Genomic DNA, 110,807 nt, shown 5'->3' with positions numbered 1-110,807 from the left:
GCCGCGTCGAGGATCGCGACTGGGTGGCGCAGGTGCGGCGCGAACTCACCCCGGTGGAGGCAGGGCGCTTCGTCGTTTTCGGCAGCCATGACCGCGACACCATCCCCGAGAACCGGATCGGGCTGGAGATCGAGGCGGCCATGGCCTTTGGCACCGGGCATCACGGCACCACCCGTGGCTGCCTTCTGGCGCTGGACCGGCTGATGCGGCAGGGGATGGTCGCGGGCAACACCGCCGATATCGGCTGTGGCACGGGCGTTCTGGCCATGGCCGCGCGCCGCGCCTTCAAGCGCGACGTCATCGCCTCGGACATCGACCCGGTCGCGGTGGCGACGGCGGTGGCCAACATGCATGCGAACCGGATCGGCGCCGCGGTGCCGGTGGTCTGCGGCGCAGGCTTCCGCAACCCCGCATTGCGTACCCGCGCGCCCTATGACCTGGTGTTCGCGAACATCCTCGCGCGGCCCCTGGTGCAGCTTGCCCCGGACATGGCGCGCCATATCCGCCCCGGCGGTGTGGCCATCCTGTCGGGTATCCTCAATCGCCAGGCGCGGCGGGTCGAGGGCGTCTATGCCGGCCATGGATTTTCCCGGATCGACCGGATCAATCTTGGCGAATGGGTCACGCTGGTGCTGCGCCGCGGCTGAGGCCCTCGCTTTCGCTTTCCCCGTGTTCCCGTTTCGTGCTAGCGTCCGGACCAACGAAAAGAACGAGCAGAAAGGCCGGCAGATGCGGGTAATCGGCATCGACCCGGGGCTCAGGCGCACCGGCTGGGGCGTTGTGGACGTGACGGGCAGCCGCATGCGCCATGTGGCGAACGGTGTCTGCCAGTCGTCGGGCGACGATCTGGCGGCGCGGCTGCTGGCGCTTCATGTGGGGCTGACGGAAGTGATCCTGCGCTTTGCGCCCGACCAGGCCGCGGTCGAGCAGACCTTCGTCAACAAGGACGCGGCCGGCACGCTGAAACTGGGTCAGGCGCGGGGCATCGCCCTGCTGGTACCGGCGCAGGCGGGGCTACGGGTCGCCGAATACGCGCCCAACGCGGTGAAGAAGGTTGTTGTCGGCGTGGGTCATGCCGACAAGGCGCAGGTGGAGCACATGGTCCGGATCCAGTTGCCGGGGGTGGAGATCGCGGGAAGCGACGCCGCCGACGCGCTGGCCATAGCACTTTGCCATGCCCATCACGCGAAATTCGCAGGCAAGCTAGAGGCGGCCGTCGCCCGCGCAGAGGCGGCGCGATGATCGGGAAAGTCACCGGCCGCATCGACTACCGCGCCGCCGACCATGTCCTGATCGAGGCGCATGGCGTGGGATACGTCGTCTACTGCTCTGACCGGACGCTGGCCGCCCTGCCCGGGCCGGGGGCGTTCGCGGCGCTCTATACCGAGCTGGTGGTGCGCGAGGACCTGTTGCAGCTGTTCGGCTTCCTGACGCTGGCGGAAAAGGAATGGCATCGGCTGCTGACCTCGGTTCAGGGGATCGGCGCGCGCGGCGCGCTGGCCATCCTTGGCACGCTTGGCCCCGAGGGCATCGCGCGGGCGATCACGCTGGGCGACATGGCGGCGGTGCGCAAGGCGCCCGGGGTCGGCCCAAAGACCGCGCAGCGCGTGATCCTAGAGTTGAAGGACAAGGCCCCGGCGATGATGGCGCTGGGCGCGAAGGGGGCGGCGCCCGCAAGCGTGATCGACCAGCCCGACGCGTCGCCCGAGCCGCGCACCGCCGCCCCAGCACCGGTGGCCGTCGCGCCCGACGCCGGGGCGACGTTGGCGGATGCGCGGGCCGATGCCTTGTCCGCGCTGGTCAATCTGGGCTACGGGCAGGGGGATGCCGCTTCGGCCGTCGCCCGCGCCGAGTCCGAGGGCGCCGAGGGCACGCAGGCCCTGATCCGGACGGCGTTGCGGCTGCTGGCGCCGAAGGGATGAGAGCATGACCGGACCCGACCCCACGCTGCGCCCCGAGCCACGCCCCGAGGATGCCGACCGCGCGTTGCGCCCGCAAAGCCTGTCCGAATTCGTGGGCCAGGCCGAGGCGCGCGCGAACCTTGCCGTGTTCATCGAAAGTGCCCGGCGGCGTCAGGCCGCGATGGATCATGCGCTGTTCTACGGCCCGCCGGGCCTGGGCAAGACGACGCTGGCGCAGATCATGGCGCGCGAGCTTGGGGTAAGTTTCCGCATGACATCCGGCCCGGTGCTGGCCAAGGCCGGGGACCTGGCGGCGATCCTGACAAATCTGGAACCGCGCGACGTTCTTTTCATCGACGAGATCCACCGTCTTAACCCTGTGGTCGAGGAAGTGCTCTACCCGGCGATGGAGGATTTCGCGCTGGACCTGGTGATCGGCGAAGGGCCGGCCGCGCGCACCGTGCGGATCGACCTGCCGCCCTTTACCCTTGTCGGGGCGACCACGCGGCTGGGGCTGCTCACCACGCCGCTGCGCGACCGCTTCGGCATTCCCACGCGTCTGGAGTTCTACACCGAGGCGGAGCTGGTCCAGATCGTCAGCCGCGCCGCCCGACTGATGAGTGCCGAAGCCACCCCCGACGGTGCGCAGGAGATCGCGCGCCGCGCGCGCGGTACGCCGCGCATTGCCGGGCGGCTGCTGCGCCGGGTCGCCGATTTCGCGCTGGTCGAGGGGGACGGCCGCGTCACGCGAGAGATTGCCGACCGCGCCTTGACCCGGCTGGGAGTGGATCACCTCGGCCTCGACGGGGCGGACCGGCGCTATCTCATGCTGATTGCCGAGCATTACGGCGGTGGCCCGGTCGGGGTCGAGACCATAGCCGCCGCCCTGTCCGAGGCGCGCGACGCCATCGAGGAGGTGATCGAGCCCTTCCTGCTGCAATGCGGGCTGGTCCAACGCACCCCGCGCGGCCGGATGCTGGGGGCCGCGGCCTGGCGGCATCTGGGGCTGGCAGCGCCCGTGCCGCGCGCAGCCACGCAGCAGGACAGCCTGTTCGGGGACGAGGCATGACCCCGGAAAAGGTAGAGAGCCTTTTCACCCGGTCGGATGGCAGTTTCCAGTTCGCGCGTTGGGCGCGGCCGCTGGCGCCGGTGGTCTTCGGGACCGACGACGCATCCATCGGCGCGCTGAAAGGCGCGATCCGCGACGTGGCGGCGCTCGGCGATCTGCGTCTTGTGGACACCGATCCAGAATTGGGCGCCAACCTTCTGATCTTCTTCGTGTCGGACTGGTCGGAACTGGACGGGGTGGCGCATCTGGACCGGCTGGTGCCGGACCTGTCGCAGCTTCTGGACCGGCTGACGCAGGCCGGGGCGAACCAGTACCGTTCCTTTCGGTTCGACGCGGATGGGGCGATCCGCCTGTGCCTGATCTTCCTGCGCTATGACGCCGATCTGGCGGCCGTCTCGGCCCGGACGCTGGCTGTCGCGCAGATGGCGCAGTCGATGCTGCTCTGGTCGGATACCGCCTTCAGGGCCGAAAGCCCGGTCGCGGTCCTGGCGAAAGGGGGGGAGGCGATCGTCCGGCCCGAGGTGGCCGCCCTGATCCGCGCCGCCTATGACCCGGTCCTGCCCGCCGCCAGCCGGACGCCGGCCCATGCGCACCGGCTGGCCGCACGGGCAAGGCTTCTGCTGGGGGATCTGGCCGATGACGCATGAGTGCCGCTTCCGCGTCTACTACGAGGACACGGACATGGCGGGCGTCATGTACTATGCCAACCACCTGAAATTCATGGAGCGGGGCCGGTCCGAGGCGGTTGCGGCCGCGGGCATCGACCAGGCCACACTGCTGGCGGGGCAGGGACTGGCCTTCGTGGTGCGCCGGGTCGAGATCGACTACCACTCCCCCGCGCGGTTCGGCGAGGAACTGCGCGTGCTTACGCGGATGCTTCGCATTGGCGGCGCCTCGATCGAGATGGCGCAGGAATTGCGCGTGCGCGACAGGCTTGTCGCCTCGGCCCGGGTGACGGTCGCCTGCATGACGGCGTCGGGCGGGATCGGGCGGCTTTCCGCCGAAATCCGGCAAGCCCTCGCCGGGCTGGGCGCGGGTTCGGCGTGACACTCGACAATCACGCGGATTTTCGACACAAGCCGCCCAAACTCGACTAGACTACCCGTCAAGCCGGCGGACACGACCGGCATCTTGAACAGAGCACAAGAGCAGTATCGATGGAAACCGAAGTCCTGGCCGCCGCCAGCGCGACCGATTTTTCGTTCTGGGCGCTATTCGTGCGGGCAACCGTGACGGTCAAGCTGGTGATGATCGTCCTGGTCGTCGCCTCTGTCTGGTCCTGGGCCATCATCGTCCAGAAGCACATCAATTTCCGCAAGGCCCGCGCCGAGGCCGACGAGTTCGAGGATGCCTTCTGGTCGGGGACCCCCCTCGACGAGGTGTTCGACGAGGTGGAGGCCGAGCCGCGCGACGGTGCCGAGAAGATCTTTGTCGCCGGCATGCGCGAATGGCGGCGCAGCCACGCCAATGACGGCGGCCTGATCGCCGGGGCGCAGGCCCGAATCGACCGCGCCATGAATGTCGCCATCGCGCGCGAGCAGGACGAGATCACCCGTGGCCTGGGTGTGCTGGCGACCGTCGGCTCCATCTCTCCCTTCGTGGGCCTGTTCGGCACCGTCTGGGGGATCAAGCATTCCTTCGAGGAAATCGCGATCCAGCAAAGCACCAACCTTGCCGTCGTGGCCCCCGGCATCGCCGAGGCGCTGCTGGCCACGGCAATCGGCCTGCTGGCGGCGATACCGGCGGTCGTGTTCTACAACAAGCTGTCGTCGGATGCGGACGCCATCGGCGCGCGCTACGACAGCTTTGCCGAGGAATTCTCGGTCATCCTGTCCCGCCAACTCGAAGCGCGGGAGGCCTGAGCCATGGGCGCCAGCCTTTCGGGGGGACAGCGCGGCGGGGGCGGCTTGCGGCGCGGGCGCCGCTCGAAGTCGCGCCCCATTGCCGAGATCAACGTCACGCCCTTCGTCGACGTGATGCTGGTGCTGCTCATCATCTTCATGGTGGCCGCGCCGCTTCTGACCGTGGGCGTACCCATCGAGCTGCCCGAGACGGCGGCGACCCCGCTCGAGCAATCGGAAGAAGAGCCGCTGACCATCGCACTGGCCCCGGGCGGTACCGTGATGCTTCAGAATTCCGAGGTGCCGCGCGATCAGTTGGTGACGCTGCTGGCCGCCGTTGCCGCCGAGCGGACCGACAACAAGGTTTTCCTGCGTGCCGACGGCGCCATCTCCTATTCCGAGGTGATGGAAGTGATGGGCGCGCTGAACGCGGCGGGCTTCCGTGACATCGGGCTTGTCACCGATGGCGGCGGCCCCACCCTGAACGGGGCAACGGAGTAGCGCTGGCCGCCATGCGCACCGGATGGAGCATATCCCTTGGACTGCACGCTCTGGTGATCGTGCTGATCCTTCTGGGCGTCCCCCGGAAGGATGACAGTCTGCGCGACGTCAGCCGCGTGACGGAGGTGTCCATCGTCGATGCGTCCGCGCTGCGCGGTCCGCGGGACCAGGCCCCGGAGGTGACCGAGGCTCTGCCCGAGGGCATGAGCGCGCCCATGGCGGGCGTCGCGCCGCCGCCGCCGCGCCCGGACGAGGCGCCGGTCGCGACCGAACAGGCAGAGATCGCCGATCCCTCGCAGCGGGATGCCGCGGCGGACCTGTCGGCGCTGATCGAGCGGCTGGTCCAGCCCGAGGTCGCGGTGGACGTTGACGCCCCCGCCGAGTCGGAGCCCGCGCCCGCGCCAAGCCAGCTTGCGCTGCCGGGAACCAGCGGCTTCGACGACCGGACCGAAGCGCCGCGCGGACCCGAGCGGTCCACGCCACCGGCGCCGCCGCAGGCGCCGCGCATCGCCTCGCAGGATGCGCCGCCGCCGCCCCAGCGCCCCGCCGAGCAGCAGCCGCAGCCCGTCGAGGCAGCGGAAGCCGTCCCCGAGGAAACCGAGACCGCCGAGGCCGAGCCGCAGGAATCCGCCGCGCCGGATGCGTCGACCACCGCGCCAAGCCCGCTGCCCGAAAGCGGGGCGGAGGAGGGGCTCGCGCTGCGCAGTTCCACCGCGCCGCGCGCACGCCCGCGCGACTTCGAAGCGCAGATCGCCGCCCAGCAGGCGGAAACCGAGCGCGAGATTGTCGCGCAGCAGGCAAGGCCCGAGCCTGAGCCGGAGCCCGAGCCTGAGCCTGAGCCCGAGCCGGAGCCGGAGCCCGAGTCCCGTCCCGATGCAGAGGCAGAGGCGATTGCCGCTGCCGTGGCGGCGGCCGCATCCGAGCCGCAGCCGGAGGCACCGGCGCAAAGCCCGGAAGCCGCCGCCCCGCAGGCGGACCTGCCCGCAGGACCACCCCTGACCGCCGGAGAGCGTGACGCGCTTCGCCTGGCCGTGCAGGCCTGCTGGAATGTTCCCGCCGGGCTGGAAGGCGCGTCCGACCTGCGGGTGGTCGTGGCGGTGGAACTTGCCCCCGATGGCAAGATCGTCGGCAGCCCGCGGCTGATAGAGCCCGCCCGCATGGACCGCCGCGAAATCGAGATCGCCTACGAGGCGGCGCGGCGCGCCTTGCTGCGCTGCCAGGGACAGGGCTACGATCTACCGCGCGACAAGTACGAACAATGGCGCAACCTCGAGGTTGCCTTCGACCCGAAGGGAATGCTGGCACGATGGTAAATCCGATCCTTCGCACCGTTCTGGGCTCTGTCATGGGGCTTGCGGCAACTGGGCTCGTGCTGATGGCGCCGGTCGCCACAGCGCAGGAGAGCCGTTCGGGGCCGCTGCGCATCGAGATCACCGAGGGCGTGATCGAGCCGCTGCCGATCGCGATCCCGGCTTTCGTGGCCGAGAATGCCGGCGCGGAACAGGTCGCGCGGGACATCACGTCGGTGATCGCCGCGAACCTGACCGGATCGGGCCTGTTCCGCGAGATCCCCGCCTCGGCCCATATCGGTCGGATCGGCAGCTTCGACCAGGCGGTGCAGTATTCCGACTGGAGCGCGATCAACGCCCAGGCGCTGATCACCGGCTCTGCCTCGACCACGTCGGACGGGCGTATCGTCGTCAAGTTCCGTCTGCATGACGTCTTTGCCCAGAGCGAGCTGGGCCAGGGCCAGCAATTCGTGGGCACCCCCGCCGACTGGCGCCGCATGGCGCACAAGGTGTCCGACCAGGTCTATTCCCGACTGACCGGCGAGCAGGGCTATTTCGACACGAAAGTGGCTTTCGTGGCGGAAAGCGGCCCCAAGGATGCGCGGCGAAAGCGGCTGGCGGTCATGGATCAGGACGGCGCGAATGTCGTCTACCTGACCGACGACGCCTCGCTTGTCTTCTCGCCGCGCTGGTCGCCGGACAACAGCCGGATCGTCTATACCTCCTACGAGGGTGGCACCCCGCGGGTCTATGTGCTCGATACACGGACGCTGGAAAAGCGCCCCCTTCCGGGCGGCGAGGGCTTCACCAGCGCGCCGCGCTTCTCTCCCGATGGCGGGCGGCTGGTATTCGCGGCCGGGCAGGGCGGAAACTCTGACATCTTCATCATGGAACTGGCCTCGGGCCAGGTCCGGCAACTGACCAACACCCCCGCGATCGAGACCGAGCCGAGCTTTTCGCCCGACGGCAGCCGGATCGTGTTCGAGAGCGACCGGGCCGGAACCCAGCAGATCTATGTCATGTCGGCTTCGGGCGGCGAGGCGACGCGCATCAGCTTCGGCGAGGGGCGCTACGGTGCCCCGATCTGGTCGCCACGGGCCGACCTGATCGCCTTTACGAAGATCCTGCGCGGCACGTTTCACATTGGTGTGATGCGCACCGACGGATCGGAAGAGCGGCTGCTCACCTCGTCCTTTCTGGACGAGGGGGCGACCTGGGCGCCCAATGGCCGCGTCATCGCATTTTTCCGCGAAGTTCCGGGGTCGGAAGGTGGGCCCGGGCTCTATTCGGTCGACATCACGGGGCGCAATCTTCGGCGGCTTCCGACGCCCGGCTTCGCCTCTGATCCCAGCTGGTCGTCGCTGCTGCCCTGAACCGGCGATGCTATGCGGCGATCCGCAAACATGATACATCTGCACGCAAGCCCCGCCAGCAAGGCGCAAAGGGGCGTTACGAGGCTTATCGAAGGGTAGTACGCCATGAAACCGAGCATTCTTCTGCTGTGTGCCGCGCTGGCGGTCAGCGCCTGTTCCCAGGGAGAGGATCCCGATGCCCTGTTCAACGGGCAGGGCGGCAGCCTGACCGGTCCGGGCGCCATGAGCGGCACCGTGATCGGCCCCGACGGGCGCCCGATCGAGGTCAACTCCATCGCCTATTTCAACCAGGTGATCGGCGACCGGGTCCTGTTTGCTGTGGACCAGAGCACGCTCGACGGCACCGCGCGTGCGATCCTCGACCAGCAGGCCGCTTGGCTTCTGGCGCGTCCTGAGCTTGCAATCACCATCGAAGGCCATGCCGACGAGCAGGGAACGCGGGAATACAACTTCCGCCTGTCCGCCCGCCGTGCGGGCGCCGTGCGCGACTACCTGGTCACCAAGGGCATCCCGGACAGCCGCCTGTCGACCGTGCCCTTCGGCAAGGAGCGGCCGGAGGCCGTCTGTTCGGACGAGTCCTGCTGGTCGCGCAACCGCCGCGCCGTTACGGTCGTGACCGGCGGGCTGGGGGTCTGAGGCGCGGAGTTCGCGCCGAGGGTCCGGCCCCGCCGCGCGAAGGAGAGGGATGATGCAGACATTCCGTGCAGCCGCCATCTGCCTGGCGCTTGCCGCAACGCCGTTTCCGGGCTGGGCGCAGACCACGATCGAGCCGGGGCTTGGCCTGACCATGGCCGAGCCCGATCCTCAGACGCTGGCCGATATCCGGTCCGAGCTCGAGCAGCTTCGGGCCGAGATCGACGGGTTGCGGCAGGAGCTGATCCTGAACAACCCCGCGGTATCGGGCATCGCCAACCCGCAGCCGGTGCTGGACCGCGTCAACGCGCTCGAGGCGGGGTTGCAGCAACTCACGGCGCAGACCGAGGAGCTTCGCTTCCGGATCGAGCAGATCGTGACCGACGGGACGAACAGGATCGGCGATCTCGAGTTCCGGCTGACAGAACTCGAGGGGGGCGATTTCAGCACGCTGGGCGAGACGCGGCCGCTCGGGTCCGGTCCCGCGGAACCCGCAAGCCCGCCCGCCGCCGCACCCGCGGCACCCACCGCGCCGCCCGCGACATCGCCCGCCGAGACGGCCGCCCCGGGGGGCACCCGGCCGGTGCTGCGCGGTGAAAGCCCGTCGGCTGTCCCACCGCCGCCGGCGAACCCCGCGCCGCAGGCCGAAGCGGCGCAGCCCGCACCGGCCGTGCCTGCCGGCGATACCTTCGAGACCGCGCTCCAGAGCTACCGTTCGGGCGATTTCTTCGCCGCCGAAAGGGCCTTTGCGCAATACCTGACCGACAATCCGGGCGGCCCCCGCGCCGGGGAAGCCGCCTTCTGGCGGGGCGAGGCGCTGGCCGCGACAGGCGACTGGAGCCGCGCGGCACGCAGCTATCTGGACAGCTTTTCCGGCTCGCCGCGGGGAGAGAAGGCGCCCGAGGCGCTCTACCGGCTTGGCGTCAGCCTGGGCCGGCTGGGGCGGCAGCAGGAAGCCTGCCTGACCCTGTCCGAGGTCACGAACCGTTATCCCGACATCGCGTCGGAACTGCGCGCCCAGACCGAGAGCGAGCGGCGTGCCCTTGGCTGCGCCGGCTAGGTGAGCGGCGGCGCGGATCCTGCCCTCGATCCCGCCACGCTTGCGGCGGCCCCGCTCGGGCCGCTGGGGGTGGCGGTATCCGGCGGCGGTGACTCGACCGCGCTGCTTGTTCTTCTTTCCGAATGGTGCAACCGGAACGCGCGCACGCTTGCGGCGGTGACCGTCGATCACGGGCTGCGCCCAGAAAGTGCCTTCGAGGCAGCATCCGTGGCGCGGCTCTGCCACGCGCTCGGGGTAGAGCATGCGATCCTGCGATGGGAAGGCTGGGACCGCCGCGGCAATCTTCAGGACGCTGCCCGCAATGCGCGCCGCGGGCTTGTCGCCGCCTGGGCCGGGCAGCGTGGCATCGCCGCCGTGGCACTGGGGCACACGCGTGAGGACCAGGCGGAGACGGTGCTCCTCAGGCTTGCGCGGGGGTCCGGGGTGGACGGTCTGTCCGCGATGGCGCCGGTGGCGCAGGGGCACGGGCTGACATGGCTTCGCCCGCTTCTTGGCACGACCCGCGGCGCGTTGCGTGACTTCCTGACGGCGCGGGGTATCGCCTGGCACGACGATCCGTCGAACGAGGATCCGCGTTTCGACCGGGTGCGGATCCGCCGCGCCATGCCACATCTGGCCGAACTCGGGCTGACCACGGATCGCCTTGTCGCCACGGCCCAAGCGATGGCACGGGCGCGCGCAGCGCTCGAGGCGGCGGCGGATGCCTTGGCCGGCGCGGCCGCCCAGGCCCTGCCGGTCGGGGCCGTGCGCATCGCCGCGCAGGTCTACGCCGACGCCCTGCCGGAACTTCGCCTGCGGCTTCTGTCGCGCGCGCTGGGCTGGGTCGCGAGCAGCGATTACCGGCCCCGTCTGGACGCCCTAGGCGCGCTCGACGCGGCGCTCACCGCGGGCCCGATGCGGGCCCGCACCCTTCAGGGCTGCGTCATTTCACGGCGCGGAAACGAGATCCTGGTTTGCCGGGAATGGGCCCGCTGCGCCGAGCCAGTGCCAGCGGGTGAGATCTGGGACCGGCGCTGGGCAACCCGCGCGGATCGTGCCGGTCTGTCGGTGTCGGCCCTGGGGGCATCAGGCCTTGCGGCCTGTCCCGACTGGCGCGAAACCGGGTGGCCGCGTGCGGCCCTTCTGGCGAGCCCCGCGTTCCGGCGCGGGGATGCGCTGATTGCCGCACCCTTTGCAAAGCCCGCCGAAGACTGCCATGCTTGGCTTCTACGCGGGCCGGACGGCTTTCGCGCCTCCGCTCGGGAGCGTTGAAACCTCTGTAACCCCCATTATGTAGTCAGATACGCCAAGGGACCGGCCCTGTGCGCCGGATCGACAGGAGAAGCCCGAGTGGGAAATTCCAAAAACATCGCGTTCTGGGTGATCGTGTTCGTGCTGATGCTGGCGCTGTTCAACGTGTTCAGCAATGGCGGACCGGCGACGTCCGCCCGTGACATCAGCTATTCCGAGTTTCTCGATCAGGTCGAGGCGGGGCAGGTGTCCACCGTCCGGCTGGATGGAGAAAAGGTTCTCATCCAGACCGCGGACAACCGGTCCTTGCAGACCATCCAGCCGCGCAACGCTGATCCGCTGCCGGCGCTTCGCAATGCCGGGGTGAACATCCAGGTCGTTCCGCAGGAGCAGTCCACCTTCATGGCGACGCTGTCGCTCTGGTTGCCCTTCCTGCTGCTGATCGGGGTGTGGATCTTCTTCATGAACCGCATGCAGGGCGGCGGCAAGGGCGGTGCCATGGGCTTCGGCAAGTCCAAGGCGAAGCTTCTGACCGAGAAGTCGGGCAAGGTGACGTTTGACGACGTCGCAGGCATCGACGAAGCCAAGGAAGAACTGGAAGAGATCGTCGAGTTCCTGCGCGATCCGCAGAAATTCAGCCGCCTGGGCGGCAAGATCCCCAAGGGTGCGCTTCTGGTCGGCCCGCCGGGTACCGGCAAGACGCTGCTTGCGCGCGCCATCGCCGGCGAGGCGGGCGTTCCGTTCTTCACCATCTCGGGGTCGGACTTTGTGGAGATGTTCGTGGGCGTCGGTGCAAGCCGGGTGCGCGACATGTTCGAGCAGGCCAAGAAGAACGCGCCCTGCATCGTCTTCATCGACGAGATCGACGCCGTGGGCCGGCACCGTGGCGCGGGCTATGGCGGTGGCAACGACGAGCGCGAGCAGACCCTGAACCAGCTGCTGGTCGAGATGGACGGTTTCGAGGCGAACGAGGGCGTGATCCTGCTGGCCGCCACCAACCGCCCCGACGTGCTTGACCCCGCGCTGCTGCGCCCCGGCCGGTTCGACCGGCAGGTGCAGGTGACGAACCCGGACATCAACGGCCGCAAGAAGATCCTCGACGTGCATTCGCGCAAGGTGCCGCTTGGCCCGGATGCGGACATGCGGATCATCGCACGCGGCACGCCCGGCTTCTCTGGCGCCGATCTTGCGAACCTGGTGAACGAGGCCGCGCTCATGGCCGCGCGCACCGGCAAGCGGTTCGTGACCATGGAGGATTTCGAGAACGCCAAGGACAAGGTGATGATGGGCGCCGAGCGCCGCTCGATGGTCATGACCGACGACGAGCGTCGCCTGACCGCCTATCACGAGGCCGGCCATGCCATCGTGGGCCTGAACGTCCCGCAGCACGACCCGATCCACAAGGCGACCATCATTCCGCGCGGCCGCGCGCTGGGTCTGGTCCTGTCGCTGCCCGAACGGGATCAGCTGTCGGTCACCAAGACGAAGTACAAGTCGCAGATCGCCATGGCGATGGGCGGCAAGGTGGCCGAGGAGCTGACCTTCGGGGCCGAGAACGTGACCTCCGGTGCGGCGTCGGACATCCAGCAGGTGACGCGGATCGCTCGTGCGATGGTGACGCGCTTCGGCATGTCCGAGAGCCTGGGCAACATCGACTACGCGAACGAGCAGTTCAGCTATCTCGGGCCGCAGCAGGGCTCGGTGAATGCCGGGCCGGACACCCAGGAGGCGATCGACCAGGAGGTCCGCAAGCTGGTGGACGAGGGCTACGAGACCGCCAAGCGCATCCTGACCGAAAAGGCCGACGACCTGAAGCGTCTGGCCGAGGGCCTGCTCGAATACGAGACGCTGACCGGCGCAGAGATAACGCGTGTGATCCGGGGCGAGCCGCTCAACCGGGGCGCCGGCGACGACGGCGAAAGCCCCGACGATGGTGGGGCAAGCTCGATCGCCGCGATCCCCAAGACCGGCCGGCCCAAGCGCCGCCCGGGCGAGGATGCGGGGCTGGAACCCGAACCGCTGGTCTGAACTTCGCCGAATACCGACAAAGCCCCCCGCGCCCGATGGACGCGGGGGGTTTTTCTTTGCTAATCCGTCAGCGCCATACCGCACCGGAGTGCCCCCATGCCCATGCTGACGCCGACAGAGATCACAGGCCGCATCGCCTGGCTTGGGGTCGTGCCTGACCGATCCGAGAGCCTGTGCTCCGAGGCGCGGCTGGTTCTGGAGGCCAGTTTCGACGGGCTCGAGGGCGAGGCGCATTCCGGGCTGACCCGCCGCTCCTGCAGCCGAGTCACTTCGCAATATCCGAAAGGGACCGAGATCCGGAACGCGCGCCAGGTTTCGATCCTGTCGGTCGAGGAACTCGACGCCATCGCCGCCGCCATGGGCCTGCCAGGGCTGAAGCCGGAATGGCTGGGCGCAAACATCGTGATCGAGGGGATCCCCGACCTGACACGCATTCCTCCGTCTTCCCGACTTCTGCTTTCAAGCGGCACGAGCATCGCGATCGACATGGAGAACGGACCCTGCCAGCATGTCTCCCGCGTGATCGAAGGGCACCATCCCGGCAAGGGCGCCGGTTTCGTGCCTGCCGCGCGCGGGCGCCGGGGCGTGCTGGGCTGGGTCGAGCGGCCGGGCGCGCTTGCACTCGGCGATGCGGTCAGGCTGCATGTGCCGCCGCTGAAACCCTATGCGCCGCTGGCCGGATGAGGGCGGCTTGTTTCCGATCCTCTGCGCCATGTTCCCCTGGTCGACAGAATTTGCGGGATTTTCCGCATTATCCCCCTACACCTTGAGCGGTGCCCCGCCGCATGACGGTGCCATCCGCCGAATACCCACAGGTCCGCACAGGAGCGTCCGCTTACATGGCCCCGAAATCCGACATCGAGATCGCCCGCGCCGCGCAGAAGAAACCCATCCGCGAGATCGGCGCCGGCCTTGGCATCCCCGAAGCGGAACTGCTGCCCTTCGGCCATGACAAGGCAAAGATTTCGGCCGAGTTCATCGCCGGTCTCAAGGATCGCCCCAGCGGCAAGCTTGTTCTCGTCACCGCCATCAACCCGACCCCGGCGGGCGAGGGCAAGACGACCACCACCGTGGGCCTTGGCGACGGGCTGAACGCCATCGGCCGGAAAGCCGCCATCTGCATCCGCGAGGCCAGCCTTGGCCCCTGCTTCGGCATGAAGGGGGGGGCTGCCGGGGGCGGTTACGCACAGGTTGTGCCGATGGAGGAGATGAACCTTCATTTCACCGGCGATTTCCATGCCATCACCTCGGCGCACAACCTGCTGGCCGCGATGATCGACAATCACATCTACTGGGGCAACGCGCTGGGGATCGACAGCCGCAGGGTCACATGGCGGCGGGTCATGGACATGAACGACCGGGCGTTGCGGGATGTCGTGACGTCGCTTGGCGGCGTGGCGAACGGCTATCCGCGGCAGTCCGGCTTTGACATCACCGTCGCCTCGGAAGTCATGGCGATCCTGTGTCTTGCGACCGATATCGCTGACCTGCAACGGCGCCTGGGGGAAATCATCATCGGGTACACCGCGGCACGCGAGCCGGTCCGCGCCCGAGATCTGAAGGCCGACGGCGCCATGACGGTGCTTCTGGCGCAGGCCATGCAGCCCAACCTGGTCCAGACGCTTGAGAACAACCCCGCCTTCGTGCATGGCGGCCCCTTCGCCAACATCGCGCATGGATGCAACTCCGTCATCGCCACGACCACGGCGTTGAAACTGGCCGATTACGTCGTGACCGAGGCGGGCTTCGGCGCCGACCTGGGCGCCGAGAAGTTCATGAACATCAAGTGTCGCAAGGCGGGACTTGCGCCGGATGCCGTGGTGATCGTGGCCACGGTTCGGGCGCTCAAGATGAATGGCGGTGTCGCCAAGGCCGATCTGGGCACGGAGAATGTCGAGGCGGTGAAGCGGGGCTGCGCCAATCTTGGCCGGCACCTCGAGAATATCGCTGCGTTCCATGTGCCGGCTGTGGTCGCCATCAACCATTTCGTAAGCGACACCGACGCCGAGATCGCGGCGGTGCAGGAATATGCCCGCATCCATGGGGTCGAGGCGGTGCTGTGTCGTCACTGGGCCGAAGGCAGCGCGGGGATCACCGAGCTTGCACACAAGGTCGTGGCGCTGGCCGAAGGCGGGGCCGCCCGGTTCCAGCCACTCTATCCCGACGAAATGGGCCTGTTCGAGAAGATCGAGACCATCGCCACGCGCATCTACCGGGCCGAGGCGGTGCAGGTCGACGACAAGCTTCGCGCCCAGCTCAGGGCCTGGGAGGATGCAGGCTACGGAAACCTGCCCGTCTGCATGGCCAAGACGCAGTACAGCTTCACCACCGACCCCGAGAAACGTGGCGCGCCGACGGGCCATGTGGTGCCGGTCCGCGAGGTGCGGCTTTCGGCCGGCGCCGGTTTCGTCGTCGCGATCTGCGGAGAGATCATGACCATGCCCGGCCTGCCGCGGGTGCCCGCGGCCGAGACGATCGGCCTGAACGCGGATGGGCAGATCGAGGGGCTTTTTTGAGTCTCCACCGGGCCGAGATATCCTGGCGGCTCGAGGGGGATTTCGCCTCGGGCCGCTTTTCCCGCGCGCATCGCTGGCGCTTCGATGGCGGGCTGGACATGCCCGCCTCGGCCAGCCCGGCGGTCATGCCGTCGCCCATGTCGGATCCGCAGGCGGTCGATCCGGAGGAAGCCTTCGTCGCCGCCATAGCGTCGTGCCACATGATGTCCTTTCTGCATGTCGCAAGGCTGGAAGGCGTCGCCGTTACCACCTATCACGACGCGGCGGTGGGGCGAATGGCGCGGCTCGGGCCGGGGCGCCACTGGGTGGAGCGGGTGGATCTGAACATCCGGGCCGAGTTCGAAGGGGCCGCCCCCGACCCTGCGCGGCAGGAGGCGATGCATGCCGCGGCCCATGCGCTCTGTTTCATCGCCAACTCGGTCAAGTCCGAGATCGTCGTCAACCTGATCTGAGGGGTCGCCCATGCCAGCCGAAATCATCGACGGGAAAGCCTTTGCCGAAACCGTGCGGGCCCGGGTGGCCGGGCATGTGACGCAGCTGCGCGCAGAGCAGGGGCTCACGCCCGGCCTGGCCGTCGTGCTGGTCGGCGAGGATCCCGCCAGCCAGGTCTATGTCCGCAACAAGGGCATCCAGACCAAGGAGTCTGGCATGGCCTCGTTCGAGCATCGCCTGCCGGCGGAAACGCCCGAGGCGGCGCTTCTGGGGTTGATCGGCGAGCTGAACAGCGACCCGGCCGTGCACGGGATCCTGGTGCAACTGCCGCTGCCTGCACATCTGAATGCGGATCTGGTGATCAATGCCATCGCCCCGGAAAAGGACGTGGACGGGTTCCATATCCTGAACGTGGGGCGTCTGAACACCGGGCAGAAGTCCATGGTGCCCTGCACGCCGCTGGGTTGCCTGATGCTGCTTCGCGACCGGCTGGGCGATCTTTCCGGACTGAACGCCGTGGTGCTGGGGCGATCGAACATCGTGGGCAAGCCGATGGCAAGCCTGCTGCTGCGTGACAGCTGCACCGTCACGGTGGCCCATTCCCGCACCCGCGACCTGCCGGATGTTTGCCGCAACGCAGATATCCTTGTCGCGGCGGTGGGGCGCCCGCGCATGGTGCCGGGCGACTGGATCAAGCCGGGTGCCACCGTGATCGATGTGGGCATCAACCGCGTCCCCGCCCCGGAAAAGGGCGAGGGCAAGACCCGGCTGGTCGGCGATGTGGATTTCGACAGCGCTGTCGAGGTGGCCGGGGCAATCACCCCGGTGCCGGGCGGCGTCGGTCCCATGACCATCGCATGCCTTCTGGCCAACACGCTGACCGCCTGCTGCCGTGCCAACGGCCTGCCGGAGCCCGAGGGGCTGACCGCCTGACCCGTCAGGCGGTGGCGCGGCTTTTCAGCGGGACCGTGGCGGTCGCGCGCCCGGTCAGGATGCAGACAGCCTCCGGACCGAACAGGCCCTGAAGCGCCGGATCGGTGCAGCTCAAGCCCCCGGTATAGGCGCCGAAGGCTGGCAGGATCGCGCGCTGGCCGTCCTGCACGAAGCAGGGGCGCGTGACCTGACCGGCCCGTGTCTGCACGCTGATCTTCGGGTGGTAGTGCCCCGACACCTCACCCATGCCGTCGCGCGGGCGCGCGATATGGCGGAAGGTCAGCGGCCCGCGCAGGACCTCTTCCATGTGGCTGCCGCCGATATCGGGCAGGTTGGGGTCGTGGTTGCCCGCGACCCAGATCCACCGCCGCCCGGCCATCAGCCCGGCAAGACTGCGCCGCGCCTCTTCGTCGAGTTGGCGCGCGGATTCGGGATCATCGAAGCTGTCGCCGAGACAGATCACGGTGCGCGGCGACAGCGCCTCGATCTCGGTGGCAAGGCGGGCCAGCGTCTCGGCGGTTTCATAGGGCGGAAGCAGGGTGCCCCCCCGCCGTGCCAGCCTTTCGGCCTTGCCCAGGTGAAGATCCGCGACGCAGAGAATTGCGGCCTCTTGCCACCACAGGGCGCCGGTCGGACGTGCGGTCAGGGCGATGCCGGAAAGCATGAACTCGGTGTGCAACATGGCAGATACAAAGCGCGAACAGCCGCGATTTTGCAATCTGGAAAATGCAGAAATTCCGGCTTGTTGCCGCGAAGCACGCCCCGTCAGTCCAGACCCGCCTCGGCCATGAGCCGCGCGGTTTCCTCGGCCAGTGCTGTCTCCTGGGCAGAGCCGCGGATCGGGATGCGCCCCATCTCCAGCAGCAGGGGCGCGGCGAGTGGGGTGACATGCGGCGCCATCACCATGTCGACGCGCCCGTCGATGCGCTCGAGCATGGCCTCGATCCGGCCGAAATCCACCAGGCCGCGGGCCGCCTCCTCGCGGGTGATGCGCAGCATCAGGTGGCCGGGGTCGTACTTGCGCAGCGTGTCGTACAGGATGTCGGACGAAAACGTCGCCTGTCTCCCGGTCTTGCGCCGCCCCGGCATGTTGCGCTCGATCAGCCCGGCCACAACGGCCGAGGCGCGAAAGGTCCGCTTCATCACCGCGTTCTCGGCAAGCCAGGTTTCAAGTGCTGCGCGCAGGTCCCCCGGTGCCAGCAGGGGCGCCGCGTCGCGCACGCGCCGCAGGCCCCAGATCAGCACGGCGTAGTCGTTGGCGACGAAGCCGGTCGGATCCAGCCCCGCCTCCTCCATTCGGCGGGTCGCAAGCAGCCCCAGCGTCTGGTTCGCGTTGCGCCCGGCAAAGCTGTAAAGCGCGAGATATTCCCGATCCCCGCGGCTGAAACTTTCAGCCAGCAGCCGCCCCGGGTGCGGCAGTGCCGAAACCCGGGTCTGCATGCGCAGCCAGTCGCGCGTGTGCGGCGGCAGATCCGACCAGCGCGCAGGGTCCGACAGAAGCGCGATCACGCGGTCCGACAGTTCCAGCGAGGTCGCCATCTTCACCCCTGAAAAGACGGCGATTCTGGGCTCGCGGCCGGGCTGGCGGGTGACTTCGACCGTCATTTCGCGCAACCCCTCGTAGCGCACGGTCTGGCCGCCGATCAGGAAGGTGTCGCCGGGGGAAAGCGTGGCGGCAAAGGCTTCTTCCACCTCGCCCAGCGGCGTGCCGCCCAGGCGCCCCTTCATGCGCACGGCCAGCGTCTCCACCTCGACGATGGTGCCGATGTTCATGCGGATGGCGCGGGCGGCGCGCGGGTCGCGCAACTGCCAGCGTCCGTCCCGTTCCATCAGCCGCTGCCAGCGGTCATAGGCACGCAGCGCGTAGCCCCCGGTGGCGCAGAAATCGAGGCAGGCATCGAAATCGGCGCGTTGCAGGGCGCGGTAGGGCCCGGCGGCGCGTGTTTCGCGGAAAAGTTCGTCGGCCGTGAAGGGCCCGGCGCAGGCGCGGATCAGGATATGCTGGCAGAGCACGTCGAGCGGGCCGGAACCGCGCGGTTCGGCATCCAGGTCGCCCTGGAGGACCGCCTCGAGCGCGGCGCGGCATTCGACCACCTCGAACCGGTTCGCCGGCACCAGAAGTGCCCGCGACGGCGCGTCATAGCGGTGGTTGGCCCGTCCGATGCGCTGGACCAGGCGCTTGACGTTCTTGGGGGCGCCGACCTGGATCACCAGGTCGACATTGCCCCAGTCGATGCCCAGGTCGAGCGACCCGGTGCAGACCACGGCGCGCAACGCGCCCGCGACCATGGCGGACTCCACGTTTTCGCGGGCCGCCCGCGACAGGGATCCGTGATGGATGCCGATGGGCAGCCCGTCGGTATTCGCCTCCCACAGGGCGCGGAAGAACAGCTCGGCTTGCGCGCGGGTGTTGATGAAGACCAGGGTCGTGTTCGCCTGCCGGATCTGGTCGAGTATCGCGGGCACCGCGTAGCGCCCGCCCATGCCGGCCCAGGGCGGCGGCTCGGCCGTCTCGAGGATGCGGATATCCGGTGTGGGCCCCGGATCGGCGTGGATCACCTCGCATGCACCCGGAGCGGGGGCAAGATACTCGGCCAGCCGCGCGGGGCTTTCGACGGTGGCCGACAGGCCCACCCGCGTGAGGTCCGGGCAGATCGATTGCAGCCGGGCAAGACACAGCATCAGCTGGTCGCCGCGTTTTCCCTCGGCAAGGGCGTGGATCTCGTCCACCACCACCCGGCGCAGCCCCGCGAATATGCGCGGCGCATCCTCGTAAGAGATCAGCAGCGCCAGCGACTCGGGCGTCGTCAGCAGGATCTGCGGCGGGTCGCGCCGCTGGCGCGCGCGCGCGGTGGCGCTGGTGTCGCCGGTCCGATCCTCGATCCGGATGTCGAGGCCCAGCTCGCGCGCCGGCACCTCGAGGTTGCGCCGGATATCCGCCGTCAGCGCCTTCAGCGGCGAGACGTAGAGCGTGTGCATGCCCCGATGTGGGCCCTGCGCCAGATCGACCAGCGTCGGCAGAAAGCCCGCCAGCGTCTTGCCCCCGCCTGTCGGCGCGACAAGCAGCGTGGCGGCTGCGTCAGCCTGTGCCAGAAGCTCAAGCTGGTGCCTGTGCGGCTGCCAACCGCGTGCTGCAAACCAGTCGGTGAAGCGTTGGGGAAGGTGGTCCATGCCGCGCAGAGATGGCGCAGGCATCGCCCGGCGACAAGGGCCGCCGGGCCGGCGATGGGCGTGTTACTTGTCGTCCACGAACAGGTTCTGCCAGGCGCGATCCACCAGGTCGATCGCCATCTTGCGTTCGCGCCCCTCGTATTCGGCGATGGACAGCATCTGGTCGATCAGGAACGGCGCGTGGTAGTTCTGGAAAGTGTTTCCGACCTCGGGGTACTTGTGCTTCAGCAGATGTGCCAGCACCTCTTCGTCCGGCGTGATCTTGTAGGCGCGCGCCGTCTTGACGAAGACCTTGATGAAATCCTCGCGGATGGGGCTGTCCACCTTGATCTTGTAGTAGATACGCCGCAGTGCCGCGCCGTCGAACATCTCGGACGGGGCAAAGTTCGTGGAGAAGATGACCAGCGTGTCGAAGGGCACCATGAACTTCTGCCCCGATTGCAGGGAGAGGATGTCGAAAGACATCTCCATCGGGACGATCCAGCGGTTGATCAGCGCCTGCGGCGGTTCGGTCTGTCGGCCAAGGTCGTCCACGATGAACACGCCGCCGGTCGATTTCAGCTGTAGCGGCGCCTGGTAGGTGCGGCTGACCGGGTTGTAGTTCAGATCGAGCATGTCGAGCGTCAGTTCGCCCCCGGTCATCACCGACGGACGCCGGCAGAGCAGGTAGCGCTGGTCGAAATCGGGCCCGGCCCGGCGCAGCGAGTTGGCGTTGTCCTCGGCCCGGCGCGAGAGCGTGTGCACGATCGGGTCATAGACCGAGATCACCTGCCCGCCATATTCCAGGAACTGGGGGACGTAGATGTTGTCGCCCAGCGCGTTCCGGATGCCGTTCGCGATCGACGACTTGCCGTTGCCCGGCGGCCCGTAGAGCAGCACCGAACGGCCCGAGTTCACCGCCGGGCCAAGCTGGTCCAGAAGCCCCGCGGGCAGCACGAGATGACCCATCGAGCCCTCGAGCCGTTCGCGGGTGATGACCGCGTCCGAGATCGACTGCCGCGCCGTCTGCTTCCAGTAGTCCTCCATCGGGACCGGAAGCGCGCCGTAATATTCCGACTGGGCCAGCGCATCCAGCGCGCGGGCGCGCCCGCCTTCGGTCAGCTGGTAGCGCAGTTCCGAGGTGGGCAGCGCGCCGCGGGCGCCAAGCGTCTCGATCAAATTGCCCTCGCGACAATGGTCGATCAGCTCCTGCGCGATGGGCGGCGTCACGCACAGCGCCTTGGACACGTCCGTCAGGCTGCTCAGGTTGCGCCGGAAGAAGGTCTTGAGCAGGATGTCCCGCATCAGCACCATCTCGAGGCCCAGATCCTCGACATGCAGCGGTGTCTTGGGGGCGGACGGCTCCGGGTGGGACGCCATGTCGTTCATCGGGATACTCCCAGATATCGGAATGCGTGAAAATCGTATCGGAAGCATGACGCCCAAAAAAGGCTTTTGTGCGTTGCCTGACGGCGGAAAACCCGACAGTTTGTGAGAAAAATTAACCCCGTTGCAGGCAGGTCAGGAATGTCGCTCTCTTCCCTCCGCTACGCCATCGCGCTGCTGAGCCTGTGGCTGGCGATTGCCGCGATCCTGCTGCTTCCGGGCAATTTCTGGCTGAAGGGGCACGAGGTGGATTTCATCCACGCCCTCGATATCGCGTCGCGGATCAATCTGGGCGAGTGGCCGCACATCGACTACCAGACGCCGCTCGGCCTGTTCACGCATCTGCCGCTCGCGCTGTTTCTCGACATGGGATACGGGCCCGGGCGGTCCTTCATGCTGTCGCAGATCCTTGTGACGGCCCTTTTGCTGCCGGGGATCTGGTGGGTCGGTGCCAGCAGGCTTTCGGCCGGGCTGAGGCTGGTCTACGGCATGGGCATGGTGCTGCTTGGCCTGGCGCTGGTGCATGGCGGGACCGAGCCGATGCTGGCCTCGTCAATGAACTACAACCGCTGGGGCTGGATCCTTGCGTCTTTCGTGGTCCTCGTCCTGATGCTGCCCGCGCGGCCGGGCTGGCGCGCGCCGGTGGTGGACGGGGTGCTGGTGGGGGCGGCGGGCGCCACGCTCCTGATGCTGAAGATGACCTATTTCGTGGCGCTTCTGCCCTTCGTGCTGGCAGCTCTGCTGGTCGACCGCCCGGGCCGGTTGTTCCTGGCGGCGGTGGCAGGCTTTGCTGCTGTCATGGCGCCTGTCGTGGTCGGATTGGGGCCGGGGTTCCTGCTTGCCTATGCCGATGACCTGGTGCAGGTGGCAACCCAGGCAAAACGCGCCTATCCGGGGCGGGAACTGGGCGACCTGCTCGCCTCGCCCGCGACCCTTCCGATCACCGCCCTGCTGCTGACAACGATCGTGTTCTGGCGCCGCATCGGCATGTACCGCGAGGGGCTGCTGCTGTTTGTCCTTGCGCCGGGGCTGATCTACATCACCTACCAGAACTGGGGGAACGACCCGCAATGGCTGTTCGTGCTGGGAATCCTGCTGCTGGCGCTGCTTCCCGGCCCCGACCGCAAGCCGTTCTATGGTCAGCCTCCAAGGGGCGTCGCGGCCGTCCTGGCCGTGCTGTCCTTCGTCTGGCTGCTGCCATCGATGACCAACGTCGCATTTTCGCCGTTGCGTCACCTGTTGCAGGAACCCGAGGATTTCCTGCCGATCTTCAACGATCTCGCGAAGGGGGATGTGAAGATGCACCGCGACGTTCTCGACACGCCGCTCAAGCGGATCGAGTTCTCGAACTACCCTTTCGAAACCGACAGCGAGTACGCGAAGCAGCGCCGCACGGCCGAGTTCAATGGCGAGCATCTGAGCTACTGCGGGCTGGAGCTGGGCTTCATGGCATGGACGCGCTGGATGGTCGAGCAGATGGGCGCAATCGAGGAGGCGGTGGGGCGCCGCGTGCTGGTCGCGGACAATTACGACCATCTCTGGCTGTTTGGCCCGTTCGAACGGCTGCCGCACATGGCGCCGTGGTACTACGACGCGGACGAAGGCTTCGAAGAGGCGGAATATGTGATGGTGCCGTTCTGCCCCGTCTCGGACATTGCCTGGGAGCGGAAGCTGGAGCTGATCGCTGAAAAGGGATGGGTTCTGGAAGAGGTGATCCGGACCGAGCTTTTCATCCTTGCAAGAAGGGCAGGTTGAAGGCGCGGATCGCAAGGAACAGGCTGAAGCCCGCGGCCAGCCCCAGCCCCATGGGGAAGCGCCGCCCGACATGCCAGGACTTCCAGTGCGGGACCAGGTTGCGGACCGCGGGTATGGCGCGGGCGCTGCGATGGACCGCAACGGCCGCCAGCAGGCACAATGACAGCGTGAAGAAGAACGGCGCGATGTCCTGCGGCGCCACAAAGGGGATGAAGGCCGCGATGAATTTCGCATCCCCGCCGCCCACCTGGCCCGCCTGGTTCAGCACGAAGCCCACCAGAAGCGCCGCCACCCCGATCCCCAGCCTGACCCCGTAGTCACCGAGCGGCAAGAGCACGATCCCTGAGACGACGAACACTGCGGCGAGGATCAGGTTCAGCCGGTTGCTGATCTTCATGCGGGACAGGTCGCTCCACGCCGCCCAGAAAGATATCGGCAGGGTCAGCAGGAAAAAGGCCAGCTCGGGCATCTGCATATCCGAACCGGCCCCCTTAGCCGTGCGCGGCAATCTCAGCGCAGGACGTTGCGTTCCAGGGCCGCCAGCTTGTCGGCGGCCTCGGGGAAGTGGCGCGGATGGCGCTCGACCGCCTCCTCCAGCAGGCCGCGGCCCACTTCCACGTCGCCGTTGCGGATGGCCTGGAGCGCGATGTTGTGCAGCAGTTCCGCCTGTTCCACCGCCGTCAGCGGCACGATCGGCAGGTCATAGACGCGGCGCGATGCCCGGCTGATCGCAAGATTGTTCTTCGCGTTGAACATCTTGCTGTCGTAGCTGATCGCGCGGGTGAACATCTCTTCCGCGCCGGTCCGGTCGCCGCGCGCAAGCTTCGAGATGCCCCAGTTGTTGAAGATGGATGCGGGCCGGGTGGTCATGTTGCGCGCCTGTTCGTAATAGGCGTCGGCGCGTGCCCACTGCTTGCTGTTGTCGGCAACCATCGCCTCGAGCCGGTAGCGGTCATAGGTCTCGAGCGTTGGCGGGATCTGGTCGAGCTGCGCCTTCCCCGGCGCCCACTCGCCGGTCTGGATCAGCGCCTCGGCGTATTTGAGACGGTCGTCCGCGGTCATGTTGCCCGCCTCGTCCAGGGCGCGGAAGGCCAGAACCGCCTCGGCCGGGCGCTTGGCGCGCATCAGCGCCAGGGCAAAGCCCTGCTGGAAATCGACGCGGTCGGGTTCCTTCGCCAGCGAGTTCTGGAAATAGAGAACCGCCTGGTCCGGGTCGGCGAAGTTCAGCATCACCGAAGTGAGATTGTTCTCGTCGATGACGTTGAGACTGTCGAGACTCTGGATCGCCTCGCGCTCGGCGCTGCCGTCGGAGCATGCCGCGACCGACAACGCTGCGAGGACGGCCACCTTCTTCAGGTGGGAAGTCCTGATGGTCATGTGCCTGTACCTCTGCTCGTGGCGTTTCTTATTCGTTACCGAGCAGAAGATACCGCCCGTTGCCCCGTCTGACCAAGCGGAAATCATATTCTGGCGCGGGTTCGGTGCCCACATCTTGCAATTCCGCATCAACCCGGTTGAAGTTCTCGCGGATTTCCGGCGAAAAGCCGCTGTCTAGCTGGAAGGCGACGCGGAAAGCCTCGCGTGCCTCTCCGATCTCGCCGCGATTGTAGAGCACGACACCCAGATTGTTCCAGGCGGGGACGAAGCGGTCATCCTCGTCCAGCGCGCGCCGCAGCAGATCCTCGGCCTGGCCCAGCCGGCCCAGCTTGAGGTTGGCCGACCCGATCGCGCTCAGCACATCCACGCTCAGCCCGGTCTGGGTCGCGGCCTGGTAATAGGCGTCGAGCGCAAGTTCGTATTCCCCCGCCTCCATCAGGCGGTGGCCCACGGTCAGGCCGTCCAGCCCGTCGACGAAGCCGCGGCTGACCGAGGGATCGTCGCCCCCGGTAATCAGGACATCGGGATTTGCGCATGCCGAAAGCAGCAGCGCCGCACCCGCAAGGAGCACGGCGCGCAGGCCCGGGGCAGGGCGCTCAGAACAGGGCCTGGGCAATTTCATAAAGCGACGGACCGACCAGGATCAGCAGAAGCGGCGGAACGGTGAACATCATGGTGCCCAGCGTCAGCTTCGTGGGCAGCTTGTTCGCCTTTTCCTCGGCCCGCATCACGCGCTTGTCGCGCATTTCCGAGGCGTAGACCCGCAGCGCGTCCGCGACCGAAGTACCGAACTGCGCCGACTGCACCAGCACCGTGACGAAGGCCGAGATATCGGAGATGCCGCACCGCTCGCCCATGTCGCGCAGAACCGTGACACGGTCCTTGCCGGCGCGCATCTCGTTCGAGACGATCTCGAACTCTTCGGAAAGGGTCGGGTAGGAATTCTTGATCTCGCTCGCGACGCGCAGGATGGCCTGGTCCAGCGACTGGCCCGCCTCGACGCAGACCAGCATCAGGTCTAGCGCGTCGGGAAAGCCGTTGGTGATGTCCTCCTGCCGGACCTGCTTGCGCCGCTCGACCCAGTAGTCCGGGGCATAATAGCCGATCACGCCCGGGCCGAGCACACCGCCCACGACCATGGTCAGGCTGGGATTGTCGCCGCCAAACAGCAGCACGAACACGGTGCCGGCGGCAAGCGCGCCAACCCCCAGGCCGAACCGGAACAGGTGGTAGATGCTGACCGCGTTGCGGGTGCGATAGCCCGCCTGGATCAGTTTCATCCGGGTGGCGGTGTATTCCTTCTGGCTCTTGGGTTCCAGGTAGGGCTTGAACTTCTCGAGCTGCCGGTTGCCCGCGTCGTAGCGCAGGCGCAGCGGCGTTTCCTTTCCCGACTTGCGGGGCGTCATGACGCCCGCGCCCTTCAGCTTGTTCAGCGGGTCCGGCCGGGTGCGGAACAGCATCGGCGCGGTCATCATGATCATCATGAGGCCGAGAAAGCCCGCGACATAGAAGGGGCCAAGGGGACCAAGGGCTGCGATCAGAAAGGCCCAGCCTTGCTCTAGGGTTGCCATGAGGCGTGCTCCTTTCTCAGACCTTGATGTTGACCATCGCCCGCATGAACAGGATGTTGATGAACAGCATGATCGCGACGAAAATCGCGGCAGGAACGAACAGGGTGCTGTTCTTCACATCGTCATAATGGCCCGGCTGCACCAGCTGGATGAAGATCAGGGCGCCGATCGGGAACACCGACAGGAACCAGCCCGACCAGCGCGCCTCGGCGGTGATGGCCTTCACGCGGCGGAACAGCTTGAAGCGCGAGCGGATCACCTTGGCCAGCCCCTCCAGGATCTCGGCCAGGTTGCCCCCCGATTGCGACTGGATGCCGACCGCCACGGAGAGGAACTTCACGTCCTGGATGTCGATGCGCTGCGCCATCTTGTCGAGCGCCTCGACAAGATCGGCACCATAGGTGCTTTCATCCACGATCATGCCGAATTCGGTGCCCAGCGGGTCGGGCATTTCCTGTGCCACGATGTTGATCGCCGAAGAAAAGGGGTGTCCGACGCGCAGGCTTCGCACGATCAGCTCGACCGCGTCGGGCAACTGCTCCTCGAACAGCGCCATGCGCTTCTTGGCCTTGTTGTTCAGCCACAGATAGACCGCGCCATAGCCCATCGCTACGGCAAGGCCCACGCGGATCACCATGCTGGAGCTGGTGAGGAAAGTCAGAAGCAGGAACGCCATGGCGCCGATCAGCACCATCACCACGACAAGGGCCGCGGGGCTGAAGGCGATGTTCGCCTTTGCCGCCTTGTCGCTGAGCGGCGCAAGGATCGGGAGGCCGCGGTTCTCCTTGTGCTGTTCGCGCTCCTTGCGGAGGATGTTCAGGACTTCTTCCGGATCCTCACCCTTCTCGAGCAGTTCCAGCCGGCGGTTGACCCGGCTTTCCAGGCGTACCGACTTGCCGAAGAGGAGAAGATAGATCCCCTCGATCATGAAGAAGACGCCGACGAAGATCGCAGCGTAGATGAGTGGTTCTATGTTCATGGCAACACCCTTGCCTCGCCCGTGCTATCAGTCGCGCGGCGCGGTATAGATCGAGGACGGAAGATCGTAGCCCCACTGGGCGAACCGCTCGGAATACTTGGACCGCAGGCCCGTCGCCTCGAAGCGGCCGATGATCCGGCTCTTCTCGTCCACACCCATGCGGCGGAACTTGAAGACTTCCTGCATCGAGATGATGTCCCCCTCCATGCCCGTCACTTCCGTGATCGAGGTCATGCGCCGGGTTCCGTCCTGCAAGCGGCTGACCTGCACGATCAGGTTGACGGCCGAGGCGATCTGCCCGCGCATCGCCTTGAGCGGCATGTCCACGCCGGACATCGCGATCATGTTCTCCAGACGCGACAGCGCATCGCGCGGAGAGTTCGCGTGGATCGTGGTCATCGAGCCGTCATGGCCGGTGTTCATGGCCTGCAGCATGTCGATCACCTCGTTGCCGCGCGTCTCGCCGACGATGATGCGGTCGGGGCGCATACGCAGCGCGTTGCGCAACAGGTCGCGCTGTGTCACCTCGCCCCGCCCTTCGACGTTGGGCGGGCGGCTTTCCATGCGGCCGACATGGATCTGCTGAAGCTGGAGTTCGGCCGTGTCCTCGATCGTCACGATGCGCTCGTGGTTGTCGATGAAGGAGGACAGCGCGTTCAGGTTGGTGGTCTTGCCCGAGCCGGTACCGCCCGAGACGATGATGTTGAGCCGGGTCGCCACAGCCGCCTGAAGATAGGCGGCCATCTCTTCGGTCATCGCGCCGTTGTTGATCAGCTCGTCGACCGTCAGCTTGTCCTTGGAAAACTTTCGGATCGAGACGAGCGCGCCATCGACGGCGCAGGGGGGAACCATCGCGTTGAAGCGTGAGCCGTCCGATAGGCGGGCGTCGACGTAGGGATGGCTTTCGTCGACGCGGCGGCCGACGGCCGACACGATCTTGTCGATCACCCGCATCAGGTGGCGATCGTCCTTGAAGCGGATGGGTGTCAGTTCCAGCTTGCCCTTCCGTTCCACGAAGACCTGGTGCGGGCCGTTCACCAGGATGTCGTTGACCGTCGGATCCTTGAGCAGCACTTCCAGCGGGCCGAGACCGGTGATCTCGTCCATCAGGTCCTGGACCAGCTGATCGCTTTCGGCGGCGTTCAGCACCACGCTGTTCTCGCGCATGCCCTCGCGGGCGATGGCGGCGATCTCGCGGCGCAGATCCTGTTCGGACGCCTTCTCCAGCGCGCCCAGGTTCAGCGTCTCGAGAAGCCGCTTGTGCAGCTGCATCCGAATGTCGAGCAGCCGCTCCTGGCGCTTCGCCTCGCGCTGGAGGTCGGCAATCTCGTTCGCGGTCAGCGCCTTGGCGCCATTGGACCGCGGTCCGTTGCCGGCCGCTTTCTGCTGCGGTTCGATGCTGGGCGGAGGCGGGGTTTCCGTCGTACGCGTATAGCGGCGAAACATGCGTCATTCCCTCCGGATGGTTACTGGGCGACGGCGGCCTTTTCGGCAATGACCGCGTCGAAGATCGATTGCGCAACGCTCTTGATCTCGCGGCGAAGCGCGTTCTTCGGCGCGCTTTCCGCCAGCGGCAGGCCCTCGTCGCAGGCCGAGGTGACCTGGCGTCCGCCATCGGGGAGCATCACGTTTATTTCCACGCCAAGGCTTTCCGCAAGCCGCTTGGCGCGGGCCTTGCCGTTGAAATCGGTCAGCCCGGGGGCGCGGTTCAGGCAGAACTGCACCTTCTCGTAAGGCAGATCCTCGGCCTTGAGCGCGCGCAGGAACCGCAGGCAGTTCTGCGCCGAGCGCATGTCCACCTCCATCACGGCGAAGAAGGTTTCCGACATCCGCAAGACCTGCTCGAACCAGGACACCAGCGCCTGCGGCATGTCCACGATCACGAAGTCATAAGATGCCTGCGCGGTGTGGATCAGCTTCGCGATGTCGTCGGGCGCGATGATGTCGAGGGGCAGCGTGTCCATCGGCGCGGTCAGCACCGCCAGCCGCGTCTTGTACGACGTCAGGGCCTGGCTCAGCGTGTCATGGTCGATAGAGGCGGGATCAGAGATCAGCTCGTAGATCGCCTCGCGCCGCGGCAGGTCGAGATAGGTCGAGACCGAGCCGTACTGGAAGTTGAAATCGAGGATGCAGACCCGCTTGTCGGTTTTCTTGACCAGAAGCGCCAGTTCCCAGGCAAGGTTGACCGCGAAGGTGCTTCCCCCCACCCCGCCCGCGACCGAATAGATCGGAATGACGAGCCCGTTGCGGTTCCGCTTCTTGGCCGTCTTGGGGTCGTTCAGCGGCTGCTTGACCAGCCCACGCAGCTTGGTGATCGATTCGCTCAGCGCCCCATCGGGCAGCGGATAGGGGGCGAAATCGTCCGCGCCGACGCGCAACAGCTGGTGCAGCGCCACCGGAGACACGTCCTTGGCGATCAGCAGCACCTTCAGCCCGTGATCGCGGGCCGCCTGCACGACGCGCACGGCCGTGGAAAGATCGGTCTCGTCTTCCGGGCCGACCGCAACGATGGCGATCTCGAGTTCGGGGCCGGCGCCGCCCTTGATGGCCTGCTCGCCGCTTTTCAGGGCCAGCGGCGCCCACTGGCCGGAAAGCTCGCGGTTCAGGTCATCGGTCAGCGCCGGAAATTCGTCGATGTTCCGCGCGATGACGTAGATCTCTGTTTCGTCTGCCTTGATCTTCAACAGCCCCATACGTCCCCCAACTCCCTCAAGGACACCGATACATCGGGAACGCGCACCAGACGCGGCACTCAACCCTCCGGAGCACGAACCGTTCCAAGCATAGGCTATCGGCGTCAGGGATACACTGACAAAAGCCCGGAAACCCTAACAATCGTTCCACTTTCGAGATCAAAAGTGGCGAAAGTGAGACTTACGACACATCCACATATGTCCGATGGTCGATCCGGCCCGAAGCGCAGTCAACCCCCTGCCGCGCCCCTCGCGGCAAAATGAAACCGCCGGCCCTGGGGCCGGCGGCTCTCGCATCGGTTCAACTGGTCGAGACGGCTTATTCGCCGCCGCCGCCCGTGCTGGCGTAGCTGGTGTAGATGTTGTTCGCGACCTTGCCGTCGAAGTCGAAATCGCCGAAGCGACGGTCGAAGCCGACGATCTCGGTCACGGTCCGGCGGTTCAGACGCTCGGGGTCGCTGGTCGCAACCACCGGGCGGGTTTCGCCGAAGGAGGCCACGGCCTCGACCTGACCGCGGCGGACACCGCGGGAGACGAGGTAGTTGACCGCCGCCTGTGCGCGCCGCAGGCCCAGCGACTGGTTGTAGGCGTTGCTGCCCACCAGGTCGGTGTGGCCGTAGACGCGGAACGTGATCGCCGGGTTCGCGCGGATCCAGTTCGCCTGCCGGTCGAGGATCGAGCGCGCCTCGGCATCCAGTTCGGCGCGGTCGAACTCGAAGTTGATCATGTCCGGCGCCGCCTGGCGGAAGCGGTTCTGCAGGTCGATCAGCAGGCCGCCGCGCAGGCTGACCACCTGGGCCAGCGTGTTGCTGGAGGTCGCCGCCCCGAAGGAGCTGTTGCTGATGTCGCCCGCGACCTGGTTCGTGCAGCCGGCCATCAGGGCGATTGCCGAAACCGCGGTAGCTTTCTTCAGAAGGGATTTCATCTCTGTCACTCCATCACGTAGCCGTAGGAGCCCTGGAAATCCTGCCGGGCCACGTCGTTCACCACCGGCGAGCCTTCGACCCGGCCGTTGAAGAACAGGTCAAGCTCGGTCGGGATCCGCATGCGGTCCGTCGGCATGGACAGCAGGTCGCCGTCGGTCGGGGTCACCAGGTGCGGGGTAATGATGATCACCAGTTCGCTCTGGTTGCGGGTGAAGCTGGTCGAGCGGAAGAGCGACCCCAGGATCGGGATGTCGCCCAGCCACGGCACCTGGCCCACGCTGTCGGTGAAGTCGTCCTGAAGCAGGCCGGCGATGGCAAAGCTCTGCCCGTCGCGCATTTCCACCTGGGTCGAGGCGCTGCGGGTGTTGATGCCGGTCCCGTTCTCGAACTGCTGGAGGCTGCTCACCTCGGTGTTGAGTTCCAGCCGGATCAGGTCGCCGTCGATCACCGTCGGGGTGAACTCGAGCTGGATGCCGAATTCCTTGAATTCGATCGTGGTCCCGTTGTCGCCATTGTCGACCGGCACGGGGAACTCGCCCCCCGCAAGGAAGTCGGCCGTTTCGCCCGAAACCGCGACAAGGTTCGGTTCCGCCAGCGTGCGGACCATGCCCTTGGTCTCAAGCGCCTCGATCAGCAGGTTGACGGTGAAGTCGCCCAGGTCGAGCAGGTTCACGCCGATGCCGCCAAGGCTGTCGGTATTGAACGCGACGGGTCCGCCGGTCGCCACGCCGGAAGCCGTCTGGCCGCCAAAGATAGCGCCGGTCGCGTCAGAGCCTGCAAAGGTCGCACCAAGGTTGGTTCCCAGGCTCTTGGACACGTTGCGCGACATTTCCGCGAAGCGGACCTTCAGCATGACCTGCTGCGAGCCGCCGACCATCATCATGTTCGACACGTTGCCGGGCGCGTAGCGCTCGGCCAGTTCCAGCGCCCGCGACACCTGGCGCGCGCCGCTCACGCGGCCCGACAGGATGATGCCGCCGCCCGAGGTGCGTACCTCGATAGGCTCGCCCGGCAGTATCTCCAGCAGGCGCTCCTTGAATTCGGTGACGTCCGGGGTCACCGCGACCTCGACGTTCGAGACGAACTCGCCCTCGGGGCCGAGAATCGTCAGCGTCGTCCGGCCGGGTGTCTTGCCGAGCACATAGATCGTGCGCTCGCCCAGGGTCGCGATGTCCGCGATACCGGGGTTCGCGACCGACAGCTCGGCGAAGGGGCGGTCGGCCTCCATGACGATTGCGCGGTTGACGGACACGGTTATTTGACTGGAGGTCGCCCCCCGCAACTCTCTCAGCACACTCTGTGCGGACGCATCCGTCACGAGTGGTGCCGACAGCGCGAAGCCCAGCAGGCTCGCTATGACAAGTCGGTTCCAGATCATGTTCCTGCCTCTCAAGACCAATCGGAATGGCGCGCCGGCACGTTGGTCGGACGCCCACGATCACAAAGATGCGCGGAATTCTATTTTGACACAATAATCAATGTCTTATGCAAATCTGTTGATGTGCATAAGACACAGTTGATCAAATTTTCGTTGATTTTCAACGAGGTGGGCGACCGATCACTGGGTCGGGCAGTCGACCTCGATCACCTGGACTTCGAGTCCACGACGCACGCGGCTGAAGCAGCGCTTCTGCTCTTCTTCCACGACTTCCTCGATTCCAAGAAGATCGCGCTGGGATACTTCGAGTGGGCCCAGAATTTCGGACTCCTCTGCGCCGCGCAGCGACAGGGCAAGCCGCCCGCTCGCCTGCGCCTGCGTCAGGGTGGCGACGACCACCGGCGACACCTGCACCGTGACGGTGCGCGCCACCACAGGACGGTTCACATCGGCATCCGTCACCTGGTCGATGGCAATGAGCTCGATATCCTGGAGCAGAAGTCGTGTCGTCGGCTGGCCGTTGACCTGGCCGGACCAGTAGACGTCCACCCGGTCGCCGGGCTGCAGGAAGCCGGCAACCCCGGTCGTCACGTCCACGTTGATCGTGAAGGCGCGTGTGCCAGGCGCCAGCCGCGAGGCGACACCGGCATCCTGCCCGAAATCCGTCACCTTGGAGGCCATCACGATCTCGCCCGGTTCCATCGTGCGGATTATGCGCCGCTGCGGCGTGTCCGCTTCGCCGAACAGCGCCTCTGCCGAGGTGAAGGCGTTCTCGGGGACAAGCTCTTTCGGGAAAAGGGCAGGCTGCGCATCGCCGCGCTCAAGCCGCTGGCCATAGCGCAACTCGCGCGTGGCCATCATGACCGGCACCGTCTCGACCACCTGGCTTGCGCGTTCGCGCAGGACCCTGTTCTCGGCCTGCAACGCCTCGAACTGCTGCATCGCCATGTAGGCCGCAAAGCCGGCGATCCCGATGCCGATCAGGAATACGAAGGCGAAGATGATGCGCATGGGGCTCTGGCCTCGGTTCGGTGGGGGTACGGGTTGGCCCGTTTTGCCGACAGGATACGGTGTGAGGGATGGATATGTCTAGGACTGTGATTTTCAGTCTGATGCCATCACGGAAAGAAAAGGGCGCCGGAGTTCCGGCGCCCTCTTAGCCCGCCCTAGACGACGAGTTAGCCTGCGGTGTCGATCGCGCTGGTCAGAGACGCGCTGATCGCCGACGCGGCGTCGTAAATGCCGCCGCGGATCAGCTGCAGCACGATCAGGCCGATGCCGACGATGGCTGCGGTCAGCACGACCCAGTCCACGGTCACGGCGCCGTCTTCGTCCTTGACGAAGGTTTTATTCAGTTTGAACAGTTTCATGGTTTTCTCCAGACGTTGGTTAGGGTCGAGGATATCGGAGAACGATTTCCAAGGCACGCTCGCTGATCAAGACCTCAAGCAAACGTTCCCCGCAAGCCGATCAAGCGATTACTGGTTGATCGCGTTGGTCAGCGACGAGCTGATCGCCGACGCGGCGTCGTAAATGCCGCCGCGGATCAGCTGCAGCACGATCAGGCCGATGCCGACGATGGCCGCGGTCAGCACGACCCAGTCCACCGTTACGGCGCCGTCTTCGTCCTTCACGAAGGTCTTCTTCAGTTTGAACAGTTTCATCCCAAGTCCTCCAGGGAGCCAGATTTCCATCTCGTTTTCGCTGTCTGACCTGAACTGGGTCCGGGCAGGATACGCCAGCGATCACGCGGTACACTTCCACGGGACGAATACACACAGCAAATCGGGCAAAAAAAAGGTAAGTTCGGATAAGGTTTGGATACCGGGCCTGCGTTGCGTGAATATGTTGATATAAAATGACTTTCGCCGGGATCCTGCTTGCCGGTCATGAGCTTGGAATGGGGCTGGGTCGCCTTCGCCTCCGGAGTTTGTTGCGAATACAACACGGATTTCGCCATCTCGGGGAATCGCGTGGCTTTGCGTTCCGTGCTGTCGGCCTCATCCTGTAGGTCTAGACGAAACTGGACCGACCACCGGAAGGGCAGGCAGTGAGCAGGCTGGCAACGATCCTCGTGGCCACGGTGCTGTGCGGGGCGAACCCCGGTGCCGCATCGGCCGAGCAGGCGGGCGACTTCACCTTCAAGCGCGTGACGCCCCCCGGCGGCGGGGCGCAGCGTCTCATAAATATCCATGTCGAGCCCGTTGCCCCGGTCGAGCGTGTGCTGAGCAGCGTGCCGGACCTGCCGCCCGCACCGAACCTGATCCGCCGCGCGGTGCCCGCACCTTCGTCGGACGGGGTTGCCAGCTGGTTCTGGCGCGAGTTGTCGCCGGGGCTGTCCGCCGCCTCCACCTCGCGGTTGGCCACCGCGATGCAGGTGCTCGCGCGCAACGTGGGCGCGTCGCAGGGCATGACGCCCAGCCTGGAGCGGATGCAGCGCATGGCTGACAGCTACGGCGCTGATATTCTTGCCGCCACCGCCGGCACCCGCGTGTCGCCGGCGCTGGTGCTTGCGGTGATGAGCGTGGAAAGCGCAGGCCGCCCGGCCGCTGTCAGTTCCGCCGGGGCCGTCGGCCTGATGCAGCTGATGCCCGAGACGGCGAAGCGTTTCGGCGTGACCGATCGAACGGATCCGGCGCAAAGCATCCGGGGCGGGGTGCGTTATCTCGATTTCCTGCTGAACGAATTCGGCGGTGACGCGCTGCTGGCGCTGGCCGGCTACAACGCAGGCGAGGGTGCCGTGGCCCGGGCCGGTGGCGTGCCCAACTACCGCGAGACCCGCGCCTATGTGCCCAAGGTCGTGTCGGCCTGGGCACAGGCCCGCCAGCTTTGCGTGACCATGCCGGTGAATGCCTCGGATGGCTGCCTGTTCAGCGGGGTGCAGGTGGCCGAACGATGAGCATGGCACCCGATGTGCCCCTTGTCGTCGATCTGGACGGCACGTTGATCCGGACCGATCTGTTGCTCGAATGCTTCTGGAAAGGCATGGGAACGGACCCGGTGCGCACCGTTGCGACCAGCCTGCGGCTGCTGCACGACAGGCCCGCGCTGAAGGCGGCGCTGGCCGAGATCGCAGAGCCCGACATTTCTGCCCTGCCGCTCGACCCGGTGGTGGCCGAACTGATCCGGGGGGCCCGCGCAGACGGCCGGGAGGTCGCCCTCATCTCCGGATCCACCCATCGCCTGGTGGCGCATGTGGCCGCGGAACACGGCCCCTTCGACCGCGCAGAGGGGTCGGACCGGACGACGAACCTGACACGGGCGGCCAAGGCGGCGCGCCTCGAGAAGCTCTATGGTGATCGGGGCTACGACTATGTCGGCGACAGCGCCGCCGACATTCCGGTCTGGCAGAAGGCCCGCCGCGCCTATGTCGTCCGGCCCACCGCGCGGCTTGAGGCGCGCATCGCCGCGGCCGGTGTGACCGCCGAGCCGCTGGGCGATGTCTGGACGGCCCGGGGCCTTGCCTCTGCGTTCAGGCCGCACCAATGGCTGAAGAACCTGCTGCTGCTTCTGCCGCTGATCGCGGCGCACAGGCTGGATGCCGAGGGGCTGGTCGCGGTGTTGCTGGGAATGGTCGCGTTCTCGGCGCTCGCCTCATCGATCTATATCGTGAACGATCTGACCGATCTCGACGCCGACCGCGTGCACGAAACCAAGCGCTACCGCCCCTTTGCCGCGGGCGTGCTGCCGATCAAGGTGGGGATGGCCGCAAGCCTTGGCCTCGGGGTGACGGGGCTGGTGATCGGGGCGTTTCTGGGGCCGTGGATGCTGGCGGTGCTGCTGGTGTACCTGGCCGCCACCCTGTCCTATTCGATGCATCTCAAGCGGGTGCGCTGGGTCGATGTCTCGATGCTGGCCGCGCTTTACACTTTGCGTGTCGTGGCAGGCGCGGTTGCGGCGGGTGTCGTGGCATCGGGCTGGCTGTTCGGCTTCATCTTTCCCGTGTTCCTGGGGCTTGGATGCGTCAAGCGCCTGACGGAACTGGCGCGCGCGCCCGAGACCGGTTTCCTTCCGGGCCGGCGCTATCAGCGCGCGGACCGGGCAGACCTGCTGAACGTGGCCATCGTCGCTGCCCTTTGCGCGGTGGGCGTCTTCGTCGCCTATTCGCTCAGCGACACGGCCGCGCGGCTATACGATCGGGTCTGGGCCCTCTGGGCCGTGGCGGCGCTGCTGGGTGCCTGGCTTGCGCGCATGATCTGGACCGGCTGGACGGGGCGGCAGGACTACGATCCCATCATATTCGCCATCACCGACAGGATCGGGCTTGCGATGATCCTTGCCTCGACAGCGCTTCTGTGGTTCGGCGCCAGCTGATCAGATCTGGAGCTTCTTGAATATCCGCTCCGGGATCAGCCGGATGATCGTCATGATGAGCGTCCAGAAAATCGGCGTGTAGATGACGTTGCGCTTGCGCTCGACCGCGCGGCGGATGTCGCGCGCCACATCCTGGGGCGAGGCCACGAGGAACATCCCCTCCAGCCCCCAGGTCATCGCGGTATCGACAAAGCCCGGCTTGACCGTCAGCACATGGACGCCCGAGCGCCCGAGCCGGTTGCGCAGCCCGGCAAGGAACACCTGGAATCCCGCCTTGGCCGCGCCATAGGCGTAATTCTTCAGCCGCCCCCTGTCGCCCGCGACGGAGCTGACGCCGACGATGGTGCCGGCGCCCCGCGCCTCCATCAGGGGGGCCAGCTTGAGCAGAAGCCGGGCGGCGGAGGTGAAGTTGTCCGTGACCACGCCATCCAGCAGGTGAGGATACTCCTCCACCGCCGTCTGCGGCGGCATGGAGCCGGCGAAGACCGCCACGTTCACGGGGCCCGGACGATCCTGCGCATGGGAAAGGATCGCCGCCTCGCAGTCGGGGTCGCGGCTGTCATAGCGCAGCACCAAGGCATCAGCCGCCCCACGCAGAAGCAGGTCGGCGGCATCGCGGCCAAGATCTGCCTCGTCCCGGCCGCAAAGCGCCAGTGCTGCGCCGTCGACGGCGAGACTCCGGGCGAAAGCCCGCGCCATGGCGGAACTTGCGCCAAGGATGATCCAGTTCCCGCTCATGCCGCCCCCCGCAGGTTCAGGCGCCGGGCCAGATCGGTCGCAAAGACCCCCTCCGGATCGGCGGCGCGGACCGTCTCGGCGAAGGCAGGCAATTCGGGATACATCGCCGCGACCTGATCGGGTCCGGCAACCGAATCCTTCGCCAGGTAGATGCGCCCCTCCGCCTCGACCGTCTGGTCTATCAGCCTGTCGATCAGGCTGGCGGCCCGGTCGCGATTGGGAAAGTCGACGGCAAGCGTGTAGCCCCGCATCGGGAATGACAGGGGGCCGGCGCGCCCGTCGCCGAGCTTCTTCAGCACGGCAAGCGGCGCGGCAAGGCCGGACGCCGCGATATCGCGCAACATGGTCCGCAGCATCGCGGGGGCGGCGTCGGGCGGCAGCACACACTGGAACTGGTGAAAGCCGCGCTTTCCATAGAGCCGGTTCCAGCCGCCCAGCGCGTCGAGCGGGTGAAAGAATTCCGCCAGCGGCCGCGTCCGGGTCCGGCCGCTGGCGGGAACCCGGCGCCAGTAGACCGCGTTGAAGGCACGCACGACCGGGCCCGACAGCAGGAAGCCGGGCGCATCCAGCGGCACCGACCGCGCGCGCCGCGGCTTCGTGAAGGGGGCGGCGCGGGTGGTGAACTCCGCCTCCTCGAGGATGCCGCGGCCAAGTGCCGGACCGGCGGCGGTGGCGTCGATCCAGCCCACGGAAAAGGTCGCCTCGCTCGTCTCGAAGGCGTCTAGATAGGCAGCCAGGTCCGGCATCCGCCGCTCGGTCACGTCCACATGCCCGGCGGGGCAGCGCACCAGTCGGATGCGCGCGCTCTCGATCACGCCGGTCAGCCCCATGCCGCCAAGCGTGGCGCGGAACAGCGCAGGCTCGACCGTGTCCGAGATCCAGCGCGCCGCGCCGTCGGGGCCGATCAGCCGGATCTCGGCCACGGCTTGCCCGAAGCTGCCCGCGCTTTCGTGGTTCTTTCCATGCACATCGGCGGCGATGGCGCCGCCCAGCGTCACGAAGCCGGTGCCGGGAAGGGTCGTGGGCATCCATCCGCGGGGCGCGAAGACGGCCAGGATATCGGACAGGCGAACGCCCGCCTCTGCCTCCAGAAGCCCGGTTTCGGGGTCGAAGGCGATCAGCCGGTCAAGACGCGTCATCTCGACCGCCGGGCGCTGGGCGGAAAGCGCCGCATCGCCGTAGGACCGTCGGGCCCCGATTGCAGGGCCACGGATCTCGCGCGTGAATTCGGCGAGCGCCGCTGCCTTTTCGGGGCGGGCACGGCCGCCGGCCGCGGTCAGGACGCGACCCCAGCCGGAATAGGGCTCAGGATTGAGCTGCATGCGTTCCTCTTCTGGCGGCCCTCAGCGCGAAGGGCAGGGCGCCTAGCCCGATGGCAATGGCAAACCAGAGCGTTGTCAACCGGATAACGGCAGTCGCGGGCAGAGAGACCGAGAGCGGCACCCCCTGCAACGACAGAAGCGCCACCATCGCCGCCTCGGCCCCGCCGATGCCGCCGGGCGCGCCGGTGGCGCCACCGGTGACGGTCGCGATCAGGAAGATGCCGATGGCGGTCCAGAGTGGCACCTCGGCCCCCATCCAGTCGAGAAGAAGCCAGAAGGATATGCCCTCGGCCAGCCAGCCCACCCCGCCCAGGGCCAGGGCCGGCAGCACGACCGGCCAATCCGAGAAGGGGCGCAGGGCAAGGGCGGCGCGCCGCGCGCGCACGAAAAGCCGCGGCCAGCGCCCGAGCACTTGCCAGCCGAACCTCAGCATCGAGGAAAGCAGCGTCGCGCGCGTCGCGATCACCGCCATGGCCAGGCAGAAGCCAGCAACAGGCAGCCCCGCCGCAAGGCCGATGGTGCTGAAGGCGACGCTTGCCCCGATCAGAAGCCCGATCACCGCCAGGTCCGCGGCCCTGTCCACCACGACCAGCGGTGCGGATCGCTCGGGCGGCGTTCCGGCTTCCTGCCAGATCCAGCGCAGGCGGATGACCTCTCCCAGCCGGCCCGGGGTCACGGTCATGGCAAAGCCCGCGATGTAGTGCAGGAACGTCTGCCACAGCGAAAGAGGGATGCGCAGGACGCGCACATAGAGATGCCAGCGCAACCCTCGCAGCGCGTAGTTCGAGGCGGACAAGGCCAGCAGCACGCCAAGCTGCGCCAGGGTCAGCGCCCGCAGCGAGGCAAGGCTCTCCTCCCAGCCGGTTGCCATGGCGAGGCCGACGATCCCCGCGACCATGGCGGCGGTCAGCCCCAGCGTCAGCCAGAGCCCGACCCTGCGCCGTGCCGGGTAGGGGGATGCGGTTTCGGTCATGGGTTCGCCTGCCACTCTCGCGTCGGGATCGAGGATACAGGCAGCGCAGGCAAGGACAATCGCCGCGATGCCCCCGCGCGCCGTTCATGGCGCGGGGGCCACAAGGGCTCATGCGGGGTCAGACGAGTGCGGCCTCGGTCGCCGCGCGGATGTTTTCGTCGGTCACGTCCGGCGCGCGCTCGACCAGCTTCAGCCCGCCCTCGACCACGTCGAACACGCCCAGGTTGGTGATGATCCGGTGCACCACCGCCTTGCCGGTCAGGGGCAGGGTGCATTCCTTCAGGAGCTTCGATTCGCCCGCCTTGTTGGTGTGGTCCATGATGACCACGACGCGCTTGACGCCCGCGACCAGGTCCATCGCGCCGCCCATGCCCTTGACCAGCTTGCCCGGGATCATCCAGTTCGCCAGGTCGCCCGTTTCCGAGACTTCCATCGCGCCCAGGATCGCCATGTCGATATGGCCCCCCCGGATCATCGCGAAGCTGTCAGCAGAGCTGAAATAGGACGTGCGGTCCAGTTCCGTGATGGTCTGCTTGCCGGCGTTGATCAGGTCGGCGTCGATCGTCTCCTCGGTGGGGAAGGGGCCCATGCCCAGCATCCCGTTTTCCGACTGGAGCGTCACGTCCACCCCCTCGGGGATGTAGTTCGACACCAGCGTCGGGATGCCGATGCCCAGATTGACATACATCCCGTCCTTGAGTTCCTGCGCCGCGCGTGCGGCCATGTCGTTGCGGTCCCAGGGCATTAGTTCGGCTCCTTGGCGTTGAGTTCCTGGCGGATGCTGCCAAGTCGGGCTTCGATCTCGCCCAGCTTGTGGGTCAGCATCAGCGACGTGGCAAGGTTGACGGACAGGAAGGCCTGATCCTCGGCCGAGAGCTCTTCGAAGTTCACGCCCACGATTTCGCGAGATTCCTCGATCCACTCGAAGAACTGGGCAGACACGAGCGCGCGACGGCGCTCCGCTTCTTCCTGCTCCCTGGCTTGGTCGGCCTTGTCCATGGTCAGGCGGCGCTGAGGGTGCGCTTCTCGATGCGCTTCTCGTGCTCGCCCTGGATGATCCGGTCGACATAGATGCCGGGCGTGTGGATGCTGTCCGGGTCGAGACTGCCCACCGGCACGATCTCCTCGACCTCGGCGATGCAGACCCGTCCGCAGGTGGCGGCGTTCGGATTGAAGTTCCGGGCCGTCTTTCGATAGACGAGATTGCCCTGCGCGTCGCCCTTCCACGCCTTTACGATCGACACGTCGGCAACGATCCCGCGCTCGAGGATATAGGTCTCGCCGTCGAATTCCTTGTGTTCCTTGCCCTCGGCGATCACCGTGCCGACGCCGGTCCGGGTGTAGAAGCCGGGGATCCCCGCGCCGCCCGCGCGCATCCGCTCGGCCAGGGTGCCCTGCGGGTTGAACTCCAGCTCCAGCTCACCCGACAGGTACTGACGCATGAATTCCGCGTTCTCGCCGACATAGGACGAGATCATCTTCTTCACCTGCCGGGTCTGCAACAGCAGGCCAAGACCGAAATCGTCCACGCCGGCATTGTTCGAGGCGACGGTCAGGTTCTTCACCCCCGAATCGCGGATCGCGGCGATCAGCAACTCGGGTATCCCGCACAGCCCGAAGCCGCCGGCGGCGATGGTCATTCCGTCCTTCAACAGCCCGTCCAGCGCCTCTGCGGCGGATCCGTAGACCTTCTTCATCGTGTTAACCCCTGTCCTGCTTCGTCACGGTGTTAAAGGCAGGCAGGGGCGGCGCGTCAAGCCCTGTGCCCCCGCAGGGGCAGCGGCGCCGCGGACAGCGATGCCAGCCGGGCAAGTGCCGCCTCGGGCCCGCGGATCACGCGCGGATCCTGCGGTGCTGCCGCCGCCAGCGGGCCCTGAAGCAGCACGATCCGGTCGGCATCGCTGGCAGCTATCGCCGCGCGCGCCAGGGCGTCGTGGCGGTCGATGTCGCCCGCGACGAAGTGATCGCGCGCCTCATGCACGGGGACAACCCGGATATCCGCCCCGGTGCGTTCCCGCGTGAACAGCGCGCGGATCGCGTCCTCGGCGACGAGTGTCGTGAAAAGCACGTCCACCCGCAGGCCCGCCGCTTCCTCTGCGACAAGGTCGGCAAGAAGGCGGTCGGCGCTGTTGACCTCGGGTCCGGCGATGCCCGAAAGCAGCGAGCAGGTGATGAGCGCGGCATCCGCCCCCGCCATGATCCGCCGCATGTAGAGGCCCGTCTCTCCGGCCACGCCCGGCCCCGGTTGCGTCATGGCGCGGTAGAGAATGTCCGAGCGCACGAAATGCGTGAGAAACACGCCCGCGGGCGCGGCCGCCTCGTAATAGGGAATGTTCTTGTCCGACATGTGCAGAAGGGAAATTCGCATCACGGATCCCATGTCGTCCCATACTGTCGGCGCAACGCCTGAACTCTTTTGTCTTGCAATACTTGAATACGCGTCAGTGGGCGCTGTTATGACGCCTTTGTGTGCAGTGTGGCTGGATTGAGACCCAAAGCGGGCTGCTCAGGCGCCGATGCCCGATTCCAGTGCCATCCCGTCGATGAGGTCGCGGTGGAATGCCGCTACCCGGGGGCCGGGCTGCTGGCCGTCGATCCGGCGCTTCAGCGGATCCTCCGCGCGCACGGAAGAGCCTGACAACTCTTCCAGGACCGCATGGCCGCAGAAGGGGACGTGCAGTTCCGAATAACCCCCCTCATGGACGAGAACGAGCCGCCCGTCGCAGAGCCTGCGGGCGGTATCGCGGATCATCCGCGTGAGCATCCGGAACGTGTCGGACCCGCACAGCATGCGCGACAGGGGATCGACCCCCGACGCATCGAAGCCGCAGGCGACCAGGATCACGTCGGGCCGGTAGCTCTCCAGCACCGGAAGCACCATGCGGTGAAAGGCATGCAGATAGGCCTCGTGACCCGCGCCGGGCGGCAACGGGATGTTCAGGTTGAAGCCAAGCCCCGCGCCCCGCCCACGGTCGCCGGCATCGCCGGTGTCGAGCGGGTAGTTCCGGTCCTGGTGGATCGAGACCGTCAGCACGTCGTCACGGTCGTGGAAGATAGCCTCGGTTCCGTTGCCGTGATGCACGTCCCAGTCCACAACGGCGAAGCGGCCGGCGGCACCGGCGGCGCGCGCCGCCTCGATCGCGATGGCTATGTTGGCCAGCAGGCAGAAGCCGTTGGGCCGGTCGGGCAGGCAGTGATGGCCGGGCGGGCGCGACAGCGCATAGGCGTTTTCCACCCGGCCGGCCAGCACGTCCGCCAGCGCCGTCAAGGCAAGCCCGGCCGACAGCGCGGCGATCTCGTACCCGCCGGGGCCGAAAGGCGTGCAATGACCAAGCTCGCCCCCGCCCGCATCCGAGAGCGCCTTGAACCGGTCAAGATAGGATGCGGGATGGACCCGCCCCAGATCGGCGCGGGTAGCAGGCTGGGCGTCGCGGAATTCCAGGTCGCGGGCCAGCCCCGTCACCCGGATAAGGTTCAGCAGACGCCGCTTCGTCTCGGGGCTTTCGGGCAGGCCGCCGGCGGCCAGGGGTTGCACCGTGCCACCCACCGGCACCGTCAGCGCATAGGTGCCGCCCGTATGCCAGAAGCACCGCTCGTCATGGTAGAAGCCCGTGCGCGGCATCGCCTGTCCCTAGCCCAGCAGCGCCTCGATCTCGGCCCGAAGCGCTGCGATCTCGCGCGTGGCAGCGGTGTTCCGTCCCTGCCCGAGCGCGGTTGTGCCGGCCGCCATGCCGCTGGCAAAGGCGATCCGGTTGCCGATGGTCGTCTTCAGGATCGCGGCGCCCTCCCGGTCCAGGAACGCGCGTACCTGATCGATCGTGCCACCCCGCGGGGGCACCCGGTTCAGGACCACACGCGCCGGCGTCCTTTCCTTCGCTGCCATCTTCAGGACCGGCGCCGTGGCCCACGCGTCCAGCACCGTGGGCTGGCAGGGCACGATCACCAGCCGCGCCTCGCGGAGGGCCGCCTCGAGCAGGCTCGAGGCGTTGCCGGGGCAGTCGATCAGCGTCACGTCATGGCTCCGGGCCAGATCGCGGATATCCGAGGACGCCCGGTAGCCCGCGCTTTCGACCGCCGTAAGCTTCGGGACGCCCCGCATCGCCGCCCATGTGGACAGCGACCGCTGCGGGTCCAGATCGGCCAACGCGACCGATCGCCCCTCGTTCGCCCAGGCGTGGGCGAGGTGAGCCAGAAGCGTCGTCTTGCCGGCGCCGCCCTTCTGCTGGGCAAAGGCAATGATCATCAGGCTCTCCCGTGGGTTCACGATCACCTTGCACTGCAACATATGCGAGGCGCCAGTGCAATCGGGCGCTTGCCCGGTATCTGTCGCCGCGTCTCAGGGCTTCCGCGGCGTGCGGACATAGGCGCCTTCGGGCAGGTTCAGGGCGGCGCGAAGATCTTCGATCTGGCTCATGGTGAAGTTGATTCGCCGCAGCGCCCCCGTCCGCGGGTCGGCCTGCTCCAGCGCCACGCCGTCATCGAAGATGGTCACTGTCACATCCTCGCTGGCCGGGGTGGCTGCGTCGTCGATCAACGTGATCACGGTGGCGTCGAATTCGTGCTCTATGGTGAACATGGGTTCAGCTTATCCCCGGCACGCGCCATTGCAAGCGCGCTCGATCACGGCGTCGGCACGGGGTGAAACGAAGTTCAACTCCGCTCCAGCCGCTCTGGCGCGCGCCATCCGCGGCGATATCATCCCCAGGATCCCCGAATCCCGGAGCGTCCGAATGATCCGCCGCCTTGCCATTCTGCTTGCAGCATTTTCCCTGTCGGGGTGCGTCGTGGCCACCGCCCCGATGCCGCAGCGTCAGCCCGGCTTTCCCGTGATGCCCGCGGCGACATCGTCTTCGATGGAGCGGTTCCGCGTGGTGGTGAACAGGGTTGAGCCCGTCGCAGAAGAAGCGTGCCGCACCCGCAGGCCCGATCTGAACTGCGATTTCCTGATCGTGGTCGAGGAGGATCCCCGGCTTGCACCGAACGCGTTTCATACGCGCGACCGGTCCGGCCGCCCGGTGATCGGGTTTACCAGGTCGCTGATCGCGGATGCGCGCAACCCTGACGAGCTTGCCTTCATCCTGGGCCACGAGGCCGCCCATCACATCCGCGACCACATCCCGCGCGCGCAGTCCTCCGCGACGACCGGCGCCGCCCTCAGCGGGCTGCTGGCCGCGGTGCTGGGCGCAAGCGCCGAGGGCGTGCAGCAGGCCGCCAATCTTGGCGGGTTCGTCAACGCGCGGCGCTTTTCGACCGATTTCGAGCTGGAGGCCGATCGCCTCGGCACCCGCATCGCGGCCCGGGCGGGATATGATCCCGTGCTGGGGGCGGCCTACTTCACCCGCATTCCCGACCCGGGCAACGGCTTTCTCGCCAGCCATCCGCCAAACGCACGCCGGATCGAGACGGTGCGCGAGGTGGCGGGGCGGCTCTGACCACGCCTGCCCGTGGCACCTAACGAAGGCGCCGGCCCCACAGATCGTAATCGGCGGCTTCCTCGACCTCGACGGTCAGGATGTCGCCGGGCGACAGATCCGCGAAATCCTCGTCGATGAAGACGTTGCCGTCGATCTCTGGGGCGTCGGCCCAGCTGCGGCAGGTCGCGGCCTCGTCGTCCACCTCGTCCACGATCACCTGGATGCGGGCGCCGACCTTTTCGGCCATCCGCGCCTCGGATATTTCCTGCGCACGCGCCATGAAGCGGTGCCAGCGCTCTTCCTTGACCTCGTCGGGGACATGGTCCGGCAGGTCGTTCGAACGGGCGCCCCTGACGTTCTCGTAGCGGAAGCAGCCGACCCGGTCGAGTTGCGCTTCGCCCAGCCAGTCGAGCAGGTACTGGAACTCTGCTTCCGTCTCGCCGGGATAGCCCACGATGAAGGTGGAGCGAAGGGTGATGTCCGGGCAGGCAGCGCGCCAGGCGGCAATTTCCTCCAGCGTGTTTGCAGATTTCGCCGGGCGGGCCATGCGCTTCAGCACATCCGGATGGGCGTGCTGGAACGGAATGTCGAGATAGGGCAGCAGCCCGCTGTCCGGATCCGCCATCAGCGGGATCAGGTCGCGCACATGCGGGTAGGGATAGACGTAGTGCAGCCGCACCCAGGCGCCCAGCCGCCCCAGTTCGCGCGCCAGGTCCGTGATATGCGACCGCACCTCGCCGCCCTTCCACGGGCTCGCGTCATGCTTGCGGTCCACCCCGTAGGCGGATGTGTCCTGGCTGATCACCAGCAACTCGCGCACGCCTGCCTCGACCAGTTTTTCGGCCTCGCGAAGGACGGCGTTCGCCGGGCGGCTGACCAGCCGGCCGCGCATGTCGGGGATGATGCAGAAGCGGCACTTGTGATTGCAGCCCTCGGAAATCTTCAGGTAGCTGTAGTGCCGAGGGGTCAGCGCCACGCCGCGCGCGGGCAGCAGGTCCACGAAGGGATCTGGCGAAGGCGGCACCGCCGCGTGTACCGCGTCGAGCACCTGTTCGTACTGGTGCGGCCCGGTCACGGCCAGCACGCTGGGATGCGCGCCGGTGATGTAGTCGGGTTCCGCGCCAAGGCAGCCCGTGACGATCACGCGGCCATTCTCGGTCAGCGCCTCGCCGATCGCCTCGAGCGATTCGGCCTTTGCGCTGTCGAGAAAGCCGCAGGTGTTCACGATCACCGCATCCGCGCCCGCATAATCGGGCGAGATCGCGTATCCCTCGGCCCTGAGCCGGGTCAGGATCCGTTCGCTGTCCACCAGCGCCTTGGGGCAGCCAAGGCTGACCATGCCGATCCGCGGCTGCCCGGCGCGTGGCGCGTCGGGGATGCGGGCATTTGCAAGGTCCGGGCGGAGATCTGGCGGGTTCTGGGACATGGCGCGGCTCATATCCGAAGCCGTGCGCCTTGGAAAGCGGCGCTTGCTGCGCCCGGGGCAGAGGGGTAGCCATGGTGAATGGACAGTCTTGCCGATCTGATGGCGCGCGTCGCCCAGCCGGGCCTGCTGGTCTGGATCGGCCTGCGTCCGGCCCGCCGGGAGCCGATGGTCGCGGTGCCGCGGGCCGAGATCACCGCGGGGGGGCTTGCCGGCGACCGGACGACGCGTCCGGGCCCCCGCGCCGTGACCCTGATCCAGGCCGAGCATCTGCCGGTGATCGCCGCGCTGTCCGCAAACCCGCGGGTGCACTATGCGCAAATGCGCCGCAACCTTGCCGTATCTGGGCTGAACCTTGCGGCAATGCGCGGGCGCTGCCTTTCGCTTGGCACCGTGGTCCTGCGCGTGACCGGTCCCTGCGCGCCGTGCAGCCGCATGGAGGAGGCGCTGGGACCGGGCGGGTATACGGCGATGCGCGGACATGGCGGCGTCACCGCCGAGGTGGTGACCCCCGGACTGGTCCGCGTCGGCGACCGTGTCGTGGCGCTGCCCGGGACCGACGCATGATTGCCGCAGCCGGGGTGGTAGCCGGGCGGTGCCAAAAATTCGCCACGAATTCACGACTAGATGTAGACTGGCGCCATGCGGCCGGCGTGGCGGTCCGGGTGATTGGCGCGCATTCCGCAAGATGATGCGATAAGGTGGCGGGACAGATCGGGATAAGCGAGCAATGACCAGAATGACGCGGATCAACACGGCCCTGTTCCTGTCTGCGCTGGCTGCGCAGGGCGCCGCGGCCCAGCAGGTCGAACTGTCCAGCCCGGATGGGAATACCAGCTTCGCGGGCGAACTCGTCGCCTTTGACGGGGATACCTACACGCTGCGAACGGCGCTTGGGACGCTGGCCTTTCCGGCCGGCAGCGTGATCTGCCGCGGTGACGCCTGCCCGGTCGCGGCGACGGGTGCCGCGACAAGCTTCCGCATCGTGGGCGCGCCGGGGCTGCTGCGCTTCGCGGTGCCCGAACTGATCGATGCCTACAGCCTGACCGTGGACACCGACATCGAGCGTGACCGCACCGATGCGGGCGACCTGGTCTTCGGGCTGCTCAGCTTCACGGGCGATCCGCTGGTCGACATCACGCTGGACGAGGCGGATGCCGAGGCGGCGGTCGCGGCGCTTGACGCAGGCGAGGCGACGCTCGCGATCCTGCCGCGTCCCCTCAGCGATGCGGAACTGGGCCGGATCGGGCCGGGCGTGGGCGAGCGGATGATCGCCCGCACCGCGGCCCTTGCCTTCGTCGGCCGCGATGTCGGTCTGGACGTGCTGTCGATGGACGCGCTTGCGGGGATATTCTCCGGCCAGATCACCAACTGGGCCGAGCTTGGCGGCCCGGACATGACGATCGACGCCTTTGCCGCCGATCCCGCCTCGGAGACGATGTCGGTCTTCCGGGAAAGGGTCCTCGCGCCGCGCGGCCTTGCGCTGGGCGCGAATGTCACGATCCTGGATGTGCCCGGCGCCGCCGAGGCGACGCTGGAGGAATTTCCCGCCGGCATCGCGCTTTCTGGCTTCGATACCGAAGAGGGCGCGATCGCGATATCCGATGCCTGCGGGCGGCCGGTGCCGCCCACGCCGTTCAGCGTGAAGGCCGATCTCTACCCGCTGTCCGGCGCACTCTACGCCTATACGGCGCCCGGGGATCTGCCGGTGCATGCCGAGCGGCTTCTGTCCTTCGCGCTCAGCCCCGTGGGCCAGTCACTGCTGCCGGCCACGGGCTTCGTCGACACGCTGCCGCAACTGGAAGGCGGCGATGCGATGGCCGACCGCGGCGCCGCGACAGGCGGCGCGCGGCGGCTGAGCAGCCATTTCGACGTGCTGGACGGCCCCGATCCGCTGGGCCCGCAGGGCGTGGTGGATCTTGAGCGGCTGGTCGGCTACGTCACCACGCCCGGGGCCGAGGCAGAGGAAATCATCTTCGTGAGCCTGGGAGACACCGCAGCGGCGCGCGATGTCGCCGGCACCATGTTCGACGCCTATCCCGCGGTCGAAGAGGATCTGACCCTTGCCTTCCGCATCACCGCGGCCCCGGCGGAAGCCTGCGAACGCGAAGGGCGGGAGGGTACTCCGGTGGAGATCTGGACGCGCCCGCTGGGCGAGGGTTGAACATGACGAAGGCGTTTCTCTCTGCGACGATCCTGCTGGCGGCGCTGGTGCCGGCCGGTGCCGCCATCGCGCAGGAACAGGCGCCAGCGCTGGTCTGCGAAGAGGCATACACGGTGCGGCGGGGCGACACGCTCAGCCTGATCGCCGCGCGGCTTCTGGGCGAAAGCCAGGCCTACCAGATGCTCTATGCCGCCAATGCCCGGACAATCGGCCCCGACCCCGCCACGATCGAAGTCGGGGTAGAACTGTTGATCCCCTGTCCCGAGCGGATCCCCTCGCTTGCACCGGCCGATCTGAACGGATGACGCCGGCGTCCCGGTGATCCGCGAAAAAGCGGGTGGCAAGGCGCGCCAACGGGGCTAGATCCTCTGCAACGGACCGCGTCGCGGTTGCCTTCAACGGAATGACCGATGACCGATATCGTCCTTATCCTTGGCAGCGGACCGGATGTCACGCGCTGCCGCGACTGGGCGCGTGCGCCCTTCGACAAGATCCTTGCCATCAACAATGCCTGGGCGGTGCGGGACGACTGGGACATCCTGATCCATCCCGAGGACTTCCCGCCCGAGCGGCGGCCGCAGGATCCGGCCCCGCACCAGCGCATCGTGGGCGCCGACGAATATGTGCCGGCGCAGAACGCGCTGGGCGGGTTCGTCTATGCGGGCGGAACCATGGCGTTCACCGCCGGATACTGGGCGCTGGCCGCCCTGAGGCCGAAGGTGATCGCCTATCTCGGGTGTGACATGGTCTATCGCTCGGGGCCAAGGACACATTTCTACGGCAACGGAACCGCGGATCCGCTGCGCCCCGACGTGACGCTGCAAAGTCTCGAGGCGAAATCGGCGCGGCTGATGATCCATGCGGCCGAGCAGGGCTGCGCGATGGTGAATCTTTCCACCGCGCCGAAAAGCCGTCTGGTCCTGCCCCGCAGCAGCGCCGACGCGCTTGGCTCCGGGGTGCCGGACCTGCCGGCCATCGATCCTGCCGCCGTCCGTCGCGCCCGCGCGCACGAGGCGGCGTTGGGCTATCTCGTGCCGTCCGGCCGCTACTGGGAGGTCGAGGACAGCCTTGACGCCGCTGCGCTGGCAGAGATCGACCGCGCCTGGCTGTCCGCTGTGGCAGGTGACGCCGCAAGACCCGGTGTCGAGAGCCGGACCACCGCGGTCGCCTGAGGCGATGCGCCCTCTGCGGCCGGCGGGCGGCCCGGCATATGGCCGAGCAGTTGGTGCAGCGGCTGCGATCCCCGCGCGGACGTCCCCTGCCGCGCCGGCATGTGATCGGCAGCGACATGCCGGATCACGACCTGCGGCAAGGGCAGGGCGGTTGCGCTGACGGCGCGCGCCATCGCGCTGCAAGCGGCTGGCTTACAGCGATCCAGGACTGATTTTCTCTGAAATTCATCGACCAAATGCCACGGCATTCAGGTCAGGGAAGTGGCACGCCCAACGGGACTCGAACCCGTGTTTTCGCCGTGAAAGGGCGACGTCCTAGACCGCTAGACGATGGGCGCTAACTTCCGTGGACGTGTAGCTACTGGTTTCGCCGGGGGGGTTCAAGGACTTTTTGCATCCCTCCGGGACGAAAATTTCATGCCGCGGGGGCAGCGTCCTCGATGCGTAGCCGCGCGCTGCGGCGGCCGCCCCAATCGTCGATTTCCAGCCGTCCCGCGACATGGATCGCACCGCCCGAACCCTGTTCCAGAACCGCGCCCAGCGGCCCGTCCACGGCCCGGAACGCCACGGCCGAAAGCCGGGAAGCGCCGTCGCTCAGCGTCAGGCCGAGATGCGTGTCGCCGAAGCGGCGCACATGGGCGACCCGCATCGAAGCAAAGGCGAATCGCGGCTGTGGCGCCGAGGCGCCGAAGGGGCCCGCCGTTTCCAGCGTTTCCACCAGTTCCGGCGTGGCGCCGCCGGCAGAAAGAAGCCCGTCCACCGCCAGATCGCCCCTGCCCATGCTTCCCGCGCCCTGCCGCTGCAACAGCGCCGCAAGGCGCTCCATCGCCGGCTCGATCATGGCGCTCGCCACGGTCAGGCCCGCGGCCATCCGGTGGCCGCCGCCCTTCAGCAGCAGCCCCTCATGGGCGCAGGTCGCGATCGCAGCCCCCAGATCCACGCCGGAAACGGACCGCCCCGATCCCTTGCCTTCGGCACCGTCCACGCCGATCACGACGGCGGGGCGACCGAAGGCTTCCTTCAGACGCGCCGCGACGATGCCGACAACGCCGGCATGCCAGCCCGCACCCGCGGCCCAGACCAGCGGCCCGTCCGCGCCGCGCGCCTCGGCCTGCGCCATGGCTTCGGCCAGCACGTCAGCCTCGATGGCGCGGCGTTCCTCGTTCAGCCGGTCAAGATCGGCTGCCAGCGCCGCCGCCTCTGCCACGTCTGCCGTGGTCAGAAGCCGCGCGCCCAGATCGGCGCGGCCGACGCGGCCGCCGGCATTGATCCGCGGCCCCAGCAGAAAGCCAAGGTGATAGGGCGCGGGGGCCGCGCGCAGCCGCGCCACATCCGACAGGGCCACCAGCCCTGGCCGCTCGCGCCGGGCCATGACCTTCAGCCCCTGGCGCACCAGCGCCCGGTTCAGCCCCAGCAGCGGCGCGACATCGGCCACGGTCGCCAGCGCCACCAGGTCCAGCAGCCGGATCAGGTCCGGCTGCGGCTTGCCCTGCGCCCTGAGCGCCCGGTTGAGCGACACGAGAAACAGGAACACGACTCCGGCGGCGCACAGATAGCCATGCTCGGAGGTTTCGTCCTGCCGATTGGGGTTCACGACGGCACCCGCGGGGGGCAGGGTCTCGCCGCCCATGTGGTGGTCGAGCACGATCACCTCGGCGCCCGCGGCGCGGGCAGCGGCGATCGGTTCGTGGCTCAGCGTGCCGCAATCCACGCAGACGATCAGGGGGTGGTCGCGCGCCAGCATCTCCATCGCGGGGACATTCGGGCCGTAGCCTTCGTCGATGCGGTCGGGCACATAGATCGTGGGCCGCCGCCCCAGGCTTGCAAGCCAGTCCGACAGCACGGCCGCCGAACAGGCCCCGTCCACGTCGTAATCGGCAAAGATCGCGATGCGGCTGCCGCGCGCCAGATGATCGAGCAGCAGCTCCGTCGCCCGGTCCATGTCGCGAAAGCCCGAGGGATCGGGCATCAGGTCGCGCAGCTTGGGGTCGAGATACGCCTCTGCCGCCTCGGGCGCTATGCCGTTGCGCGCAAGGATCAGCGCGACCGGGTCCGGCAGCCCCGTGGCCTGCGACAGCGCCTGCGCCCGGCGCAGATCCTCGGGCGCGGGGCCGACCCAGCGCCGGCCGGTCAGGGACTGTTCCACCCCGAGAAACGCGCCGTTCACCGCTTCAGCCCCGCGGCCCTGCGGATCAACGCCGAGGCGCCGGTGGTGAAGATCGCGACGCCCGCCACGATGAGCGCCACGGCGGCCAGGATACGCCCCGACATGAGCGTCCAGACGCCGCCTCCGGCCAGCAGGCAGCCAAGCGCCACAAGCAGTAGCTGAAGGCCCGGGCCTTTCCCGGCCCTGGCCTTTCCGGTCTCGTCCTCGTCGAAGCCGACCTTCCGCGTCACCGGATCAGATGTTGTTCTGGCGATAGAACAGGCGGCGCACCGATCCCGTCTTGGACCGCATCAGGATCGTCTCGGTTTCCAGGTAGTCGCCGTCGCGCCGGGCGCCCGATACCAGCGATCCGTTTGTGACCCCGGTCGCCGCGAAGATCACGTCGCGCGTCACCATGTCGTCGCGGGTGTAGATGCGGTCGAGGTCGGTGATCCCGGCCTTGCGCGCGCGGCCACGCTCGTCGTCGTTGCGGAACAGAAGCCGGCCCTGGATCTGGCCGCCCATGCATTTCATCGCGGCCGCCGCCAGCACGCCCTCGGGGGCGCCGCCGGAACCCATGTACATGTGGATGCCGGTCTTGTTCGACTCGGCGGTGTGGATCACGCCCGCCACGTCCCCGTCGGTGATCAGGCGGATGCGTGCGCCGGTCGCGCGGATCTCGGCGATCATCTCCTGGTGGCGGGGGCGTTCCAGCACGCAGACCATGATGTCGGACGGGTTGCAGCCGCGATGCCTGGCCAGCGTCTCGATCCGCTCGGTCGGGGTCATGTCGATGCTGACCAGCCCTTCGGGATAGCCCGGCCCGATCGCGAGCTTGTCCATGTAGACATCGGGCGCGTGCAGCATGGAGCCGCGGGGCCCCATCGCGATCACCGCCAGCGCGTTCGGCATGTCCTTGGCGGTGAGCGTCGTGCCCTCCAGCGGATCGAGGGCGATGTCCACGCCGGGGCCGTTGCCGGTGCCGACCTCCTCGCCGATGTAGAGCATCGGCGCCTCGTCGCGCTCGCCCTCGCCGATCACGACGACGCCCTTGATGTCGAGCATGTTCAGCTGGCGGCGCATCGCATCCACCGCCGCCTGGTCGGCCGCCTTCTCGTCGCCAGAGCCGATCAGTTTCGCCGCGGCGATGGCCGCCGCTTCGGACACGCGGGCCAGGCCCAGCGACAGCATGCGGTCAGAGAAGAGCTCGGTATCGGGCATCGGGTGCATCTCTGTCAGTCCTTCCGGTAGTCGATCACGACGGGTTCGAGGTTCGGGCCACACACTAGCAGAGGCAGCCGCGGTGCAAAGTGCGCATGCTCAGACGGGTTCGATCCGGTAGGCGACCGGTTCGGCGGTGGTGACGTCCATGGTCATTATGTCGGCCAGCGCCCGGTCCAGATCGGCCCGTGCGCAGGCATGGGTCACGATCAGGACCGGCGCCTCGTCCGTCTCGTGCTGGATCTGGCGCATCCGGTCGATCGAGATGCCGGCGCGGCCAAGCGCGTCGGCGACGCGCGCCAGCGTACCGGGCCGGTCGGCCAGGCCGAGCCGCAGGTAATAGGGCGCCGGCGCCGCCAGGCCCGAGCGCTGCGGCGCGGAAAGCATCCGGGCCGGCACGCCGAAAGATGGAACCTTTGCGCCCCGCGCGATGTCGATCACGTCCGCCATCACGGCCGAGGCGGTGGGCCCGGCGCCCGCTCCGGGGCCCTGATAGACGGTGCGGCCGATGAAATCGCCCTCGAGCACGACCATGTTCGTGACCCCCTCGAGTTGGCCCAGCGGCGAATGGTCTGGCACGAGGCAGGGCTGCATCCGCTGCTCGACCCCATCCGGCGTGAGGGCCGCCACACCCAGAAGCTTGATCGCGTAGCCCATCTCGCGCGCGTGGCGGATGTCGGTCAGCGTCACCCGCTCGATCCCCTCGATCTGGATGGCGTCGTAGTCCACTTCCGTGCCGAAGGCGGTGGCGCTCAGCAGCGCAAGCTTCTGGGCTGCGTCGAACCCGCCCACGTCGAAGGTGGGATCCGCCTCGGCATAGCCAAGCCGCTGCGCATCGGCAAGGATATCGGCATAGGCGCCGCCGGTGCGTTCCATCTCTGTCAGGATGTAGTTGCAGGTGCCGTTCATCACACCCAGCACCCGGGTCATGCCGTTTGCGGCCATGCCCTCGGTCAGCGCCTTCACGATCGGGATGCCGCCCGCGACGGCCGCCTCGTAGCGCAGCGAGACACCCTTTTCCTCGGCAAGGGCTGCAAGCCGCGTGCCGTGGCGCGCCATCATCGCCTTGTTCGCGGTCACGACATGCTTGCCGGCGGCCAGCGCGGTTTCGGTCGCGACGCGCGCGGTCCCGTCCTCGCCGCCCATCACTTCGACCAGCAGGTCCACGTCGTCGCGACGCGCCAGCGCAACCGGGTCGTCCTCCCAGTCGAAACCCGACAGGTCGACACCGCGATCCTTGGTGCGCGATCGGGCCGATACCGCCACCAGCCGGATCTCGCGCCCGGCCCGCGCGGTGATCAGCTCCGCATGCGTCTGGAGGATGGTCACCATCCCCGCCCCGACGGTGCCAAGGCCGGCGAGCGCGATGCGAAGCGGTTGGGTCATGGAGGGGAGCCTTTCGGGTGAGGTCTGCGTCGCGCGAACCCTTACGTCAATCGCGCGGCGATGGGCAAGGGGCGCGCGCGCCTTGCCTCAGGGCTCCAGAAAGCCCCACCCGTCAGCCGTGTAGCCGTGGATCAGCGCCAATCGGGTCGTCCGTTCCTCGTGGCGCCAGATATCGTCGGCGCTCAGCCGCACGCCGTCGACCTGCGCCTCGACGAAGGGCGCGTCGGCGTCCTCGACCTGTTCCGCCCGGTAGCCGAACATCTTCAGCTTGCGCAGGAAGCCTTCGGCGTCCGCCTCTGGACCGGGCTGGAATTGCAGGTCGAGCGTGATCTCCATGCCCTCGGTCAGGTCCGTCTCTGCCAGAAGCTCCCGCAGGGTCAGGACGGTCTCGGCCTGCTGATGCTCGAAATCCCAGGGCTCCGTTTCTTCGGTCATGGCGTGCTCAGGCTCCTGCGCAGGATCAGGCTGGTGGGGCGATCATAGCCGGGATGCGAAGCGGTTCCCACCTGCATGAAACCCATCGCGTCATAGGCGGCCTGAACCTCGTGCAATTCGATGCGCACCTGCAATTCCAGCGCCGGCAGACCGCGCCCGCGGGCGATGTCGTCCGCCGCTGCCATCAGCGCCCGGGCGATGCCGCGCCTGCGATGGGCCGCGTCCGTCGCGACCTTGCCGATGTAGAGTGCCGTTGGCTTCGGTGTACAGAAGGCACAGCCGACGACCTGCGACCCGTCCCGCGAAAGGACCAGATCACCCGCGGCCGCAAGTCCGCGCAGGCATTCGGCATCCATCCGGCCCAGCGAGGAGGGCGGATCGACCCGCCCCTCCATGTAGGCGAAGGACCGGCGCAGAAGGTCCAGCAGCGCCGGCCATTCGGCGAAGTCGGCGCGCGCGGGGGCCACCTGCATCCGTGGATCAGACGGCCGCGGCCGCCTCGGCCTCGTATTTCGACAGCAACGCCTCGGCGTTCGAGAGCACGCGTTTCACCCCGCGCGCGGCCTGGCGGATGCGCTGCTCGTTCTCCACCAGCCCGATGCGGACATAGCCCTCGCCGTATTCGCCGAAGCCGATGCCGGGGGCGACCGCGACCTCTGCCTCGGTCAGCAGCATCTTGGAGAAGCCCATCGAGCCCAGCTTTTCGAACACGGGCGGGATCGGCGCCCAGGCGAACATGGTGGCGGGCGGCGGCGGGATGTCCCAGCCGGCGCGCGACATGCTGTCCACCAGCACGTCGCGGCGCCGGCGATAGATGTCGCGGATCTCGTCGATGCAGTCGTCGGGACCGTTCAGCGCGGCGGCAGCCGCGACCTGCACGGGGGTGAAGGCGCCGTAATCGAGATAGGACTTGATCCGGGTCAGCGCCCCGATCAGCCGGTGGTTGCCCACCGCAAAGCCCATCCGCCAGCCGGGCATGGCATAGGTCTTGGACAGCGAGGTGAATTCGACCGCGATTTCCTTCGCGCCCTCGACCTGCAACACCGAGGGCGGCGGGTTGCCGTCGAAATAGATCTCGGCATAGGCGAGGTCGGACAGCACCCAGACCTCGTGCCTGCGGGCAAAGCGGATGAGTTCCTTGTAGAAATCCAGATCCGCCAGCTGTGCCGTCGGGTTCGAAGGAAAGCTCACCACCAGCGCCACCGGCTTCGGCACCGAATGCGCCACCGCCCGGTCGAGCGCGCGCATGTAGGCCTCGGGGTTGAAGACGCCGTTCTCCAGCGTCTGGATATGCCGCAACGTGCCGCCGGCGATCATGAAGCCGTAGGGGTGGATCGGGTAGGACGGGTTCGGCACCAGCATCACGTCGCCGGGTGCTGTTATCGCCATGGCCAGGTTCGCCAGCCCCTCCTTTGAGCCCAGCGTCGCGATGACCTCTGTCGCGGGGTCGAGTTTGACCCCGAAGCGCCGCTCGTAATAGCCGGCCTGCGCCCGCCGCAGACCCGGAATGCCCTTGGACGCGGAATAGCGGTGGGTGCGGGGGCGGCGCACGGTCTCGATCATTTTCTCGACGATATGGGCGGGCGTGTCCATGTCCGGATTGCCCATCCCGAAGTCGATGATGTCCATGCCCTGTGCCCGGTACTCTGCCTTCAGGCGGTTCACCTCGGCAAAGACGTAGGGCGGCAGGCGCTTGATGCGGTAGAACTCTTCGGACATCGGCTGGGTCCCGGGTTGCAGGGAAATGCGCGCGTTATAGCGCCCTGCCGGACGCCTGCACAACGGTCAATTCAAGCTTATCGGGCTGCCGTCCCGGCGGAAAGGCGCTCGCGCTCTTCCTCGGTCAGGGGCGGGATCGTGGCAGCAGGGATACGGGCGCGCAGGCTTGCCGCGCGCGCCTCGAGCGTGTCGATCTCCGCCGTCCGGTCCGGCGCGGCCGCGGTCGCTTCTGTCATTTCGGGCAGGGTCAGCAACTCGGGATAGCCCGCGATGCGCGCGGCAGGGGCCGGGGCGGCCTCGGGTGGCACCAGATCGCAACCGGCGGCCAGCAGCAACGCGCCCAGCAGGGTGACCCGGCGGCACCGTTGCGGTAAGAGTGGAAGTGATCGCTGCATCGCGCCCGTCCTGTTGATGTCACAGGATAGGCGCGGGGCTTTGGCACCGCAAGGAAGGGCAGACTGCAATGACCGCAGAGGACGATCGCACGCTTGTCGAGCAAAGCGCCGAGATGGCGGCCAACATGACCGAGGTCATGGAGACGAGCCAGAAGATCTGGGCGAAGTTCCTCGAGAAACAGGCCGAGGATGGCCTGCCGCGCAATCCCGACCCGCTGAACACCTTTCCGGCCTGGATGGCGCTGGGCAAGGCGATGGCCGACAACCCCAAGCAGGTCGCGGACGCGACGCTGGATTTCTGGGCGGCGCAGACGGCGCTGTGGCAGGCCGCCACGCTGAAATGGCTGGGCGCCAGGGATGCAGAGATGCCCGAGCTTCCGCACAGGGCGCCTGCCGGCAAGCGTTTCCAGCACAAGGACTGGTCCGAGAACGCGCTTTTCGACTACCTGAAGGAAAGCTACCTGCTGACTTCGGGCTGGATCAACCACACCGTCCACACCGTCGGAGAGATGGACCCGCGGGAGCGCAAGAAGGCCGAGTTCTACACCCGCAACTTCGTCGAGGCGATGAACCCCGCCAATTTCTTCGCCCTCAACCCCGAGGTGCTGGAGGCGACCGCCGAACAGCGCGGCGCGAATCTGGTGCGCGGGCTCAAGATGATGCTGGCCGACCTGGAACGCGGCAAGGGCCAGCTTCTGATCCGGCAGACCGACATGGACGCCTTCGAGGTGGGCCGCGACATGGCCGTCAGCGAAGGCGCGGTGATCTTCGAGAACGACATCCTCCAGCTGATCCAGTACGCGCCTGCCACGGAACAGGTCCACGCAAAGCCGCTGCTGTTCATTCCGCCCTGGATCAACAAGTACTATGTGCTCGACCTGAACCAGAAGAAGTCGATGGTGCGCTGGCTGGTCGGGCAGGGCCACACGGTGTTCATGATCTCGTGGGTGAACCCCGACGAGCGTCAGCGCGACGAGACCTGGGACAGCTACCTGACCAAGGGCGCGATCGCCGCGATCGATGCAGCCCTCAAGGAGACGGGGCAGAAATCGCTCAACATCGCCTCCTACTGCATCGGCGGCACGCTGGCGGGCACGCTGATGGCCTATTTCGGCAAGACGAAGGACAAGCGCGTCGCCTCGGCTACCTTCTTCACGGCGCAGCTCGATTTCTCGGATGCGGGCGAGTTGCAGGTCTTCGTCGATGACGAGACGATCCGCGCCGTCGATGCCGAGATGGAAAAGGGCTACCTGCCCGCGCAGAAGATGGCGGCTGCCTTCAACATGCTGCGTTCGAACGACCTGATCTGGTCCTATGTCGTGAACAATTACCTGCTGGGCAAGGATCCGTTCCCCTTCGACCTGCTGTACTGGAACGCGGATTCCACCTCGATGCCGGCCAAGGTGCATCACTTCTACCTGGACCATTTCTACGACGACAACGATTTCGCCGAAGGGCGGCTATCGGTGCTGGACACTCCCGTGACGCTCGCCGATATCCGCGGCCCGGTCTACCATGTCGCCACCAAGGAGGATCACATCGCCCCGGCGGACTCGGTCTATCGGGGCGCCCGGCGGATGACCGGGGCCGATGTGCGCTTCGTCCTGTCGGGCTCGGGTCATATCGCCGGCGTGGTCAACCCGCCCGCGGCGCAGAAATACCAGTTCTGGACCAATGACGACCTTTCCAGCGACGAGCTGTCGCGCTGGATGGCCGAGGCAGAGGAACATCCGGGCAGCTGGTGGACCGACTGGGATGCCTGGCTTGCCGCCCGCTCCGGGCGCAAGGTGCCCGCGCGCCAGCCGGGTGCCGTCCATGGCGTGATCGAGCCCGCGCCGGGCCGCTATGTGAAGGTCCGCTTCGACCAGCGGTAGCCGCGTCAGCCGTCCGCGGGCGGCACTGGCGGCACTGCCTTCAGATAGGCCGCGATGGCCTGCCGGTCCTCGGGCGGCAGCTTGGCAAGGTTCTCGACCACCGGAACCATGGATCCGCCGACGCTGTCGAAATCCGGGGTGAAGCCCGTCTCGAGATAATAGGCGATATCGCCTTCGGACCATGTCAGCGCATCGCCATGGGGCGTGATGTTGGGGATGTTTCCGGGCCCGTTGGGGTTCGGCGCGCCCGCAAGCCAGGCGCTGCGGTCCAGTCCGCCGAAGCTGTCCCGCGGCGTGTGGCACTCGCCGCAATGGGCGATCCCCTCGACCAGCGCCTGTCCGCGCGCGACCAGCGGATCGTCCGGGACCGGCATCACCGGCGACGGATCGAGATAGCGCGCCTTCCACAGCCCGATGCCTGCCCGGATGTTGTAGGGAAAGCCAAGCTCGTGGTCCGGCGCCACGTTGTCCGACGCGGGAAGGGTGCGGAGATAGGCCAGCAGGTCCAGCACGTCTGTCGGATCCATCCGGGCATAGGATGTATAGGGGAAGGCCGGATAGTAATGGCTGCCCTCGGGCGAGGTGCCGTGCAGCATGGCGGACAGGAATTCCGCCTCGGTCCAGCCGCCGATCCCCGCCTCCGGGTCGGAGGAGATGTTGGGAACGACGAAGACGCCGAAATCCGACTCGATGCGCTGACCGCCGGCCAGCACCAGCGTCGCGTCCCCCTCCGCGCCGGGCGCCGCGTGGCAGGATGCGCAGCCGCCTGCCGCAAAGAGCAGCGCGCCGTTCTCCAGGTCGGGGCCGTGGTCGGGAATATCACCTGACGCGACCGTCAGGGGCCGCGTCAGAACATATCCCGCCGCCGCCCCGACAAGCGCCAGCGCGGCAATGCCGGTCAGCAGGCGCATGGGCGATCAGCGCTCGACGCGGTAGTTCTGGTGGCAGGACCGGCAGCCCTGGCCGACGGGACCAAATGCGGCGGCAAGCGCCTCCATGTCCTGCGGTTCGGCGGCGACAGCGGCCTCGAGGGCTGCGTCGAATTTTGCGATCTCGGCGTCGAAATCGGCGCGGTTCTCCCAGATGGCGGGCGCGGCCGCGTCCTTGTTCGACCCGGCGAGTTCCGTGCCTTCGGGGAACAATTCGCCAAAGCCCTGCGCCGCGTCGCGCATCGCGACCAGCGCCGCGTTGGCCGCTGCGGCATCGAAGGGAGTGTTTCCGCGCAGCATGTCGCCGACGATCTGGGTGGACTGGCCCACCGTTGTCATCTTGGCCTCGCGCAGCGCCACCGGGTCGTGGGCCTCTGCCACCGCGAAGGAAGCGGCGCCGACGGCGGCGAGGGATGCGAAAACGCAAAGGATCGGTCGGATCGTCATGGAAATGCCCTCCGGGGTTGTGTCATCAGGATCAACTAGCGGCCTGCGCGAGGCGATCAAAACCCAGATCGGGCTTTCACGGGAAAATGAACGCTGTAGAACGCTGGGGCGAGGCGGGGCATGGGTGCTGACGGCGTGCGATACCTGAAACAAAGACGGATCCTCGGTCCCCGACTGGATCGCCTGAGCGGCCGTCAGGTGCTGATCCACGCCCGCAGACCGGTGGCCGAAAGGATCTGTGCGCGCGAGATCGATTTCTTCAACGCCCTCGCGGATCTTGCCGACGGCGCCGGTCTGCCTGTGCGTGTCGTCGCGGCCAGTCACGCGAACCGCGCGGCGGCGGCACGGGATACGCGGCACCTGAATGTCATCATGGGGGCCGCGGGCCCGCTGTCGGGACCGCATCTGCTGCATGCCTGCCCGACCTATCTGCACGGGTTCTGGTATTTCGACCCGCTTGGCGCGCGGCATCATTCCTCGTTGGGGCACATCCCGTGCGATCTGTCCGCCGTCCCGCCATCCGAGGCCGCGGCGCTGGTGACGCGGCTTCGGTCCGCGCTCGTCGTGGAGAACCGTTCGAAATACCCGCAGCCCGAACGCGGCGCGGTGCCGCTGGAACAGGGCTCCATCGCCGTCTTCGCGCAAGAGCCGATCCCCGCGACCGAAGGCCAGTTCCACATCGACCTTGTCTCCCTCATACAGGCGACGATCGCTTCGGCGGGGGGGCGGCGCGTCTATCTCAAGCCGCATCCGAGGCAACAGCCGGCACTTCTGGAACGGATCCGCGCCTTCCACGATCCCGCACGCGGTGTCGAGGTGGTCGAGGCCAGCGTCCACGACCTGCTTGCGGCCTGTGCCTTCACGGTCAGCCAGGCCTCGGCGGTCGCCTTCGAGGGCTTCGTGCACGGCAAGCCCGCGATCCTGGCCGGGGTCACGGATTTCGCCGCGAACGCGGTCACGATCCCGGACCCGGCAGCGATGCCCTCTGCGATGGACCAGGTGATGCGTCGCGATTTCGACCATGCCAGGTTCCTGCACTGGTTCCTGATCGGGCAGTGTCTGGAACCGGACGCCCCCGATTTTTCCGCCCGGCTGGCCGCCAGGATCCGGGCGACCGGCTTTCCGTTGTAATCTGAACGATCGTTCAGTAAGTTTCCGAAATGGCAAGAAGATCAGGCTCCAACGGCGAACAGACGGCACGCGACATTCGCGATGCCGCGATGCGCCTGTTTGCCGACCAAGGCTATGCCGCCGTCTCGATGCGGCAGATCGCGCGGGCGGTCGGGGTGCAGGCAGGCGCGCTTTATCTCTACACCCCCGACAAGCAGAGCCTGCTGTCCGACATGATGATCGCCCATCTCGAGGATCTGCTGGCCGCCTGGGGCAAGGCGAGGTGCGAGAGCGACGATCCACGGGCGCGGCTCGAGGATTTCGTGCGTTTCCACATCCGCTATCACCTGTCCAGGGTGGACGAGGTCTTCATCGCCTACATGGAACTGCGCAACCTGACGCCCGAGAATTTCGCCCGGGTCGAGCGGCTGCGAAGGCTTTACGAGAACGTCCTCCAGGAGATCCTTCAGGATGGGGCGGCGCGCGGCATCTTCCGCCTGTCGGACGCGCGGATCGCAACGCTTGCACTGATCGCCATGCTGACCGGGATCACCAACTGGTACCGGGCCGGTGGCCGCCTGTCGCCCGAACGCATCGAGGAAATCTACATCGAGATGGCGCTGGGTGCCGTCGGGGCCGCCAGATGAGCGGGATCGTGCTGCATCACTGCCCGGAGTCGCGTTCGATGCGCAGCCTGTGGCTTCTGCACGAGATCGGCCTTCCGTTCCGGGTGGTGACGCACGCGCTTTCGGACCTGCGCGACCCCGAGTACCTCGCGATCCACCCGCTGGGCCGGGTGCCCGCGCTGGTGGATGGACCCGTCACCCTTTTCGAGAGCGGGGCGATCTGCGAATACCTTTGCGAGCAGTACGACCCCGGCATGCTCTGGCGCTGGCCGGGCCATGCGGACCGCGCCGCCTGGCTGCAATGGCTGCATTTCGCCGAAACCATGGGCCAGCACCTTGCGGCGCTGACCCAGCAGCACATCGCGATCCGCGAGGACAGGGACCGCTCTCCGGTGGTGATGAAGCTCGAGGCGCGCCGACTGGAGAAATGCCTCGGCGTGATCGAGTCGGCGCTGGGCGACCGGCCCTACCTGTTGCCGGGCGGGTTCACCGCGGTGGACACCGGCATCGGCTACGGCGTACATGTGGCCCGGCATTTCGTCGACCTGTCGCCGTATCCGGCGGTGGCCGCCTATCACGCAAGGATCGAAGGCCGGGCGGCGTTTCGCCGATCCCTGCCGCAGGAAGGCGCACCGCGCATTTACTCCCGGCCATTTTACGCCATCTGGCCCGGCTGAGCGCGGTACGGCTTTATGGCCCGCGCACGGCTTGGTAATAATGTCACGGATGCGTGATATCGGGTTGGTACGGCGTGGGCGTGCGCCCCGCCGCATCGAAGGTCTGGTCAATCGGGGGCAACATCGAATGAGAGAGCGTGTAGACCCGCTTATCGCGGAACGGGCGCCCTGGCTCTACCGGCCCGGCGCCCATATCCGGATCGCCCGTGGACTGCTGCACCTGATGCTGGGCTATGATCTGACCATCCAGATCGCCGAGGAGATCCAGGATCTGCCCGCGCCCGAGATGATGGACGCGCTGGCGGACATGATCGCGCAGAACGTCGACGTGTCGGGGCTTGAGCGCATCCCCGAGTCGGGCCCGGCGATGATCGTCTGCAACCATCCGACCGGCATCGCCGACGGGATCATCCTGTGGTCCGTGTTGCGCCAGCGACGGCCAGACCTTTTCTTCTTCGCCAACAAGGACGCGATCCGCGTCATGCCGCAGCTTGCGGACATCATCGCGCCGGTGGAATGGCGGCCCGAGAAGCGGTCCCACGGATCCAACCGCGAGACGCTGACCTATGCCGCCAACGCCTTCAAGGACGGGCGCATGGCGGTGCTGTTCCCGTCGGGCCGGCTGGCCAAGCGGCGCGGCCTGAAACTCTACGAGCGGCCCTGGATGCCCTCGGCCGCGATGCTGGCCCGCAAGTACGAACTGCCCGTGGTGCCGATGCACATAAAGGCCCGCAACTCGGCGCTGTTCTACCTGTTCGACGCGATCCACCCCACGCTGCGCGACGTGACCCTGTTCCACGAGGTCATCAACAAGACGCAGCACAGCTTCAAGATCCGCACCGGCAAGCCGCTCGACGGCGCGAGCCTGTCGAAGGACAGCGTGGCCGCGACCGACACGCTGCTGCGCGCCACCATGCGTGCCGCAGAGGAAGGGGAATATTCCGTGCTGATCCCCCGCGCCCGTGGCCGGGCGATCCGGCGGCGCAAGGTGACGACGGTATCTCTCTGACGTCACAGGGGATGCGGGGGCAGGGCGGTCCCGCCCCCGCAGGACCGGCTCAGAGCCGGTCGTAGATCGGGAAGCGATCGCAGAGCGCCTGCACCTTCGCCTTTACCGCGTCTTCCACGGCGCCGTTGCTCTCGGCGCCATTGGCGGCAAGCCCGTCCACCACCTCGACGATCAGGCGGCCGATCTCGGCGAACTCGGCCTCGCCGAAGCCGCGGGTGGTGCCCGCGGGCGTGCCAAGGCGGATGCCGCTCGTCACGGTGAACTTCTCGGTGTCGAAGGGGATGCCGTTCTTGTTGCAGGTGATGTGCGCGCGGCCCAGCGACTTCTCGGCCTCGTTGCCCTTCACGCCCTTGGGGCGCAGGTCCACCAGCATCACATGGGTGTCGGTGCCGCCGGTGGTGATGGCAAGACCGCCCTCGATCAGGCTTGCGGCCAGCGCCTTCGCGTTGCGCACCACCGCCTGCTGGTAGTCGGCGAATTCGGGGCGCAGCGCCTCGCCGAAGGCGACGGCCTTGGCGGCGATCACATGCATCAGCGGGCCGCCCTGGATGCCGGGGAAGATGGCCGAGTTGAACTTCCTGGCCAGGTCCTCGTGGTTGGTCAGGATGATGCCGCCGCGCGGGCCACGCAGGGTCTTGTGCGTGGTCGATGTGAGCACGTGCACATGCTCCATCGGGTTCGGATAGACGCCGCCCGCGATCAGCCCCGCGAAATGCGCCATGTCGGCCATCAGATAGGCACCGACCTTGTCCGCGATGGCGCGGAAACGCTTCATGTCGATGATCCGCGGAATGGCCGAGCCGCCCGCGATGATGAGCTTCGGCTTGTGCTTGAGTGCCAGTTCCTCGACCTGGTCGTAGTCGATATCCAGCGTGTCCTCGCGCACGCCGTAATGCACGGCGTTGAACCACTTGCCCGACATGTTGGGCGCGGCGCCGTGGGTCAGATGACCGCCGGCGGCCAGGTCCATCGCAAGAAAGGTGTCGCCCGGCTGGAGCAGCGACAGGAACACCGCCTGGTTCGCCTGGCTGCCGGAATTCGGCTGGACGTTGGCATAGCCGCAGTCGAACAGCTTGCAGATGCGCTCGATCGCCAGTTCCTCGGCGATGTCGACGTACTGGCACCCGCCGTAATAGCGCCGGCCCGGATAGCCCTCGGCGTACTTGTTGGTCATCACCGAGCCCTGCGCCTCCATCACGGCGGCAGAGACGATGTTCTCCGAGGCGATCAGCTCGATCTCGTCGCGCTGGCGGCCCAGCTCCTTGCGGATCGCGCCGAACAGCTCGGGGTCGCGGGTTTCCAGTTTCTCGGTGAAAAAGCCGTCGTCGCGGACGATGTCCTTCATCGCGGGCACTCCTGTAGGAATTTCGGCATTGGCGCCCCAATACCCCATCGGCGGGGGGGCATAAAGCGCCATTCCGCCGCGTCTGGCGCTCTGCCGCGCGAAACTTTGCCGCCTATCGGCAACTTCCGCCGCTTGCCTGTGCCGGCCGAGGCCCTAGAGTGGCGCGGGGTCCGGCCGGCGAAGGAAAGCGCGAAGAATGGGTTACGAGAAGATCTGCTTCACCGCGAGCCCGGCCGAGGTGGCGCAGGAAGCGGGGCGGCGGCTTGCGTCCCGCTACGGGTCTGTTGCGGCAGACGAAGCCGACGTGATCGTGGCGCTGGGCGGCGACGGCTTCGTGCTGGCGACCCTGCATGACACGCAATCGCTGGGCGTGCCCGTCTACGGCATGAACCGCGGCACCGTCGGCTTCCTGATGAACGCCTACCGCGAAGAGGGGCTGCGCGAGCGGCTGGAGGCGGCGGAGCTGACCGAGATCCACCCCCTCACGATGCATGCGGTCACGCTTGGCGGGCGGACCCAGGACGCGCTTGCCATCAACGAGGTGTCGCTGCTGCGCGCCGGGCCGCAGGCGGCAAAGCTGAAGATCTTCGTCGACGGGCGCGAGCGGATGTCGGAACTGGTCTGCGACGGGGCGATGATCTGCACGCCCGCCGGTTCCACCGCCTACAACTACTCGGCCCATGGCCCGATCCTTCCCATCGGATCGAACGTGCTGGCGCTGACCGCGGTGGCGGCGTTCCGGCCGCGGCGCTGGCGCGGCGCGCTGCTGCCATCCACGGCCCATGTCCGCATCGAGGTGCGCGACCCCGACAGGCGCCCGGTGCTTGCCGCGGCCGACAGCCTCGAGGTGCGCAACGTCGTTTCGGTGGACATCCACGAAGAGCAGCGCGTCACCCACCGCATCCTGTTCGACCCCGGCCACGGCCTGGAGGAGCGGCTGATCCGCGAACAGTTCGCCTGACGGTCGGGTACCGGCAGGCTTGCATCCGGGCGCCCGCTGGACCATGTCTTCCCCCATGGACACGAGGGCGCAATGGGTCTGAGCACGCGTGAGCAGGTTCGCTACTGGGGTATCGCCGCGGCGGTGCTCATTGCCTTCGCGTGGGTGATGGGCAACACGCTGCTGCCCTTCATCGTGGGCGCGGCCATCGCCTATCTGCTCGACCCGCTGGCCGACCGGCTGGAGACGCGCGGCTTCAGCCGCGTGGCTGCGACCGCCGTCATCACCGTGCTGTCGGCGCTGCTTTTCATCACGTTGCTGCTGGTGGCCGTGCCGCTGATCGTGCAGCAGGTGCAGGGGCTGATAACGGCGGCGCCCGATCTTGTGGCGCGCCTGCGCGATGCGCTGAGCATCCGTTTCCCGGACTTCTTCGACGAGGGTTCTGCCCTGCGCCGCAGCTTCGCGGGGATGGAGGATTCGCTGAAAAGCGGTGGCCTGACCGTCGTGCAGACCTTGCTGTCCTCGTCCCTTGCCGTGGTCGACGCGCTGCTGGTGCTGGTGCTGGCCCCGGTGATCGCCTTCTACCTGCTTCTGGACTGGGATCGCATGATCGACAGGATCGACGACCTGATCCCGCGCGAGCATGTCGGCACGGTCCGCCGCCTGGCCAAAGAATCGGACGAGGTTCTCAGCGGCTTCGTGCGCGGCCAGCTTCTGGTGGGCGTGATCCTCGGCACCTTCTATGCCGTGTCGCTGGGCATCATCGGATTGCAGTTCGGTGTCGTGGTGGGGCTTTTTGCCGGCATCATCTCGTTCATCCCCTTCGTCGGCTCGATCCTGGGCGGGGCCATCTCCATCGGGCTGGCGCTGTTCCAGTTCTGGGGCGACTGGTGGATGATCCTGGCGGTTGCGGCCGTCTTCGGGATCGGCCAGGCGGTCGAGGGCAACGTGCTCACGCCCAAGCTGGTGGGGGGGCGGATCCGCCTGCATCCGGTGGCGCTGATCTTCGCGCTGTCGGCCTTCGGCGCGCTTCTGGGCTTTGCGGGCATGCTGATCGCGGTGCCGGTGGCGGCGGTAATCGGCGTGATGACCCGTTTCCTGATCGAGCAGTACAAGGGCGGGCGGCTCTATACCGGCCCCGAGCGCCGCGACGATGACGCGCCGCGCGACGCCGCGGAATAGGCATGGCAGGCCAGCTTTCGCTCGATCTGAAGTTCCGCCCGGCACTGGGGCGTGAGGCGTTTCTCGTCTCGGAGTCGAACGCCACCGCGCTTGCTGCGGTCGAGGCGTGGAAGGACTGGCCCGGCGGCAAGCTGGCCCTGTGCGGCCCGGCCGGCGCCGGCAAGACCCACCTTGCCCATGTCTGGGCCGAGATGACCGGCGCCTCCATCGTCAGCGCGAAGGAGGCAGGCACTGCCTTGCTGGGCACCGAGCGGCTGGTGATCGAGGACGTGGACCGCGTCGCGGGCGATCCGGCGGCGGAAGAACGGCTTTTCCACCTGCACAACGCCACCCTCGCGGCTGGCGGCCGGCTTCTGGTGACAGGGCGCAGCGCGCCGCGGCACTGGGCGCTGGGCCTGCCCGACCTTGCCAGCCGGCTGTCCGCGGCCGGTGTGGCGCGGCTCGAAAGCCCGGACGAGGCGCTGCTGGCCGGCGTCCTGGTCAAGCTGTTCGCGGACCGCCAGATCCGGGTGAAGCCCGCGCTGGTAAGCTACCTGACCCGGCGGATCGACCGATCGATCCCGGCGGCACAGGCGGCGGTCGCGGCGCTGGACCGCGCGTCGCTTGCGGGCGCGCGCCCGGTGGGCGTGAAACTCGCGGCGGAACTGCTCGGCGAGTAAGCGCCGCACTGGACAGCCCGCCGGCCTGTCATCACAGTGTCATCATACCCCAATCATAAGCCGATCATGTACAACGCCGATTTCCTCGAAGCACCCCTGCCGGACCCGATCCTGCCCGACGGATTCGATCCCACCTCGCCGCAGCGGTTCTTCAACCGCGAGCTGAGCTGGCTGGAGTTCAACCTGCGTGTCCTCGAAGAGGCCGAGAACACCGCCGTGCCGCTGCTGGAGCGGGTGCGCTTCCTGTCGATCTCGGGCTCCAACCTGGACGAGTTCTATTCCGTCCGCGTGGCGGGGCTTCGCGGCATGCTGCGAGAGGGGGTGACGCGCACCTCGGCAGACGGGCTGAGCCCGTCCGAACAGCTTTCGCGCATCGACGAGAAGGCGCGCGTGCTCATGGCCCGGCAGAACAAGTGCTGGACGCGGCTTCTGGCCGAACTCGCCCAGGCGGGGATCCGGATCCTGCGGCCCGACGAACTGACCGACGAGGATCGCCGGACGCTCGACCGGCATTTCATGGCGCAGGTGTTCCCGATCCTGACACCCTTGGCGATCGATCCGGCGCATCCCTTCCCCTTTATCCAGAACACCGGGTTCGCGCTGGCGCTGCAACTGCGCCGCCGCCCCGACGGTCAGCCGCTCGAGGCGCTGCTGCCGATCCCCGCGCAGGTGCCCCGCTTCACCCGGCTGGATCGCGGCCCTGATGGCGAGGCGCGCTACCTTCTGCTGGAGGATCTGATCGGCGTCTTTCTCGACAAGCTTTTCCCCGGATACGAGGTCGCGGGCAGCTGCACCTTCCGCGTGCTGCGCGACAGCGACATCGAGGTCGAGGAAGAGGCCGAGGACCTGGTCCGCGAGTTCGAGACCGCGCTCAAGCGCCGCCGCCGCGGAGAGGTGGTGCGGCTCAAGATCTCGGCCAGCGCGCCCGAAGACCTGCGCGAGACGATCCTGAAGGAGATGCATGTCGGCCCCGACGAGGTGATCGAGGTGGGCGGCCTGATCGGCATGGCGGCGCTGTCGGAACTGGTGGACCAGGACCGCCCCGACCTGTTGTGGCCGCATTTCACCCCGCGCACGCCCGAGCGGGTGCAGGACCATGACGGCGACATGTTCCGCGCCATCCGCCACAAGGACATGCTGCTGCATCATCCTTACGAAACCTTCGACATGGTGATCCGCTTCCTGAACCAGGCGGCGCAGGATCCGGACGTGCTGGCGATCAAGCAGACGCTCTATCGCACCTCTTCGCAGTCGCCGATCGTCAGCGCGCTTTGCGAGGCGGCCGAGAGCGGCAAGTCGGTGACCGCGCTGGTGGAGCTGAAGGCCCGCTTCGACGAGGCGGCCAACATCCGCCAGAGCCGGATGCTGGAACGTGCGGGCGCGCAGGTCGTCTATGGCTTCACCGACTGGAAGACCCACGCCAAGATCTCGACCGTGGTCCGGCGCGAGGGCGACCGCCTGGTGACCTACACGCATTTCGGCACCGGCAACTACCACCCGATCACCGCGCGCTTCTACACCGACCTGTCGCTTTTCACCTGCGACGAGGCGCTGGGCCGCGACGCGGTCAAGGTGTTCAACTACGTCTCGGGCTACGTCACGCCCGAGGATCTGGAGATGCTGTCGATCGCGCCGATCGCGCTGAAATCGACCATTCTCGACAACCTCGAGGCCGAGGCCGCCCATGCCCGCGCAGGTCGCCCCGCCGCCGTCTGGGCCAAGATGAACGCGGTGATCGACCCTGACGTGATCGACGCGCTCTACGCGGCCAGCCAGGCCGGCGTACAGATCGACCTTGTGGTGCGCGGCATCTGCGGCGTGCGCCCGGGGATCAGGGGCCTGTCCGAGAATATCCGCGTGAAATCCATCGTTGGCCGGTTCCTCGAACATTCCCGCATCGCCTGTTTCGGCAACGGGCACGGCCTGCCATCCGACGAGGCCAAGGTCTACATCTCGTCGGCCGACTGGATGGGCCGCAATCTCGACCGGCGGGTGGAAACGCTTGTCCCCATCACCAACCCCACCGTACATGCCCAGATCGTGCGCCAGATCATGGCCGCGAACCTGGCCGACCAGTCGCAAAGCTGGGTGCTGCAACCCGACGGCACCTACCTGCGCCATGTCGGGGACGGAGAGACGCCGCTGTTCAGCTGCCATCGCTTCTTCATGGAATACCCGTCGCTGTCGGGGCGCGGCCGCGCGGGATCCGAGGATGTGCCGGAACTGATCCACAGCCACGACTGATGCCCCGCCCATCGCGCTGTTGACACGCGCGTGATGTCCCGCCACCAATGGCGCGAACCAGAGGGGAGCGCCGGTGACGGAAATCCGGTCTTTCGAAAGCGGTTACGCCGCGCCGGGTCTGGGCGACTGGGCCCCGATCGAGGGGGAATCGGTCCGGCGCGTCGGCGTGGTCGATGTCGGCTCGAACTCGGTCCGGCTTGTCGTGTTCGACGGGGTCGCCCGTTCGCCGGCCTATTTCTACAACGAAAAGGTGCTCTGCGGACTCGGTCGCGGTCTTCAGGAAACCGGGCGCCTGCATCCCGAGGGGCGCGCGCGCGCCATGAACGCGCTCTATCGTTTCGCGGCCCTGGCCGAGGTGATGCAGGTCACGGCCCTGACCGGGGTCGCCACCGCCGCCGTGCGCGAGGCCGAGGATGGCGCCGACTTCGTCGAGAAGGTCGCCCGCGCCACCGGGCTTCGGCTGGTCGTCGCCAGCGGCGAGGACGAGGCGATGCTTTCCGCCAAGGGGGTGCTTCTCGGCTGGCCAAAGGCGAACGGCGCCGTCTGCGATATCGGCGGCGCATCGATGGAACTCGCACGCATGAGCGAGGGGACCATCGGCGCGCGCTCCACCTCGCCGCTCGGGCCGCTGCGGCTGGCGAACCTTGGCAGCGACAAGGCGATCGCCGCCCATATCGACCGCGAGGTCGCGGCGCTGGTCGAGCGGATCGGCGGCCCGGCCTCGAAGATGTTCCTTGTCGGCGGCTCCTGGCGCGCCATCGCCCGGCTCGACATGGAGCGGCGGGGCTATCCGCTCAAGGTACTGCACGAATACCGCATGTCCCCCGACCAGGCGCGCGAGACCTGCAAGTGGCTGGCGCGCGAAAGCGTGGCCGGGCTGAAGGGGCTGACCGACACGTCCGAGGCGCGGCTGGAACTCGTGCCGCTCGCCGCCCGCGTGCTGTCCCGCACCATCGACGTGCTGCGGCCCGAGGCGCTGGTCGTCTCCTCCTACGGGCTGCGAGAGGGCATGCTCTACGAACGGATGCCGGCATCCCTGCGCGCCCGCGACCCGCTGCTCGAGGCCGCACGCCACATGGAGATGACGCGCGCGCGCTTTCCCGGCTTCGGTGCGTCGCTCTACACCTGGCTGATGCCGCTCTATCCCGATGCCAGCCGCGATGAATTGCGCCTGGTCCGCGCCGCCTGCTACCTGCACGACACCAACTGGCGCACCCATCCCGACTACCGCGCCGAGGTCTGCTTCGAGACCGTGACGCGGGCGAACCTTTCGGGGCTCGACCATGCGGGCCGGGTGTTTCTCGGTGCCGCGATCCTGAACCGCTACAAGAACACCGGCAATCACGGCTTCGATCCCGAGGTGCTGAAGCTCCTCAGCCCCGAGCGCCTGGCCGCGGCAGAGCTTCTGGGCAAGGCGCTGCGGCTTGGCGCGATGCTCTCCGGCGCGGCGCCCGGCTCGCTCGAGAACACGGCGCTCGTTCCGGCTGGCGGCAAGCTGACGCTGGTTCTGAAGGGACGCGCCCGCGCGCTCCGCGGCGAAGCGGTAGAGCGGCGGCTGGGCGCGCTGGCCGCAAGGCTGGGCCTGGAACCGGCGGTCACGCTGGAGAAATAGCCCGCAAAGGTTGCGCTCCCGGCCTCCATGTGCATGGTGCGGCCCCGCATCACGCCTGCCCACCCACACCGGAGAGCCGAGACCATGTCGAAGCTGACCGTCCGCGCCAACCTGCCCTTCGACCCCGCGCCGCTGGCCCGCCTCCTGCGGTCCGAAGACGACGTCGCGCTGGTCAACCCCAATGCCAAGCGCCCCTTCGATCCGCTCGAATGGCAGGAGAAATGGCTGGGCGACCCCGACGACACCGCCTTCTACCTGCATGACGAAACGGGGCGCGAGGTCGGCTTCTTCGCCCTGCGCGTGGGCATCGGGCCGGAGGTCCGCCACCTGACCTATGTCTTCGTCGAGGAAGCGGCCCGCGGCGGGGCGGGGGAGCAGCTGGTCGCCATGGCCGAGGAGGCGGCGCGGAGCCTGGGGGCGCTGTCCATCACGCTCAAGGTGGAACTCGACAACCCGCGCGCCCACGCACTCTATCTTTCTGCGGGCTACGAAGAACTGTCCCGCCGGGGCGGTGTCGCCACGATGCGCAGGGATCTGGACGGGGCTTTCGACTGACCGCGATCCGATCGCCACAAAACAAAACCGGCTTGCTTCAAGCAAGCCGGTGATGTCGTCTCCCCAGACTTGGGCTGTGGCCCTTTTTTTGCCCACGAACGACGCGCACCGGTACTTTGCGACTCGGTTGCGGCGATCCGCCGCTCTTGGAACTGGTGAAACGATAAGCACGGGACCGGCGCTTTTGCAAACATGAATTGCCCACCGCCTGCACAGTTTGGTGCTGCCGATTGCACCCATCGCGTGCATGGCCTATTTCAGCCGGACCGAGACCTGTTCCTGATATGGATGCGACATGCGCCTTAGCCGTTACTTCCTGCCGATCCTGAAAGAGACGCCGGCCGAGGCGCAGATCGTCTCGCACCGCCTGATGCTGCGCGCCGGCCTCATCCGCCAGGCGCAGGCCGGGATCTATTCCTGGCTGCCGCTGGGCTTCAAGGTGCTGCGCCGCCTCGAGGACATCGTCCACGAGGAACAGCAGCGCGCGGGCCATATCCCGCTGCTGATGCCGACGCTCCAGCCCGCCGATCTGTGGCGCGAGAGCGGCCGCTACGACGATTACGGCAAGGAAATGCTGCGGATCCGCGACCGGCACGAGCGTGACATGCTCTACGGGCCCACGAACGAGGAGCTGATCACCGACATCTTCCGGAACACGGTGCGCAGCTACAAGGAACTTCCCCTCACGCTCTACCACATCCAGTGGAAGTTCCGCGACGAGATCCGCCCCCGCTTCGGTGTCATGCGCGGGCGCGAGTTCCTGATGAAGGACGGCTACAATTTCGACCTGACCAAGGAAGACGCGCTGCATGCCTACAACCGGCATTTCGTGAGCTACCTGCGCACCTACGAACGGATGGGGCTGAAGGCGATCCCGATGCGGGCCGACACCGGCCCCATCGGCGGCGACTACAGCCACGAGTTCCTGGTGCTGGCCGAAACCGGCGAATCGGAAGTGTTCTACGATTCGAAGGTCACCGATTTCACCTTCGGCGACCGCCAGATCGATTTCGACGACGTGGCGGCGCTGCAAGGCATCTACGACGAGTGGACCGCGCTCTATGCCCGCACCGACGAGACCCATGACCCGGAGCTGTTCGCCCGCATCCCCGAGGATCGCAAGCGCACCGCGCGCGGGATCGAGGTGGGGCAGATCTTCTATTTCGGCACCAAGTATTCCGAGCCGATGCAGGCGGTGGTGCAAGCCGAGGACGGCAGCCGCGTGCCCGTGCACATGGGCAGCCACGGCATCGGCGTCTCGCGTCTTGTCGGCGCGCTGATCGAGGCGAACCATGACGAGCGCGGCATCATCTGGCCCGAGGGCGTGGCCCCCTTCAAGGTGGGCATCGTCAACCTCAAGCAGGGCGACACCGACGCCGATGCCGCCTGCGAGCAGCTCTACCAGGGCCTGGCCGCCCGCGGCCTCGACCCGCTCTATGACGACACCGAGGAACGGGCCGGGGCGAAATTCGCCACCATGGACCTGGTCGGCTGCCCCTGGCGCATAACCGTGGGCCCGCGCGGGCTGAAGAACGGCGTGGTCGAACTGACCTCGCGGCGCAGCGGCGAAAGCGAAGAGATGTCGCCCGAGGCGGCGCTCGACCGCTGCGCCCAGATCTTCGCGGGGCACTGAGGCGTGGAACGGGCCCCCGCCTTCCACTTTCTTCAAATATCCCCGCCGGAGGCATCCGGCGGCGGCCAGCCGCGCGGTAGCTGAACGGATGGCCGGACGCACGCCCCCCTTCGCCCCCTTCGAGTGGCTGATCGCCTGGCGCTACCTGCGCGCGCGCCGGCGCGAGGGCGGGGTGAGCGTCATGTCGATCATCTCGCTGATCGGCGTCGCCCTGGCGGTCTTCGCGCTGATCGCGACGCTTGCCGTGCGCTCGGGCTTCCGCACGGAATTCGTCAACACCATCGTCGGCGCGAACGCGCATGTCAGCCTTTATGACGTGCCGCGCTACGACCAGTATGGCGCGCTGCCAAGGGGCATCGAGAATTACGATGCCATCGCCGAAATGGCCGCCCAGGTTCCCGGCGTGGTGCGGGCGGCCCCCCTCGTCTCGGGCCAGGTCATGGCCACCGCCAATGGCCGCAACACCGGCGTCGAGATCTATGGCGAGCGGCTGGAGGATCTGCGCACCATCCCGCTCGTGAACGACCCCGAGACCGAGCAGGGCGATCTTTCGCGCTTCGACGAGGGCGTGGCCCTGGGGCTCGGCGTCGCGCAGGCGCTGGGCCTTTCGGTGGGCGACACGATCCGCCTGATCTCGCCCGACGGGGTCAAGGGCCCCTTCGGGACCACGCCGCGCATCGGCGACTACGAGGTGGTCTACATCTTCCAGGTCGGCCGCTACGACATCGACCGCACCCGCATCTACATGCCGCTTGCCGAAGCGCAGAGCTTCTTCAACCGCGAGGGGCGGGTGGACGCAATCGAGATCATGGTTGACGACGCCGAAGAGGTGGACCGGGTGGTCGAGCCGCTGCTGGTCGCGACGGGGGGCGGGCTCTACACCGTCACCTGGCGCGAGCAGTGGCAGGGCTTCCTGCGCGCCCTCGAGATGGAGGACAACATCATGTTCATCATCCTCTCGATCCTGGTGCTGATCGCGTCCATGAACATCGTCTCGGGCCTCATCATGCTTGTGAAGAACAAGGGCCGCGACGTGGGCATCCTGCGCACCATGGGCCTGTCCGAGGGGTCGGTGCTGCGGGTGTTCTTCATCTGCGGCGCGTCGATCGGGCTTGCCGGCACCGCCATCGGCGTCGTTCTGGGCTGCCTTTTCGCCATCTACATCGACCCGATCTTCAACGCCGTGAACTGGATCATGGGCGGCGGCGTGTGGGATCCTTCCGTAAGATACATCTCGCAGCTACCGGCCGAGCTGCGGCTCGAGGATGTGCTGAAGGCGGTGGCGCTGTCGCTGGGCCTCAGCTTCGGCGTGACATGGTTCCCCGCCCGCCGCGCCGCGCGCCTGAACCCGGTCGAGGCGCTGCGCTATGAGTGATGCGCTTCTGCTCGAGGGGATCGAGAAGACCTACAACCCCGGCCGCGCCAACGCGCTTCGGGTGCTGGGCGGTGCCGCCCTTCGCGTCGAAAAGGGCGAGGTGGTGGGCCTTGTCGCGCCGTCTGGCGCGGGCAAGTCCACGCTGCTGCATATCGCCGGCCTGCTGGAGACGCCCGATGCCGGGCGTATCCGCATCGCGGGCGAGCCGGCGGACGGTGCATCGGACCGGGTGCGGACCCGGCTCAGGCGCGACCGCATCGGCTTCATCTACCAGTTCCACCACCTGTTGCCGGAATTCTCGGCGCTTGAGAATGTGGTCCTGCCCCAGCTGGCCGCGGGCAGCGGCAGCGGCGCCGCCGAGGCGCGGGCGCGGGACCTGCTGGACCGGGTGGGGCTATCGGGCCGGCTCGACCATCGTCCGGCGGAACTTTCGGGTGGCGAGCAGCAGCGCGTCGCCTTTTGCCGCGCCCTTGCGAATGCGCCGGATCTGCTGCTGGCGGATGAGCCCACGGGCAACCTCGACCCCGGCACGTCGGACAGGGTATTCGACGCGCTTCTTGCGCTGGCGCGCGAGACCGGCCTCGGCGCCCTGATCGCCACCCACAACCTCGAGCTTTCGCGTCGGATGGACCGTGTCGTCCGGCTCGAGGATGGCGTGCTGGTCCCGGGCTGATCAGCCGGCGCAGATCTCCTGAAGCGCGATCCAGTTCTGGTCCCGCGGCATCACCGGGCTGCTGTCGGCCTGCGCCGGCGGGCTGACGACCCGGTCCGGCCAGCGCCGCGCGGCCTCCTCGAGGAAGGGCGCCGCGTCTATGCCGCGCGTGGCCAGCGTCTCGGCCACCGCCGCAAGCGCGGTGGCATCGGGCACCCCGCTTCCTTCGCGCGCCAGCGCCGCGATCCCGTTCATGTCGGCCCGCTGCAGATCGCCCGACAGCAGGAACCGCGCCACCTCCAGCGGGGGAAGCTGTTCGATCCAGCGTGACAGCGGCGTCCGATCCACGCCCCACAGCGCGCCGAGCGTGATCCAGCCGGCCACCACCTCGGCGGAGCCCGCCTGCTCGACCACCCGCCGTGACAGGAGGATCGTGTCGTCGGTCAGCACCGACAGAGGCGGCGCATCCCAGGCGCGGATCTCGACCATGGCGCCGGGCATGGTGGCGGCGACCAGCCGCCGCAGGCTGCGCTGCCCCTCGGGCAGGGCGCAGGCCCGCGCGCCAAGCCGCCCGCGCACCCCTTCCGCGATCAGGCTCGCCTGTTCCTGCGTCACCAGGGCCAGCGCCTGCCTGCGCATCAGATCGGGCCCCCAGGTGATCCCCGCACCCGCCACGACAAGCACCAGCGCGACCAGCGCCGCCGCCCGCAGCCGCGGCTGCCTGGGCGCGGGGCGCGCGCGGATGCGGGCCATGCGGCTGGCCTCGGCAATGGCGGAGACCATCTGCGGATCGGTGATTTCCAGCACCTCGTCGCCGCTGCGGTCGGGGGCGTAGAGAACCCGGTCCGGGCCTTCTTCCAGCCGCTCGACCGCGGCAAGCGACCAGTGCGTGAGCGGATCCTCGGAAAAGCTGCTGATCACCAGCGACGCGTTCCCGAAGGAGACGAGCACCTCGCGCCACGCGCTGTCGGGGCGCTCGCGCCACCGCCCTGGCGCTTCGAGACGGACATACTGGTCGAGCGCGGTCACAGGATACTCTGCCTTGCGGATGGGATGCTGACGGACCCCATCCTTACAGGCTGCGAAGGGGGCTTCTCAAGACCGGGCGGGCAGGACGTATCCCATCCCGGCCAGTTGCTGCCGCAACTGCAGCTTGGAGATCTTGCCCGTGGCGGTGTGCGGTATCTCCGAGACGAACACGATGTCGTCGGGCAGCTGCCATTGCGCGAAGCGGCGGGCCAGCACCTCGAGAAGCGTGGCCGGCTCCGGTGGCGCCTCTGCCCTTGGGACCACCACCAGAACCGGGCGCTCGCCCCATTTCTCGTGCGGCATGCCCACCGCCGCTGCCTCGGCCACGTCCGGGTGGGCAAGGGCCGCGTTCTCAAGCTCGATGGACGAGATCCATTCCCCGCCCGACTTGATGATGTCCTTCGAGCGGTCGGTGATCCGCACATAGCCATGCGGGTCCATGGTCGCGACATCGCCGGTGTCGAACCAGCCGGCGGGGTCGCTCGCAGCTGCCTCGTCATGCAGGTAGCGTTCCACCACGCTGGCCCCGCGCGCCCAGAGCCTGCCCTGCGTCTGGCCGTCCCAGGGCAGGGGCTCTCCTTCGTCGTCGGTGATGCGCAGGTCCACGCCAAAGGGCGGATGCCCGACGGTTTCCTGGATGTCGAGCCGGGCCTCCGGCGCCATCGCCTCGATCTCGGGCTTGAACGAGCAGATGGTGCCCACCGGCGACATCTCGGTCATGCCCCAGGCATGCAGCACCTGCACGCCGTAATGGTCCTGGAACCGCTCGATCACCGCCCGCGGGCAGGACGACCCGCCTATCACGACCCGCTTCAGGCTCGACAGTCTCAGCCCGGCCTTGTCCAGATGCGCAAGCAGCATCAGCCAGATCGTGGGCACCGCGGCCGTGACCGTCACCCCCATCTCAAGCAATTCGTAAAGCGCGGCGGGGCTCAGGTCGCGGCCGGGCAGCACCATCGACGCCCCGGTCATCGGGGCGGCATAGCCGATCGACCAGCCGTTCGCGTGGAACAGCGGAACCACCGGCATCACCCGGTCGGCCGCGCGCAGTCCCAGCATGTCGGGGGTGATCATCGTCATCGCGTGCAGCGTGTTCGACCGGTGGGTATAGACGACGCCCTTCGGATTGCCCGTCGTCCCCGAGGTGTAGCAGATCCCGCAGGCATCGGTCTCGTCGCCCGCCACCCAGTCGAAATCGCCGTCCTGCTCCAGCACCATGCCCTCGTAATCCCGCGCGGGCAGCGGCGTTTCGGGCATCCGCTCGGCGTCGGTCAGGACGATCACCTGCTCGACCGTTTCCAGCCGCGGCCAGATCCGCTCGACGATGGGCAGCAGGTCCGTATCCACGAACAGCAGCCGGTCGCCCGCATGGTTGATGATGTAGACGAGCTGGTCGTCGAACAGCCGCGGGTTCAACGTGTGCAGCACCGCACCCGCACCCGGCACGCCATACCAGAGTTCCAGCATCCGGTCGGTGTTCCAGCCCATGACGCCCACCACGTCACCCCGCCCGAGCCCCATCGCGGCCAGCGCCTGCGCGACATGCAGCGCGCGCGCCCGGATCACCCACCAGCTGGTTTCGCACAGCCCGTCATCGGGCCGGCGTGAGATCACCGGGCGGTTGGGGTGAAAGCGCGCGGCGTGATCGATGATGCGGCCGATCCGCAGCGGGGTGTGCTGCATGAGCTGATGCACCGGTTTCCTCCCATCCCGTTCTGTTTTGCCCGAGCCTAGCACGGCGGACGGATGGGAAAAGCGCCGCCTTTCGGATCGCTTGCCGGAAAGTGAACAGGTGTGGAAAGCGTGCCCCGCCTCTCAGGCGGCCGCGCGTGCGCCGTGGTAGAAACGCCGCCCCTCTGCTGCCATCCGGCGCAGCAGTTCGGGGGCCGCGAAGCGCGGGCCATGCGTCTCTGCCAGCCTGTCGCACAGGGCCACGACCCGATCCGGCCCCTCGATGTCGATCCAGCCGAAGGGGCCGCCGGACCAGGGCATGAAACCCCAGCCCAGGATCGCGCCCACATCGCCCTCGCGGATGTCGGTCAGCACGCCTTCCTCAAGCGCGCGCACCGCCTCCAGCACCTGGATCAGCGCCAGGCGGTGCCGCACCTCTGCAACGCCCGGCTGCGCCGCTGCGCCCGGCCACTGCGCGGCAAGCCCCGGCCAGAGCCCCTGCCGCTTGCCGCCCTCGTCATAGGCGTAGAAGCCGGCCCCGGCCTTGCGCCCCAGCCGCCCCGCCTCGAACAGCGCAAGCAGCACCGCGTCGGCCTGCGCGGTCGCCGCCGGATAGGCGTCGCCCATCGCCGCGCGGGTCGCCCTGGCGATCCTGACGGCCAGGTCGATCGAGGTCTCGTCGGTCAGTTGCAGCGGCCCCAGCGGCATGCCCATCTGCCGCGCCGCATTCTCGATCAGCGCGGGCGCTATGCCCTCGCCCACCATCATGACCCCCTCGTTGATATAGGGGATGATGCAGCGGTTCGCGTAGAAGAAGCGCGCGTCGTTCACCACGATGGGCGTCTTGCGGATCTGGCGCACGAAGTCCAGCGCCTTGGCCACCGCCGCATCGCCCGTCTGCCGCCCGCGGATGATCTCGACCAGCATCATGCGGTCCACCGGGCTGAAGAAATGGATGCCGATGAAACGCGCCGCGTCGCGGCTGGCTTGCGCCAGGTCGCCGATGGGCAGCGTCGAGGTGTTGGTGGCAAAGATCGCCTCCTCGCCCAGCATCGCCTCGGCCCGGGCCGTCACCTCGGCCTTCAGCGCGGGATCCTCGAACACCGCCTCGACCACCAGGTCGCAACCCCGAAGCGCCGCGTAATCCGCGCTGGGCGTGATATGCGACAGCACCCGCGCCTTGTCGGCCTCGGTCGTCTTGCGCCGCTTGATCGCCTTGTCGAGCAGGGACTCCGAATGGGCCTTGCCGCGCTCGGCCGCCGCCTGGTCGCGGTCGATCAGCACCACCTCGATCCCGGCCTCGGCCGCGACATGGGCGATGCCCGCGCCCATCATGCCCGCGCCGAGAACGCCCAGCCTGCGCACCTTCGCCTCGGGCAGGGCCGGGCGCGCGGCCCCCTTTTCCAGCGCCGTCTTGTTGAGAAACAGCGACCGCACCATCGCCTCGGACCGCGGATCCATCAGGACGGACGTGAACCAGCGCGCCTCGATCCGGAGGGCGGTGTCGAAATCGACCTGCGCGCCCTCGTAGATCGCGCTCAGCATCGCCTGCGCCGCCGGATAGACGCCCTGCGTGCGGCCCAGCACCATCGCGTTCGCGCCGACGAAGGTCATGAACCCCGCAGGACTGTAGGGCGCGCCGCCCGGAAACTTGAAGCCGCGCGCGTCCCACGGCTTGACCAGGTCCTGATCGGTCGCCAAGAGCGCCCATTCCTTCGCCCGCGCGATCAGATCCTCGGGCGGGACCACCTCGTCGATCAGCCCGAGCGACTTCGCCTGCGCGGGCGGCATCATCTTGCCCTCCAGCAGCACGGGCGCGGCGGCCATCAGCCCGACCATGCGCACGAAGCGGGTGGTGCCGCCGCCGCCGGGAAACAGCCCCACCTTGATCTCGGGCAGGCCGATGCGCGCCCTGGGCGTGTCCGCCGCGATGCGCCGGTGGCAGGCAAGGCCGATTTCCGTGCCGATCCCGGCGCTGGTGCCGGGGCAGGCCCATACCACCGGCTTGCCGCCACGATTGGTCCTGGGGTCCAGCGTGTTGCGCTCGATCCGGCGCAGGATGTGGTGGCCGGTCATGGTGAAATCGAACAGCGCCTGCGCGGGGCGCGCGCCCGCCTCTGCGCGCAGGCCGCCCAGCACGTTCAGGTCCATGCCGCCCGCGAAATCCGCCTTGGCCGAGGTCAGGACGATGCCCTTTACCGCCGGGTCCGCCAGCACCTGCTCGAACAACGCCTCGAAGGCGGCAAGGCCGTCGCGCGTCATCACGTTCATCGCCGTGCCCGGCTGGTCCCAGGCGATGACCGCCACGCCGTCCGGGTCAAGGTCGAGTGTGAAATCGCTCATCGGCTCTCTCCCGCGTCACATGCGCTCGATGATGGTGGCCGCGCCCATGCCCGACGCGACGCAGAGCGTGACCAGCGCCGTGCCCTTGCCGGTCCGCTCCAGTTCGTCCAGCGCGGTGCCGAGTATCATCGCGCCCGTGGCCCCAAGCGGATGGCCCAGCGCGATCGCGCCGCCGTTCACGTTGACCCGGTCGTGATCCACGTCAAAGGCCTGAAGGAAGCGCAGCACCACGGCTGAGAACGCCTCGTTCACCTCGAACAGGTCGATATCCCCCACGCCCATGCCCGCCGCCTTCAAGGCACGTTCGGTCACCGGCACCGGGCCGGTCAGCATGATCGTCGGATCGGTGCCCACCCGCGCCGTGGCCCGGATGCGGGCGCGGGGCGTCAGGCCCTGCGCCTCGCCAAACGCACGGCTGCCGACCAGGACGGCGGCGGCGCCATCGACGATGCCGCTGGAATTGCCCGCGTGGTGGACATGCTCGATCCGCTCCAGATGCGGGTACTTCAGCAGCGCCACCGCGTCGAAGCCCGGCATCGCCTGCCCCTGCTCGGCAAAGGCCGGTTTCAGCGCGGCCAGCGCCGCGAGGTCGGTGCCCGGGCGCGGGTGCTCGTCCCGGTCCAGAAGCAACAGGCCGTTGCGGTCCGTGACCGGCACGACCGAGCGCGCAAAACGCCCTTCCTCCAGAGCGATTGCGGCGCGGTGCTGGCTTTCCACGGCGTAGGCGTCCACGTCTGCGCGGGAAAAGCCGTATTCGGTCGCGATGATGTCGGCGGCGATGCCCTGCGGCACGAAGCGCGATCCCATCGCAAGGCCCGGATCGGCGGCGATGGCCGCCCCGTCCGAGCCCATCGGCACGCGGCTCATCATCTCTGCCCCGCCGGCGACATAGGCATCGCCCATGCCGGCCGTGACCTGGTGCGCGGCCAGGTTCACCGCCTCCAGCCCGCTGGCGCAGAACCGGTTGATCGACAGGCCCGGCACGCTTTCGGCATAGCGTGACGCCAGCACGGCGGACCGCGCAAGGCAGCCGCCCTGTTCGCCCACCTGCGTGGCATTGCCCCAGATCACGTCCTCGATCCGGGTCGTGTCCAGCCCGTTCCGCTCGGCCAGCCGGTCGAGCGTGAAGGCCGACAGGTAAAGCGCCGTCACCTCGTGCAGGGCGCCGTCAGGCCGCCCCTTGCCGCGTGGCGTGCGGATCGCGTCATAGATGTAGGCGTCGGTCATGAAACGGTCCCGGCAGTGTAGAGCGCAAGCAGGGTCAGCCAGAGCATCCCGGCCGCACCCAAGGCCGCGAGTGTGAACAGCGGGCCCATGCGCACCATGGCCGCGGGCACACTCAGGGGGCGCACGGTCGCCGCCGCGACCATGGCTGCCGCACCCACGACGGCAGGGGTCAGCAGCCCCGCGCCGAAGATAGCCGCCAGCGCCACGACAAGCGCCGCGGTGCCCGGCAGGACCGGCACGGCGCCCTTCCCGCCAGAGAGCGCGAAGCCGATCGCAGACGCGCCAAGCCCGATCCACACCAGGGCGTGAAAGCTGTTCGGCCCCATCGGCATCACGCCGCCCCCGGCAGCGGATGGCCCGGCATCGCCTCGTAGGGGTGCCGCCAGCCGGGAAGCGCCGCGATCCGGTCGCGCCAGCGCGCGATGCCGGGCGTGTCGGCGGGGTCGATGTCGATTTCCTCGAGAAACCAGATGTATCCCGCGCAGGACAGGTCCGCGATGCTGGGCCGATCCCCGAGGATCCAGTCCTGCCCCTGCAGCCGCCGGTCGAGCACCTTCATCGCGGCTCTTGCCCGACCCATGAGGAAGTCGATCACGTCCGGTTTTCGGTGACGCTCGGCCAGGAACAGCCGCATGAACCGGGCTGAAGCCAGGTTCGCCGTCAGCTTGTGGTTGTCCCACAGCAGCCAGCGCAGCACCTCGCGCCGCTCTGCCTCTCCGTCGGGGGCGAAGCGGCCGTGCCGGGCGGCGAGATAGTCGAGAATCACGCCAGACTGGGTCAGGCGCAGATCGCCCTCCACATAGGTGGGCACCTCGGCCATCTCGTTCAGGGCCATGTAGTCGGGGCCCCGCGCGGCACCGTTGAAGAAATCGACGAAAGCAGGCTCCCAGGGGGCGTTGCACAGGTCCAGCATCATGGCCGCCTTGTAGGCATTGCCGGACTGGGCGAAGCAGTGAAGGACGGGGATGCTCATGCGCCCGCCCGCAGGGGCCTGCATGGTCCGGTTCCGCTCATCTTACTGTCCCTCCTTCCTGTTCCGGCCACCTCTGCGGGCGGCGCTTCAGAATGCGTCGGCCGCCAGCGCCATGACGGGGCCTGCGCCGCTTTCGATCCGCCGGCGGTGCAGCGCGGTCGCGGGCAGGGCGCGTGCCATGTAGTAGCGCCCGGTGTCGAGCTTTGCCGCGAGAAAGGTGCGATCCTCTCCCCCGGTCTCCAGCGCATCCTGCGCCGCAATCGCCATCCGTGTCCACATCAGGCCAAGGCAGGCATGGCCCAGAAGGTGCAGAAAATCGGTGGACCCGGCCAGCGCCGCATCCGGATCCCGCGGGCCATGCTCCATGAAGAACCCGACCGCCGCCTTGAGATCCGCGAGCGCCTGCGCCAGCGGATCGGCGAAGCCGGGCATCGTGGCGTCCCGCGCGCGGGCGTCCGCGAGCGTCGTCTCGAACTCGGCGATCAGCGCCATGATGTGCCGCCCGCCATCCGATCCCAGCTTGCGGCCCACCAGGTCCAGCGCCTGCACGCCATTCGCGCCCTCGTAGATCATGGTGATGCGCGCATCGCGGGCGAATTGCGACAAGCCCCATTCCTCGATGTAGCCATGCCCGCCTAGCACCTGCTGGGCCGAAACCGTCGCCTCGAAGCCCTTGTCGGTCAGGAAGCCCTTGATCACCGGCGTCAGCAGGGAACTCAGGCCATGCGCCGCCGCGTCGCCGCCGCGCGCGGCCTGGTCGATCAGCACCGCCCCCCACAGGACGAAGGCGCGCGCCCCCTCGACAAAGGATTTCTGGTCCAGCAGCATCCGGCGGATATCGGGATGCACGATCAGCGGATCGGCCGCAGCGGCAGGCTCGGCTGCCCCCGTGGCCGCACGGCCCTGCCGGCGGTCGCGCGCGTAGGCGCCCGCCACCTGGCGGGCGGCCTCGGCCAGGGCATAGCCCTGAAGGCCCACGCCCAGCCGCGCCTCGTTCATCATGGTGAACATGGCGCGCAGGCCCTTGTGCGGCTCTCCCAGCAGGAAGCCCGTGGCGCCGTCGTAGTCCATCACGCAGGTGGCGTTGCCGTGGATGCCCATCTTGTGCTCGAGCTTGCCGCAGGTCACGGCGTTGCGCGCGCCCAGGCTGCCATCCGGGCCGGGCAGGAACTTGGGAACGATGAACAGGCTGATGCCCTTCACGCCCTCGGGGCCGCCGGGGATGCGGGCCAGCACCAGGTGCACGATGTTCCCGGCCAGGTCATGCTCGCCCGCCGAGATGAAGATCTTCTGCCCGGTGATGCGGTAGCTGCCATCCGCCTGCGGCGCGGCCCGCGTGCGCAGCAGGCCCAGATCGGTGCCGCAATGCGGCTCTGTCAGGTTCATCGTGCCGGTCCACGCGCCCGACACCAGCGGCGGCAGATAGGTCGCCCGCTGTTCCGCCGTGCCGTGGGCGCGGATGGTCGAGCAGGCGGCATGCGACAGGCCCCAATACATGTTGAGCGCCATGTTGGCCGCGATGAACGTCTCGCTGACAGCGGTGTGCAGCACATAGGGCATGCCCTGGCCGCCATCCTCGGGGTGGCAGTCGAGCCCGATCCAGCCGCCCGCGCGCACCGCGTCATAGGCGGCGCGAAACCCCTCGGGCGTGCGCACCGCGCCGTTCTCCAGCCGGCATCCCTGCTGATCGCCCACCCGGTTCAGCGGCGCCAGCACCTCTGCCGACAGGCGACCGGCCTCGGCCAGGATGGCGCCGGTCGTGTCGCGGTCGAGATCGCCGTAGCCGGGGATCGGCCGCCGCTCCACGTCCAGCAGGTCGTGCAGGACGAAGGCGATGTCCTTCAGCGGGGGCGAATAAGCGGGCATCCGATCCTCCTTGCGTCAGGGCCGGGGAGGCAGGGGCCGGCGCACCGTTCCCGAGGGGGCGCTATTCGGCCGCGCCGCGCATGCCGCGCCGGGCCAGTTCCTGCTCGCCCCAGCTGATCTGCTCGCGCAGGTCGGTGATCGCGGCCTGCAACTCGTCGCGCTGCGCCTCCAGGTCGGCCAGGTGCTTGAGCGCCAGCTCGTAGGCGCGCGCAAGCTGGGTCGCCTGCTGGTCGCCCAGATCGTAGAGATCGAGCAGCTGGCGCAACTCCTCCAGCGAGAAGCCGAAGCGCTTGCCGCGCAGGATCAGTTTCAGCCGCGCGCGGTCGCGGCGGGTGAACAGCCGCTTCTGCCCGTCCCGGACGGGGGCAAGCAGTTCCTTCGCCTCGTAGAAACGCAGGGTTCGGGGGGTGACGGCGAATTCGTCGCACATCCGCCCGATGGTATAAAGATCTTCGCTCATGGTGTGTCATGTGTCTCACGGTCAATGCGATCAGGTTAGGTTGACGCTCGCGTAAGATACAGGGGGCAGCCATGCCCTCACGTCAATTTGACGGTTGCCTGGCGGTGCGAAACGCCGTTTTGCCGACTGCGGCCGCGTGCTATTCGAGGGGGATGACTCAGGATCCCCGACTGGAAACCGCCCGCCGCTTCATCGCCGCCCTGCCACATTCCGCGGATCTCGGAATGGAACTGGCCGAGATCGGCGACGGCTATGCCCTCATGACCGTGGGCTACGACCCGCGCTTCGTCGGCGATCCGGCCACGGGCGTGCTTGCCGGGGGCGTCATAACGGCGCTGCTCGACACCTGCGCGGGGACGGCCGTGCTGGCGCATCCCGACCGCCCGGGCGGCACCGCGACGCTCGATCTGCGCATCGACTACATGCGCGCGGCAGAGCCGGGCAAGACGGTGACGGCGCGCGCCGACTGCTACCGCATGACCCGCTCGGTCGCCTTCGTGCGCGCCTCGGCCTGGACCGATACCCCCGACAGCCCCGTGGCCTCGGCCGCGGGCGCCTTCACCGTCGAGCCGCGCCGCGAGGAGCAGGAGTGATGCCGCCGCGTCCCGAACCCGTGCAGGTCATCAAGGAGCGTCGCGAAAAGGCGCTCGCCCGGCTGGTCGAGGGGGTGCCCTACATCAAGCATCTGGGCATCCGCTTCGAGCGGCGCGGCGACGAACTGACCGCGATCCTGCCCTATGCCGACCGGCTGATCGGCAACCCGCACCTGCCCGCGCTGCATGGCGGCGCGATCGGCGCGTTCCTCGAGATCGCCTCGCTGATCGAACTCAACTGGGGCATGGTCTGGCAGATGATGGAGGATGGCGGCCCCGGCGCCGAGGCGATCGAGGCGGGGCGCTTCCCGCCGATGCCCAAGACCATCGACTTCACCGTGGACTACCTGCGATCCGGCCTGCCGCGCGACGCCTATGCGCGGGCGCGGGTCAACCGGTCCGGCCGGCGCTATGCCAGCGTCCATGTCGAGGCATGGCAGGACAACCGCGCGCGGCTGTTCGCGCAGGCCACCGGCCATTTCCTGATGCCCCAGAAGGATGACTAGCGCCGGACCCGTGACCCATCGCCGGGTGTTGCGGATCGCCTTGCCCATCGTGCTGGCGAACGCGACGGTGCCGATCCTTGGGGCGGTGGACACCGGCGTCGTCGGCCAGCTGGGCCAGGCCGCGCCGATCGGCGCCGTGGGCATCGGCGCGGTGATCGTGGCGATGATCTACTGGGTGTTCGGCTTCCTGCGCATGGGCACCACGGGGCTGGTCGCGCAGGCCCGCGGCGCGGGCGACGCGGCCGAGTCGGGTGCGCTTCTGATGCGGGCGCTTATGATCGCGGGCGCCGCCGGGGCCGCCATCATCGCGCTGCAGCTTCCCCTCATGGCGGGTGCCTTCCGGCTCGCCCCCGCCTCGGACGAGGTGGAGGGGATGGCGCGCACCTATCTCTCCATCCGCTTCTGGGGCGCGCCCGCCGCCATCGCGCTCTATGCCATCACCGGCTGGCTGATCGCGATGGAGCGGACGCGCGCGGTGCTGATGCTGCAACTCTGGATCAACGGGCTCAACATCCTGCTCGACCTCTGGTTCGTGCTGGGACTGGGACTGGGTGTGGGCGGTGTCGCCACCGCGACCATCATCGCGGAATGGTCCGGGCTCGCCATCGGGCTCTGGCTGTGCCGTGCGGCATTCGCTGGGAACCAGCGGCGCGACTGGCCGCGGGTCTTCGACCGCGCCCGCCTGCGCCGCATGATGGCCGTGAACGGCGACATCATGGTCCGTTCCGTCCTGCTTCAGGCCAGCTTCGCGGTCTTCATGTTCCTCGGGGCGGGGCAGGGCGACGTGACGCTGGCCGCGAACCAGGTGCTGATGCAGTTCATCTCGATCACCGCCTACGCGCTCGACGGCTTCGCCTTCGCGGCCGAGGCGCTGGTGGGCGGCGCCATGGGCGCGGGCGACCGGGCGCGGCTGCGCGAAAGCGCGCTCGTCTCGGGAATGTGGGGGTTGGGCCTGTCGATCCCGCTTGGCGCCGCGTTCCTGCTGACCGGGCCATACGTCATCGACCTGATGGCCAAGGCGCCCGAGGTGCAGGCGGCCGGGCGCAGCTATCTGGGCTGGGTCGCGGCCGCACCGGTGATCGGGGCCGCGTCCTGGATGCTGGACGGCATCTTCATCGGCGCGACCCGCACCGCCGACATGCGCCGCGCCATGATCCGGTCCGTCGGGATCTATGCGCTGGCATTGGCCCTGCTGGTCCCGGGTTTCGGCAACCACGGGCTCTGGGCGGCACTCATGGTGTTCTACGCGGCCCGCGGCGTTACGCTGGCGCTGCGCTACCCCGCGCTGGAGCGGGCCGCCGCGCCGGCCTGAGGCACGATTTCGGCCACATGCCCGACGCCCGCGCTGGACAGGGCCGCGTCCATGTCCGCAAGGATCCGGGGCACCAGCCCCAGCCCGCCATAGACCAGCGCCGAGTAAAGCTGCACGGCACTCGCGCCCGCGCGCATCCGCTCGATCGCGTCGGCGCCGGTCGCGATGCCGCCCACGCCGATCAGCGGCAGCCGGGTCCGCATCGCCAGAAGGCGCATCACCTCGGTCGCCCGCGTCTTCAGCGGCGCGCCCGACAGCCCGCCCGCCTCGGCTGCATGGCGGCTGCGCAGGTGCGCGGGCCGCGCCAGCGTTGTGTTGGTCGCGACGATCCCCGCAAGGCCCGTCTCCTCGGCCACGCGCGCGATGGCGTCCAGGTCCTCCGGCTCCAGGTCAGGGGCGATCTTGACGAAAAGCGGCACCTGCCGGGGCAGGCCCGCATTCGCCTCCTGCACGCGGACCAGCACCGCGCGCAGCGCCTCGGGGCCCTGCAGGTCGCGCAGCTTCTCGGTGTTGGGTGACGAGACGTTGACGGTCGCGAAATCCACATGGCTTCCGCAGCGCGCCAGCACGGCGGCGAAATCGGCGGCCTTGTCCGTGCTGTCCTTGTTCGCGCCCAGGTTCAGCCCCAGCACGCCGCCCCGGGGCCGCGCGGCCAGCCGGTCGGCCACCACCTCCATGCCCTCGTTGTTGAAGCCGAAGCGGTTGATCACCGCCCGGTCGCGGGTCAGGCGGAACAGCCGCGGCCTGGGGTTGCCCGGCTGCGCGCGCGGCGTGACGGCGCCCACCTCGACAAAGCCGAAGCCCGCCGCCAACAGCGGGCCGATCGCCTCGGCGTTCTTGTCGAAACCCGCGGCCAGCCCCAGCGGGTTCTTCAGCCTGAGCCCCGCGCATTCCGTCTCCAGCCGCGGATAGACCGGGACCCGTGGCAGCGGGGCAAGCCCGGTCCTGAGCGCCAGCAGCGCCAGCCCGTGCGCGCGCTCGGGGTCCATGCGCCTGAGCGCGGCCATCCCGACGCGTTCCGCGATCGAGGTCACGCGAGTCCCCCGAAATCATGCACCCCGTCGCGCAGCGGCAGCGGCCTTGCCCAGAGCATGTCGGCACGCCGGAGCGGGCGGTAGAGATGCGGGAACAGCTGCCCGCCGCGCGACGGCTCCCATTTCAGCGCGTGGAGCGTATCCGCCTCGAGCGCCAGCAGCATCAGCCCGGTCTCGCCGGCGAAATGCTTCGCGGCGGTCTCCTTCACCTGCTCGGCGGTCGAGAGGTGGATATAGCCATCGGCGAGGTCCACCGGCGCGCCGGCGCTTTCCCCCGAGGCGTCGAAGGCGGCATACTCGTCCGCGCGGAAAATCTTGTAGATCAGCATGGCATCGCTCATGCGCGAAGCCGCTCTCGCGGTCAACCCTGCGGCGTCATCACCTTGCGTGCGCGGGCCCGCTCCAGCCCCAGCTGCCGCTCGCGCCAGATGATAAGAAGCCCCGCCGCCGCGACCAGCGCCCCGCCCAGCAGCGTCTGGCCCGTGGGCACCTCGGCGAAGAAGACATAGCCGATCACGATCGCCATCAGCATCGAGACATATTCGAAGGGCGCGATCACGGACGCGGGCGCGAAACGGTATGACGAGGTCAGGAAGATCTGGCCGAAGCCGCCCAGGATGCCCGCCGCGATCAGCAGCGCCAGCACCGGCGCGGGCGGCATGACCCAGCCGAAGGGGATCGTCGCCAGCGACAGCACGGATGCGGTGGCCGAGAAGTAGAACACGATGGCCGCCGTCTTCTCGGTCTCGATCAGCCGCCGCACGAAGACCTGCGCCAGCGCCGCGAAGACCGCGCCCAGAAAGGCCGCGATCGCCCCCATCGCCTGCCATTGCGTCGCATCCTCGACCGCATCGAGCGTCAGCCGCGGCGCCAGCACGATCACCACGCCGACCATGCCCAGCGCCACCGCCGCCAGCCGGAACAGGCGCACCTGCTCGCCCAGGAACATCGCGGCGAAGATCACGATCAGGATCGGCGCGGCGTAGCCTATCGCCGTCACCTCGGGCAGCGGCAGCAGCCCCAGCGCGGTAAAGCCCCCCGCCATGCCGCCCACGCCCACCAGCCCGCGCCACAGATGGCCCATCGGGTTCCTCGTGGTCAGGCCATGCGCCAGGTCGTGCTGCATCCACAGCCAGACCAGGATCACCGGGATGGCGAAGAAGGACCGGAAGAATACCGCCTGGCCCGGGGGCACGCCCGCCTCGGCCGCCGCCTTGATGCAGGCGGACATGGCGATGAACACGCTGACCGACAGGATCTTCAGGCCAATGCCCTTGAGTGGGTTCATGCGACGGGTTCCCGGAATTTCGCGCCCAAGCCTAGCGCCGCCGAAGCCCGCCGCAAAGCGCGCCCTGCGCAAAAGGGCTGCCCGGCTGGTGCATGGCTCGCGCGCTTGCAGCGATGGGCTGGGGCATGTCAGTTTCGCGCGAGGAAGGGGCTGCGCCGATGACATATGCGACAGAGATGCTGGCGGAAATCCGGGCGGCGCTGGGCGGCGATCCCGCCCCCCCGGATCGCCTCCGGATCGAGGGAGAGGGCGCGCTCCCCTCGGCTTTCGCCGTCACCGACCTGGCCACCGCCTCCATCGCGGCCGCCGGTCTGGCGCTGGCGGGGCTTGCGGATCTGCGGGGGCCCGTGCGCGTGGATCGCAGGCGCGCAAGCCTGTGGTTCTCCACCTCGCTCGCCCCCGAGGGCTGGGCGCTGCCACCGGCCTGGGATCCGATCGCCGGCGACTACCGCGCGGCGGATGGCTGGATCCGGCTCCACACCAACGCCCCCCACCACCGGGCCGCGGCGCTGGGCGTGCTGGCGTGCGCGCCCGAACCCGACGCCGTGGCCGCCGCTGTTGCCACCTGGCGCGCGGACGCGCTCGAGGCCGCGGTGCTGGAGGCGGGCGGTTGCGCCGCCGCCATGCGTGACGGGGCCGCCTGGGCCGCCCACCCGCAGGGCAGGGCCGTCGCGGCAGAGCCGCTCGTGGCCTGGTCCGACCTGCCGGGGCGGGCGGGGCCGCTGCCCGACCCCAACGCGCTGCGACCGCTGGCGGGGATCCGGGTGCTCGATCTGACGCGCATCCTGGCAGGCCCCATCGCCACGCGCTTCCTGGCCGGTTTCGGGGCCGAGGTGCTGCGCATCGACCCGCCCCTCTGGGAAGAACCCACGCTCGAGCCCGAGGTGACCCTCGGCAAGCGCTGCGCCCGGCTGGACCTGAAATCGCCCGCGGGCCGCGCGCAGTTCCTCGACCTGCTTTCGGGCGCCGACGTGCTGGTGCACGGCTACCGCCCCGGCGCGCTCGACGCGCTGGGCCTCGGGCAGGCGGCGCGGGCACAGGCGCGGCCGGGCCTCGTCGATGTGGCGCTCTGCGCCTATGGCTGGGGCGGGCCCTGGGCCGGGCGGCGCGGCTTCGACAGCCTGGTGCAGATGAGCGCCGGCATCGCCGCGCTTGGCCAGCGCTGGCGCGGCGCCGAACGACCCGTGCCGCTGCCCGTGCAGGCGCTCGACCATGCCACCGGCTACCTGATGGCCGCCGCGGCGCTGCACGGGCTCGCGCGGCGGCGCGCGGGCGGCCCCGGCGCCGCCGCCCGGCTGTCGCTCGCCCGCACGGCGGCGCTTCTCGCGGCCCACCGCCAGGCCCCCCATGTCCCTGAGATCGTCAAACCCGAAGCCAATGACTTCCAGCCGCACCCCGAGCAGACCCCCTGGGGCCCGGCCCGCCGCCTGAAACCCGCGGTCGCCATCGGCCCGACCACCATGGCCTGGCCGCATGGAACCTCGCACCTGGGCAGCGCAGACCCCCTCTGGGCCAGGGCCTGACCCCCGTCCTTCCACTTTCTTCAAATATCCCCGCCGGAGGCATCCAGCAAAAGCCACGGGCGCGGCGCCCGGGCGTTCAGTGGAAGTTCCGCCCCCGCGGCAGCGCCGCCCGCGCCCGGGCCATGGTCTCGGCATCGCCGCGCAATTCGGGGGCCGCGGCCAGCAGCCGCGCCAGCGCCGAGCCCGCCTTGTGCCGCCCGCCGCGCGGGTCCTCCTCGACCGGGCGGCGCACCTCGTCGGCATTGGCAAGCGCCGCATGGCCCAGGTCGGCGGCGTCGATCTCCAGCAGCAGGGGCGTCAGGTCGCTCAGCGCATGGGCCACCACATGCACCACGCCGTCCTGCGCCTGCACCCGGCCGCGCACGCTGATGCAGCGCGCGCCCAGCACCAGCGCGCGGTGGGTCTCGAACACCTTCGGCCAGACGATGATGTTGGCGACCCCGGTCTCGTCCTCGATGGTCTCGAAGACGACGCCCTTCGCGGTGCCCGGGCGCTGGCGCACCAGCACCAGCCCCGCCACGTTCACCCAGGCGCCGCTTTTCATCCGCGCCAGCCGTTCGGTGCGGACATGGCGGCGGCGGTCCAGCTCGCGCCGCAGGAAGGACATCGGATGCGCCTTCAGCGAAAAGCGCAGCGCGCGGTAGTCGGTCATCACATGCTCGCCCAGCGGCATCGGCGGCAGGCGCAGCTCGGCCTCGTGCTGCAACTCGATGTCGCGCTCGGTGGCGAACAGCGGCAGCCGCTCGGCCGAGCCCACGGGGTCGAGCGCCTTGGCCGCCCACAGCGCCGCGCGCCGGTCGAGCCCCACCGAGCGGAAGGCATCCGCCTCGGCCAGCGCCTCGATCGCGGCGCGGCTCAGGCCAGAGCGCAGCCACAGGTCGCGCAGGCTGTCATAGCCGCGCCCGCGCCGCGCCATCAGCCGCGCGGCGTCGCCTTCGGCCAGCCCCTTGACGTGCCGCAGCCCCAGCCGCACGGCATGGGCGTTCTTCATCGTGCCGACAAGCTGCTGGTGCGCCATGGCCACCGGCTGGGGGGCTGCGTCCGGCTCCAGCGTGCAGTCCCAGTCGGAATGGTTGATGTCCACCTCGCGCAGTTCCACCCCGTGCTCGCGCGCGTCGCGGATCAGCTGCGCGGGCGCGTAGAAGCCCATCGGCTGCGAATTCAAGATCGCGGCGCAGAACACGTCGGGGTAATGCGCCTTCAGCCAGCAGGACGCATAGACCAGCAGCGCGAAGCTGGCGGCGTGGCTTTCGGGAAAGCCGTATTCGCCGAACCCCTCGATCTGGCGGAAGCAGTGCTCGGCGAAGTCGCGGTCATAGCCGTTCGCGACCATCCCCTCGACCATGCGCTTCTGGAAGCTGCCGATCGTGCCGACCCGGCGAAAGGTGGCCATGGCGCGGCGCAGCTTGTCGGCCTCTCCGGGCGGAAAGCCCGCCGCGACGATGGCGATGTTCATCGCCTGCTCCTGGAACAGCGGCACGCCCAGCGTCTTGCCCAGCACCTGGCGCAGCTCCTCCTTCGGGAACACCACCTCCTCCAGTCCCTGGCGGCGGCGCAGATAGGGGTGGACCATGTCGCCCTGGATCGGGCCGGGCCGCACGATCGCCACCTCGATCACCAGGTCGTAGTAGCAGCGCGGCTTCAGCCGCGGCAGCATGGTCATCTGCGCCCGGCTCTCGATCTGGAACACCCCCACCGTGTCGGCACGGCAGATCATGTCATAGGTCGCCGTGTCCCCGTCGGGGATCGAGGCGAGCGTTTCCCAGCGCTGGTAATGCCGCGCGAGCAGGTCGAGCGCCTTGCGCAGGCAACTCAGCATGCCCAGCGCCAGCACGTCGATCTTCAGCATGCCGAGGGACTCGAGGTCGTCCTTGTCCCATTCGACGATGGTGCGGTCCTCCATCGCCGCGTTCTCGATCGGCACCAGCGCCGACAGCCGGTCGCGGGTGATGACGAAGCCGCCGACATGCTGGCTCAGGTGGCGCGGAAAGCCCACGATCTGCTGCGCCAGGTCCAGCATCTGGCCCAGATGCGGGTCCGTGGGGTCCAGCCCTGCGCGGCGCGCATCCTCGGGGTCCACCTCCTTCGACCAGCTGCCCCACTTGGTGGCCGAGATGGCCGCGATCGCGTCGTCCGACAGGCCGAAGGCGCGGCCCACCTCGCGGATCGCGGACTTGGCGCGATAGGTGATGACGGTGGCGGCCAGCCCCGCGCGCGCGCGGCCGTACTTGGCATAGATGTACTGGATCACCTCCTCGCGGCGCTCATGCTCGAAATCCACGTCGATGTCGGGCGGCTCGCCACGTTCCTCCGAGATGAAGCGCTCGAAGAGCAGGTCCACCTTGTCCGGGTCCACCTCGGTGATGCCAAGCGCGTAGCACACGGCCGAGTTGGCGGCCGAGCCGCGGCCCTGGCACAGGATCCCGCGCGACCGGGCAAAGCGCACGATGTCGTAGACGGTCAGGAAATAGGGCGCGTAGTCGAGCCGGCGGATCAGGCCAAGCTCGTGCGCGACCGCCTTCTCCACCTTGCGCGGCACGCCCCCGGGCCAGCGGCGGCGCAGGCCCAGCGCGGTCAGCCGTTCAAGCGATTCCTGGGACGGCAGGGCCACGCCGCCCAGCTCGTCGAAGACCGGATCCTCGGGATACTGGTGGCGCAGCTCTTCCAGCGAGAAGCGCGCGCGGCGGAACAGGGTGCGGGCCGTGTCCAGCGCCTGCGGCCAGGCGCGGAACAGGCGCGCGGTTTCCGCCGGCGGGCGCAGGTGCCGCTCGGCGTTGGGCTCGAGCAGCGCACCGGCATCGGCCAGGCTGCGGTGGGTGCGGATGCAGGTCAGCACGTCCTGCAGCGGGCGGCGCTCGGGCACATGGTAAAGCGCGTCGCCCAGTGCCACCAGCGGCAGCCCGTGGCGCGCGGCGCGGGCGGCAAGCCCGGCCATGCGCCGCGCATCGCCCGGGCCCTGCAGCCGCGTCAGGCCCAGATGCGCCCGGTCCCCGCAGGCTGCGGCCAGGGCCGCAAGCGTCGCATCGAGCGGCCCGTCCGGGCGGGCGGGGGGCACCACGGTCAGCAGCAGGCCGCCCGCATGATCCAGCAGGTCGGCCAGCGTCAGGTGGCATTCGCCCTTGGGCGCGCGGCGCTTGCCCAGCGTCAAGAGCTCGCAGAGCGCGCCCCAGCCGCCCCGGTCCTCGGGATGGGCGATGATCTCGGGGCTGCCATCGGTGAAGCACAGCCGGCAGGCCGGGACATAGGCGATGCCGGCCTCCCTGGCCGCCATGTGGCCGCGCACCACGCCCGCGACCGAATTGCGGTCGGCGATGGCGATCCCGGCCAGACCCAGCGCCGCGGCCTGTCCCACCATCTCCTCGGGATGGGAGGCGCCGCGCAGGAAGGAGAAGTTCGAGGCGGCGGCCAGTTCCACCGGTCCGGGGGGCAGTTCGCGCCTCATCGACCGCCCCCCTGATGGGGCGCGCCGGGGCCGGGGCATCGAGCCCCCGCCCCGGCGGGGCATGCGCCGCATGCCCGTGCGGCACCCGCGGCGGTGGGACGGGGCGCCCCGCGCCCCCCGCCGCAAGGGGGGCTCGATGCCCCCCGCGCGGCGCGCCCCCTGATGGCCCGTCTCATGCGAAGACCCCGTGCATGTACCAGCGCGGGCGCACCGTCTCGCGGGCGTAAAGCCCATGGCGGAACATCCAGAAACGGTGCCCTTCGCGGGCCTCGACGCGGAAATAGTCCCGCGTCATCGCCCCGCGCCCGTCGCGCCACCATTCGCAGGCGATGCGCTCGGGCCCCTCGCTGCGGGCGACCTCGTAGCCGGTCCTGCGCCAGCGGAAGCGCAGCGGCGGGCCGTCGGGCACCTCGGCCAGCGCCTCCAGCGGTTCGGGCCGCGCCAGCAGCCACAGCGGCCGGGTCAGGGGCGGCACCGGCTGGCCCGCGGCCGGCCCGGTCGCGGGCGTGCCCGGCCGCAGCCTGCCCAGGGGCAACGTGCCGAAGGCGCGTTCGGGGATATGCGTCTCGGCGCCTGCAAAGCCGCGCACGCGCTCGGGCCCCAGCCGCGCGCCCAGCCGGTCGACCAGCGCCTGGAAGCCGTCCTCGGCGCGGCCGCCCGCGATCATGTCGCCCTGAACCCCACCGAAACGCTCGCTTTCCAGCACCGCGAGCTTCACCAGGTCGAAGCCGAAGCCGGCCTCGATTTCCTGCCGCAGCCCGGCGACCCGGTCGCGGAACAGCCCCGCGATGCGGCCTGGGTCGCGCAGGGGGCGCGCGGCGCTGACCGCCAGCCGCTCGACCGCGCCATCGACCCGGAACAGCCGCAGCTCCAGCCGCCTTGCGCCCAGGCCCCGCGCCTCGAGCAGGGGGGCCAGCGCCTCGGCCAGCAGCGCGGTTGCACGCGCGATGTCGTCCTGGTGCGAGATCGGATCGAAGAAGCGCCGCTCCGCCGCCAGGTCGGGTGCCGGGCGCAGCGGCGAGATCGCCTCCTCGGCCCGGCCCAGCGCCTGGTCGAGCCGGGTCAGCAGCCCCGCGCCGAAGCGGCGGGCCAGCGGCGCGCGGGGCAGATCGGCGATGCAGCCCACCGTGCGCAAGCCCACCCGCGCCAGGCCCGCTGCGATCGGCGGCGCGACCCTGAGGGCCGCCAGCGGCAGGGGGGCGAGGGCCGCCGCCTCTTCCCCGCTTGCAGCGATCCGCGGACCGCCGAAGCGCGCCAACGCCCAGGCAGCGCCCGGCGTGCCCGCCAGCGCCGCGCGCGTGTTCAGCCCCTGCGCGGTCAGCCGCGCCGTCACATCCTCCAGAAGCCCCGCCTCGCCGCCCAGCAGATGCGCGCAGCCGCTCACGTCCAGCATCAGCCCGTCCGGCGCCGACAACCCCGTGAGCGGCGTATAGCGCTCGCACCAGCCCGCGACCGCGGCCAGCAGCGCCCCGTCCGCCGGCGCGTCCATCGCCACCGCGTCCAGGTCGGGACGGATCGCGCGGGCATCGGCCAGCGTCTGGCCGACGTTCAGGCCCAGCGCCTCGGCGCCCGGCTCGAGTGCTGCGATGCGCAGCGCGTTCTGCACCATGTCGGTGACCGCGAGGGGCGGCGCCTCAGGGCGTCCGTCGGAGATCCACGACCTGCCCCATCTGGCCCGCGCGATCCGGTCGGTGGGCAGATGCGGGAAGGCGATCGAGAGGATCCTTCGGCGGCGTGTCGATGCGGCCATGGTCGAAAGCCCTGCGCTTGGGGTTCCAGATGACCGGCCAGTCCCCAGTCTGGCCGGTGCGGCTGCGTTCCAGGATCAGGCGGTGCTGCGGCAGCCCGAGCCCTTCGGGAAACTCGGGATCGGGGGGCGAGGGCAGCGGCGCCACGCGCCAGCGGGTCAGGGCCGCGCCCGCCTCGGCCACGCCGCTCTGGCGCAGGACCAGCACGGTGACGCCGCTTTCCTGCGCCCGCAGCATCAGCCGCCGCCCCGCCACCCGGTCGAAAAGGGGTGGGTTGCCGTGAAGATGCAGCACCACCGCCGCCAGATCGGTGCAGCGCGCGCCTTCCTCGGCGGCCCAGAGGGCGGATTTCACGTCCACCGGGTGCACCAGCGTCAGCCGCGACGGGTCGAGCCCGTATTGCGCGATCCCGTCCGGGCAGGGCAGGCCCGCGTCCCGCGCCGTGGCGGGATCGCTGATCCAGAGCACCCGGTCGCGCCCGCTGCGGGCGCAGAGCCCGGCCAGCAGGGCCACGACCAGCCCCGTGGCCGCGCCGATGTCGCGCGCCTCCGCCGCGCGGATCTCGTGCAGGGCGCCCAGCGCGAGCCCGCCCTCCAGCCGGGCGTCGGGCGCGGGCAGGCCCAGCCCCAGGCGCGTGACGCCGCGTCCGGGACGGGGGGAAAGTGACAGCCGGTCAAGCAGGCTGGCGGCATCGGAATGCATGGCGCGGCCTTTCGGATGAGTCGAAATGTTCCTGTTATGTTCTCAATAATGCGCCTCGAAGGCGGGGAGTCAAGCGTGCCCACAGGCCGGTCCGCACCGCGCGAGGGGGCTGGGACAGCCCGCCATCTGCGCCTAGACTGGCGCCATGACCCAGACCTGGACCCGCATCCTGACCGTGACCCTGAATCCCGCGCTCGACGTCGCGGCCGAGACGCCGGAACTGCGCCCCGACGAGAAGCTGCGCTGCTCGCTTCCGCGCAACGAGCCGGGCGGCGGCGGGGTGAATGTCGCGCGGGCCGTCACCTATCTGGGGGGGCGGGCCGAAGCGATGGTGGCGCTGGGTGGCCCCGTTGGCGCGGTGATGCGCGCCATGATCGAGGCCGAGGGCATCACCGTGCACGACCTCGGCGTCGGGCATCCCACGCGCCAGACCCTGAACGTGACCGAGGGCCGGACCGGGCGCCAGTACCGTTTCATGCTGCCGGGCCCGGAATGGACCGGGGCCGATTGCGTTGCCGCCGCCGCCGCGATCCTGGGGCAGGTCCGGGCGGGCGACCTGGTGGTGGCCTCGGGTTCGCTGCCGCCGGGGGTGCCGCCGGATTTCTTTCCTGCGCTGGCGGGCGATCTTGCGGCGCGCGGCGCGGGGCTTGTGGTCGACACTTCCGGCCCCGCGCTGGCCCGGGCCGCGCGCGGCGGCGCATCGCCGCTCGTGGCGCTTCGCATGAACCGGGTCGAGGCCGAGGCCCTTGCCGCACGCCCGCTTGCCAGCGTTGCCGATGCCGCCGACCTGGCGTCGGCCTTGGTCCTGCGCGGCGCGGCGCGGATCGTCGCCATCGCCTATGGCGCCGAGGGCACGATCGTGGCCGAAGCCGGGGGCCGCTGGCTCTGCCATGCCCCGGACGTGGAGGTGGTCAGCCGCGTCGGCGCAGGCGACAGCTTCGTTGCGGGTTTCGTGCTGGCCCTGTCGCGGGGCGCTACCACGCCCGATGCCTGCGCGCTGGGCGTGGCGGCGGCGACGTCCGCCGTGACCACGTCGGGCACGCGGCTGTGCGAGAGGGGCGCGACCGAAGGCTATCTCGCGGCGGTGGCGATCACGGCCATCTAGGTGCCCGGGGCGTCTGCCCCGTGATCTGGCCCGTGATCTGGCCCGTGATCTGGCCCGCGATCTGGCCCGCGATCTGCCCCGCCGTCTGTCCCGTCAGTGCCGCGCCCGTTCCCCAGATCGAGCAGCGCCCGCAGGCTGCCCTCGCGGGTGATGCGGCCGATGGGAGCGCCGTTCTCGATCACGGCCAGCGGGCCGGGATGGCCGATCTGGCGGCGCAGGATCTCCTTGACCGGGGTGTCGGGCGCGATGCCCGGCGCGTCGGGCGGCAGGTCGCCCGGTGGCTCCATGATCTCGCGGGCGCGCAGCACGCCGAGCGGGTTCATGTGGGCGACGAAATCGGCGACGTAATCCGTCTTTGGCGCCAGCACGATCTCCTGCGGGGTGCCGGTCTGGACGATGCGCCCTTCCTCCATGATGGCGATGCGGCTGCCCAGCTTCATCGCCTCGTCGAGATCGTGGCTCACGAACAGGATCGTGCGCCCCATGCGCTGCTGGAAGCCCAGCAACTCGTCCTGAAGCCGGTTGCGGATCAGCGGATCGAGTGCCGAGAACGGCTCGTCCATCAGAAGGATCGGCGCCTCGGTCGCGAAGGCCCGCGCCAGCCCCACGCGCTGCTGCATGCCGCCCGAAAGTTCCTGCACCCGGCAGTTGCCCCAGCCCGACAGGCCCACCAGTTCCAGCTGCGCCTCGGCCCGGCGGTTCCGTTCGGCGACTGGGACGCCCGACAGTTCCAGCCCGAAGGCCACGTTGTCGCGCACCGTCCGCCAGGGCAGCAGGCCGAACTGCTGGAACACCATGGCGACCTGCGTCGTGCGCAGCCGCCGCAGGGTGCGGGCATCGGCGCGGGTGACATCGAGATGTGCGTGCCCGTCCCAGACCCGCACCTCGCCGCGGGTCACCCGGTTCAGCCCGTTGACCGCGCGGATCAGGCTGGACTTGCCAGACCCCGAAAGGCCCATCAGCACCACGATCTCGCCTTCCGCGACCGAAAGCGAGCAGTCGTGCACGCCGGGGATCTGCCCGGTGGCGGCGCGGATCTCGGCCCGGTCGCGGCCCGCATCCATCAGTGGCAGCGCGCGGTCGGGCGCGTCGCCGAAGGCGATCGACACGCGGTCGAGCGCGATCATGTCCCGGCTCATGTGCCGGCCCCGGGCTTGCGGAACAGCCGGTCGAGGATGATGGCCACCAGCACGATCGCGACGCCCACCTCGAAGCCGCGCCCGATATTGACCTGGTTCAGCGCCCGCAGCGTCGGCACGCCCAGCCCGTCGGCGCCGACAAGGGCGGCGATCACCACCATGGACAGCGACAGCATTATGGTCTGCGTCAGCCCGGCCATGATCTGCGGCATGGCGTAGGGCAGCTGCACCCGCAGCAGAAGCTGGGTCCGCGTCGCGCCGAAGGCTTCCCCGGCCTCGACCAGCGCCTTCGGGGTAGATGTGATGCCCAGATGGGTCAGCCGGATCGGCGCCGGGATGGCAAATATCACGGTGGCGATCAGACCGGGAACCATGCCCAGCCCGAACAGCACCAGCGCCGGGATCAGGTAGACGAAGGTGGGGATCGTCTGCATCAGGTCGAGCACCGGCCGCAGCAGCGCGAACAGCCAGCGGCGGCGGGCCGCCAGGATGCCTATGGGCACCCCCAGCCCCATGCAGATCGCCGTCGAGGACAGGACCAGCGCCAGCGTCTCGGTCGTCTCTTCCCAGTAGCCCTGGTTGATGATCAGCAAGAGGCCCAGCAGCGTGAAGGCGGTAAAGGCGGTCGAGCGGCGCAGATACCAGGCCAGCGCCGCCACCAGCGCCACGACCACCAGCGGCGGTGGCGCCTGAAGCACCCAGAGCACCGCGCCGATCATCCCGCGCAGCAGCACCGCAAGACCGTCGAAGAACCAGGACGCGTTCAACGTGAGCCAGTCCACCCCGGCCTCGGCCCAGCGGCCGAGCGGGATCTTGTTGCTCTCGATCCAGTCGATCATCGGGGGCGCGCCCTCGGATCAGCGGCGGCGGGGGCGATGGGCCCCCGCAACGGCGTTCAAAGCCCGAGGCTTGCGCGGACCGCGGCCAGCCCGTCGCCGCCGTCGCGGGTGGTGACGCCGTCGAGCCAGGTCTCCAGCACAGCCGGGTTTTCGCCCAGCCAGGCGGTGGCCGCGTCTTCGGCTTCCTGCCCGTCGTTCAGGATCGCGCCCATCACCTCGTTCTCCATCTCCAGGCTGAAGACCAGGTTCTGCAGCAGCCGGCCGACATTCGGGCAGGCCTCGACATAGCCGGCGCGGGTGTTGGTCAGCACCGTGGCGCCGCCCAGGTCGGGGCCGAACCAGTCGTCGCCGCCGGTCAGGTAGACCATCTCCAGGTTGGCGTTCATCGGATGCGGCTCCCAGCCCAGGAACACGATCCCGTCGCCCTGGCGCGCGGCGCGTTCGGCCTGCGCCAGCATCCCCTGTTCAGAACTTTCCACCAGCTCGAAGCCCGACAGCCCGAAGGCGTCGGCCTCGATCATCTCGAGGATCAGGCGGTTGCCGTCATTGCCCGGCTCGATCCCGTAGATGCGCCCGTCGAGCTGGTCGCGGAATTCGGCGATGTCGGCGAAATCGTTAAGGCCCTGGTCGGCCAGCATCTTGCTGACCGCCAGCGTGTACTTGGCGCCGGTCAGGTTCTCGCGCACGGTGTCCACGGTACCCGCCTCGCGGTAGGGGGCGATGTCGGCCTCCATCGTGGGCATCCAGTTGCCCAGGAAAACGTCGATGTCGTTGTTGGCAAGCGACGCATAGGTCACCGGCACCGACAGCAGCTTGACGTCGGTCTCGTAGCCCAGCCCCTCGAGCACGGTCGTGGTCAGGGCGGTGGTGGCGGTGATGTCGGTCCAGCCCACATCCGAGAAGCGCACCGTGCCGCAGGCGGCGTCCTCCTGCGCGTGGGCGGCGGTGGCGGCGACCAGCAGCGCGGCTGAAACGGCGGCCGAGGCGAGCGTTGCGACGAGAGGTCTGGACATGGCTTCCCCTGTTGTTGTTGGTTTTTCGGTGGCGCGGACCCTAGCATCCGGGGGGCTGACCGCAACCCCGAAGCGGCAGAACGTCTCAGACCGCGATATCCGCCCAGATCGGCAGATGGTCCGAGGCGCGCGGCGCGGGACCGTCGCGGTGCACGCCATGGGCGGTCAGCGTGACGCCCGGCCCGGTCACGATCCGGTCGAGCGGGGCCAGCGGCCGGGCGGCGTGAAAGCTGTGGCCGGGGGCGTGCACGGCAAAGCCGGGGCCGAGGGCCGCGAAATCCTCGGCGCCGCCCCAGCTGTTGAAATCGCCCATGATGATCGTGGGCCGCGGATCGCGCAGCGCCAGGTCCGCGGCGATCGCCATGATCTGCCGCCGGCGGTCGCGCCTGCGCAGGCCCAGATGCACGCCGACGATGCGCAGCCCGCGCCCACGCAGGCGGATATCCGCGACCAGCGCGCCGCGCGGTTCCAGCGCGGGCAGGTGCAGGGGGGCCAGTTCCTCGATCTCTGCCTCGGGGCGCAACAGGATCGCGTTGCCGTGAAAGCCCAGGCTGACGCCGCCCGCGGCATGGCCGGGCAGGGCATGCCAGCCGGCCCGGGCCACCATGTCGTGCGGCAGTGCCGCGCGGCGGGGCCCGAGGCGGCGGTCGGCTTCCTGAAGGGCGATCACGTCCGCCCCCAGCGCGTCGATCACCTCCATCACCCGCGCGGGCCGGCGGCGCCAGTCGAGACCGACGCATTTGCGGATGTTGTAGCTGGCGATCCGCAGCGCGGCGGCCGCGACAAGCGACGGGGTGGGGGCCTGGCTCATGGCGCCAATATGGGGGCGGGTCGCGCAATTGTCATCGGGGCTTGAAGCGCCGCTTCCGATGCACGACCTCTTTCCCATGAGACCCGGGCTTGCCGACCCCATCCGTATCGTCCAGCTGATCTACGCCGTTCTGGCCGTGGAACTGGTCGTCGCATTGATCGAGAGCCGCTGGTCGCTGGCCTTCATCGCGATGGCCACGATGGGGCTTGCGGCGATCCCGCACCGGCTGGCCAGCCGCTTCGCGATCCGCCTGCCCACCAGCTTCATCGCCGCGATCACCGTCTTCGTCTTCGCCACGATCTTCCTGGGCGAGGCGCTGGATTTCTACAACCGCTACTGGTGGTGGGACGTGGCGCTGCATGGCGGGTCCGCCATCGGCTTCGGTCTGGTGGGCTTCCTGTTCGCCTTCATGCTGTTCGAGGGCGACCGCTATGCCGCGCCGCCCTGGGCGATCGGGGTGATCGCCTTCTGCTTCGCCGTCTCGATCGGCGTCATGTGGGAGATCTTCGAGTTCGCGATGGACAGTTTCTTCGGGCTGAACATGCAGAAATCGGGCCTGCCCGACACCATGGGCGACCTGATCGTCGACGTGATCGGCGCGGCCATCGGCGGGCTGGCGGGGTTCCTCTATCTCAAGCGGCTGCAATTCGGCGGGCTGACCGCGATGATCGAGGGGTTCGTCCGCGCCAACCGCGACTGGTTCCGCAAGTACCGCTGAGGCGGGGGCAGCCGCCGCTTGCCCCATGCGCCCCACCGCCTATAGTCGCGTCGGATTTCGCAAGCGGGAAGGAAGACGACGCATGGGCAGGACGGCGGTTGTGACGGGCGCGGGCTCGGGGCTGGGAATGGCGGTGACGCGGCTTTTCCTCGAAAAGGGCTGGAACGTCGCGCTTCTGGGGCGCCGGGCCGCGGCCCTCGAAGAGGTGGCTGCGGGCCATGCCAACGCGCTCTGCCTGCCCTGCGACGTGTCGCAGGAAGCCCAGGTCGACGAAGCCTTCGCCGCCGCGGCCGGGCGCTTCGGGCGGGTCGACATGCTCTTCAACAACGCCGGCAACAACGTGGCCCCCCGCCCCATCGACGAGATCCCGGTCGCGGACTGGCTCAAGGTGCTGAACGTCAACCTGCACGGCGCTTTCCTCTGCGCGCGGGCAGCCTTCCGGCAGATGCGGGCGCAGGATCCGCAGGGCGGGCGGATCATCAACAACGGCTCGATCTCGGCCCATGCGCCGCGGCCCATGTCGGTGCCCTACACCACGACGAAACACGCGATCACCGGCCTGACCAGGACGCTCAGCCTGGACGGGCGGCGCTTCAACATCGCCTGCGGGCAGATCGACATCGGCAACGCCCTGACCGAGATGGCCATGCCCATGACAAAGGGCGTGATGCAGGCCGACGGCACGATCCGGGCCGAGGCGACGATGGACCCCGGGCATGTGGCAAGCTCGGTGCTCTACATGGCCGAGTTGCCGCTGGAAGCGAATGTGCAGTTCATGACGGTGATGGCGACCGCCATGCCCTTCGTGGGGCGCGGCTGAGATGCCGCCCGGCCTGCCGCGCTGGATCCTTCTGGCGCTGGCGGGTCTTGTCGCGCTGGGGCTTGGCCTTGGCTACACCGTCGGCCGGCTGAACGCGCCCGCGCCCGTGGTGCAGCCGGGCGTCGCGCGGGCCCCGGCGGAACTGGACCCGCCGGGCAGCGCCACGGGCCCGCTGGGCCAGCGCGCGGGCGACCTGCCGGGCTGGGAGGATCTGTACGTCAACGATTACGCGGACCTTCTGGACCCGGAGGCCGAGGCGCGGGTGCGCGGGCAGCTCGAGGAGCTGTATGATGCCACCGGCATCGAGATGACGCTGCTCACCATCGAAAGCCGCATCGCCTATGGCAACCGCTCCACCAACGAGGAATTCGCCACCGCGCTGTTCAACGACTGGGGCATCGGTGATGCGACCCGCAACGACGGGGTGCTGATCCTCGTCTCCGAACGCGACCGCGAGATGCGGATCGAACTTGGCGCCGGCTACGGCTTTTCCCGCGACGCGGACATGGCGCGCGTGATCGACACGGAGTTCCTGCCCCTTTTCGTGCGCGAGCGCTACCAGGACGGCATCCTTGTCGGCGTCGAGGCGACCATCCGCGAGATCGCGGGCGCAGGCCCCGGCGAATACGCGCAGGGCACGGTTCAACGCGGCCTGGGCACGATCTGGCGCTTTCTCGGGGACATGGTTTCCCGCATGGGCGAATGGGCCCTTGCGCTGCTGGTGCTGCCGGCCTGGGGCGCGGCCAGCGCCTGGCGCGCCTGGCGGCGCCATCGCCCGCGCGACTGCCCCGATTGCGGCCGCGCGATGGTCCGGCAAAGCGACGAGGCGCTGGACGACCAGCATCTGAGCGGCGGCCAGCGGCTGGAGGAATTCCTCGCCTCGGTCGACTACGACGTCTGGGAATGCCCGGGCTGCACGCATATGGAAATCACGCGCTGGCCGCGCATCTTCTCGGGTCACGGCACATGCAAGGCCTGCGGCTTCCGCACGCTCGGCTCGACCACGACCGTTCTTGAAAGCGCCACGAAAAGCCGCGAGGGCCGCAAGCGGATCGACTATGCCTGCGAACAATGCGGCCACGCCTTCACCGAGGAACGCAGCATCCCGCGCCTGTCGGACAGTTCCTCGGGCTCGGGCCGGTCCTCCTTCGGTGGCGGGCGATCCTCCGGCGGCGGGGCCAGCGGCAGCTGGTAGCTCAGCGCCGGGGCGAAAGCCTGCGCTCGCGCCGCCAGATGTAGAGGCCTGCGCCGATTATGATGGCCGCGCCCAGCAGCGTGGCCGCGGTCGGCACGTTGCCGAAAATCACGAAGCTGATGGCGGTCGCGTAGAAGATCTGGCTGTAGAGCACCGGCGCCAGCATCGACGCCTCGGCCAGGCGGTAGGCGTGGGTCAGAAGCGCGTGGCTTGCAAAACCCGCAACGCCCAGCCCCGCCAGCAGCAGGAAATGCGCTGCCGTCTCGGGCGGCACCCAGGCCACCAGCGCGGGCGGGATCAGCACCACCGTGGCAAGCCCCGCGCCGTAGAACTGCGAGGTGGCGTTGGTATCCGCGCCCGCCACCATCCGGGTCAGGACCAGGTAGACGGAACTCGAGACCATCGAGATCACGCTCAGGATCATCGCCGGGTGGAACCCCGCGCCCCAGGGCTGGGTGATGACCAGCACCCCCAGAAAGCCGGCCGCGATCGCCGCCAGCCGGCGCGGGCCGATCCGCTCGCCCAGCATCGGCACCGACAGCAGCGCCACCACCATGGGTGTGGCGAAGAAGATCGAGATGGTCACGGGCAGCGGCAGGTACTTCACCGCGATGAAGTTCAGCAGCGTGCCCGTGAAAAGCGCGAGGCTGCGCGCCGCCTGCAACCCGCGATGGCGCGCGCGCAGGATGTCGCGCCCCTCGGAGGGCAGGAAGAACACCAGCACCGCTAGGAAGTGGAACGCGTAGCGCAGGAACACCACCTGGATCGGCGGATAGCCTGCGCCCACCAGCCACTTGGCCGTCGCGTCCATCGCGGTGAAGATCAGGTAGACCACGAGCGCGATGGCGATGGCCGGGCCCAGCCGGTTCTCGCGCGGGCGGGGCAGGCTCATGCGGCGGGGCCTGCCAGATGGGGCTCGAGCCGGGCGCGGATATCATCGGGGATCGGCACCGCGCGCCGGGTCCGCAGGTCCATCAGCGCCGAGCGCAGCCTTGCGTCGAACACCGGGCGGGCATCGAGGCCTGCGGTCATGCGGTGGCGGAACAGCACCGACCGGTTGCCGATTTCCAGCACCGACATGAACAGCGCCAGCGTCTCGCCCACCCGCACCTCGGACCGGAAATCGCATTCGGCATGCACGGCGGCAAACGAGATCTGCCGCCCGTCGCGGATATCCGCATGGTCAAGGCCCAGCAGCGCCTGGAAGGCGAACACGCCGTCGCCGCAGATGCCCATGTAGCGGCCCACGTTCATGTGCCCCAGATGGTCGATGTCGGCGGTGGTGACGATGGCGCGGTAAACCTCGGTCTCGGTCATTCTGTCCTCTCGGGCGGTTGGCCCATCTGTCGCAGCCCCGGCAGTCAAGGCAAGGGCTCATGGGCCGCGCGTCTCGGCAAGCAGCGGGTCGGTGCCGCCCGTGACCAGCACCGCACCGAGCCGGCCCAGCTCGTCCGAGGACTTGGCCGCCGCCCCGCAGCCGCCCGTGGCCACCGCGATCCGGGGCGAAAGCCGGTCGATCACCGGATGTCCCGATTGCGTGTAGACCACCGTGCAGGCATCCATCCCCACGCTGCGGATCGCCAGCCCCGGCATCAGGCGGCGGATCATCGCCTCCAGGTGGTCGCGCACCTCTGCCCGCCCGCCCGAGCGGTACCAGTCGCCGATCCCGGCCGGGTCGTGCAGCACGATGTCGTCGGGATCGCCACCCAGTTTCAGGTAGAGCCGCCCGTCGGGATAGCGGATCGGGGGCAGCAGATAGGGCTCGGCCCCGTCGCCCAGCCGGAACACGAGGCAGGGCATGCCTTCCAGCCGCGCGGCTTCCTCCTCGGACACCTCGAACAGGGCCACGGTGCGCGCAAAGACCCGCTGGCCCGGCGCGCGGGGGGCGACGTGGTCGGTCATCGCGCCGGTGGCGATCAGCGCGGCATCGGCCTCGATCTCTCCCCCCTGGGTGTGGACGCGCACGCCTTGGGGCGTCTCCGACAGGCCCGTCGCGATCTGCGGGACAAGCCGCGCGCCACCGTTCCGGGCGGCGGTGATCTGGGCCGCGACCAGCTTTCTCGGGTCGATGTGACCGGCGCCCCCCGCTTCGTGCAGCGCGGCAAAGCCCGCGGGAAAGGCGAAGCAGGGAAAGGCCACCGCCAGATCCGCACCGGGATACGCAGTTGCCTCAAGCCCGAGTTCCGCCGTGACCCGTGCGGCATCGCGCATGAAATCGCTGTCCGCCGGTCCCGCCAGCATCGTGCCGCAGGGCGTATGGAACGGCTGCCCCCCCTGGCGCGCGATCTCCTCGTAGCGCGCGATCGAGGCCGCGGCGACCCGTGCCCAGAACGGATCCGTCGCCAGCCGCCGCGTGATGCGCCCGGCGTCGTAATGGCTGGAGAACACGCCGCGATGGCTGCGCTTGTCGGCGGGCTCGCCGGGGCCGATCAGCGTCACTTCGTGGCCCATCGCCACCAGGTGCCGCGCCGCCGCCGCCCCGATCATCCCCGCCCCGATCACCGCGACGTGCATTCCTGCCCCCCGTTTCCCTCTTAGCCTGCTGGCGCAAGCGGCCGCCTCGCGATAGGAACACCCCCGCAAAGGGGAAATCAAGCGGGCCCGACGCGGCCCGGCAACGGGAGGAGAGAGCGATGAAATTCCTGCGTTTCGGTGACAAGGGGCAAGAACGGCCCGGCTGTCTGGACGCGTCCGGGCGGGTGCGCGACCTGTCGGGCGTGGCCGCCGATTTCGGCGGCGAGGGCGTCGCGATCACGGCGCTTGACCGCCTGCGCGCAATCGACCCCGAGACGCTGCCGCTTGCGCCCGAGGGCGCGCGCATCGGCTGCGCGCTCGCCTTCGTGCCGAACTTCTGGGCGGTGGGCCTGAACTATGCCCGCCACGCGCAGGAGGCGGGCATGGCGATCCCGCAGGAGCCGATCCTCTTCACCAAGGCGACCGGATGCCTGTCCGGGCCCCATGACCCGGTGATCCTGCCGAAGGACAGCGTCAAGAGCGACTGGGAAGTGGAGCTTGGCATCGTCATCGGCCGCGACGCCTATCATGTCACCGAGACCGAGGCGCCGGGCTGCGTGTCGGCCTATTGCCTGATCAACGACGTATCCGAGCGCGAATTCCAGATCGAGCGGGGCGGCCAGTGGGTCAAGGGCAAGTCCGCGCCCACCTTCGGCCCGGTCGGCCCGTGGCTGGTCACGCCGGACGAGCTGGGCGACCCGCAGGCGATCCCGCTCGGCATGTCGCTGAACGGCGCCGTGCAGCAGGACAGCAGCACCGCCGACATGATCTTCGGCGTGGCGCAGATCGTGTCCTACATGTCGCGCTTCATCGCCCTCAGGCCCGGCGACATCATCGCCACCGGCACGCCCGAAGGCGTGGGCATGGGCCAGAAGCCGCAGCGCTTCCTGCGGCCCGGCGACGTGATGGAACTGTGGGCCGAAGGGCTGGGCCGCCAGCGCCAGGAGGTCGTGGCCTTTCCCGGCTGAGGGTCAGACCACCCGGCCCGGCAGGGGGCGTCCCTCGAAGAAGGCGCGGATGTTCTCGCGCTGAAGCGCCCCCATCGCCGCCCGCGTCTCGACCGTGCCCGAGGCGTGGTGCGGCTGCATCAAGACGTTCGGCAACGCCGCCAGCCGCGGGTCGGGCGCGGGCTCGCTGGCGAACACGTCAAGGGCGGCGGCGGCGATCCTGCGGTCGGCAAGGGCCGCGATCAGCGCCTCCTCGTCCACGACCGAGCCGCGGGCGATGTTGACCAGCGTCCCCTCCGGGCCCAGCGCGTCCAGCACCTCGGCCGACACCATCCCGGCGGTGTCCGGCCCGCCGGCCACGGCCAGCACGAGGAAATCCACCTCGCGCGCCAGCGACAGCGCGCTGTCGTGCCGTTGCCAGCCCGCCGGCGTCTTCTTCGGGGTGCGGGACCAGTAGTGGATCGGCATGTCGAAGGCCGACAGCCGATTGGCGATGGCCCGCCCGATCCGGCCCAGCCCCAGGATGCCCGCGGGCTTGCCCGACACCTTGCGCAGCAGCGGAAACGCGCCCTGCCGCGCCCAGTCCCCGCCCCGCACCCATTCATCCGCCTGCGGGATGCGCCGGGCGCTGGCCAGCAGCATGCCCACCGCCAGGTCCGCCACGTCGTCGTTCAGCACGTCGGGCGTGTTGGCGACCGCGATCCCGCGGGCCCTGGCCGCCTCTAGGTCGACATGGTCATGGCCCACCCCGAAAAGCGCGATCAGTTCCAGCGCCGGCAGCGCGTCCATCTCGGCCGCCCCGAAAGGCTTCATCGAGCGGTAGGCGACGGCGCGGATGCTTGCTGCGACCCCGTCCGCGGGCGTTCCCTTGTGGATCGTGCAGAGCGCGGCAAGTGCTTCGGTATCGGCCTCGGAATAGGGGCCGACCATCAGGAGATCGGGTTTCGTCATGGGCAGGATCCTTGCGTTCTGCCCTGCCTCTAGCGGGCAGGGGCCACGAAGGAAAGCCCGTCAGCCATGCCGCCCCAGCAGCGGCCGCAGCAGCAGCGAGCCCAGCACGAAGGCCACCACCGCAAGCACCACGATCGAGGGCCCCGCGGGCGTGTCGAGCCGCGCCGACATCTGGAGACCACCCACCGCCGACAGCGCCGCGATGCCGGTCGCGCCCAGCGCCATCGCCTCGGGCGTGCGCGCGACGGACCGCGCGGCGGCCGCCGGTATGATCAGCATGGCGGTGATCAGCAGCGCCCCCACCACCTTCAGCGCGACGGCGACCAGGCCGGCCAGCGCCAGCGTCATCAGAAGCTGCTCGCGCCGCGGGTCGATCCCGCGCGAAACCGCCAGATCCGCGTTGAGCGTCGCCAGCAGAAGATGCGGCCAGCGCCAGATGAGCAGCGCCAGCACCGCAAGCGCGCCCGACCAGATCACCGCCAGGTCAATCCGCCCCACGGCCAGGATATCCCCGAAGAGATAGGCCATCAGGTCCACCCTGACCCCGGGCAGGAACGACACCGCGATCAACCCCGCCGCCAGCCCGCCATGCGCGGCCACGCCCAGCAGCGTGTCCACCGCCCAACCGCGCCCCGACAGCGCGCTGATCGCCAGCGCCATGCCGGCCACGGTGATCGCGACACCCAGGAAAAGCGAGATCGAAAAGGCCAGCGACAGCGCCACGCCCAGGATCGCCGCATGGGCGGCGGCATCGCCGAAATAGGCCATGCGCCGCCAGACCACGAAGCAGCCCAGCGGACCGGCCACCAGTGCCACGGCCAGCCCGGCCAGCGTCGCGCGCAGCAGGAAATCGTCCAGCATCAGGCGGCCCCTTCCGTCTGGGGCGCGTGGACATGCCCGTGGCCGTGGTCGCGATCATGGCTGTGGTCGTGCTCGTGGCGATAGAGCGCCAGCGCCCCCTCGGTGCCCAGGCCGAACAGCGCGCGGTAGGCGGGCGCGCTGGACACGACCGTCGGCGTCCCCTCGCAGCAGATATGGCCGTTCAGGCAGATCACCCGGTCGGACGCGCTCATCACGACGTGCAGGTCGTGGCTGATCATCAGCACCGCGCAGCCCATCTCGTGGCGCACCTCCTCGATCAGGCGGTAGAATGCGGCGACACCGGGCTGGTCCAGACCCTGCGTCGCCTCGTCCAGCGCCAGGATGTCGGGGCGCATCAGCAGCGCCTTGGCCAGCAGCACGCGCTGGAACTCGCCCCCCGAAAGCGCGCTCATCTGCCTCTCCTCGCGGCCCTCGACGCCGACGCGGGCCAGCATCGCCGCGCGG

At 68.6% G+C, this 110,807-nt stretch carries 110 protein-coding genes and 1 tRNA gene (2 of these 111 only partly in view); 49 read left to right on the top strand and 62 right to left on the bottom strand.

Features of this window, described 5'->3' with window-relative positions:
- The 18 genes from HMH01_RS12575 to folD form a co-directional block, all read left to right on the top strand.
- Positions 1-647 carry the 3' portion of a 50S ribosomal protein L11 methyltransferase gene (locus tag HMH01_RS12575; RefSeq protein WP_171326072.1) on the top strand. The gene continues 223 nt to the left of window position 1, outside the view, so 647 of the gene's 870 nt are visible here — the last part of the coding sequence; its start codon lies beyond the left edge, outside the window; its stop codon occupies positions 645-647.
- An 82-nt stretch (positions 648-729) separates the two neighbouring features.
- Entirely contained in the window at positions 730-1,242 is a 513-nt protein-coding gene (gene ruvC, locus HMH01_RS12570; protein WP_171326071.1) for a crossover junction endodeoxyribonuclease RuvC, read from the top strand.
- Positions 1,239-1,922, top strand: coding sequence for a Holliday junction branch migration protein RuvA (gene ruvA / locus HMH01_RS12565; protein ID WP_171326069.1), 684 nt, complete (start codon positions 1,239-1,241; stop codon positions 1,920-1,922). The genes ruvC and ruvA overlap by 4 nt, the downstream gene beginning before the upstream one ends.
- Positions 1,923-1,926: 4 nt before the next feature.
- Positions 1,927-2,970, top strand: coding sequence for a Holliday junction branch migration DNA helicase RuvB (ruvB, locus tag HMH01_RS12560; protein ID WP_171326068.1), 1,044 nt, complete (start codon positions 1,927-1,929; stop codon positions 2,968-2,970).
- A complete protein-coding gene (locus tag HMH01_RS12555) occupies positions 2,967-3,617 on the top strand; it encodes a hypothetical protein (RefSeq protein ID WP_171326066.1) in 651 nt (216 codons plus the stop codon). The genes ruvB and HMH01_RS12555 overlap by 4 nt, the downstream gene beginning before the upstream one ends.
- Positions 3,607-4,017 (top strand): YbgC/FadM family acyl-CoA thioesterase, encoded by a 411-nt coding sequence (locus HMH01_RS12550; RefSeq protein WP_171326064.1) that lies wholly within the window; start codon positions 3,607-3,609, stop codon positions 4,015-4,017. Before HMH01_RS12555 ends, HMH01_RS12550 begins: the two co-directional genes overlap by 11 nt.
- A 110-nt stretch (positions 4,018-4,127) precedes the next feature.
- Positions 4,128-4,832: a protein TolQ gene (tolQ, locus tag HMH01_RS12545; protein ID WP_171326063.1), complete on the top strand. Its 705-nt coding sequence runs from the start codon at positions 4,128-4,130 to the stop codon at positions 4,830-4,832.
- A 3-nt stretch (positions 4,833-4,835) separates the two neighbouring features.
- Positions 4,836-5,312, top strand: coding sequence for a protein TolR (gene tolR, locus HMH01_RS12540; RefSeq protein WP_171326061.1), 477 nt, complete (start codon positions 4,836-4,838; stop codon positions 5,310-5,312).
- 11 nt (positions 5,313-5,323) lie between these two features.
- Complete coding sequence (locus HMH01_RS12535) at positions 5,324-6,625, top strand: hypothetical protein (protein ID WP_171326060.1); 1,302 nt, start codon at positions 5,324-5,326, stop codon at positions 6,623-6,625.
- A complete protein-coding gene (tolB, locus tag HMH01_RS12530; RefSeq protein WP_246237400.1) occupies positions 6,619-7,974 on the top strand; it encodes a Tol-Pal system beta propeller repeat protein TolB in 1,356 nt (451 codons plus the stop codon). Before HMH01_RS12535 ends, tolB begins: the two co-directional genes overlap by 7 nt.
- A 105-nt stretch (positions 7,975-8,079) precedes the next feature.
- Positions 8,080-8,610, top strand: a complete 531-nt coding sequence (locus tag HMH01_RS12525) for a peptidoglycan-associated lipoprotein (protein ID WP_171326058.1) — start codon at positions 8,080-8,082, stop codon at positions 8,608-8,610.
- A 52-nt stretch (positions 8,611-8,662) separates the two neighbouring features.
- On the top strand, positions 8,663-9,667 hold the full coding sequence (ybgF, locus tag HMH01_RS12520; protein ID WP_171326056.1) for a tol-pal system protein YbgF: 1,005 nt from the start codon (positions 8,663-8,665) through the stop codon (positions 9,665-9,667).
- Complete coding sequence (tilS, locus tag HMH01_RS12515) at positions 9,668-10,918, top strand: tRNA lysidine(34) synthetase TilS (protein ID WP_171326055.1); 1,251 nt, start codon at positions 9,668-9,670, stop codon at positions 10,916-10,918.
- Positions 10,919-10,996: 78 nt separating this feature from the next.
- Positions 10,997-12,925 (top strand): ATP-dependent zinc metalloprotease FtsH, encoded by a 1,929-nt coding sequence (gene ftsH, locus HMH01_RS12510; RefSeq protein WP_171326053.1) that lies wholly within the window; start codon positions 10,997-10,999, stop codon positions 12,923-12,925.
- Positions 12,926-13,021: 96 nt separating this feature from the next.
- Positions 13,022-13,609, top strand: a complete 588-nt coding sequence (locus HMH01_RS12505; RefSeq protein ID WP_171326051.1) for an MOSC domain-containing protein — start codon at positions 13,022-13,024, stop codon at positions 13,607-13,609.
- A gap of 155 nt (positions 13,610-13,764) precedes the next feature.
- Positions 13,765-15,441: a formate--tetrahydrofolate ligase gene (locus HMH01_RS12500; protein ID WP_171326049.1), complete on the top strand. Its 1,677-nt coding sequence runs from the start codon at positions 13,765-13,767 to the stop codon at positions 15,439-15,441.
- Positions 15,438-15,893 carry an OsmC family protein gene (locus tag HMH01_RS12495; protein ID WP_171326047.1) on the top strand — a complete coding sequence of 152 codons (456 nt, stop codon included), beginning with the start codon at positions 15,438-15,440 and terminating at the stop codon, positions 15,891-15,893. Before HMH01_RS12500 ends, HMH01_RS12495 begins: the two co-directional genes overlap by 4 nt.
- 10 nt (positions 15,894-15,903) lie before the next feature.
- Positions 15,904-16,806, top strand: coding sequence for a bifunctional methylenetetrahydrofolate dehydrogenase/methenyltetrahydrofolate cyclohydrolase FolD (gene folD, locus HMH01_RS12490; RefSeq protein WP_171326046.1), 903 nt, complete (start codon positions 15,904-15,906; stop codon positions 16,804-16,806).
- Positions 16,807-16,810: 4 nt separating this feature from the next.
- Here folD and pdeM read toward each other — a convergent pair whose 3' ends face one another.
- The 3 genes from pdeM to HMH01_RS12475 form a co-directional block, all read right to left on the bottom strand.
- Positions 16,811-17,488, bottom strand: coding sequence for a ligase-associated DNA damage response endonuclease PdeM (pdeM, locus tag HMH01_RS12485; RefSeq protein ID WP_171326044.1), 678 nt, complete (start codon positions 17,486-17,488; stop codon positions 16,811-16,813).
- A gap of 83 nt (positions 17,489-17,571) precedes the next feature.
- On the bottom strand, positions 17,572-19,977 hold the full coding sequence (locus HMH01_RS12480) for a ligase-associated DNA damage response DEXH box helicase (protein WP_171326042.1): 2,406 nt from the start codon (positions 19,975-19,977) through the stop codon (positions 17,572-17,574).
- A gap of 63 nt (positions 19,978-20,040) precedes the next feature.
- Positions 20,041-21,345 (bottom strand): ATPase, encoded by a 1,305-nt coding sequence (locus HMH01_RS12475; RefSeq protein ID WP_171326041.1) that lies wholly within the window; start codon positions 21,343-21,345, stop codon positions 20,041-20,043.
- A 138-nt stretch (positions 21,346-21,483) separates the two neighbouring features.
- On the opposite strand from HMH01_RS12475, the gene HMH01_RS12470 reads away from it, so the two are divergent.
- On the top strand, positions 21,484-23,097 hold the full coding sequence (locus HMH01_RS12470; protein ID WP_171326039.1) for a hypothetical protein: 1,614 nt from the start codon (positions 21,484-21,486) through the stop codon (positions 23,095-23,097).
- On the opposite strand, the gene HMH01_RS12465 is transcribed toward HMH01_RS12470, so the two are convergent.
- The 12 genes from HMH01_RS12465 to HMH01_RS12410 form a co-directional block, all read right to left on the bottom strand.
- Positions 23,072-23,572: an A24 family peptidase gene (locus HMH01_RS12465; protein WP_246237399.1), complete on the bottom strand. Its 501-nt coding sequence runs from the start codon at positions 23,570-23,572 to the stop codon at positions 23,072-23,074. The genes HMH01_RS12470 and HMH01_RS12465 overlap by 26 nt on opposite strands.
- Positions 23,573-23,607: 35 nt before the next feature.
- Complete coding sequence (locus HMH01_RS12460; RefSeq protein WP_171326037.1) at positions 23,608-24,474, bottom strand: tetratricopeptide repeat protein; 867 nt, start codon at positions 24,472-24,474, stop codon at positions 23,608-23,610.
- 28 nt (positions 24,475-24,502) lie between these two features.
- Entirely contained in the window at positions 24,503-25,054 is a 552-nt protein-coding gene (locus tag HMH01_RS12455) for a tetratricopeptide repeat protein (protein WP_425483619.1), read from the bottom strand.
- 16 nt (positions 25,055-25,070) lie between these two features.
- Positions 25,071-26,045 (bottom strand): type II secretion system F family protein, encoded by a 975-nt coding sequence (locus tag HMH01_RS12450; protein WP_171326033.1) that lies wholly within the window; start codon positions 26,043-26,045, stop codon positions 25,071-25,073.
- Between the two features lie 16 nt (positions 26,046-26,061).
- Positions 26,062-27,024, bottom strand: a complete 963-nt coding sequence (locus tag HMH01_RS12445; RefSeq protein WP_171326031.1) for a type II secretion system F family protein — start codon at positions 27,022-27,024, stop codon at positions 26,062-26,064.
- 27 nt (positions 27,025-27,051) lie between these two features.
- Positions 27,052-28,470: a TadA family conjugal transfer-associated ATPase gene (locus HMH01_RS12440; protein WP_171326029.1), complete on the bottom strand. Its 1,419-nt coding sequence runs from the start codon at positions 28,468-28,470 to the stop codon at positions 27,052-27,054.
- Between the two features lie 20 nt (positions 28,471-28,490).
- Complete coding sequence (locus HMH01_RS12435; RefSeq protein ID WP_171326027.1) at positions 28,491-29,717, bottom strand: CpaE/TadZ family protein; 1,227 nt, start codon at positions 29,715-29,717, stop codon at positions 28,491-28,493.
- A 319-nt stretch (positions 29,718-30,036) separates the two neighbouring features.
- On the bottom strand, positions 30,037-30,642 hold the full coding sequence (locus HMH01_RS12430) for an OmpA family protein (RefSeq protein ID WP_171326025.1): 606 nt from the start codon (positions 30,640-30,642) through the stop codon (positions 30,037-30,039).
- A gap of 5 nt (positions 30,643-30,647) precedes the next feature.
- Positions 30,648-32,021: a type II and III secretion system protein family protein gene (locus HMH01_RS12425; RefSeq protein ID WP_171326023.1), complete on the bottom strand. Its 1,374-nt coding sequence runs from the start codon at positions 32,019-32,021 to the stop codon at positions 30,648-30,650.
- Positions 32,022-32,201: 180 nt separating this feature from the next.
- The gene (gene cpaB, locus HMH01_RS12420) at positions 32,202-33,032 is read right to left on the bottom strand and encodes a Flp pilus assembly protein CpaB (RefSeq protein ID WP_171326021.1); all 831 of its coding nucleotides are present in this window, start codon (positions 33,030-33,032) and stop codon (positions 32,202-32,204) included.
- 167 nt (positions 33,033-33,199) lie between these two features.
- A complete protein-coding gene (locus HMH01_RS12415; protein ID WP_171326018.1) occupies positions 33,200-33,391 on the bottom strand; it encodes a Flp family type IVb pilin in 192 nt (63 codons plus the stop codon).
- A gap of 108 nt (positions 33,392-33,499) precedes the next feature.
- A complete protein-coding gene (locus tag HMH01_RS12410) occupies positions 33,500-33,685 on the bottom strand; it encodes a Flp family type IVb pilin (protein ID WP_171326016.1) in 186 nt (61 codons plus the stop codon).
- Between the two features lie 386 nt (positions 33,686-34,071).
- Between HMH01_RS12410 and HMH01_RS12405 the strand changes: the two genes are divergently transcribed.
- On the top strand, positions 34,072-34,920 hold the full coding sequence (locus tag HMH01_RS12405; RefSeq protein WP_171326014.1) for a transglycosylase SLT domain-containing protein: 849 nt from the start codon (positions 34,072-34,074) through the stop codon (positions 34,918-34,920).
- Positions 34,917-36,335, top strand: coding sequence for a UbiA family prenyltransferase (locus HMH01_RS12400; protein WP_246237398.1), 1,419 nt, complete (start codon positions 34,917-34,919; stop codon positions 36,333-36,335). The genes HMH01_RS12405 and HMH01_RS12400 overlap by 4 nt, the downstream gene beginning before the upstream one ends.
- On the opposite strand, the gene HMH01_RS12395 is transcribed toward HMH01_RS12400, so the two are convergent.
- The 10 genes from HMH01_RS12395 to HMH01_RS12350 all read right to left on the bottom strand — a co-directional run bounded on the left by HMH01_RS12395 (position 36,336) and on the right by HMH01_RS12350 (position 43,944).
- Positions 36,336-37,073: an SDR family NAD(P)-dependent oxidoreductase gene (locus HMH01_RS12395; protein WP_171326012.1), complete on the bottom strand. Its 738-nt coding sequence runs from the start codon at positions 37,071-37,073 to the stop codon at positions 36,336-36,338.
- Entirely contained in the window at positions 37,070-38,395 is a 1,326-nt protein-coding gene (locus tag HMH01_RS12390; protein WP_171326010.1) for an FAD-binding oxidoreductase, read from the bottom strand. Before HMH01_RS12390 ends, HMH01_RS12395 begins: the two co-directional genes overlap by 4 nt.
- On the bottom strand, positions 38,379-39,368 hold the full coding sequence (locus HMH01_RS12385) for a lysylphosphatidylglycerol synthase transmembrane domain-containing protein (RefSeq protein WP_171326008.1): 990 nt from the start codon (positions 39,366-39,368) through the stop codon (positions 38,379-38,381). Before HMH01_RS12385 ends, HMH01_RS12390 begins: the two co-directional genes overlap by 17 nt.
- 118 nt (positions 39,369-39,486) lie before the next feature.
- The gene (locus HMH01_RS12380; RefSeq protein ID WP_171326006.1) at positions 39,487-40,113 is read right to left on the bottom strand and encodes a CoA transferase subunit B; all 627 of its coding nucleotides are present in this window, start codon (positions 40,111-40,113) and stop codon (positions 39,487-39,489) included.
- Positions 40,113-40,367: a hypothetical protein gene (locus tag HMH01_RS12375; protein WP_171326004.1), complete on the bottom strand. Its 255-nt coding sequence runs from the start codon at positions 40,365-40,367 to the stop codon at positions 40,113-40,115. Before HMH01_RS12375 ends, HMH01_RS12380 begins: the two co-directional genes overlap by 1 nt.
- A gap of 2 nt (positions 40,368-40,369) precedes the next feature.
- Positions 40,370-41,065 carry a CoA transferase subunit A gene (locus HMH01_RS12370; protein ID WP_171326002.1) on the bottom strand — a complete coding sequence of 232 codons (696 nt, stop codon included), beginning with the start codon at positions 41,063-41,065 and terminating at the stop codon, positions 40,370-40,372.
- A 56-nt stretch (positions 41,066-41,121) separates the two neighbouring features.
- Positions 41,122-41,736, bottom strand: coding sequence for a hypothetical protein (locus tag HMH01_RS12365; RefSeq protein WP_171326000.1), 615 nt, complete (start codon positions 41,734-41,736; stop codon positions 41,122-41,124).
- Positions 41,737-41,874: 138 nt separating this feature from the next.
- Positions 41,875-42,990: a class II histone deacetylase gene (locus HMH01_RS12360; protein WP_171325998.1), complete on the bottom strand. Its 1,116-nt coding sequence runs from the start codon at positions 42,988-42,990 to the stop codon at positions 41,875-41,877.
- A gap of 9 nt (positions 42,991-42,999) precedes the next feature.
- Positions 43,000-43,611: a ParA family partition ATPase gene (gene parA, locus HMH01_RS12355; protein WP_171325996.1), complete on the bottom strand. Its 612-nt coding sequence runs from the start codon at positions 43,609-43,611 to the stop codon at positions 43,000-43,002.
- 93 nt (positions 43,612-43,704) lie between these two features.
- Positions 43,705-43,944 carry a hypothetical protein gene (locus tag HMH01_RS12350; RefSeq protein WP_171325995.1) on the bottom strand — a complete coding sequence of 80 codons (240 nt, stop codon included), beginning with the start codon at positions 43,942-43,944 and terminating at the stop codon, positions 43,705-43,707.
- A 154-nt stretch (positions 43,945-44,098) separates the two neighbouring features.
- On the opposite strand from HMH01_RS12350, the gene HMH01_RS12345 reads away from it, so the two are divergent.
- A complete protein-coding gene (locus HMH01_RS12345; RefSeq protein WP_171325993.1) occupies positions 44,099-44,800 on the top strand; it encodes a M48 family metallopeptidase in 702 nt (233 codons plus the stop codon).
- 19 nt (positions 44,801-44,819) lie between these two features.
- Here HMH01_RS12345 and rimO read toward each other — a convergent pair whose 3' ends face one another.
- Entirely contained in the window at positions 44,820-46,208 is a 1,389-nt protein-coding gene (gene rimO, locus HMH01_RS12340) for a 30S ribosomal protein S12 methylthiotransferase RimO (protein ID WP_171325991.1), read from the bottom strand.
- Between the two features lie 78 nt (positions 46,209-46,286).
- Between rimO and HMH01_RS12335 the strand changes: the two genes are divergently transcribed.
- The 4 genes from HMH01_RS12335 to HMH01_RS12320 all read left to right on the top strand — a co-directional run bounded on the left by HMH01_RS12335 (position 46,287) and on the right by HMH01_RS12320 (position 49,541).
- Positions 46,287-46,772 (top strand): MOSC domain-containing protein, encoded by a 486-nt coding sequence (locus HMH01_RS12335; RefSeq protein ID WP_171325989.1) that lies wholly within the window; start codon positions 46,287-46,289, stop codon positions 46,770-46,772.
- Between the two features lie 163 nt (positions 46,773-46,935).
- Positions 46,936-48,369: a PstS family phosphate ABC transporter substrate-binding protein gene (locus HMH01_RS12330; protein ID WP_171325987.1), complete on the top strand. Its 1,434-nt coding sequence runs from the start codon at positions 46,936-46,938 to the stop codon at positions 48,367-48,369.
- A 2-nt stretch (positions 48,370-48,371) separates the two neighbouring features.
- Positions 48,372-48,674 (top strand): LysM peptidoglycan-binding domain-containing protein, encoded by a 303-nt coding sequence (locus tag HMH01_RS12325; protein ID WP_171325984.1) that lies wholly within the window; start codon positions 48,372-48,374, stop codon positions 48,672-48,674.
- A 105-nt stretch (positions 48,675-48,779) separates the two neighbouring features.
- On the top strand, positions 48,780-49,541 hold the full coding sequence (locus HMH01_RS12320; RefSeq protein ID WP_171325981.1) for a hypothetical protein: 762 nt from the start codon (positions 48,780-48,782) through the stop codon (positions 49,539-49,541).
- A gap of 262 nt (positions 49,542-49,803) precedes the next feature.
- Here HMH01_RS12320 and HMH01_RS12315 read toward each other — a convergent pair.
- The 9 genes from HMH01_RS12315 to HMH01_RS12275 form a co-directional block, all read right to left on the bottom strand.
- Positions 49,804-49,879 (bottom strand) — tRNA-Glu (locus HMH01_RS12315).
- A 77-nt stretch (positions 49,880-49,956) separates the two neighbouring features.
- Positions 49,957-51,708 carry a single-stranded-DNA-specific exonuclease RecJ gene (recJ, locus tag HMH01_RS12310; protein ID WP_171325979.1) on the bottom strand — a complete coding sequence of 584 codons (1,752 nt, stop codon included), beginning with the start codon at positions 51,706-51,708 and terminating at the stop codon, positions 49,957-49,959.
- Entirely contained in the window at positions 51,705-51,938 is a 234-nt protein-coding gene (locus HMH01_RS17845; protein WP_171325977.1) for a hypothetical protein, read from the bottom strand. Before HMH01_RS17845 ends, recJ begins: the two co-directional genes overlap by 4 nt.
- Before the next feature lie 4 nt (positions 51,939-51,942).
- On the bottom strand, positions 51,943-52,908 hold the full coding sequence (gene glpX / locus HMH01_RS12300) for a class II fructose-bisphosphatase (protein ID WP_171325975.1): 966 nt from the start codon (positions 52,906-52,908) through the stop codon (positions 51,943-51,945).
- A gap of 99 nt (positions 52,909-53,007) precedes the next feature.
- The gene (locus HMH01_RS12295) at positions 53,008-54,294 is read right to left on the bottom strand and encodes a homoserine dehydrogenase (RefSeq protein WP_171325972.1); all 1,287 of its coding nucleotides are present in this window, start codon (positions 54,292-54,294) and stop codon (positions 53,008-53,010) included.
- An 87-nt stretch (positions 54,295-54,381) separates the two neighbouring features.
- Positions 54,382-54,729 (bottom strand): ribonuclease E inhibitor RraB, encoded by a 348-nt coding sequence (locus HMH01_RS12290; RefSeq protein WP_171325970.1) that lies wholly within the window; start codon positions 54,727-54,729, stop codon positions 54,382-54,384.
- Complete coding sequence (locus tag HMH01_RS12285) at positions 54,726-55,202, bottom strand: GNAT family N-acetyltransferase (RefSeq protein WP_216366851.1); 477 nt, start codon at positions 55,200-55,202, stop codon at positions 54,726-54,728. Before HMH01_RS12285 ends, HMH01_RS12290 begins: the two co-directional genes overlap by 4 nt.
- 7 nt (positions 55,203-55,209) lie before the next feature.
- Entirely contained in the window at positions 55,210-56,448 is a 1,239-nt protein-coding gene (locus HMH01_RS12280; RefSeq protein WP_171325969.1) for an LL-diaminopimelate aminotransferase, read from the bottom strand.
- Between the two features lie 77 nt (positions 56,449-56,525).
- Complete coding sequence (locus HMH01_RS12275; protein WP_171325967.1) at positions 56,526-56,843, bottom strand: hypothetical protein; 318 nt, start codon at positions 56,841-56,843, stop codon at positions 56,526-56,528.
- Positions 56,844-56,911: 68 nt separating this feature from the next.
- Between HMH01_RS12275 and HMH01_RS12270 the strand changes: the two genes are divergently transcribed.
- Entirely contained in the window at positions 56,912-58,717 is a 1,806-nt protein-coding gene (locus HMH01_RS12270) for a PHA/PHB synthase family protein (protein WP_216366850.1), read from the top strand.
- Positions 58,718-58,722: 5 nt separating this feature from the next.
- Here HMH01_RS12270 and HMH01_RS12265 read toward each other — a convergent pair whose 3' ends face one another.
- The gene (locus HMH01_RS12265) at positions 58,723-59,628 is read right to left on the bottom strand and encodes a c-type cytochrome (RefSeq protein ID WP_171325965.1); all 906 of its coding nucleotides are present in this window, start codon (positions 59,626-59,628) and stop codon (positions 58,723-58,725) included.
- Between the two features lie 6 nt (positions 59,629-59,634).
- Entirely contained in the window at positions 59,635-60,093 is a 459-nt protein-coding gene (locus HMH01_RS12260; protein WP_171325963.1) for a c-type cytochrome, read from the bottom strand.
- 120 nt (positions 60,094-60,213) lie between these two features.
- Here HMH01_RS12260 and HMH01_RS12255 point away from each other — a divergent pair, with 120 nt between their 5' ends.
- From HMH01_RS12255 to HMH01_RS12240, 4 genes are all read left to right on the top strand, one after another.
- Positions 60,214-61,224, top strand: a complete 1,011-nt coding sequence (locus tag HMH01_RS12255) for a hypothetical protein (protein ID WP_171325961.1) — start codon at positions 60,214-60,216, stop codon at positions 61,222-61,224.
- A gap of 29 nt (positions 61,225-61,253) precedes the next feature.
- Entirely contained in the window at positions 61,254-61,850 is a 597-nt protein-coding gene (locus HMH01_RS12250; RefSeq protein WP_171325959.1) for a TetR/AcrR family transcriptional regulator, read from the top strand.
- On the top strand, positions 61,847-62,506 hold the full coding sequence (locus tag HMH01_RS12245) for a glutathione S-transferase family protein (protein ID WP_171325957.1): 660 nt from the start codon (positions 61,847-61,849) through the stop codon (positions 62,504-62,506). The genes HMH01_RS12250 and HMH01_RS12245 overlap by 4 nt, the downstream gene beginning before the upstream one ends.
- Before the next feature lie 127 nt (positions 62,507-62,633).
- Positions 62,634-63,515 carry a 1-acyl-sn-glycerol-3-phosphate acyltransferase gene (locus HMH01_RS12240; RefSeq protein WP_171325955.1) on the top strand — a complete coding sequence of 294 codons (882 nt, stop codon included), beginning with the start codon at positions 62,634-62,636 and terminating at the stop codon, positions 63,513-63,515.
- A 49-nt stretch (positions 63,516-63,564) separates the two neighbouring features.
- Here the strand turns inward: HMH01_RS12240 and glyA are convergent, their stop codons facing one another.
- Positions 63,565-64,860 (bottom strand): serine hydroxymethyltransferase, encoded by a 1,296-nt coding sequence (gene glyA / locus HMH01_RS12235; RefSeq protein ID WP_171325953.1) that lies wholly within the window; start codon positions 64,858-64,860, stop codon positions 63,565-63,567.
- Positions 64,861-65,056: 196 nt separating this feature from the next.
- Here glyA and HMH01_RS12230 point away from each other — a divergent pair, with 196 nt between their 5' ends.
- From HMH01_RS12230 to HMH01_RS12190, 9 genes are all read left to right on the top strand, one after another.
- The gene (locus tag HMH01_RS12230) at positions 65,057-65,821 is read left to right on the top strand and encodes an NAD kinase (RefSeq protein WP_171325951.1); all 765 of its coding nucleotides are present in this window, start codon (positions 65,057-65,059) and stop codon (positions 65,819-65,821) included.
- Between the two features lie 72 nt (positions 65,822-65,893).
- A complete protein-coding gene (locus tag HMH01_RS12225; protein ID WP_171325949.1) occupies positions 65,894-66,982 on the top strand; it encodes an AI-2E family transporter in 1,089 nt (362 codons plus the stop codon).
- A gap of 2 nt (positions 66,983-66,984) precedes the next feature.
- Positions 66,985-67,641, top strand: coding sequence for a P-loop NTPase family protein (locus HMH01_RS12220; protein ID WP_171325947.1), 657 nt, complete (start codon positions 66,985-66,987; stop codon positions 67,639-67,641).
- Between the two features lie 66 nt (positions 67,642-67,707).
- Positions 67,708-69,885, top strand: a complete 2,178-nt coding sequence (locus tag HMH01_RS12215) for an RNA degradosome polyphosphate kinase (protein WP_171325945.1) — start codon at positions 67,708-67,710, stop codon at positions 69,883-69,885.
- A 73-nt stretch (positions 69,886-69,958) separates the two neighbouring features.
- Entirely contained in the window at positions 69,959-71,497 is a 1,539-nt protein-coding gene (locus HMH01_RS12210; protein ID WP_171325943.1) for a Ppx/GppA family phosphatase, read from the top strand.
- Between the two features lie 84 nt (positions 71,498-71,581).
- Positions 71,582-72,052, top strand: coding sequence for a GNAT family N-acetyltransferase (locus tag HMH01_RS12205; protein ID WP_171325941.1), 471 nt, complete (start codon positions 71,582-71,584; stop codon positions 72,050-72,052).
- A gap of 295 nt (positions 72,053-72,347) precedes the next feature.
- A complete protein-coding gene (proS, locus tag HMH01_RS12200) occupies positions 72,348-73,685 on the top strand; it encodes a proline--tRNA ligase (protein WP_171325939.1) in 1,338 nt (445 codons plus the stop codon).
- Positions 73,686-73,773: 88 nt separating this feature from the next.
- Complete coding sequence (locus tag HMH01_RS12195) at positions 73,774-75,060, top strand: lipoprotein-releasing ABC transporter permease subunit (protein WP_171325937.1); 1,287 nt, start codon at positions 73,774-73,776, stop codon at positions 75,058-75,060.
- A complete protein-coding gene (locus HMH01_RS12190) occupies positions 75,053-75,733 on the top strand; it encodes an ABC transporter ATP-binding protein (RefSeq protein WP_171325935.1) in 681 nt (226 codons plus the stop codon). Before HMH01_RS12195 ends, HMH01_RS12190 begins: the two co-directional genes overlap by 8 nt.
- Here HMH01_RS12190 and HMH01_RS12185 read toward each other — a convergent pair whose 3' ends face one another.
- From HMH01_RS12185 to HMH01_RS12150, 8 genes are all read right to left on the bottom strand, one after another.
- Entirely contained in the window at positions 75,734-76,741 is a 1,008-nt protein-coding gene (locus tag HMH01_RS12185; RefSeq protein WP_171325933.1) for a hypothetical protein, read from the bottom strand.
- Positions 76,742-76,807: 66 nt separating this feature from the next.
- Positions 76,808-78,424, bottom strand: a complete 1,617-nt coding sequence (locus HMH01_RS12180; RefSeq protein ID WP_216366849.1) for a long-chain fatty acid--CoA ligase — start codon at positions 78,422-78,424, stop codon at positions 76,808-76,810.
- Between the two features lie 132 nt (positions 78,425-78,556).
- Positions 78,557-80,755, bottom strand: coding sequence for a 3-hydroxyacyl-CoA dehydrogenase NAD-binding domain-containing protein (locus HMH01_RS12175; protein WP_171325929.1), 2,199 nt, complete (start codon positions 80,753-80,755; stop codon positions 78,557-78,559).
- A gap of 15 nt (positions 80,756-80,770) precedes the next feature.
- Positions 80,771-81,982, bottom strand: coding sequence for an acetyl-CoA C-acetyltransferase (locus HMH01_RS12170; protein ID WP_171325927.1), 1,212 nt, complete (start codon positions 81,980-81,982; stop codon positions 80,771-80,773).
- Entirely contained in the window at positions 81,979-82,314 is a 336-nt protein-coding gene (locus HMH01_RS12165) for a hypothetical protein (RefSeq protein ID WP_171325925.1), read from the bottom strand. Before HMH01_RS12165 ends, HMH01_RS12170 begins: the two co-directional genes overlap by 4 nt.
- Entirely contained in the window at positions 82,314-82,955 is a 642-nt protein-coding gene (locus HMH01_RS12160; protein WP_171325923.1) for a glutathione S-transferase family protein, read from the bottom strand. The genes HMH01_RS12165 and HMH01_RS12160 overlap by 1 nt, the downstream gene beginning before the upstream one ends.
- A gap of 87 nt (positions 82,956-83,042) precedes the next feature.
- Positions 83,043-84,821, bottom strand: a complete 1,779-nt coding sequence (locus tag HMH01_RS12155; protein ID WP_171325921.1) for an acyl-CoA dehydrogenase C-terminal domain-containing protein — start codon at positions 84,819-84,821, stop codon at positions 83,043-83,045.
- Positions 84,822-84,882: 61 nt separating this feature from the next.
- On the bottom strand, positions 84,883-85,281 hold the full coding sequence (locus HMH01_RS12150; protein WP_171325919.1) for a MerR family transcriptional regulator: 399 nt from the start codon (positions 85,279-85,281) through the stop codon (positions 84,883-84,885).
- A 152-nt stretch (positions 85,282-85,433) separates the two neighbouring features.
- Here HMH01_RS12150 and HMH01_RS12145 point away from each other — a divergent pair, with 152 nt between their 5' ends.
- Genes HMH01_RS12145 through HMH01_RS12135 form a run of 3 tightly spaced genes read left to right on the top strand, consistent with a single transcriptional unit; the run spans position 85,434 to position 87,692 of the window.
- Positions 85,434-85,874 (top strand): PaaI family thioesterase, encoded by a 441-nt coding sequence (locus HMH01_RS12145; protein WP_171325917.1) that lies wholly within the window; start codon positions 85,434-85,436, stop codon positions 85,872-85,874.
- Positions 85,871-86,380 carry an acyl-CoA thioesterase domain-containing protein gene (locus tag HMH01_RS12140; RefSeq protein WP_171325915.1) on the top strand — a complete coding sequence of 170 codons (510 nt, stop codon included), beginning with the start codon at positions 85,871-85,873 and terminating at the stop codon, positions 86,378-86,380. Before HMH01_RS12145 ends, HMH01_RS12140 begins: the two co-directional genes overlap by 4 nt.
- On the top strand, positions 86,373-87,692 hold the full coding sequence (locus tag HMH01_RS12135; protein WP_171325913.1) for an MATE family efflux transporter: 1,320 nt from the start codon (positions 86,373-86,375) through the stop codon (positions 87,690-87,692). Before HMH01_RS12140 ends, HMH01_RS12135 begins: the two co-directional genes overlap by 8 nt.
- Here the strand turns inward: HMH01_RS12135 and HMH01_RS12130 are convergent.
- The 3 genes from HMH01_RS12130 to HMH01_RS12120 are packed head-to-tail and all read right to left on the bottom strand — an operon-like array spanning position 87,656 to position 90,014.
- Positions 87,656-88,699: a quinone-dependent dihydroorotate dehydrogenase gene (locus tag HMH01_RS12130; RefSeq protein WP_171326586.1), complete on the bottom strand. Its 1,044-nt coding sequence runs from the start codon at positions 88,697-88,699 to the stop codon at positions 87,656-87,658. The genes HMH01_RS12135 and HMH01_RS12130 overlap by 37 nt on opposite strands.
- 23 nt (positions 88,700-88,722) lie before the next feature.
- Entirely contained in the window at positions 88,723-89,055 is a 333-nt protein-coding gene (locus tag HMH01_RS12125) for a DUF952 domain-containing protein (RefSeq protein ID WP_171326585.1), read from the bottom strand.
- Between the two features lie 32 nt (positions 89,056-89,087).
- On the bottom strand, positions 89,088-90,014 hold the full coding sequence (locus HMH01_RS12120; RefSeq protein ID WP_171325912.1) for a DMT family transporter: 927 nt from the start codon (positions 90,012-90,014) through the stop codon (positions 89,088-89,090).
- A gap of 158 nt (positions 90,015-90,172) precedes the next feature.
- Here HMH01_RS12120 and HMH01_RS12115 point away from each other — a divergent pair, with 158 nt between their 5' ends.
- Entirely contained in the window at positions 90,173-91,537 is a 1,365-nt protein-coding gene (locus tag HMH01_RS12115) for a CoA transferase (RefSeq protein WP_171325910.1), read from the top strand.
- 76 nt (positions 91,538-91,613) lie between these two features.
- On the opposite strand, the gene HMH01_RS12110 is transcribed toward HMH01_RS12115, so the two are convergent.
- The 3 genes from HMH01_RS12110 to HMH01_RS12100 form a co-directional block, all read right to left on the bottom strand.
- On the bottom strand, positions 91,614-94,979 hold the full coding sequence (locus tag HMH01_RS12110; RefSeq protein WP_171325908.1) for an error-prone DNA polymerase: 3,366 nt from the start codon (positions 94,977-94,979) through the stop codon (positions 91,614-91,616).
- A gap of 172 nt (positions 94,980-95,151) precedes the next feature.
- Positions 95,152-96,729, bottom strand: a complete 1,578-nt coding sequence (locus HMH01_RS12105) for a Y-family DNA polymerase (RefSeq protein ID WP_171325906.1) — start codon at positions 96,727-96,729, stop codon at positions 95,152-95,154.
- Positions 96,614-97,429 carry an ImuA family protein gene (locus tag HMH01_RS12100; RefSeq protein ID WP_171325904.1) on the bottom strand — a complete coding sequence of 272 codons (816 nt, stop codon included), beginning with the start codon at positions 97,427-97,429 and terminating at the stop codon, positions 96,614-96,616. Before HMH01_RS12100 ends, HMH01_RS12105 begins: the two co-directional genes overlap by 116 nt.
- 145 nt (positions 97,430-97,574) lie before the next feature.
- Between HMH01_RS12100 and HMH01_RS12095 the strand changes: the two genes are divergently transcribed.
- Positions 97,575-98,534 carry a 1-phosphofructokinase family hexose kinase gene (locus tag HMH01_RS12095; RefSeq protein WP_171325902.1) on the top strand — a complete coding sequence of 320 codons (960 nt, stop codon included), beginning with the start codon at positions 97,575-97,577 and terminating at the stop codon, positions 98,532-98,534.
- Here HMH01_RS12095 and choV read toward each other — a convergent pair.
- From choV to HMH01_RS12075, 4 genes are all read right to left on the bottom strand, one after another.
- Complete coding sequence (gene choV / locus HMH01_RS12090; protein ID WP_171325900.1) at positions 98,531-99,673, bottom strand: choline ABC transporter ATP-binding protein; 1,143 nt, start codon at positions 99,671-99,673, stop codon at positions 98,531-98,533. The genes HMH01_RS12095 and choV overlap by 4 nt on opposite strands.
- Positions 99,670-100,509: a choline ABC transporter permease subunit gene (choW, locus tag HMH01_RS12085; RefSeq protein WP_171326584.1), complete on the bottom strand. Its 840-nt coding sequence runs from the start codon at positions 100,507-100,509 to the stop codon at positions 99,670-99,672. Before choW ends, choV begins: the two co-directional genes overlap by 4 nt.
- 59 nt (positions 100,510-100,568) lie before the next feature.
- Entirely contained in the window at positions 100,569-101,525 is a 957-nt protein-coding gene (locus HMH01_RS12080; RefSeq protein ID WP_171325898.1) for a choline ABC transporter substrate-binding protein, read from the bottom strand.
- Positions 101,526-101,610: 85 nt separating this feature from the next.
- A complete protein-coding gene (locus tag HMH01_RS12075; RefSeq protein WP_171325896.1) occupies positions 101,611-102,336 on the bottom strand; it encodes an endonuclease/exonuclease/phosphatase family protein in 726 nt (241 codons plus the stop codon).
- A gap of 76 nt (positions 102,337-102,412) precedes the next feature.
- Here HMH01_RS12075 and HMH01_RS12070 point away from each other — a divergent pair, with 76 nt between their 5' ends.
- From HMH01_RS12070 to HMH01_RS12060, 3 genes are all read left to right on the top strand, one after another.
- Positions 102,413-103,054, top strand: coding sequence for a DUF2238 domain-containing protein (locus tag HMH01_RS12070; protein WP_171325894.1), 642 nt, complete (start codon positions 102,413-102,415; stop codon positions 103,052-103,054).
- An 82-nt stretch (positions 103,055-103,136) separates the two neighbouring features.
- On the top strand, positions 103,137-103,874 hold the full coding sequence (locus HMH01_RS12065; protein ID WP_171325892.1) for an SDR family oxidoreductase: 738 nt from the start codon (positions 103,137-103,139) through the stop codon (positions 103,872-103,874).
- Between the two features lies 1 nt (position 103,875).
- Entirely contained in the window at positions 103,876-105,069 is a 1,194-nt protein-coding gene (locus HMH01_RS12060; protein WP_171325891.1) for a TPM domain-containing protein, read from the top strand.
- A gap of 1 nt (position 105,070) precedes the next feature.
- On the opposite strand, the gene HMH01_RS12055 is transcribed toward HMH01_RS12060, so the two are convergent.
- From HMH01_RS12055 to HMH01_RS12045, 3 genes are read right to left on the bottom strand one after another with little or no spacing between them, the layout of a single operon-like run.
- Positions 105,071-105,961: a DMT family transporter gene (locus tag HMH01_RS12055; RefSeq protein ID WP_171325889.1), complete on the bottom strand. Its 891-nt coding sequence runs from the start codon at positions 105,959-105,961 to the stop codon at positions 105,071-105,073.
- On the bottom strand, positions 105,958-106,386 hold the full coding sequence (locus tag HMH01_RS12050) for an acyl-CoA thioesterase (RefSeq protein ID WP_171325887.1): 429 nt from the start codon (positions 106,384-106,386) through the stop codon (positions 105,958-105,960). Before HMH01_RS12050 ends, HMH01_RS12055 begins: the two co-directional genes overlap by 4 nt.
- A gap of 57 nt (positions 106,387-106,443) precedes the next feature.
- Complete coding sequence (locus HMH01_RS12045; protein WP_171325885.1) at positions 106,444-107,583, bottom strand: NAD(P)/FAD-dependent oxidoreductase; 1,140 nt, start codon at positions 107,581-107,583, stop codon at positions 106,444-106,446.
- A gap of 119 nt (positions 107,584-107,702) precedes the next feature.
- On the opposite strand from HMH01_RS12045, the gene HMH01_RS12040 reads away from it, so the two are divergent.
- Complete coding sequence (locus HMH01_RS12040; protein ID WP_171325884.1) at positions 107,703-108,551, top strand: fumarylacetoacetate hydrolase family protein; 849 nt, start codon at positions 107,703-107,705, stop codon at positions 108,549-108,551.
- 3 nt (positions 108,552-108,554) lie between these two features.
- Here the strand turns inward: HMH01_RS12040 and HMH01_RS12035 are convergent, their stop codons facing one another.
- The 3 genes in view from HMH01_RS12035 to HMH01_RS12025 are tightly spaced (at most 60 nt apart) and all read right to left on the bottom strand, a layout consistent with a single transcriptional unit that may run on beyond the window.
- Positions 108,555-109,481 carry a 2-hydroxyacid dehydrogenase gene (locus tag HMH01_RS12035; protein WP_171325882.1) on the bottom strand — a complete coding sequence of 309 codons (927 nt, stop codon included), beginning with the start codon at positions 109,479-109,481 and terminating at the stop codon, positions 108,555-108,557.
- A 60-nt stretch (positions 109,482-109,541) separates the two neighbouring features.
- The gene (locus HMH01_RS12030) at positions 109,542-110,342 is read right to left on the bottom strand and encodes a metal ABC transporter permease (protein WP_171325880.1); all 801 of its coding nucleotides are present in this window, start codon (positions 110,340-110,342) and stop codon (positions 109,542-109,544) included.
- A protein-coding gene (locus HMH01_RS12025; protein WP_171325878.1) for an ATP-binding cassette domain-containing protein crosses the window boundary here: on the bottom strand, positions 110,342-110,807 show its 3' portion. Its footprint extends 299 nt past the window's final position; only the last 466 of its 765 coding nucleotides appear in the window; the start codon falls outside the window, past its right edge; the stop codon is at positions 110,342-110,344. Before HMH01_RS12025 ends, HMH01_RS12030 begins: the two co-directional genes overlap by 1 nt.

The sequence above is a fragment of the Halovulum dunhuangense genome (assembly GCF_013093415.1).
Classification (GTDB): domain Bacteria; phylum Pseudomonadota; class Alphaproteobacteria; order Rhodobacterales; family Rhodobacteraceae; genus Halovulum; species Halovulum dunhuangense.
Note: the sequence above shows the minus strand (reverse complement) of the source record. Positions and strands in the feature narration are given on the sequence as shown.

What these genes read in the sequence shown, in the direction of transcription:
- ruvC (WP_171326071.1), top strand. Translation starts at nt 730, where the DNA reads ATGCGGGTAATCGGCATCGACCCGGGGCTCAGGCGCACCGGCTGGGGC.
- ruvA (WP_171326069.1), top strand. Translation starts at nt 1,239, where the DNA reads ATGATCGGGAAAGTCACCGGCCGCATCGACTACCGCGCCGCCGACCAT.
- ruvB (WP_171326068.1), top strand. Translation starts at nt 1,927, where the DNA reads ATGACCGGACCCGACCCCACGCTGCGCCCCGAGCCACGCCCCGAGGAT.
- HMH01_RS12555 (WP_171326066.1), top strand. Translation starts at nt 2,967, where the DNA reads ATGACCCCGGAAAAGGTAGAGAGCCTTTTCACCCGGTCGGATGGCAGT.
- HMH01_RS12550 (WP_171326064.1), top strand. Translation starts at nt 3,607, where the DNA reads ATGACGCATGAGTGCCGCTTCCGCGTCTACTACGAGGACACGGACATG.
- tolQ (WP_171326063.1), top strand. Translation starts at nt 4,128, where the DNA reads ATGGAAACCGAAGTCCTGGCCGCCGCCAGCGCGACCGATTTTTCGTTC.
- tolR (WP_171326061.1), top strand. Translation starts at nt 4,836, where the DNA reads ATGGGCGCCAGCCTTTCGGGGGGACAGCGCGGCGGGGGCGGCTTGCGG.
- HMH01_RS12535 (WP_171326060.1), top strand. Translation starts at nt 5,324, where the DNA reads ATGCGCACCGGATGGAGCATATCCCTTGGACTGCACGCTCTGGTGATC.
- tolB (WP_246237400.1), top strand. Translation starts at nt 6,619, where the DNA reads ATGGTAAATCCGATCCTTCGCACCGTTCTGGGCTCTGTCATGGGGCTT.
- HMH01_RS12525 (WP_171326058.1), top strand. Translation starts at nt 8,080, where the DNA reads ATGAAACCGAGCATTCTTCTGCTGTGTGCCGCGCTGGCGGTCAGCGCC.
- ybgF (WP_171326056.1), top strand. Translation starts at nt 8,663, where the DNA reads ATGCAGACATTCCGTGCAGCCGCCATCTGCCTGGCGCTTGCCGCAACG.
- HMH01_RS12505 (WP_171326051.1), top strand. Translation starts at nt 13,022, where the DNA reads ATGCCCATGCTGACGCCGACAGAGATCACAGGCCGCATCGCCTGGCTT.
- HMH01_RS12500 (WP_171326049.1), top strand. Translation starts at nt 13,765, where the DNA reads ATGGCCCCGAAATCCGACATCGAGATCGCCCGCGCCGCGCAGAAGAAA.
- folD (WP_171326046.1), top strand. Translation starts at nt 15,904, where the DNA reads ATGCCAGCCGAAATCATCGACGGGAAAGCCTTTGCCGAAACCGTGCGG.
- pdeM (WP_171326044.1), bottom strand. Translation starts at nt 17,488, where the DNA reads ATGTTGCACACCGAGTTCATGCTTTCCGGCATCGCCCTGACCGCACGT.
- HMH01_RS12480 (WP_171326042.1), bottom strand. Translation starts at nt 19,977, where the DNA reads ATGGACCACCTTCCCCAACGCTTCACCGACTGGTTTGCAGCACGCGGT.
- HMH01_RS12475 (WP_171326041.1), bottom strand. Translation starts at nt 21,345, where the DNA reads ATGAACGACATGGCGTCCCACCCGGAGCCGTCCGCCCCCAAGACACCG.
- HMH01_RS12470 (WP_171326039.1), top strand. Translation starts at nt 21,484, where the DNA reads ATGTCGCTCTCTTCCCTCCGCTACGCCATCGCGCTGCTGAGCCTGTGG.
- HMH01_RS12465 (WP_246237399.1), bottom strand. Translation starts at nt 23,572, where the DNA reads ATGCAGATGCCCGAGCTGGCCTTTTTCCTGCTGACCCTGCCGATATCT.
- HMH01_RS12460 (WP_171326037.1), bottom strand. Translation starts at nt 24,474, where the DNA reads ATGACCATCAGGACTTCCCACCTGAAGAAGGTGGCCGTCCTCGCAGCG.
- HMH01_RS12450 (WP_171326033.1), bottom strand. Translation starts at nt 26,045, where the DNA reads ATGGCAACCCTAGAGCAAGGCTGGGCCTTTCTGATCGCAGCCCTTGGT.
- HMH01_RS12445 (WP_171326031.1), bottom strand. Translation starts at nt 27,024, where the DNA reads ATGAACATAGAACCACTCATCTACGCTGCGATCTTCGTCGGCGTCTTC.
- HMH01_RS12440 (WP_171326029.1), bottom strand. Translation starts at nt 28,470, where the DNA reads ATGTTTCGCCGCTATACGCGTACGACGGAAACCCCGCCTCCGCCCAGC.
- HMH01_RS12435 (WP_171326027.1), bottom strand. Translation starts at nt 29,717, where the DNA reads ATGGGGCTGTTGAAGATCAAGGCAGACGAAACAGAGATCTACGTCATC.
- HMH01_RS12430 (WP_171326025.1), bottom strand. Translation starts at nt 30,642, where the DNA reads ATGAAATCCCTTCTGAAGAAAGCTACCGCGGTTTCGGCAATCGCCCTG.
- HMH01_RS12425 (WP_171326023.1), bottom strand. Translation starts at nt 32,021, where the DNA reads ATGATCTGGAACCGACTTGTCATAGCGAGCCTGCTGGGCTTCGCGCTG.
- cpaB (WP_171326021.1), bottom strand. Translation starts at nt 33,032, where the DNA reads ATGCGCATCATCTTCGCCTTCGTATTCCTGATCGGCATCGGGATCGCC.
- HMH01_RS12415 (WP_171326018.1), bottom strand. Translation starts at nt 33,391, where the DNA reads ATGAAACTGTTCAAACTGAATAAAACCTTCGTCAAGGACGAAGACGGC.
- HMH01_RS12410 (WP_171326016.1), bottom strand. Translation starts at nt 33,685, where the DNA reads ATGAAACTGTTCAAACTGAAGAAGACCTTCGTGAAGGACGAAGACGGC.
- HMH01_RS12400 (WP_246237398.1), top strand. Translation starts at nt 34,917, where the DNA reads ATGAGCATGGCACCCGATGTGCCCCTTGTCGTCGATCTGGACGGCACG.
- HMH01_RS12395 (WP_171326012.1), bottom strand. Translation starts at nt 37,073, where the DNA reads ATGAGCGGGAACTGGATCATCCTTGGCGCAAGTTCCGCCATGGCGCGG.
- HMH01_RS12390 (WP_171326010.1), bottom strand. Translation starts at nt 38,395, where the DNA reads ATGCAGCTCAATCCTGAGCCCTATTCCGGCTGGGGTCGCGTCCTGACC.
- HMH01_RS12385 (WP_171326008.1), bottom strand. Translation starts at nt 39,368, where the DNA reads ATGACCGAAACCGCATCCCCCTACCCGGCACGGCGCAGGGTCGGGCTC.
- HMH01_RS12380 (WP_171326006.1), bottom strand. Translation starts at nt 40,113, where the DNA reads ATGCCCTGGGACCGCAACGACATGGCCGCACGCGCGGCGCAGGAACTC.
- HMH01_RS12375 (WP_171326004.1), bottom strand. Translation starts at nt 40,367, where the DNA reads ATGGACAAGGCCGACCAAGCCAGGGAGCAGGAAGAAGCGGAGCGCCGT.
- HMH01_RS12370 (WP_171326002.1), bottom strand. Translation starts at nt 41,065, where the DNA reads ATGAAGAAGGTCTACGGATCCGCCGCAGAGGCGCTGGACGGGCTGTTG.
- HMH01_RS12365 (WP_171326000.1), bottom strand. Translation starts at nt 41,736, where the DNA reads ATGCGAATTTCCCTTCTGCACATGTCGGACAAGAACATTCCCTATTAC.
- HMH01_RS12360 (WP_171325998.1), bottom strand. Translation starts at nt 42,990, where the DNA reads ATGCCGCGCACGGGCTTCTACCATGACGAGCGGTGCTTCTGGCATACG.
- parA (WP_171325996.1), bottom strand. Translation starts at nt 43,611, where the DNA reads ATGATCATTGCCTTTGCCCAGCAGAAGGGCGGCGCCGGCAAGACGACG.
- HMH01_RS12350 (WP_171325995.1), bottom strand. Translation starts at nt 43,944, where the DNA reads ATGTTCACCATAGAGCACGAATTCGACGCCACCGTGATCACGTTGATC.
- HMH01_RS12345 (WP_171325993.1), top strand. Translation starts at nt 44,099, where the DNA reads ATGATCCGCCGCCTTGCCATTCTGCTTGCAGCATTTTCCCTGTCGGGG.
- rimO (WP_171325991.1), bottom strand. Translation starts at nt 46,208, where the DNA reads ATGTCCCAGAACCCGCCAGATCTCCGCCCGGACCTTGCAAATGCCCGC.
- HMH01_RS12335 (WP_171325989.1), top strand. Translation starts at nt 46,287, where the DNA reads ATGGACAGTCTTGCCGATCTGATGGCGCGCGTCGCCCAGCCGGGCCTG.
- HMH01_RS12330 (WP_171325987.1), top strand. Translation starts at nt 46,936, where the DNA reads ATGACCAGAATGACGCGGATCAACACGGCCCTGTTCCTGTCTGCGCTG.
- HMH01_RS12325 (WP_171325984.1), top strand. Translation starts at nt 48,372, where the DNA reads ATGACGAAGGCGTTTCTCTCTGCGACGATCCTGCTGGCGGCGCTGGTG.
- HMH01_RS12320 (WP_171325981.1), top strand. Translation starts at nt 48,780, where the DNA reads ATGACCGATATCGTCCTTATCCTTGGCAGCGGACCGGATGTCACGCGC.
- glpX (WP_171325975.1), bottom strand. Translation starts at nt 52,908, where the DNA reads ATGCCCGATACCGAGCTCTTCTCTGACCGCATGCTGTCGCTGGGCCTG.
- HMH01_RS12295 (WP_171325972.1), bottom strand. Translation starts at nt 54,294, where the DNA reads ATGACCCAACCGCTTCGCATCGCGCTCGCCGGCCTTGGCACCGTCGGG.
- HMH01_RS12290 (WP_171325970.1), bottom strand. Translation starts at nt 54,729, where the DNA reads ATGACCGAAGAAACGGAGCCCTGGGATTTCGAGCATCAGCAGGCCGAG.
- HMH01_RS12285 (WP_216366851.1), bottom strand. Translation starts at nt 55,202, where the DNA reads ATGCAGGTGGCCCCCGCGCGCGCCGACTTCGCCGAATGGCCGGCGCTG.
- HMH01_RS12280 (WP_171325969.1), bottom strand. Translation starts at nt 56,448, where the DNA reads ATGTCCGAAGAGTTCTACCGCATCAAGCGCCTGCCGCCCTACGTCTTT.
- HMH01_RS12275 (WP_171325967.1), bottom strand. Translation starts at nt 56,843, where the DNA reads ATGCAGCGATCACTTCCACTCTTACCGCAACGGTGCCGCCGGGTCACC.
- HMH01_RS12270 (WP_216366850.1), top strand. Translation starts at nt 56,912, where the DNA reads ATGACCGCAGAGGACGATCGCACGCTTGTCGAGCAAAGCGCCGAGATG.
- HMH01_RS12265 (WP_171325965.1), bottom strand. Translation starts at nt 59,628, where the DNA reads ATGCGCCTGCTGACCGGCATTGCCGCGCTGGCGCTTGTCGGGGCGGCG.
- HMH01_RS12260 (WP_171325963.1), bottom strand. Translation starts at nt 60,093, where the DNA reads ATGACGATCCGACCGATCCTTTGCGTTTTCGCATCCCTCGCCGCCGTC.
- HMH01_RS12255 (WP_171325961.1), top strand. Translation starts at nt 60,214, where the DNA reads ATGGGTGCTGACGGCGTGCGATACCTGAAACAAAGACGGATCCTCGGT.
- HMH01_RS12250 (WP_171325959.1), top strand. Translation starts at nt 61,254, where the DNA reads ATGGCAAGAAGATCAGGCTCCAACGGCGAACAGACGGCACGCGACATT.
- HMH01_RS12245 (WP_171325957.1), top strand. Translation starts at nt 61,847, where the DNA reads ATGAGCGGGATCGTGCTGCATCACTGCCCGGAGTCGCGTTCGATGCGC.
- HMH01_RS12240 (WP_171325955.1), top strand. Translation starts at nt 62,634, where the DNA reads ATGAGAGAGCGTGTAGACCCGCTTATCGCGGAACGGGCGCCCTGGCTC.
- glyA (WP_171325953.1), bottom strand. Translation starts at nt 64,860, where the DNA reads ATGAAGGACATCGTCCGCGACGACGGCTTTTTCACCGAGAAACTGGAA.
- HMH01_RS12230 (WP_171325951.1), top strand. Translation starts at nt 65,057, where the DNA reads ATGGGTTACGAGAAGATCTGCTTCACCGCGAGCCCGGCCGAGGTGGCG.
- HMH01_RS12225 (WP_171325949.1), top strand. Translation starts at nt 65,894, where the DNA reads ATGGGTCTGAGCACGCGTGAGCAGGTTCGCTACTGGGGTATCGCCGCG.
- HMH01_RS12220 (WP_171325947.1), top strand. Translation starts at nt 66,985, where the DNA reads ATGGCAGGCCAGCTTTCGCTCGATCTGAAGTTCCGCCCGGCACTGGGG.
- HMH01_RS12215 (WP_171325945.1), top strand. Translation starts at nt 67,708, where the DNA reads ATGTACAACGCCGATTTCCTCGAAGCACCCCTGCCGGACCCGATCCTG.
- HMH01_RS12205 (WP_171325941.1), top strand. Translation starts at nt 71,582, where the DNA reads ATGTCGAAGCTGACCGTCCGCGCCAACCTGCCCTTCGACCCCGCGCCG.
- proS (WP_171325939.1), top strand. Translation starts at nt 72,348, where the DNA reads ATGCGCCTTAGCCGTTACTTCCTGCCGATCCTGAAAGAGACGCCGGCC.
- HMH01_RS12195 (WP_171325937.1), top strand. Translation starts at nt 73,774, where the DNA reads ATGGCCGGACGCACGCCCCCCTTCGCCCCCTTCGAGTGGCTGATCGCC.
- HMH01_RS12190 (WP_171325935.1), top strand. Translation starts at nt 75,053, where the DNA reads ATGAGTGATGCGCTTCTGCTCGAGGGGATCGAGAAGACCTACAACCCC.
- HMH01_RS12180 (WP_216366849.1), bottom strand. Translation starts at nt 78,424, where the DNA reads ATGCAGCACACCCCGCTGCGGATCGGCCGCATCATCGATCACGCCGCG.
- HMH01_RS12175 (WP_171325929.1), bottom strand. Translation starts at nt 80,755, where the DNA reads ATGAGCGATTTCACACTCGACCTTGACCCGGACGGCGTGGCGGTCATC.
- HMH01_RS12170 (WP_171325927.1), bottom strand. Translation starts at nt 81,982, where the DNA reads ATGACCGACGCCTACATCTATGACGCGATCCGCACGCCACGCGGCAAG.
- HMH01_RS12165 (WP_171325925.1), bottom strand. Translation starts at nt 82,314, where the DNA reads ATGCCGATGGGGCCGAACAGCTTTCACGCCCTGGTGTGGATCGGGCTT.
- HMH01_RS12160 (WP_171325923.1), bottom strand. Translation starts at nt 82,955, where the DNA reads ATGAGCATCCCCGTCCTTCACTGCTTCGCCCAGTCCGGCAATGCCTAC.
- HMH01_RS12155 (WP_171325921.1), bottom strand. Translation starts at nt 84,821, where the DNA reads ATGCCCGCTTATTCGCCCCCGCTGAAGGACATCGCCTTCGTCCTGCAC.
- HMH01_RS12150 (WP_171325919.1), bottom strand. Translation starts at nt 85,281, where the DNA reads ATGAGCGAAGATCTTTATACCATCGGGCGGATGTGCGACGAATTCGCC.
- HMH01_RS12145 (WP_171325917.1), top strand. Translation starts at nt 85,434, where the DNA reads ATGACTCAGGATCCCCGACTGGAAACCGCCCGCCGCTTCATCGCCGCC.
- HMH01_RS12135 (WP_171325913.1), top strand. Translation starts at nt 86,373, where the DNA reads ATGACTAGCGCCGGACCCGTGACCCATCGCCGGGTGTTGCGGATCGCC.
- HMH01_RS12130 (WP_171326586.1), bottom strand. Translation starts at nt 88,699, where the DNA reads ATGGCCGCGCTCAGGCGCATGGACCCCGAGCGCGCGCACGGGCTGGCG.
- HMH01_RS12125 (WP_171326585.1), bottom strand. Translation starts at nt 89,055, where the DNA reads ATGCTGATCTACAAGATTTTCCGCGCGGACGAGTATGCCGCCTTCGAC.
- HMH01_RS12120 (WP_171325912.1), bottom strand. Translation starts at nt 90,014, where the DNA reads ATGAACCCACTCAAGGGCATTGGCCTGAAGATCCTGTCGGTCAGCGTG.
- HMH01_RS12115 (WP_171325910.1), top strand. Translation starts at nt 90,173, where the DNA reads ATGACATATGCGACAGAGATGCTGGCGGAAATCCGGGCGGCGCTGGGC.
- HMH01_RS12110 (WP_171325908.1), bottom strand. Translation starts at nt 94,979, where the DNA reads ATGAGGCGCGAACTGCCCCCCGGACCGGTGGAACTGGCCGCCGCCTCG.
- HMH01_RS12105 (WP_171325906.1), bottom strand. Translation starts at nt 96,729, where the DNA reads ATGGCCGCATCGACACGCCGCCGAAGGATCCTCTCGATCGCCTTCCCG.
- HMH01_RS12100 (WP_171325904.1), bottom strand. Translation starts at nt 97,429, where the DNA reads ATGCATTCCGATGCCGCCAGCCTGCTTGACCGGCTGTCACTTTCCCCC.
- HMH01_RS12095 (WP_171325902.1), top strand. Translation starts at nt 97,575, where the DNA reads ATGACCCAGACCTGGACCCGCATCCTGACCGTGACCCTGAATCCCGCG.
- choV (WP_171325900.1), bottom strand. Translation starts at nt 99,673, where the DNA reads ATGAGCCGGGACATGATCGCGCTCGACCGCGTGTCGATCGCCTTCGGC.
- HMH01_RS12080 (WP_171325898.1), bottom strand. Translation starts at nt 101,525, where the DNA reads ATGTCCAGACCTCTCGTCGCAACGCTCGCCTCGGCCGCCGTTTCAGCC.
- HMH01_RS12075 (WP_171325896.1), bottom strand. Translation starts at nt 102,336, where the DNA reads ATGAGCCAGGCCCCCACCCCGTCGCTTGTCGCGGCCGCCGCGCTGCGG.
- HMH01_RS12070 (WP_171325894.1), top strand. Translation starts at nt 102,413, where the DNA reads ATGAGACCCGGGCTTGCCGACCCCATCCGTATCGTCCAGCTGATCTAC.
- HMH01_RS12065 (WP_171325892.1), top strand. Translation starts at nt 103,137, where the DNA reads ATGGGCAGGACGGCGGTTGTGACGGGCGCGGGCTCGGGGCTGGGAATG.
- HMH01_RS12060 (WP_171325891.1), top strand. Translation starts at nt 103,876, where the DNA reads ATGCCGCCCGGCCTGCCGCGCTGGATCCTTCTGGCGCTGGCGGGTCTT.
- HMH01_RS12055 (WP_171325889.1), bottom strand. Translation starts at nt 105,961, where the DNA reads ATGAGCCTGCCCCGCCCGCGCGAGAACCGGCTGGGCCCGGCCATCGCC.
- HMH01_RS12050 (WP_171325887.1), bottom strand. Translation starts at nt 106,386, where the DNA reads ATGACCGAGACCGAGGTTTACCGCGCCATCGTCACCACCGCCGACATC.
- HMH01_RS12045 (WP_171325885.1), bottom strand. Translation starts at nt 107,583, where the DNA reads ATGCACGTCGCGGTGATCGGGGCGGGGATGATCGGGGCGGCGGCGGCG.
- HMH01_RS12040 (WP_171325884.1), top strand. Translation starts at nt 107,703, where the DNA reads ATGAAATTCCTGCGTTTCGGTGACAAGGGGCAAGAACGGCCCGGCTGT.
- HMH01_RS12035 (WP_171325882.1), bottom strand. Translation starts at nt 109,481, where the DNA reads ATGACGAAACCCGATCTCCTGATGGTCGGCCCCTATTCCGAGGCCGAT.
- HMH01_RS12030 (WP_171325880.1), bottom strand. Translation starts at nt 110,342, where the DNA reads ATGCTGGACGATTTCCTGCTGCGCGCGACGCTGGCCGGGCTGGCCGTG.